Origin of the sequence: Streptomyces sp. NPDC102270 (assembly GCF_044766405.1) — a bacterium.
Taxonomy (GTDB): domain Bacteria; phylum Actinomycetota; class Actinomycetes; order Streptomycetales; family Streptomycetaceae; genus Streptomyces.
The window spans coordinates 1-101,380 of sequence record NZ_JBIWLX010000015.1 but is presented as its reverse complement, the minus strand read 5'-3'; the positions used below and the strand labels follow the sequence as shown (position 1 = coordinate 101,380).

95 protein-coding genes and 1 pseudogene are annotated in these 101,380 nt (G+C 71.3%); 42 read left to right on the top strand and 54 right to left on the bottom strand.

From position 1 onward, the window contains the following. Nucleotides 1-698 precede the first annotated feature (698 nt). Nucleotides 699-1,406, bottom strand: coding sequence for a dienelactone hydrolase family protein (locus tag ACIRP7_RS30380; RefSeq protein WP_403665690.1), 708 nt, complete (start codon nt 1,404-1,406; stop codon nt 699-701). A 176-nt stretch (nt 1,407-1,582) separates the two neighbouring features. On the opposite strand from ACIRP7_RS30380, the gene ACIRP7_RS30375 reads away from it, so the two are divergent. Both ACIRP7_RS30375 and ACIRP7_RS30370 read left to right on the top strand, forming a co-directional pair. Beyond that, a complete protein-coding gene (locus ACIRP7_RS30375) occupies nt 1,583-1,975 on the top strand; it encodes a VOC family protein (RefSeq protein ID WP_403665688.1) in 393 nt (130 codons plus the stop codon). Between the two features lie 34 nt (nt 1,976-2,009). Further along, nucleotides 2,010-3,083: an adenosine deaminase gene (locus ACIRP7_RS30370; protein ID WP_403665686.1), complete on the top strand. Its 1,074-nt coding sequence runs from the start codon at nt 2,010-2,012 to the stop codon at nt 3,081-3,083. Here the strand turns inward: ACIRP7_RS30370 and ACIRP7_RS30365 are convergent. From ACIRP7_RS30365 to ACIRP7_RS30355, 3 genes are all read right to left on the bottom strand, one after another. Further along, the gene (locus ACIRP7_RS30365) at nt 3,071-3,580 is read right to left on the bottom strand and encodes a DinB family protein (RefSeq protein WP_403665684.1); all 510 of its coding nucleotides are present in this window, start codon (nt 3,578-3,580) and stop codon (nt 3,071-3,073) included. The genes ACIRP7_RS30370 and ACIRP7_RS30365 overlap by 13 nt on opposite strands. A 54-nt stretch (nt 3,581-3,634) precedes the next feature. Continuing rightward, nucleotides 3,635-5,149, bottom strand: coding sequence for a carotenoid oxygenase family protein (locus ACIRP7_RS30360; protein WP_403665682.1), 1,515 nt, complete (start codon nt 5,147-5,149; stop codon nt 3,635-3,637). Nucleotides 5,150-5,215: 66 nt separating this feature from the next. After that, the gene (locus tag ACIRP7_RS30355) at nt 5,216-6,163 is read right to left on the bottom strand and encodes a LysR family transcriptional regulator (protein ID WP_403665680.1); all 948 of its coding nucleotides are present in this window, start codon (nt 6,161-6,163) and stop codon (nt 5,216-5,218) included. Between the two features lie 123 nt (nt 6,164-6,286). Here ACIRP7_RS30355 and mgrA point away from each other — a divergent pair, with 123 nt between their 5' ends. Further along, nucleotides 6,287-7,282, top strand: coding sequence for an L-glyceraldehyde 3-phosphate reductase (mgrA, locus tag ACIRP7_RS30350; RefSeq protein ID WP_403665678.1), 996 nt, complete (start codon nt 6,287-6,289; stop codon nt 7,280-7,282). Nucleotides 7,283-7,348: 66 nt separating this feature from the next. Here the strand turns inward: mgrA and ACIRP7_RS30345 are convergent, their stop codons facing one another. Continuing rightward, entirely contained in the window at nt 7,349-7,732 is a 384-nt protein-coding gene (locus tag ACIRP7_RS30345; protein ID WP_403665676.1) for a nuclear transport factor 2 family protein, read from the bottom strand. Nucleotides 7,733-8,065: 333 nt separating this feature from the next. On the opposite strand from ACIRP7_RS30345, the gene ACIRP7_RS30340 reads away from it, so the two are divergent. From ACIRP7_RS30340 to ACIRP7_RS30325, 4 genes are read left to right on the top strand one after another with little or no spacing between them, the layout of a single operon-like run. Then, nucleotides 8,066-8,476: a hypothetical protein gene (locus ACIRP7_RS30340; protein WP_403665674.1), complete on the top strand. Its 411-nt coding sequence runs from the start codon at nt 8,066-8,068 to the stop codon at nt 8,474-8,476. 55 nt (nt 8,477-8,531) lie between these two features. Next, nucleotides 8,532-10,865 (top strand): FHA domain-containing protein, encoded by a 2,334-nt coding sequence (locus ACIRP7_RS30335; protein WP_403665672.1) that lies wholly within the window; start codon nt 8,532-8,534, stop codon nt 10,863-10,865. 7 nt (nt 10,866-10,872) lie between these two features. Then, nucleotides 10,873-11,406: a hypothetical protein gene (locus tag ACIRP7_RS30330; protein WP_403665670.1), complete on the top strand. Its 534-nt coding sequence runs from the start codon at nt 10,873-10,875 to the stop codon at nt 11,404-11,406. Continuing rightward, entirely contained in the window at nt 11,396-12,373 is a 978-nt protein-coding gene (locus ACIRP7_RS30325) for a serine/threonine-protein kinase (RefSeq protein WP_403665668.1), read from the top strand. Before ACIRP7_RS30330 ends, ACIRP7_RS30325 begins: the two co-directional genes overlap by 11 nt. On the opposite strand, the gene ACIRP7_RS30320 is transcribed toward ACIRP7_RS30325, so the two are convergent. Further along, nucleotides 12,374-13,627, bottom strand: a complete 1,254-nt coding sequence (locus ACIRP7_RS30320) for a streptophobe family protein (protein WP_403665666.1) — start codon at nt 13,625-13,627, stop codon at nt 12,374-12,376. It lies immediately after the preceding gene. 169 nt (nt 13,628-13,796) lie between these two features. On the opposite strand from ACIRP7_RS30320, the gene ACIRP7_RS30315 reads away from it, so the two are divergent. Both ACIRP7_RS30315 and ACIRP7_RS30310 read left to right on the top strand, forming a co-directional pair. Next, nucleotides 13,797-15,035 carry a DUF6777 domain-containing protein gene (locus ACIRP7_RS30315; RefSeq protein ID WP_403665664.1) on the top strand — a complete coding sequence of 413 codons (1,239 nt, stop codon included), beginning with the start codon at nt 13,797-13,799 and terminating at the stop codon, nt 15,033-15,035. Nucleotides 15,036-15,122: 87 nt separating this feature from the next. Beyond that, nucleotides 15,123-15,581 carry an ATP-binding protein gene (locus ACIRP7_RS30310; protein WP_403665662.1) on the top strand — a complete coding sequence of 153 codons (459 nt, stop codon included), beginning with the start codon at nt 15,123-15,125 and terminating at the stop codon, nt 15,579-15,581. 72 nt (nt 15,582-15,653) lie between these two features. Here ACIRP7_RS30310 and ACIRP7_RS30305 read toward each other — a convergent pair whose 3' ends face one another. Then, nucleotides 15,654-16,550 (bottom strand): RNA polymerase sigma factor SigF, encoded by an 897-nt coding sequence (locus ACIRP7_RS30305; protein WP_403665660.1) that lies wholly within the window; start codon nt 16,548-16,550, stop codon nt 15,654-15,656. A gap of 218 nt (nt 16,551-16,768) precedes the next feature. Further along, entirely contained in the window at nt 16,769-17,548 is a 780-nt protein-coding gene (locus ACIRP7_RS30300; protein WP_403665962.1) for a class I SAM-dependent methyltransferase, read from the bottom strand. Nucleotides 17,549-17,636: 88 nt separating this feature from the next. Here ACIRP7_RS30300 and ACIRP7_RS30295 point away from each other — a divergent pair, with 88 nt between their 5' ends. Continuing rightward, on the top strand, nt 17,637-18,074 hold the full coding sequence (locus ACIRP7_RS30295) for a helix-turn-helix domain-containing protein (RefSeq protein WP_403665658.1): 438 nt from the start codon (nt 17,637-17,639) through the stop codon (nt 18,072-18,074). A gap of 18 nt (nt 18,075-18,092) precedes the next feature. Here the strand turns inward: ACIRP7_RS30295 and ACIRP7_RS30290 are convergent, their stop codons facing one another. From ACIRP7_RS30290 to ACIRP7_RS30280, 3 genes are all read right to left on the bottom strand, one after another. Next, complete coding sequence (locus ACIRP7_RS30290; protein WP_352385968.1) at nt 18,093-18,695, bottom strand: ATP-dependent Clp protease proteolytic subunit; 603 nt, start codon at nt 18,693-18,695, stop codon at nt 18,093-18,095. Nucleotide 18,696: 1 nt separating this feature from the next. Further along, nucleotides 18,697-19,320 (bottom strand): ATP-dependent Clp protease proteolytic subunit, encoded by a 624-nt coding sequence (locus ACIRP7_RS30285; RefSeq protein ID WP_352385966.1) that lies wholly within the window; start codon nt 19,318-19,320, stop codon nt 18,697-18,699. Between the two features lie 122 nt (nt 19,321-19,442). Continuing rightward, nucleotides 19,443-20,654, bottom strand: coding sequence for an epoxide hydrolase family protein (locus ACIRP7_RS30280; protein WP_403665655.1), 1,212 nt, complete (start codon nt 20,652-20,654; stop codon nt 19,443-19,445). A 124-nt stretch (nt 20,655-20,778) separates the two neighbouring features. Here ACIRP7_RS30280 and ACIRP7_RS30275 point away from each other — a divergent pair, with 124 nt between their 5' ends. Continuing rightward, on the top strand, nt 20,779-21,261 hold the full coding sequence (locus ACIRP7_RS30275; RefSeq protein WP_403665653.1) for a VOC family protein: 483 nt from the start codon (nt 20,779-20,781) through the stop codon (nt 21,259-21,261). Between the two features lie 28 nt (nt 21,262-21,289). Here the strand turns inward: ACIRP7_RS30275 and ACIRP7_RS30270 are convergent, their stop codons facing one another. From ACIRP7_RS30270 to ACIRP7_RS30255, 4 genes are all read right to left on the bottom strand, one after another. Next, nucleotides 21,290-22,189, bottom strand: coding sequence for an SGNH/GDSL hydrolase family protein (locus ACIRP7_RS30270; RefSeq protein WP_403665651.1), 900 nt, complete (start codon nt 22,187-22,189; stop codon nt 21,290-21,292). Between the two features lie 124 nt (nt 22,190-22,313). After that, entirely contained in the window at nt 22,314-23,189 is an 876-nt protein-coding gene (locus ACIRP7_RS30265; protein ID WP_403665649.1) for a geranyl diphosphate 2-C-methyltransferase, read from the bottom strand. Nucleotides 23,190-23,239: 50 nt separating this feature from the next. Continuing rightward, the gene (locus ACIRP7_RS30260) at nt 23,240-24,289 is read right to left on the bottom strand and encodes a family 2 encapsulin nanocompartment cargo protein terpene cyclase (RefSeq protein WP_403665647.1); all 1,050 of its coding nucleotides are present in this window, start codon (nt 24,287-24,289) and stop codon (nt 23,240-23,242) included. Further along, nucleotides 24,286-25,722, bottom strand: coding sequence for a family 2B encapsulin nanocompartment shell protein (locus tag ACIRP7_RS30255; protein WP_403665646.1), 1,437 nt, complete (start codon nt 25,720-25,722; stop codon nt 24,286-24,288). Before ACIRP7_RS30255 ends, ACIRP7_RS30260 begins: the two co-directional genes overlap by 4 nt. A 650-nt stretch (nt 25,723-26,372) precedes the next feature. Here ACIRP7_RS30255 and ACIRP7_RS30250 point away from each other — a divergent pair. From ACIRP7_RS30250 to ACIRP7_RS30240, 3 genes are all read left to right on the top strand, one after another. Further along, complete coding sequence (locus tag ACIRP7_RS30250) at nt 26,373-27,173, top strand: VOC family protein (RefSeq protein ID WP_403665644.1); 801 nt, start codon at nt 26,373-26,375, stop codon at nt 27,171-27,173. Between the two features lie 379 nt (nt 27,174-27,552). Further along, nucleotides 27,553-27,675 (top strand): hypothetical protein, encoded by a 123-nt coding sequence (locus ACIRP7_RS30245; RefSeq protein ID WP_403665642.1) that lies wholly within the window; start codon nt 27,553-27,555, stop codon nt 27,673-27,675. A gap of 23 nt (nt 27,676-27,698) precedes the next feature. Continuing rightward, nucleotides 27,699-28,397, top strand: coding sequence for a ribonuclease H (locus ACIRP7_RS30240; protein ID WP_403665640.1), 699 nt, complete (start codon nt 27,699-27,701; stop codon nt 28,395-28,397). 21 nt (nt 28,398-28,418) lie between these two features. On the opposite strand, the gene ACIRP7_RS30235 is transcribed toward ACIRP7_RS30240, so the two are convergent. The 3 genes from ACIRP7_RS30235 to ACIRP7_RS30225 all read right to left on the bottom strand — a co-directional run bounded on the left by ACIRP7_RS30235 (nt 28,419) and on the right by ACIRP7_RS30225 (nt 30,167). Next, entirely contained in the window at nt 28,419-28,871 is a 453-nt protein-coding gene (locus tag ACIRP7_RS30235; protein ID WP_007379788.1) for an SRPBCC family protein, read from the bottom strand. An 82-nt stretch (nt 28,872-28,953) separates the two neighbouring features. Further along, nucleotides 28,954-29,778, bottom strand: a complete 825-nt coding sequence (locus tag ACIRP7_RS30230) for a tyrosinase family protein (protein ID WP_403665638.1) — start codon at nt 29,776-29,778, stop codon at nt 28,954-28,956. Between the two features lie 44 nt (nt 29,779-29,822). Then, nucleotides 29,823-30,167: a tyrosinase cofactor gene (locus ACIRP7_RS30225; RefSeq protein WP_403665636.1), complete on the bottom strand. Its 345-nt coding sequence runs from the start codon at nt 30,165-30,167 to the stop codon at nt 29,823-29,825. Between the two features lie 334 nt (nt 30,168-30,501). On the opposite strand from ACIRP7_RS30225, the gene ACIRP7_RS30220 reads away from it, so the two are divergent. The 3 genes from ACIRP7_RS30220 to ACIRP7_RS30210 all read left to right on the top strand — a co-directional run bounded on the left by ACIRP7_RS30220 (nt 30,502) and on the right by ACIRP7_RS30210 (nt 33,893). Then, entirely contained in the window at nt 30,502-31,719 is a 1,218-nt protein-coding gene (locus ACIRP7_RS30220; protein ID WP_403665634.1) for an FAD-dependent monooxygenase, read from the top strand. A 93-nt stretch (nt 31,720-31,812) separates the two neighbouring features. After that, nucleotides 31,813-33,303, top strand: coding sequence for an MFS transporter (locus ACIRP7_RS30215; protein ID WP_403665632.1), 1,491 nt, complete (start codon nt 31,813-31,815; stop codon nt 33,301-33,303). Beyond that, a complete protein-coding gene (locus ACIRP7_RS30210) occupies nt 33,300-33,893 on the top strand; it encodes a TetR family transcriptional regulator (protein WP_352385940.1) in 594 nt (197 codons plus the stop codon). Before ACIRP7_RS30215 ends, ACIRP7_RS30210 begins: the two co-directional genes overlap by 4 nt. Here the strand turns inward: ACIRP7_RS30210 and ACIRP7_RS30205 are convergent. Continuing rightward, a complete protein-coding gene (locus ACIRP7_RS30205) occupies nt 33,890-35,611 on the bottom strand; it encodes a cholesterol oxidase substrate-binding domain-containing protein (RefSeq protein ID WP_403665630.1) in 1,722 nt (573 codons plus the stop codon). The two genes, ACIRP7_RS30210 and ACIRP7_RS30205, sit on opposite strands and share 4 nt — an antisense overlap. A 136-nt stretch (nt 35,612-35,747) precedes the next feature. On the opposite strand from ACIRP7_RS30205, the gene ACIRP7_RS30200 reads away from it, so the two are divergent. Together ACIRP7_RS30200 and ACIRP7_RS30195 are read left to right on the top strand one after the other, a co-directional pair. Next, complete coding sequence (locus ACIRP7_RS30200; RefSeq protein ID WP_403665628.1) at nt 35,748-36,731, top strand: aldo/keto reductase; 984 nt, start codon at nt 35,748-35,750, stop codon at nt 36,729-36,731. A gap of 83 nt (nt 36,732-36,814) precedes the next feature. Continuing rightward, nucleotides 36,815-37,300: a DUF6328 family protein gene (locus tag ACIRP7_RS30195; RefSeq protein WP_403665626.1), complete on the top strand. Its 486-nt coding sequence runs from the start codon at nt 36,815-36,817 to the stop codon at nt 37,298-37,300. 62 nt (nt 37,301-37,362) lie between these two features. Here ACIRP7_RS30195 and ACIRP7_RS30190 read toward each other — a convergent pair whose 3' ends face one another. The 3 genes from ACIRP7_RS30190 to ACIRP7_RS30180 form a co-directional block, all read right to left on the bottom strand. Further along, nucleotides 37,363-37,800 (bottom strand): SsgA family sporulation/cell division regulator, encoded by a 438-nt coding sequence (locus ACIRP7_RS30190; protein WP_403665624.1) that lies wholly within the window; start codon nt 37,798-37,800, stop codon nt 37,363-37,365. Between the two features lie 61 nt (nt 37,801-37,861). Continuing rightward, complete coding sequence (locus ACIRP7_RS30185) at nt 37,862-38,917, bottom strand: hypothetical protein (protein WP_403665623.1); 1,056 nt, start codon at nt 38,915-38,917, stop codon at nt 37,862-37,864. Nucleotides 38,918-39,011: 94 nt separating this feature from the next. Continuing rightward, entirely contained in the window at nt 39,012-39,983 is a 972-nt protein-coding gene (locus tag ACIRP7_RS30180; RefSeq protein WP_403665621.1) for an LLM class F420-dependent oxidoreductase, read from the bottom strand. Between the two features lie 87 nt (nt 39,984-40,070). On the opposite strand from ACIRP7_RS30180, the gene ACIRP7_RS30175 reads away from it, so the two are divergent. Next, nucleotides 40,071-41,489 carry a serine hydrolase domain-containing protein gene (locus ACIRP7_RS30175; RefSeq protein WP_403665619.1) on the top strand — a complete coding sequence of 473 codons (1,419 nt, stop codon included), beginning with the start codon at nt 40,071-40,073 and terminating at the stop codon, nt 41,487-41,489. Here ACIRP7_RS30175 and ACIRP7_RS30170 read toward each other — a convergent pair. The 7 genes from ACIRP7_RS30170 to ACIRP7_RS30140 all read right to left on the bottom strand — a co-directional run bounded on the left by ACIRP7_RS30170 (nt 41,481) and on the right by ACIRP7_RS30140 (nt 49,950). Beyond that, nucleotides 41,481-43,109 (bottom strand): serine/threonine protein kinase, encoded by a 1,629-nt coding sequence (locus ACIRP7_RS30170; protein WP_403665617.1) that lies wholly within the window; start codon nt 43,107-43,109, stop codon nt 41,481-41,483. The genes ACIRP7_RS30175 and ACIRP7_RS30170 overlap by 9 nt on opposite strands. A 171-nt stretch (nt 43,110-43,280) precedes the next feature. Then, a complete protein-coding gene (locus ACIRP7_RS30165) occupies nt 43,281-44,240 on the bottom strand; it encodes a threonine/serine dehydratase (RefSeq protein ID WP_403665615.1) in 960 nt (319 codons plus the stop codon). Nucleotides 44,241-44,310: 70 nt separating this feature from the next. Next, nucleotides 44,311-45,285 carry a polyprenyl synthetase family protein gene (locus ACIRP7_RS30160; protein ID WP_403665613.1) on the bottom strand — a complete coding sequence of 325 codons (975 nt, stop codon included), beginning with the start codon at nt 45,283-45,285 and terminating at the stop codon, nt 44,311-44,313. Beyond that, the gene (locus ACIRP7_RS30155) at nt 45,282-46,322 is read right to left on the bottom strand and encodes a tetratricopeptide repeat protein (RefSeq protein WP_403665611.1); all 1,041 of its coding nucleotides are present in this window, start codon (nt 46,320-46,322) and stop codon (nt 45,282-45,284) included. The genes ACIRP7_RS30160 and ACIRP7_RS30155 overlap by 4 nt, the downstream gene beginning before the upstream one ends. 171 nt (nt 46,323-46,493) lie before the next feature. Next, on the bottom strand, nt 46,494-47,171 hold the full coding sequence (locus tag ACIRP7_RS30150) for an AIM24 family protein (protein WP_403665609.1): 678 nt from the start codon (nt 47,169-47,171) through the stop codon (nt 46,494-46,496). A 56-nt stretch (nt 47,172-47,227) separates the two neighbouring features. Next, nucleotides 47,228-48,676 (bottom strand): CAP domain-containing protein, encoded by a 1,449-nt coding sequence (locus ACIRP7_RS30145; protein ID WP_403665607.1) that lies wholly within the window; start codon nt 48,674-48,676, stop codon nt 47,228-47,230. A 68-nt stretch (nt 48,677-48,744) separates the two neighbouring features. After that, nucleotides 48,745-49,950 (bottom strand): serine hydrolase domain-containing protein, encoded by a 1,206-nt coding sequence (locus tag ACIRP7_RS30140; protein WP_403665605.1) that lies wholly within the window; start codon nt 49,948-49,950, stop codon nt 48,745-48,747. A gap of 92 nt (nt 49,951-50,042) precedes the next feature. Between ACIRP7_RS30140 and ACIRP7_RS30135 the strand changes: the two genes are divergently transcribed. The 4 genes from ACIRP7_RS30135 to ACIRP7_RS30120 are packed head-to-tail and all read left to right on the top strand — an operon-like array spanning nt 50,043 to nt 56,634. After that, nucleotides 50,043-51,221, top strand: a complete 1,179-nt coding sequence (locus ACIRP7_RS30135; protein ID WP_403665603.1) for an ROK family protein — start codon at nt 50,043-50,045, stop codon at nt 51,219-51,221. A 40-nt stretch (nt 51,222-51,261) separates the two neighbouring features. Beyond that, nucleotides 51,262-53,040 carry an alpha-galactosidase D gene (locus ACIRP7_RS30130; protein ID WP_403665601.1) on the top strand — a complete coding sequence of 593 codons (1,779 nt, stop codon included), beginning with the start codon at nt 51,262-51,264 and terminating at the stop codon, nt 53,038-53,040. Nucleotides 53,041-53,089: 49 nt separating this feature from the next. Beyond that, nucleotides 53,090-55,432: a glycosyl hydrolase family 95 catalytic domain-containing protein gene (locus tag ACIRP7_RS30125; RefSeq protein ID WP_403665599.1), complete on the top strand. Its 2,343-nt coding sequence runs from the start codon at nt 53,090-53,092 to the stop codon at nt 55,430-55,432. Further along, complete coding sequence (locus ACIRP7_RS30120) at nt 55,429-56,634, top strand: SGNH/GDSL hydrolase family protein (protein WP_403665597.1); 1,206 nt, start codon at nt 55,429-55,431, stop codon at nt 56,632-56,634. The genes ACIRP7_RS30125 and ACIRP7_RS30120 overlap by 4 nt, the downstream gene beginning before the upstream one ends. 7 nt (nt 56,635-56,641) lie before the next feature. Here the strand turns inward: ACIRP7_RS30120 and ACIRP7_RS30115 are convergent, their stop codons facing one another. From ACIRP7_RS30115 to ACIRP7_RS30095, 5 genes are all read right to left on the bottom strand, one after another. Next, nucleotides 56,642-59,587, bottom strand: coding sequence for a helix-turn-helix transcriptional regulator (locus tag ACIRP7_RS30115; RefSeq protein WP_403665595.1), 2,946 nt, complete (start codon nt 59,585-59,587; stop codon nt 56,642-56,644). Between the two features lie 130 nt (nt 59,588-59,717). Then, nucleotides 59,718-60,071 (bottom strand): UBP-type zinc finger domain-containing protein, encoded by a 354-nt coding sequence (locus tag ACIRP7_RS30110; RefSeq protein ID WP_062048337.1) that lies wholly within the window; start codon nt 60,069-60,071, stop codon nt 59,718-59,720. Next, nucleotides 60,068-61,525, bottom strand: coding sequence for an ATP-binding protein (locus ACIRP7_RS30105; RefSeq protein WP_403665593.1), 1,458 nt, complete (start codon nt 61,523-61,525; stop codon nt 60,068-60,070). The genes ACIRP7_RS30110 and ACIRP7_RS30105 overlap by 4 nt, the downstream gene beginning before the upstream one ends. Continuing rightward, on the bottom strand, nt 61,522-63,198 hold the full coding sequence (locus ACIRP7_RS30100) for an FAD-dependent oxidoreductase (protein ID WP_403665591.1): 1,677 nt from the start codon (nt 63,196-63,198) through the stop codon (nt 61,522-61,524). Before ACIRP7_RS30100 ends, ACIRP7_RS30105 begins: the two co-directional genes overlap by 4 nt. A gap of 119 nt (nt 63,199-63,317) precedes the next feature. Next, nucleotides 63,318-63,671, bottom strand: coding sequence for a VOC family protein (locus ACIRP7_RS30095; RefSeq protein WP_403665589.1), 354 nt, complete (start codon nt 63,669-63,671; stop codon nt 63,318-63,320). Between the two features lie 59 nt (nt 63,672-63,730). On the opposite strand from ACIRP7_RS30095, the gene ACIRP7_RS30090 reads away from it, so the two are divergent. After that, the gene (locus tag ACIRP7_RS30090; protein ID WP_403665587.1) at nt 63,731-64,603 is read left to right on the top strand and encodes a universal stress protein; all 873 of its coding nucleotides are present in this window, start codon (nt 63,731-63,733) and stop codon (nt 64,601-64,603) included. A gap of 2 nt (nt 64,604-64,605) precedes the next feature. On the opposite strand, the gene ACIRP7_RS30085 is transcribed toward ACIRP7_RS30090, so the two are convergent. The 3 genes from ACIRP7_RS30085 to ACIRP7_RS30075 all read right to left on the bottom strand — a co-directional run bounded on the left by ACIRP7_RS30085 (nt 64,606) and on the right by ACIRP7_RS30075 (nt 67,642). Then, nucleotides 64,606-65,847 (bottom strand): DUF4032 domain-containing protein, encoded by a 1,242-nt coding sequence (locus tag ACIRP7_RS30085; RefSeq protein WP_403665586.1) that lies wholly within the window; start codon nt 65,845-65,847, stop codon nt 64,606-64,608. A 40-nt stretch (nt 65,848-65,887) separates the two neighbouring features. Continuing rightward, nucleotides 65,888-66,634 carry an MBL fold metallo-hydrolase gene (locus ACIRP7_RS30080; RefSeq protein WP_403665585.1) on the bottom strand — a complete coding sequence of 249 codons (747 nt, stop codon included), beginning with the start codon at nt 66,632-66,634 and terminating at the stop codon, nt 65,888-65,890. A gap of 378 nt (nt 66,635-67,012) precedes the next feature. Next, complete coding sequence (locus ACIRP7_RS30075) at nt 67,013-67,642, bottom strand: alpha-ketoglutarate-dependent dioxygenase AlkB family protein (RefSeq protein WP_403665583.1); 630 nt, start codon at nt 67,640-67,642, stop codon at nt 67,013-67,015. A 120-nt stretch (nt 67,643-67,762) separates the two neighbouring features. Here ACIRP7_RS30075 and ACIRP7_RS30070 point away from each other — a divergent pair, with 120 nt between their 5' ends. Both ACIRP7_RS30070 and ACIRP7_RS30065 read left to right on the top strand, forming a co-directional pair. Then, nucleotides 67,763-68,389, top strand: coding sequence for a TetR/AcrR family transcriptional regulator (locus ACIRP7_RS30070; protein ID WP_403665581.1), 627 nt, complete (start codon nt 67,763-67,765; stop codon nt 68,387-68,389). 17 nt (nt 68,390-68,406) lie between these two features. After that, a complete protein-coding gene (locus ACIRP7_RS30065) occupies nt 68,407-70,080 on the top strand; it encodes an FAD-binding dehydrogenase (protein WP_403665579.1) in 1,674 nt (557 codons plus the stop codon). Here ACIRP7_RS30065 and ACIRP7_RS30060 read toward each other — a convergent pair. Continuing rightward, on the bottom strand, nt 70,077-70,427 hold the full coding sequence (locus tag ACIRP7_RS30060; protein WP_403665577.1) for a DUF488 domain-containing protein: 351 nt from the start codon (nt 70,425-70,427) through the stop codon (nt 70,077-70,079). The two genes, ACIRP7_RS30065 and ACIRP7_RS30060, sit on opposite strands and share 4 nt — an antisense overlap. A 141-nt stretch (nt 70,428-70,568) precedes the next feature. On the opposite strand from ACIRP7_RS30060, the gene ACIRP7_RS30055 reads away from it, so the two are divergent. Genes ACIRP7_RS30055 through ACIRP7_RS30035 form a run of 5 tightly spaced genes read left to right on the top strand, consistent with a single transcriptional unit; the run spans nt 70,569 to nt 75,808 of the window. After that, nucleotides 70,569-71,948: a M1 family metallopeptidase gene (locus tag ACIRP7_RS30055; RefSeq protein ID WP_403665575.1), complete on the top strand. Its 1,380-nt coding sequence runs from the start codon at nt 70,569-70,571 to the stop codon at nt 71,946-71,948. Between the two features lie 41 nt (nt 71,949-71,989). Further along, nucleotides 71,990-72,733, top strand: coding sequence for a L,D-transpeptidase family protein (locus ACIRP7_RS30050; RefSeq protein ID WP_403665573.1), 744 nt, complete (start codon nt 71,990-71,992; stop codon nt 72,731-72,733). 18 nt (nt 72,734-72,751) lie between these two features. Next, nucleotides 72,752-73,453, top strand: coding sequence for a response regulator (locus ACIRP7_RS30045; protein ID WP_403665571.1), 702 nt, complete (start codon nt 72,752-72,754; stop codon nt 73,451-73,453). Beyond that, on the top strand, nt 73,450-75,300 hold the full coding sequence (locus tag ACIRP7_RS30040) for a sensor histidine kinase (RefSeq protein WP_403665569.1): 1,851 nt from the start codon (nt 73,450-73,452) through the stop codon (nt 75,298-75,300). The genes ACIRP7_RS30045 and ACIRP7_RS30040 overlap by 4 nt, the downstream gene beginning before the upstream one ends. A gap of 58 nt (nt 75,301-75,358) precedes the next feature. Further along, nucleotides 75,359-75,808: a DUF6098 family protein gene (locus tag ACIRP7_RS30035; RefSeq protein WP_403665567.1), complete on the top strand. Its 450-nt coding sequence runs from the start codon at nt 75,359-75,361 to the stop codon at nt 75,806-75,808. A gap of 636 nt (nt 75,809-76,444) precedes the next feature. On the opposite strand, the gene ACIRP7_RS30030 is transcribed toward ACIRP7_RS30035, so the two are convergent. Then, the gene (locus ACIRP7_RS30030; RefSeq protein WP_403665565.1) at nt 76,445-76,696 is read right to left on the bottom strand and encodes a WhiB family transcriptional regulator; all 252 of its coding nucleotides are present in this window, start codon (nt 76,694-76,696) and stop codon (nt 76,445-76,447) included. 111 nt (nt 76,697-76,807) lie between these two features. Further along, nucleotides 76,808-78,028 (bottom strand): saccharopine dehydrogenase family protein, encoded by a 1,221-nt coding sequence (locus ACIRP7_RS30025; RefSeq protein ID WP_403665563.1) that lies wholly within the window; start codon nt 78,026-78,028, stop codon nt 76,808-76,810. A 120-nt stretch (nt 78,029-78,148) separates the two neighbouring features. Here ACIRP7_RS30025 and ACIRP7_RS30020 point away from each other — a divergent pair, with 120 nt between their 5' ends. Continuing rightward, nucleotides 78,149-78,883, top strand: a complete 735-nt coding sequence (locus ACIRP7_RS30020) for a TetR/AcrR family transcriptional regulator (RefSeq protein ID WP_403665561.1) — start codon at nt 78,149-78,151, stop codon at nt 78,881-78,883. Here the strand turns inward: ACIRP7_RS30020 and ACIRP7_RS30015 are convergent. Beyond that, the gene (locus ACIRP7_RS30015; protein WP_403665559.1) at nt 78,866-79,753 is read right to left on the bottom strand and encodes a LysR family transcriptional regulator ArgP; all 888 of its coding nucleotides are present in this window, start codon (nt 79,751-79,753) and stop codon (nt 78,866-78,868) included. The genes ACIRP7_RS30020 and ACIRP7_RS30015 overlap by 18 nt on opposite strands. Nucleotides 79,754-79,825: 72 nt before the next feature. Between ACIRP7_RS30015 and ACIRP7_RS30010 the strand changes: the two genes are divergently transcribed. Both ACIRP7_RS30010 and ACIRP7_RS30005 read left to right on the top strand, forming a co-directional pair. After that, nucleotides 79,826-80,443: a LysE/ArgO family amino acid transporter gene (locus ACIRP7_RS30010; RefSeq protein WP_403665557.1), complete on the top strand. Its 618-nt coding sequence runs from the start codon at nt 79,826-79,828 to the stop codon at nt 80,441-80,443. A 110-nt stretch (nt 80,444-80,553) separates the two neighbouring features. Next, nucleotides 80,554-81,852, top strand: coding sequence for an MFS transporter (locus tag ACIRP7_RS30005; RefSeq protein ID WP_403665555.1), 1,299 nt, complete (start codon nt 80,554-80,556; stop codon nt 81,850-81,852). A 15-nt stretch (nt 81,853-81,867) separates the two neighbouring features. Here the strand turns inward: ACIRP7_RS30005 and ACIRP7_RS30000 are convergent, their stop codons facing one another. The 3 genes and pseudogenes from ACIRP7_RS30000 to ACIRP7_RS29990 all read right to left on the bottom strand — a co-directional run bounded on the left by ACIRP7_RS30000 (nt 81,868) and on the right by ACIRP7_RS29990 (nt 83,365). After that, complete coding sequence (locus ACIRP7_RS30000) at nt 81,868-82,323, bottom strand: cyclic nucleotide-binding domain-containing protein (protein ID WP_403665553.1); 456 nt, start codon at nt 82,321-82,323, stop codon at nt 81,868-81,870. Nucleotides 82,324-82,582: 259 nt separating this feature from the next. Then, nucleotides 82,583-82,935 (bottom strand): annotated as a pseudogene (locus ACIRP7_RS29995) (ornithine decarboxylase); the annotation flags it as partial. Between the two features lie 220 nt (nt 82,936-83,155). Further along, a complete protein-coding gene (locus ACIRP7_RS29990) occupies nt 83,156-83,365 on the bottom strand; it encodes a hypothetical protein (protein ID WP_352385857.1) in 210 nt (69 codons plus the stop codon). Between the two features lie 216 nt (nt 83,366-83,581). Between ACIRP7_RS29990 and ACIRP7_RS29985 the strand changes: the two genes are divergently transcribed. The 5 genes from ACIRP7_RS29985 (at nt 83,582) to ACIRP7_RS29965 (ending at nt 86,679) form a co-directional block, all read left to right on the top strand. Further along, on the top strand, nt 83,582-84,025 hold the full coding sequence (locus tag ACIRP7_RS29985) for an ATP-binding protein (protein ID WP_403665551.1): 444 nt from the start codon (nt 83,582-83,584) through the stop codon (nt 84,023-84,025). Nucleotides 84,026-84,229: 204 nt separating this feature from the next. Next, the gene (locus ACIRP7_RS29980) at nt 84,230-85,087 is read left to right on the top strand and encodes a SigB/SigF/SigG family RNA polymerase sigma factor (RefSeq protein WP_403665549.1); all 858 of its coding nucleotides are present in this window, start codon (nt 84,230-84,232) and stop codon (nt 85,085-85,087) included. A 21-nt stretch (nt 85,088-85,108) separates the two neighbouring features. After that, nucleotides 85,109-85,327 carry a DUF5133 domain-containing protein gene (locus ACIRP7_RS29975; protein WP_403665547.1) on the top strand — a complete coding sequence of 73 codons (219 nt, stop codon included), beginning with the start codon at nt 85,109-85,111 and terminating at the stop codon, nt 85,325-85,327. A gap of 55 nt (nt 85,328-85,382) precedes the next feature. Further along, entirely contained in the window at nt 85,383-86,216 is an 834-nt protein-coding gene (locus ACIRP7_RS29970; RefSeq protein WP_403665545.1) for a DUF1206 domain-containing protein, read from the top strand. Nucleotides 86,217-86,244: 28 nt separating this feature from the next. Further along, nucleotides 86,245-86,679 (top strand): hypothetical protein, encoded by a 435-nt coding sequence (locus ACIRP7_RS29965; RefSeq protein WP_403665543.1) that lies wholly within the window; start codon nt 86,245-86,247, stop codon nt 86,677-86,679. A gap of 8 nt (nt 86,680-86,687) precedes the next feature. On the opposite strand, the gene ACIRP7_RS29960 is transcribed toward ACIRP7_RS29965, so the two are convergent. The 3 genes from ACIRP7_RS29960 to ACIRP7_RS29950 form a co-directional block, all read right to left on the bottom strand. Further along, the gene (locus ACIRP7_RS29960; RefSeq protein ID WP_403665541.1) at nt 86,688-88,919 is read right to left on the bottom strand and encodes an FUSC family protein; all 2,232 of its coding nucleotides are present in this window, start codon (nt 88,917-88,919) and stop codon (nt 86,688-86,690) included. Nucleotides 88,920-88,980: 61 nt separating this feature from the next. Beyond that, complete coding sequence (locus ACIRP7_RS29955) at nt 88,981-89,193, bottom strand: DUF4287 domain-containing protein (protein ID WP_403665539.1); 213 nt, start codon at nt 89,191-89,193, stop codon at nt 88,981-88,983. A gap of 94 nt (nt 89,194-89,287) precedes the next feature. Continuing rightward, nucleotides 89,288-90,655, bottom strand: coding sequence for an NAD(P)/FAD-dependent oxidoreductase (locus ACIRP7_RS29950; RefSeq protein WP_403665537.1), 1,368 nt, complete (start codon nt 90,653-90,655; stop codon nt 89,288-89,290). A 278-nt stretch (nt 90,656-90,933) separates the two neighbouring features. Between ACIRP7_RS29950 and ACIRP7_RS29945 the strand changes: the two genes are divergently transcribed. Further along, nucleotides 90,934-91,293: a PRC-barrel domain containing protein gene (locus tag ACIRP7_RS29945; protein WP_403665535.1), complete on the top strand. Its 360-nt coding sequence runs from the start codon at nt 90,934-90,936 to the stop codon at nt 91,291-91,293. Between the two features lie 15 nt (nt 91,294-91,308). Here ACIRP7_RS29945 and ACIRP7_RS29940 read toward each other — a convergent pair whose 3' ends face one another. Further along, a complete protein-coding gene (locus ACIRP7_RS29940) occupies nt 91,309-91,713 on the bottom strand; it encodes an ATP-binding protein (RefSeq protein WP_403665960.1) in 405 nt (134 codons plus the stop codon). A gap of 152 nt (nt 91,714-91,865) precedes the next feature. Beyond that, nucleotides 91,866-93,770, bottom strand: coding sequence for an AMP-dependent synthetase/ligase (locus ACIRP7_RS29935; protein ID WP_403665533.1), 1,905 nt, complete (start codon nt 93,768-93,770; stop codon nt 91,866-91,868). Nucleotides 93,771-93,922: 152 nt separating this feature from the next. Between ACIRP7_RS29935 and ACIRP7_RS29930 the strand changes: the two genes are divergently transcribed. Then, nucleotides 93,923-94,156, top strand: coding sequence for a DUF6480 family protein (locus ACIRP7_RS29930; protein WP_403665531.1), 234 nt, complete (start codon nt 93,923-93,925; stop codon nt 94,154-94,156). 3 nt (nt 94,157-94,159) lie between these two features. On the opposite strand, the gene ACIRP7_RS29925 is transcribed toward ACIRP7_RS29930, so the two are convergent. From ACIRP7_RS29925 to ACIRP7_RS29905, 5 genes are all read right to left on the bottom strand, one after another. Further along, the gene (locus ACIRP7_RS29925) at nt 94,160-95,248 is read right to left on the bottom strand and encodes a glutamate--cysteine ligase (protein WP_403665529.1); all 1,089 of its coding nucleotides are present in this window, start codon (nt 95,246-95,248) and stop codon (nt 94,160-94,162) included. A gap of 107 nt (nt 95,249-95,355) precedes the next feature. After that, on the bottom strand, nt 95,356-97,563 hold the full coding sequence (gene glgB / locus ACIRP7_RS29920; RefSeq protein ID WP_403665527.1) for a 1,4-alpha-glucan branching enzyme: 2,208 nt from the start codon (nt 97,561-97,563) through the stop codon (nt 95,356-95,358). Nucleotides 97,564-97,566: 3 nt separating this feature from the next. Beyond that, the gene (locus tag ACIRP7_RS29915; RefSeq protein ID WP_403665525.1) at nt 97,567-98,928 is read right to left on the bottom strand and encodes a maltokinase; all 1,362 of its coding nucleotides are present in this window, start codon (nt 98,926-98,928) and stop codon (nt 97,567-97,569) included. A gap of 26 nt (nt 98,929-98,954) precedes the next feature. Beyond that, nucleotides 98,955-100,673 carry a maltose alpha-D-glucosyltransferase gene (gene treS, locus ACIRP7_RS29910; RefSeq protein WP_403665523.1) on the bottom strand — a complete coding sequence of 573 codons (1,719 nt, stop codon included), beginning with the start codon at nt 100,671-100,673 and terminating at the stop codon, nt 98,955-98,957. Then, nucleotides 100,670-101,380: alpha-glucosidase C-terminal domain-containing protein (locus ACIRP7_RS29905; protein ID WP_403665521.1), on the bottom strand; the 711-nt coding region annotated here is incomplete at its 5' end. The genes ACIRP7_RS29905 and treS, both read right to left, overlap by 4 nt.

The window sequence follows — 101,380 nt, the reverse complement described above, 5'->3', positions numbered from 1 at the left end:
CCGTAGTCCCACCGGCCGTCGTTGCCTGCCGCGCGGGGGCGACGGCAGGGCCCCGCTCGGGCGGCCCGGCGCCGTACGGCCGCCTGCCCGGCGCCCGGGATATCGCGTCTCCATGGGGCCGTAGTCCCACCGGCCGTCGTTGCCTGCCGCGCGGGGGCGACGGCAGGGCCCCGCTCGGGTGGCCCGACCTCGACGATCGCCATGCCCGATGCCGGTTAGGGCGCGTGCTCCAAGGGGGGCGCAGCTTCATCCGTCGGCGTCGTCCAACGTGCAGCGGCCGACGGCACGGCCGGCAGCGCCCGGCCGGATCTGCCGGACCCCGCTCACCGCCTGCTCGATCGGGGGCAGCCTCAACTCAGCTGCGCGGCACGGCCCCGCCACCGCTCGGCGGGATGTGCCGGGCCCCGCTAGCGGTCGGCCTGAGCCAAGAGACAGGCCCCCACTCAGCCGCGCGGCACGTTCCCGCCTCCGCTCGGCAGGATGTACCCGACCCACACTCACCGTCAGCGTGATCCGAGGCGCAGCCAGACCTCGCCGCGTGGCACGGCCCCGCCACCGCTCGGCCGGGCGTGCCGGACCTGGCGCACCGTCAGCGTGATACGAGGCGCAGCCAGACCCCGCCGCGCCGCACGGCCCCGCCACCGCTCGGCCCGACGGGCCTGACCCCGCTCACCTCAGTGGGAACCGAGCCGCAGGCCCTAACCCAGCCGCTCGTGCAGGAAGGGCACCGTGCTCTCCCAGGCGCGGGTGGCGGACTCGGCGTCGTACGTTTGGCCGCCGTCGTTGAAGAAGGCGTGGTTCGCCGGGTAGAGGCGCAGGTCCGGGGTGATCCCGGACTGCTCGTGGACGGCCTCGCGCAGGGCCTCCAGGCTTTCTGCCGGGATGGTCTGGTCGAGTTCCCCGTAGTGGCCCAGGATCTGCGCCTTCAGGCCCGAGAAGTCGGGCAGCTCGCCCTGGATCACCCCGTAGAACGGCACCGCGGCGCTCACCCGGGGGTCGGCCGCCGCCAGGTACAGGACGAATCCGCCGCCCATGCAGAAGCCGACCGCGCCGACGGTGTCCGAGGTGACCTCATCCAACGACAGCAGGTGGCCGACCGCGCCGGACAGCAGCTCCACGCCCCGCGAGACCGGCAGCGCCTGCATCATCCGCAGGGCCTCCTCGCTGTCGTGGGCGACATTGCCGCCGTACAGGTCGGGAGCGAGCGCGACGAAGCCCTCCGCGGCCAGCCGGTCGGCGACGTCGGCGACGTGGTCGGTCAGACCCCACCACTCCTGGATGACGATGACGCCCGGCCCGCTCCCGGACGGCGGCAGCGCCAGACAGCCGTGCGCGGTGGTGCCGCCGCTCGGGAACGTGACGTTCTGGTGGGCGGGTGCTCCGGTCGACTTGGGCAGTTCGGCCATGGTGCTCGACTCCTGTGCAGCTGTCCGGTGGGGACGCCGGAGCCGTGGCCCCGGCGGTGATCACCAGCCTGTCACGCACCGCACGGCCGCCCACGGCAGCCCTGGCGAACGGGACTGGCGCCCCTCAGGTTTTACGTATAACGTCTCCCGTCAGCCACCCCTCCCGAGAGGTTCCGATGAGACGCGTCGCCCTGGTCACCCTCGTCGTCGACGACTACGACGAGGCGGTCCGCTTCTACACCGAAGCCCTCGGCTTCCGGCTCGTCGAGGACACCCCCCGCCCCGACGGCTCCCGCTGGGTCGTCGTACGCCCGGACGAACGCGAAGGCGGTACCGACCTGCTGCTCGCCCGCGCCAAGGACGAGGCACAGCAGGGCCGGGTGGGGGACCAGACCGGCGGGCGCGTCGGATTCTTCCTGCACACCGACGACTTCACCCGCGACCACGCCCGCATGCTGGCCGCGGGTGTGACCTTCCTGGAGGAGCCCCGGCACGAGCCCTACGGCTCGGTCGCCGTCTTCCAGGACCTGTACGGAAACCGCTGGGACCTGCTCCAGCCCGCCGACTGAACCTCCGCCACCCTGTTCGAGGAAAGACCCCGCCATGACCGCTACGCGCGTAGACGCCGACCTGATCCGCCGCCTCCCCAAGGCCGTCCTGCACGACCACCTCGACGGCGGCCTGCGCCCCGCCACCGTGGTGGAGCTCGCGGCGGAGGTCGGCCACACCCTACCCACCACCGACCCGGACGAACTCGCCGCCTGGTACTTCGAGGCCGCCAACTCCGGTGACCTGGTGCGCTACATAGCCACCTTCGAGCACACCCTCGCCGTCATGCAGACCCGCGAGGGCCTGCTGCGCACGGCCGAGGAGTACGTCCTCGACCTCGCCGCCGACGGGGTCGTGTACGGCGAGGTGCGCTACGCCCCCGAGCTGAACACCCGCGGCGGGCTGGCCATGGCCGAGGTCGTGGAGACCGTCCAGGAGGGCCTGGCCGCCGGTATGGCGAAGGCCGCCGCCGCGGGCACCCCGGTGCGGGTCGGCACCCTGCTGTGCGGCATGCGGATGTTCGACCGGGTGCGCGAGGCCGCCGACCTGGCCGTGGCCTTCCGGGACGCCGGTGTCGTCGGCTTCGACATCGCGGGCGCCGAGGACGGCTTCCCGGCCGCCGACCACCTCGCGGCCTTCGAGCACCTGCGCCGCGAGAACGTGCCGTTCACCATCCACGCCGGTGAGGCCCACGGCCTGCCCAGCATCCACCAGGCCGTGCAGGTGTGCGGCGCCCAGCGTCTCGGCCACGGCGTGCGGATCACCGAGGACATCCCCGACCTCGCGGCCGGCAAGCTCGGCCGGCTCGCGGGCTGGGTCCGGGACCGCCGGATCGCCCTGGAGATGTGCCCGACCTCCAACCTCCAGACCGGCGCGGCCACCTCGATCGCCGAGCACCCGATCACGGCTCTGAAGGACCTGGGCTTCCGGGTCACCCTGAACACCGACAACCGGCTGGTGTCGGGGACGACGATGACCCGCGAGATGTCCCTGCTGGTCGAGCACGCGGGCTGGACGGTCGAGGACCTGCGCACGGTCACGGTGAACGCCCTCAAGAGCGCCTTCATCCCGTTCGACGAGCGCAGGGCCCTCATCGAGGACGTCGTCCTGCCGGGCTACGCGCTCTGAAGCAGCCCCCGCAGATAGGCGGCCTGTCCGACGTGCTGGAGATCGTCGGACAGGACGCTGATCAGCCGCACCCCCAGGGTGACCGGCGGATCCCAGTTCTCGTCGACGACCCGGTCCAGATCCTCGTCCGTCAGCCCGCGCAGGGCTTCGAGACTCTGGGCGTGCACGGCGTCGTAGTAACCGGTCAGCAGGTCCGCGGAGTCGACCCGCACCTTGGCGACCTGCGCGGAGGTGTGGCCGTAGCCGATGTCACGCGGCTTCAGGTCGAGGCCGAAGCGCTTCTCCCAGTCCTGTGCCAGCCACACCTGGTCGAGGTCGAGGGCGCCGGCCACGTGGTCGTCCTGGACGCGGGTGAGGTGCCAGACCAGCCAGGCGACGGAATTGGCGTCGGGACCGGGACGGTGGTTGAGGTCGTCGGGGCCCAGGCCCTCGACGACGGCGTGGACTTCTTCCTGGATGCGGCTGTAGCCGTCGATGAGGATGTCCTTTGCATGCATGACATCCACCATCGCGCATCATGCCGCGTCACGCGGCGGAATTCCGCTCCGGTGTCACGCGTCGGGAATCCAGCTCCCGTGGAAGCCCAGCGGCACCCGCCCCGGCAGATGGATCCGGGCCACCGGCTCACCCGTGAAGTCCTGCGCCGCGAGAATCACCAGGTCCGAGGCCCCGCGATCGGGATTGTGCACATATGCGACGGCGTAGCCGTCGTCCTCGGCGGCCCTCCCGTCACAGGGGTCGGACGGTACGAACACGGCCTCGCTCGCCGCCGCTCCCCGGGGCAGCCGGTGCACCTGGGAGGTGCCCCTCAGCAGGTCGTGCTTGATGAGCGCGTTGCTGAACGCGCGGTCCGGAGGCGGGTTGCCGCCGACCGCCTGATAGGCCACCGCCATCTCCGCGGAGGCGGCCGAGTAGCCGTAGCGGTGCCGGCGGGACACCAACGCCTCGTTGACGCGCGGGAATTCCTGAGGACGGTCGTCGAGGGTCCGGGTCCGTACCCGCCCCTGACGCAGGTCGACCGTCCACCGGTCCAGCCGGGGGGTGCCCGCCCCGTACGGCCCTCCCGAGCCGTTGCCCGCCACGAGGAAGGGCGCGTCGAAGTTGGTCATGTCGATGACCAGGTTCGGGCCCTCCTCGTACGCGTTGAGGGTGTGCGAGTAGTACACCGGGTCGACCTCGAACCAGCGGACCGCACCTCCCTTGCGGGGCAGCACGCCGACCCGTGCCGGATGCCGGTCGTTCCAGACGTACGGCACGATGTCGCCGCGCTCGGCGCCCGCCGGGTCGAAGGTGACCGGCATGTCGAGGATCACCACGTGGTTCTCGGTGAGCGCGAAGTCATGGATCATCGGCGCGTCCGCCACCGGGATCCTCGTACTGCGCGAGACGCGGCCACCCGGATCGACGACCAGGTGCCGCACGTGGTCCCAGGTCGGGTAGTAGGCGATCGCGTGCAGCTCACCGGCGTGCGCGTCGAACTTGGTGTGTGCGGTGAACGCGCCCTCCAGGGTGCCCCGGAAGTCGTACGTGCCGACGGTGTTCAGCTCCTCGTCGAGCTCGTACGGCAACGGTCCGCTCTCCTGGAGCGCGAGGATCCGTCCGCGGTAGGGGATCACATGGGTGTTGGCCGGGAAGTCGTCCGGCGGCACCGGGCCCGGGTAGGGCTCGCCGAGCTTCTTCGCCACCTGGGAGGAGCGCACCCAGCGGTTGCGGTACCACTCGGCGCGGCCCTCGCGCAGCCGGACACCGTGCACCATGCCCTCGCCGAGCATCCAGTGGTGGGCGCGCGGGTCCTCGATTCCCAGCGCGTTGGGGCCGTTGCGCAGATAGCGACCGTTCAGCTCGCGCGGGATGCGACCGGTGACCGGCAGGTCGAAGGCCGTCAGTTCCTCGGTGACGGGTGCGAACGCGCCCTCCAGGAAGGGGAAGCGGCGCGCTGTCCGGGCTGCCGCGGCGGCGGGCGACGCGCCCGCTCCGGTGCCGACGAGCGCTCCGGCCGCCGTGATCGCCGCCGCGCCGCGCAGTACGTTCCGTCGCGTGGGGTCCGTCGTCTTAGGGTCCGTCATCTTCCCTGCTCCTGACCGTGGTTGTCTCGGGAACGGTCACGAGTCTGGTGCGCGGGACGGATCAGGTCACGAGGGTTGGGCCCCGTCCGGGGGTGTACCCAAGCCCCCTTTTTCCGTGCCCCCTCTTTCCAGGCCCCCTGTTTCCAGCAGGGCCATCAGGGCCCGGGCCGCCGGGCTGGTGGCCTGGGCGGGCGGCAGCAGCGCGACCGTCTCGTACTCGGTCTCGCCGGTGCCCTTGACCGGGAGCGCGGTCAGCGACTCCCGTTTGTGCCGGAAGTGCCGCGGTACGACGGCCACGCCGAGGTTCTCGTCCACCAGGTCCAGGAGGCTGTGCACATCGTTGACCTCCAGGGCGACGTTGCGGCGCACTCCCGCGTCGGTGAAGGCGGCGTCGGTGGTGCGGCGCGGCCCCCAGTCCGGATGGAAGTCGACGAAGACCTCGCCGTCCAGATCCTCCGGTGTCACGGCCGCGCCGACGGCCGCGAGCCGGTGGCTGGGATGGCACAGCACGGTCATGGGCTCGCTCGACAGTGGTACGACACGCAACTGGTCGGTGTCCTGCTGCGCCGCCCGCACGGCGAATGCCAGGTCGAGGCGCCCGGCCGCCACCTCCTCCGCGAGCGCGGCCGACCCCGCCTGGCGCAGACAGATCTCGACATCCGGATGCTGCCGCCGGAACGCGGCGAGCAGCCCCGCCACGTGCAGCCCGGCGATGCACTGCTCGGACCCGATCGCGAGCATCCCGCGCAGCACCCCCTGCACCGCGGCCACCGCCTCGTGGGCGGAGCGCACCTGTGCGAGGATCCGCTCGGCCTCGCCGAGCAGGGCCCGCCCGGCCGGGGTGAGCGTGACCCGGCGGGTGGTCCGCACGAACAGCGGGGTCTGCAGTTCCCGCTCCAGCGCCCGGATGGACGCGGACAGCCCCGACTGGGACACCAGGAGGCGTTCGGCGGCCCGGGTGAAGTGCTGGTCCTCGGCGACCGCCACGAAATGCTGGAGATGGCGCAGTTCCATGATTGAGAAGCCTATCCGCTGAATTCCATCGGATTCTTCTGTTGGACCAATGCCCCCAGGTCGCGAAAGAGTGGACACAAGGTTCAAGACCCTGGTCCACCGTGCCAACCCCCTGGAGTCGCGTTGTACACCGCACACCCCGACCGCTACGCGGAGATGCCCTACCGGCGCACCGGACGCAGCGGTCTGAAGCTTCCCGCGATCTCGCTCGGCCTGTGGCACAACTTCGGCCCGGCGGACCGCACCGTGGAGACGCAGCGGGCCATCCTGCGCCGCGCCTTCGACCTCGGCGTCACCCACTTCGACCTCGCCAACAATTACGGTCCGCCGCCCGGCGCCGCCGAGTCCGCGTTCGGCGAGGCCCTCAAGGCCGACCTCGCGTCCTACCGCGACGAGCTGATCGTCTCGACCAAGGCCGGCTATCTGATGTGGCCCGGCCCGTACGGCGAGTGGGGCTCCCGCAAGTACCTGCTGTCGTCGCTGGACCAGAGCCTGACCCGGATGGGCCTGGACTACGTCGACATCTTCTACTCGCACCGCCCCGACCCGGAGACTCCCCTGGAGGAGACGATGGGCGCCCTGCACACCGCGGTCCAGCAGGGCAAGGCGCTCTACGTCGGCATCTCGAACTACTCGGCCGAGCAGACCCGCGAGGCCGCGCGCATCCTCGGCGAGCTGGGCACCCCGCTCCTCATCCACCAGCCGCGCTACTCGATGCTGGACCGCCGCCCCGAGGACGGCGGCCTGCTGGACGCGCTGGACGAGCTCCAGGTCGGCTCGATCGTCTTCTCCCCGCTGGAGCAGGGACTGCTCACCGGCCGCTACCTCGACGGCATCCCCGAGGACTCCCGGGCCGCGAGCGACAGCCCCTTCCTGAACTCCGACGCGCTCACCGAGGACCTGGTCCAGCAGCTGCGCGAACTCAACGACATCGCCAAGGGCCGCGGCCAGACCCTCGCCCAGCTGGCCCTGGCCTGGGTCCTGCGCGGCAGCCGCGTCACCTCCGCCCTCGTCGGCGCTAGCAGCCCGAAGCAGATCGAGGACAGCGTGGGCACGATCGCCAACCTGGACTTCGACACGGACGAACTGGCGAGGATCGACGCGATCATCAAGGCGTGACCGACACGCCCGCCATGACCGCGGGCAGGTGAGAGGGGCCGGGCCCCGGCGTTACGCCGGGGCCTTTTACGCTCCCGCCGGCACCCGGTCCAGGAATCCGTACACGGTCCTGATCCGGCCGTCCCCGGTCAGCGTGATGACGTCGGAGCCGGCGACGGGTGCCGAGCCGTCGGCAGTGCTCACCAGCTCCCAGGAGAACCGGACGGTGTCGTGGTGCCCCTCGACGGGGCCGGTGATGTGGAAGGTGAACCCCGGGAACTGCTCGTGCGCCGCCGCGATCACGGCGCTGATCCGGTCGTGCCCGACCACGTCGGCGAGGGGGTCGGTGTAACCGCCGCCCACCGTCCAGGCGGCCGCGACGGCCTTCGCGCGCGTCTCCGGCTCACGTGCGTTCCAGGCTTCGAAGTAGCGGGCGACGGCATTCTCGTAGCGTTCCATGGTCGTGGGCATGGGAAATCAGCCTCCATCGAGGTCGTCTGTGCTGGTGGGACCTGTTGGGACAACCCTGCCCGCGGTGCGCGGCACCGTCGATTACTTCCCGGGTCATGACGTTTGAAGGTGTACCCGTCAGATTTCGGCCAGGAGGAGGGGGGAATATGCCAGGAGACTGGCCAAAAAGACGTGGTGACAGTGTTTCAGTAGTGAACATACTCGACTGACAGGGCCTTCACATCGAGCGAAGCGCCCGTCACGCACCGCAGCAAGAGCCGCGTACCGCACATGAGCCGCACGGAAAGCGAGGCCCTGCCGACAGGCGAACGGAGCAAGCGGGGGAGTGGGATCGTGCACGACGAATTCCTGTGCCACGTCACGGGGTACGGCATCTGCGACGGGCGGCGCATCGGCGTCCCCCTCGGAACCTACCGCGCGCCCACCCTCGCCCTCGCCCTGTGGTGGTTGCGCGACCGGGCCTCGTGGATCGCCGACCGATTAGACCCCCAGCCCGAGGCCGAGTACCTGCCGGCGGGCGCCCTCGTCCCCGTCGCCGACACCGTGCTCGACGTGCCCGCCGTGATGCGGGCCTGGTGCGCAGACCTGTACCAACAGGAGTTGGTCGCCGACGAGTTGGCGGCCGGCCGGCTGGTCCGGATCGCCGCGAGCGACGACACCACGGAGTACGAACTGCTCGCCGAATCCGTGGACGCCGCGAGAATGCACCGGATGGCCTCCATGCTCTTCACTCCCGTCGCCTGAGCCGCTCGGGCCGCGCCACCAGGCGCCCAAAGGGGTGAATCGGTAGAATTCTGGCATGGCGGAGCGGCCGGTCGCACCGACGGCGCCCGAACTCGTCCTGGAGACCGACACCGGCTCCACGGTGATGAGCCCGGGCCATGACTACCGCGTGGGTCGCGACCCCATGAGTGACATCGTCATCGACGATGCCCGGGTCTCGTGGCACCACGCGGTCCTGCGACCCGAGGCCGACCACTGGACCCTCGAGGACGAGCACAGCACCAACGGCACCTATGCCGACGGCCGCCGCGTCCGTGAGTGGGACGTCGGCCCCGGCAGCGTGATCCGCTTCGGCAGCCCCTCCGACGGCCCCTGCGCGGTCCTGCTGGGCCTGCCCACCCCCGAGCGCCCCTCGGCCGTCTCCATGCCCGGCCTCACCGGCACCTTCCGGCATCCCACCGCCGTACGCCCGCTGCCCACCCGCACGGTCCGTATCGGCCGCGCCGACGACAACGACCTCGTCGTCGACGACCTGGTCGTCTCCCGCCACCACGCCGAGCTGCGCGCCCTGCCCGACGCCACGTACGAGATCGTCGACCGCGGCAGTCACAACGGCACCTATCTCAACGGCCGCCCCGTCACGAGCGCCCCCCTCGGGCCCGGGGACATCGTCGGCATCGGCCACTCGGCGTTCTGCCTGGTCGGCGACACACTCCAGGAGTACGTCGACACCGGCGACGTCTCCCTCGACGTCCAGGACCTCACGGTCGCCGTCGACCACGGCCGCAAGACCCTGCTCGACCATGTGTCCTTCCCGGTGGGCGAGAAGTGCCTGCTCGCCGTCGTCGGCCCGAGCGGCGCCGGGAAGTCCACGCTCCTGAACGCCCTCACCGGCCAGCGCCCCGCCGACCACGGCACCGTCCTGTACGACGGCCGCGACCTCTACCGCGACTACGCCGAACTGCGCCAGCGCATCGGCCTGGTCCCGCAGGACGACATACTGCACGCCCAGCTCACCGTCCGCAGCGCCCTGACCTACGCCGCCGAGCTGCGCTTCCCGCAGGACACCGCGAAGGCCGAACGCCGCGAACGCGTCGACGAGGTCATCCGCGAGCTCGGCCTGGAACAGCGCGCCCGGCAGCCCGTGCACAGCCTCTCCGGCGGACAGCGCAAGCGGGTCAGCGTGGCCCTGGAGCTGCTGACCAAGCCGTCACTGCTCTTCCTCGACGAGCCCACCTCGGGCCTGGACCCCGGCATGGACCGCTCGGTGATGCACATGCTGCGCGGCCTCGCCGACGACGGCCGCACCGTCATCGTCGTCACCCACAGCGTCCTGAGTCTCGACGTCTGCGACCGTCTCCTCGTCCTCGCGCCCGGCGGCAGGATCGCCTACTACGGTCCGCCCGAGGACGCCCTCGCCTACTTCGGCTTCACCCAGTGGCCCGAGGCCTTCGAAGCCTTCGAACGCGACGAGGACCGCGACTGGGCGGGCGACTTCCGCTCCTCGGCCTTCCAGCACCAGTACGTCGCCGAGGCCACCGCACAGCCCCGGATGCCCCGCTCCGAGCCGGTCATCATCGCGCCCCCGCCGCGGCCCCGCAGCCGTGGCGCCCAGCTCGGCACCCTGATCCGCCGTTACACCGCCGCCCTCGGCGCCGACCGCACCTTCCTCGCCATCATGATCGCGCTGCCCTTCGTCATGGGCGCCATGGCCCGGGCCCTCGCGGGCAGCCGGCTCACCCGCGACACCGCGATGAACGCCCTGCTCATCCTGTGCGTCGGCGGCGTGCTCACCGGCGCCGCGAACGCCGTGCGCGAACTGGTGAAGGAGCGGGTCATCTACCAGCGCGAACGAGCCGTCGGCCTGTCCAGATCGGCGTACCTGATGTCCAAGGTCGTCGTACTGGGCGCGATCACCGTCGTCCAGGCGGTGGTCCTGACCCTGGTCGCCCTCCTCGGCGTCGACCTCAGCGCGCCCGGCGGCGAAGGCGTGGTGATGCCGCCCCTTGCCGAGATCACCATCGCGGTCGCCCTGCTGGCGTTCACGGCGATGATGCTCGGTCTGCTCGTGTCCGCGCTGGTGCGCAAGGAGGAGGTGACCATGCCACTGCTCGTGCTGCTCGCCATCGTCCAGGTCGTCTTCTGCGGGGCCCTGCTGCAGCTCGACGGCGTGCCAGGCCTGGAACAGCTGTCCTGGCTGGTGCCCTCGCGCTGGGCGCTCGGCGCGATGGCCGGCACCATCGGCCTCGCCCGGATCGTGCCGGGCGACCTCACCGGCGACCCCCTCTTCAAGCACTCGGCGGGCGTATGGCTCCTCAACATCGCCATGCTCCTCGTCCTGTCCGCGCTCTTCGGATACGTCGTCTCCCGGCTGCTGCGCCGGCACGAACCCGTGGTCATGCGGAAGTAGGCCGCCGATGACGACCCCCGGCTTCCGGCCCACCCATGTCGTCCCCGGGTACGGCATGCCCGCCTGGGAGGCCCCCGACCCAGCCCGCCCCACCGTGCCCCTCGACCCGCTCCTGCCCGTCCAGCTCGTGGAGCGGCGCGGCGACTGGGCATACGTCCTGTGCGCCAACGACTGGTCGGCCTGGGTCGACGGCCGCCACCTGGTCGCCGTTCCCCAGGACCCGCCCGCCCCCGAAAGCCCCCTCACCCGCGCCGCCGACCCTCGCCCCCTGCTGGCCCGCGCCGACGAGACCCTCGCCCGCTACCGGGCCGCCGTCGAGGAGCTGGCCCGCGGCGGCCTCGACGGGGAGGCCTTCCGCGGCCGCACCAGGGGACTGCGGATCGGGGTCGTCGTCGACGGCGAACACATGTGGCTCTACGACGCCCAGCACGGACGCTGGGTCTACGCGGACGGGACCCGGCTGAACACCTACGCCACCGATGACGGGCCACAGGCCGGCGGACACGCCCCGACCCAGGTCGTGACGCGCGATGGCCCATGAGACCAGCCTCTTCTCCGGCAGCCCCTCCGAACTGGTCGGACGGCAGGTCGCGAGCTACCGCATCGAGCAGGAGATCGGCCGGGGCGGCATGGCCGTCGTCTACCGGGCCCGGGACCTGCGCCTGGACCGCACGGTGGCGCTGAAACTGCTGGCCCCGGAACTCGCCCGCAACGACACCTTCCGCAAGCGCTTCAGCCACGAGTCCCGGGTGGCCGCCGCGATCGACCACCCGCACATCGTCCCCGTCTTCGAGGCGGGCGAGACGGACGGCGTGCTTTACATCGCCATGCGGTACGTCGCCGGCAGCGATCTGCGCCATCTCCTGGACCGACAAGGGCCGTTGCCGCTCCCGACCGCGCTGCGGATCGCCGCCCAGGTGGCCTCCGCGCTCGACGCGGCCCACGAGCACGGACTGGTCCACCGGGACGTGAAACCCGGCAACATCCTGGTCTCCCGGGGCACCGACAGCGACCATCCCGAGCACGTCTATCTCACCGACTTCGGCCTCACGAAGAAGTCCCTGTCGCTGACCGGGTTCACGACGGTCGGCCAGTTCGTCGGCACCCTCGACTACGTGGCCCCCGAGCAGATCTCCGGCCGCCCGGTCGACGGCCGCTGCGACGTCTACGGTTTCGCGTGCGTGGTCTACGAGACCCTCACCGGCCACCCGCCCTTCCGCCGTGACGACGACATGGCCCTGCTGTGGGCCCACCAGTACGACGCCCCGCCCCCGCTCTCCGAGTCCCGCCCCGGCCTGCCCGCACCGCTCGACGCGGTGTTCGCCAAGGCCCTCGCCAAGACCCCCGACGACCGCCACGACTCCTGCCTCGACTTCGTCGCGGCCCTCCGCTCCACCGCGACGGGGAGTCACCCGCCGACGGAGGTGGCCCTGAGGGCCGTAGAACCGGAGGACACCCGCCCGAAGCCGCCGCCGCACTGGGCGGAGCCGGTGGTCCGAGGGCGGTAGTCAGGCCCGTCGCACCCACCGGGCCGGCAGCGCGCCGAGGAAACCGGTGACCAGGCCCCACAGTGCGCCGAGGCCCACCGCCGGCCACAGCTCGGGGGTGAGGAACAGCTGACCGCTCAGACCGCCGCCGAGGTCGCCGATACCGAGGACCGACAGGCCGTAGTGGGCGGAGATCCGGCCCATGAGGCAGATGATGAGGACCGTCAGGGCGAGGGCGACCGCCAGGTGCACCGCGTGCTGCCAGGCGCGGACGCGGGCGGGGGAGCGGGCCGCCATCAGGAACGCGACCGAGAGCAGCAGGACCGCTTCGACGACCACCAGCCACCACACGCGGCTGTCGTGCTCGGCGAGGGTGCGCAGATTGAGCGTGGCGGTGTCCTTGGAGCGCAGAACCTCGTCCAGGACGTGCGGCATGGGCAGGCCGAAGGGGCCCTCGACCCGGCCGTTCCAGGTGGCACCGAGACCGATGGTCAGGGCGAGCCAGACCAGGTTCGGCATGCCCAGCAGGACCACCGCCAGCGTCTCGGGCGCATGGCCGCGCGTCACGGCGACGACCAGCGCGACGAGGATCCCGAGGACGACGTGGGCGAGGAGGAGCACGACCATGGCGTGCGCCGCGGGTCGCACCGACTCCTGGAGGCGCAGCAGTCGCCCCGGCAGGGGAGCCCGGCGCGAGACCAGCAGGGCCAGCACCAGGACGCCGGCCATCCACAGCAGACCGAACACCAGGGTCTGCGGTACGTCCGTCGTGAAGCCGACCTCGGGGGAGACGCCGAAGACATCGCCCAGGTCACCCAGCGTGTCGTCGCCGAGGGAGAGCGTGAACGTCTGGCGGGCCGCATAGGCCAGGGCGAGGAGCGCGAACAGCCACAGGACGGCGATCCGGCCCGCCCAACCGGCGAGTTCCCGGCCGCCGGCGACGGCCCGGTGCCGCAGCGGCCGCAGGAAACCCGCGCCGAGCGCCAGCGCACCGGCCAGGGTGACGGAGAGAGGGATCACGGTGAGCCCGGCCTTGCTGTCGGCGAGCCCTCCCGCGCTTCCCGACAGCTCGACCGTGCCGCCGACGGCCGTGACGACACTCGCCGCGACGACCCGGGGGAACGCGCCGTCCGGAAGGTCAAAAGCTCCCGCCGCCCACAGACCCAGCGCGGCCACCACCCCCATGGAGATCAGCGCGACCAGAACCGTGGCCAAGGCCTGCACCCAGCCGTGGCGAGCGACGACCGCCTGGTCGGAGGGGGTTCGCGGGTTCATCCTGCCACGCTAAGCAGCACGGAGACGGCTCGCCTGCCGGGAGGTCCGTCCGCGTCCGCTTGCGGGCGGCACGGGGCCCGAGCAAACAATGGATATGTCGCGGAAAAGTGCGGCTGAATCGGGGCAATCGGATCGCGCCGCAGGAGTCCCGCGTCGGGAAGAAGAACTCGTGAGCGTCGAACCGCCTACGTCGGGCCGCCCCACCGGCCCGCCCTCGGGCCCGCTGTCGGGCCCCTCGCAGCCGCCTTCGGGCCCGCCCTCGCAGCCCCCGGGCAGCAGCGGCGGAGCACCCTCGCCCGAACCCCGCCGCCCCTGGTGGCGGTCGGCACCCCGGGTCGCGATCATCGCCACCGCGGTCGTCGTCGCCGTGGTCCTCGCGCTCGTCTTCACCCGCTCCGGCGGCGGCTCCACCGCGGCCGGCGGCAACGGCGAGGTCTTCCTCCAGGCCGCCGCCAAGACGGGCCCCGACCCCTTCACCGAGTCGACCGCGAAGGACAGCACGGTGCCCCCGGTCTCCGCCACCCCGACCGGCTCCTCCTCCGAGCCGGCGAACGCCGTGCGCGGCGTGGACGGCGCCGCTCCCGGCCTCTACGGCGGCACCCGCAACGTCTCCAGCTGCGACATCGAGAAGCAGGTCAAGGCCCTTGGGGCAGACCCCGCGAAGAACAGCGTGTTCGCCTCGGTCGCCGGCGTCCAGCCGTCCGGGGTCCCCGCCTTCCTGCGCTCGCTCACACCCGTCCAGCTGCGCATGGACACCCGCGTCACCAACCACGGCTACCGTGACGGCGCCGCCACCAGCTACCAGGCCGTCCTCCAGGCCGGCACCGCCGTGCTCGTCGACGACCGCGGAGTGCCCCGCACGCGCTGTGCCTGCGGCAACCCGCTGACCCCGCCGGTCGCCCAGCAGAGCACGCCGAAGCCCACCGGCGACTCCTGGGCGTCGTACCACCCCTCGAACGTGGTCGTGGTGGCGCCCTCGCCGACGGTCATCAACATCTTCGTGATCTACGACCCCGACCACCACGACTGGGTCGCCCGGCACCGCGGCGACACCGGGAGCAAGGACCACAAGACCCACCCGCCGGCCAGGCCCTCCCCGCCCGTGACCGTGTCCCCGCCGACGGCACCCGGCACATCGACGTCCCCGGCCTCCCCGTCGCCCTGCGTCTCCACGTCCAGCGGGGCACCGACGCCCTCCGGCTCGCACCGCCCGTGCCCGCCGGCCCTGGTCGCCCCGTCCTCCCCGGCCACGAGCCCGCCCACGTCACAGCCGCCCAGCAGTGAAACCTCGCGTGAGCCCCTCGTACCCGAGTCCTCGGCACCACCGGCGCCCCTCACCTCCTCCACCACGCCGGAGACGACACAGTCCGCGCCCCTGTCCAGTGCCACGCTGTCCCCGGCAGTGTGACGTATCACCTGGACTGCGGCGGGCGACTCGGGGTACGAGGACTGGTGCAGCAGCGTCCGGCCAGTCCGGCTTCCGAGAGAGAAACGCATGATCGATCATCTGGACGGGGCAGTGATACCGACTGGTTTCGACGTGCCCGTGGAACCCCTGCGGCGGGCAGCGCACTACACGGGGGAACCGGGAAGTATCGCCGATGCGCGGTCGTTCGCCGCGGACTTCCTGGACAGACTGAGAACCGAGTGGTGTGCCGACATCGGCAACCGTGCCGAGGACGAGGTGCTCCTCGTGGTGAGCGAACTCGTCACCAACGCCGACCGGCACAGCAACGGGCCGTACATCCTCGAGCTGGAGGGCACCGACGCCACGGTCACCGTCACGGTCTACGACAGCAGCGAAGCCCTGCCCCGCAGGTTCCCGCGGGATCCCCAGCGTGTCGGCCGGCACGGTCTGGAGATCGTGCACGTCCTGGCACGGGAGGTCGCGGCGGAACGCGTACCGGTGGGCAAGCGGGTGAGGGCCGTCCTGGGCTTCGGTGCCAAGGGGTGAGCGGCCCGCCTCACGTACGTACAGCGGGTGCCGTCCAAAGACGGCACCCGCTTTTTTCGCTGTCCGTGTGGGTCAGGCGCAGCCCAGCTCCCCGAGCATGCCCACGCGCAGCCGCGTGATGATCCGCTTGATCAGCCGGGACACGTGCATCTGCGAGCAGCCGAGGCGCTCACCGATCTCCGACTGCGTGGCCTCCTCCACGAACCGCATGTGGATGATCTGCCGGTCGCGGTCGCTGAGCTCGGCCATCAGCGGGGCGAGTGACTGGAAGTCCTCGACGAGCCGCAGCCCGTCCTCCTCCACGCCGATGAAGTCGGCGAGCACGGCTTCGCCGCCCTCGGGGCCGTCGCCGGTCAGGGCGGCGTCCAGGGACGAGGAGTTGTAGCCGTTCGAGGCGATCTGCGCCTCGATCACCTCGTTCTCGGAGATGTTCATCAGGGTGGCGAGTTCGGCCACCGTCGGATCGCGGTCCAGCCGGCTGCCGAGTTCCTCACGCGCCTTGGCCAGCTCGACGCGCAGCTCCTGAAGGCGCCGCGGGACGTGCACCGCCCAGGTGGTGTCACGGAAGAAGCGCTTGATCTCGCCGACGATGTAAGGGAGCGCGAACGACGTGAACTCGACCTCGCGGGAGATCTCGAACCGGTCGATCGCCTTGATCAGACCGATCATGCCGGTCTGGACGACGTCCTCCATGTCGTCGCCACGGCCCCGGAACCTTCCGGCCGCGAAGCGCACGAGCGACATGTTCATCTCAATGAGGGTGTTGCGCGCGTACTGGTACTCGTGCGTGCCCTCCTCGAGCTCGGTCAGGCGCTGGAAGAACTGGCGGGACAGCTCGCGCGCGTCCCGAGGGGCGACGGAGCGCGGTTCCTCGACTCCCGGCAGGGGTGTCCCACCCGTCCTGGTCCCGCTGGCGTGCTCGGTGACGTGTGCCTCCGAACGATTCACGGCGGTGACGGCGGTATGCATTACCTCTCCCACGAAAGTCACGGCTCGACGTCTGCCTCTTCGGCCTGGGTTGTCTCGAGTGCTGCAGGTGTGGCCTGCCGTGTACCCGGAACGCAAGAATGTATGCGTGCCCGGACCACCGGCCGACCGATCAGCCCGCAGCTCTCTCGCCTTGCGCCTACCCGGGGAGTGACGACGCATGCCCCCCAAGTCGACCGGTGGCGTGAAATCGCCGTTCCTCAGGGAGCGACCCGGATCGCGACGATCAGTTCGTGGAGGTAGCGCTTGGTGACCCGGCCGCCGTGCCGCGTGTCGATCAGTTCCCGGATGCAGGCCAGCAGGCCCTCGCGGCGGGCGGTGTCGAGGGCACGGTGGCCCGAATAGGTGAGGAGGACGTCGATGTACTCGTCGGCGGTGTGGGTGATGTCCTGTTCGAAGCGGGTGACCGTGACGTCACCAAAGCGCGGACAGGCCTCGAAGTCCTCCGTCGCCGAGAGGATCTCGGACGACGGCCGGAGCCGCAGCCCGGGCGGTGTGGCCGGATCCCAGCGTTCGTAGCACTCCTGGGCCCGGCCGAAGAACTCGGTCGTGCCGCCCGCCACATGGTGGGTGACCACGACAGCGAGATGTCCCCCGGCGCGCAGCGCGTCCGCCGCCTTCTCCACCCGGACGGCCGGGTCGATCCAGTGGAAGGCGGTGGCGCAGGCGACCAGGTCGAAGGGCTCCTCCGGAAGCGGCCACCGCTCGAACTCTGCGGTTCGCACATCGACCCGCGGGAATCCCGCCAGCCGCCGCCTGGCCACCGCGGCCAGCGCGTCGCCCAGCTCCACGGCCGTGATGTGACACCCGAACCCGGCCAGGGCACGGGTCAGCTGACCCGTACCTGGGCCGATCTCCAGTACACGGCTCCGTCGGCCGAGGCTCGTCGACCGTGCCAACTCCCCGACCAGAGCGGGCGGATAGCTCGGACGCGCCTTGTCGTACAGCTCCGCCGCGTCGTTGAACGTCTCGCGCAGCACCGGGACCCGCGCCCTTCCCGTCGTCGATTCCACCCAGGGCAGAATGCCGGACCCTTCCCCTGGCGGCCAGGGAATTTAGGCTGAGCCGGTGAGCAACGAAGCGCCGAACCAAGCCCGCGTGATCCCGCTGCGCCCGCAGTCCGCGCGCCCGGGGTCCGTCCGCCCAGTGTCCGAACGCCCCGCCACCACACCGCCGCGGGATCCCGCCGCCAGGGAGACCAGGGAATCCAGGGAACCCCTGTGGCGTGACCTCGTCGGAGACGTCCTGCGCCGCGAGCGCCTCGCCCAGGAGCGCACGCTCAAGGACGTGGCCGACGCGGCCCGGATCTCGATGCCCTACCTCTCCGAAGTCGAGCGCGGCCGCAAGGAGGCCTCCTCGGAGGTCCTCGCGGCCGCCGCCCAAGCCCTCGGACTCGGCCTCGGTGATCTGCTCTCCCTGGCCCAGGGGGAGCTCACCCGGCACTCGGCGCGCAGCCGCCGCGCGGTGCCGGGATCGCCGTACAACGGGATGTGCCTGGCGGCCTGAGGCGGCGGAGCCGGTGTCTCAGACCGTCACGAGGCGCCGGCTCACCACCTCGTCGGCCAGCCCGTACTCCACGGCCTCCTGTGCGGTGAACACCTTGTCGCGGTCCATGTCCGCGCGCAGGGTCGCGATGTCGTGGTGGGTGTGCCGGGCCAGCACCTCCTCGACCTGGGAGCGGATGCGGACCATCTCCTTGGCCTGCAGGGCGAGATCGGAGATGGCGCCGCGGCTGCCGCCGGAGGCGGGCTGGCCGAGCAGTACGCGCGCGTGCTCCAGCACGAGCCGCCGCCCGGGGTCCCCGCCGGCCAGCAGGACGGCCGCGGTGGACGCCGCCTGTCCCACGCAGAGCGTCGAGATCGGGGCCTGCACGTAGGTCATCGTGTCGTAGATCGCCATCAGCGAGGTGAACGATCCGCCGGGGGAGTTGATGTAGATCGAGATCTCGTTCTCCGGCGCCGCCGACTCCAGATGCAGCAGCTGTGCGATCACGACGTTGGCCACCCCGTCGTCGATCTCGGTGCCGAGGAAGATGATCCGCTCGGAGAGCAGGCGGCTGAACACGTCGGAGGACCGCTCGCCCTGCGCGGTCCGCTCGACGACGTACGGAATCGTGTAGTTCGCCATGTCACAGCCCCATCCGTCGCTTCGAGGCGGCCGGGCGGACGTCCGCGAGGGACTCCAGGACCCGGTCCACCATGCCGTACTCCTTGGCCTCCTCGGCCGTGAACCAGCGGTCGCGGTCGCCGTCGCGTGCGATCGTCTCCGGTGTCTGGCCCGTGTTCTCGGCGAGGAGCCGCTCCATGGTCTGTTTGCTGTGATCCAGGTTCTCCGCCTGGATCAGGATGTCGGCGGTGGTCCCGCCGATGCCCGCGGACCCCTGGTGCATCATGATCCGCGCGTTGGGCAGGGCGTACCGCTTGCCGGGCGTGCCGCCGCAGAGCAGGAACTGGCCCATGCTCGCCGCGAAACCCATGGCGAGCGTCGACACGTCGTTGGGAATCAGCCGCATCGTGTCGTAGATGGCGAGGCCCGCGTACACGGAGCCGCCCGGACTGTTGATGTACAGGCTGATGTCGGTGCGCGGGTCCTCCGCGGACAGGACCAGCAGCTGGGAGCAGATCCGGTTGGCGGAGACCTCGTCGACCTGGGTGCCCAGCAGGACGATGCGCTGGGCGAGGAGCTGGGCGGCCAGTTGGTCGTCGAAGCGGGTGGGAGGGGTGTCGCCGTCCTCGGCCCGGGGGGAAGTCATGGGCTGTCCTCGTGGTCGTAGGGATGCCGTCGGCTCCACTGTCGACCTCGCAGGACGGCCCGCGGCGTTTTCTCTGCCGGTGGCAGATTCGCCACCGGCAGAGCGCGGGCCCGGGGGTGTGCTCAGCCCGTCTCGCGCAGGTGCCGGAAGAACGCCCGCACGTCGTCCACCAGCAGGTCCGGCTCCTCCATCGCCGCGAAGTGACCGCCCCGGTCGAACTCGGTCCAGCGCACGACGTTCTCGATGAGCTCCCCCTTGCGCCGCAGCGGGATCTGGATCTCGGCCGGGAAGACTGCGACGGCCGTCGGGACGGTCGTCGGCTCGCGGAGCCGCGACGCCCGGTCGCCCGTGGCGTGCGTGCGCTCGTAGTAGATGCGTGCGGCCGAACCGGCGGTCCCGGTCAGCCAGTACAGCATCACGTTGGTCAGCAGCCGGTCCCGGTCCACGGCCTCCTCGGGCAGCTCGACCGAGTCCGTCCACGCCTGGAACTTCTCCACGATCCAGGCGAGCTGGCCGACCGGCGAGTCGGCGAGCGCGTAGGCCAGGGTCTGCGGCCGGGAGGCCTGGATGATCGCGTAACCGGTGCCCTCCCGCGACCAGGTCTTCGAGCGGCGCCACGACTCCAGCGTGCGCTCCCGTTCCTCGGGGGCGAGCCCGGCCAGCTCCTCGGCCGTCGGTTCCTGGCCGGCCTCGGCACCAGGCAGGTAGTTCAGGTGGACGCCGATGACCCGCTCCGGGTGGGCGCGGCCCAGCTCGCGGGAGATCGCCGCGCCCCAGTCCCCGCCCTGGGCGCCGAACCGGTCGTAGCCCAGGCGCCGCATGAGCTCGACCCAGGCGCCCGCGATCCGGACGGGTTCCCAACCGGTGTCCGCGGGCGGCCCGGACAGCCCGAACCCGGGGATGCTCGGTACGACGACGTGGAAGGCGTCCGCCCGGTCGCCGCCGTGGGCCGCCGGATCGGTCAACGGGCCCACCACGTCCAGGAACTCGACGATCGAGCCCGGCCAGCCGTGCGTGATGATCAGCGGGGTGGCGTCCGGCTCGGGGGAGCGGATGTGGGCGAAGTGCACGGTCGTGCCGTCGATGACGGTCGTGAACTGGGGCCACTCGTTCAGCTGTGCCTCGGCCGCCCGCCAGTCGTAGGAGTGCCGCCAGTGGTGGGCGAGTTCGCGCAGATAGGCCGCCGGGACGCCGTACGCCCATCCCGTGGCCGAGAGGTCGTCGGGCCAGCGGGTGCGGTCGAGCCGGTCGTGGAGGTCGTCGAGGTCGCTCTGCGGAATGTCGAGGCGGAAGGGCCGGACCGGGTCCGAGTGCTCTGTGGGTGCAGACGTCATGCCCGGATGCTAGTTCGCACCGGTGTATCGGCCACCTGGATTAATCCGCCGTTCGACCGATGAGTTCCGCGGCGAGGATCGGTCGACACAGATGACGGACGTTCCCACGACCCAGGAGGTACCCATGACCACCGACGGTTTCACCACTTGTCTCTGGTTCGACGGCCAGGCCGAGGAGGCCGCCCACTTCTACGTCTCGGTCTTCAAGAACTCCACCATCGGCGAGATCGCCCGCTATCCCGAGGGCGCGCCCCAGCCCGCCGGCAGCGTGCTGACCGTCGAGTTCACGGCGAACGGCCACCGGTTCCTCGCGCTGAACGGCGGCCCCGAGTTCAAGTTCACCGAGGCGGTCTCCTTCATGGTCTTCTGCGAGAACCAGGAGGAGATCGACTACTACTGGAGCAAGCTCACCGAGGGCGGCGGCGAGCCCGGCCCATGCGGCTGGCTCAAGGACCGGTACGGCCTGTCCTGGCAGGTGGTGCCGGACCGGCTGCAGGCCATGGTCACCGACCCGGACCCGGCGAAGTCGGCCCGCGTCATGAAGGCGTTCATGGCCATGGGCAAGTTCGACCTCGCCGCCCTGGACAGGGCCTACGCGGGCGAGTGAGCGCGCCCCGAACGCGCGCGGGCGCTCCTCAGGACGAACCGATCACCCGGGTGATCTCCCGGGCGATCCGCAGGATGCCGGGGGAGCGGACCGGGCACGGCCTGGGCGTGGGCGTCGTGGGCGCCAGACAGAAGTGCAGATAGTCCTTGTCGAGGTGCAGGGCGGTGCGGTCGCGGTCCGGCTGGGTGCAGTAGTCGGGATGCTCGTGCTCGTAGGCGGTGCACGGCAGGTACTGCACCCAGGAGTAGCGGGATCCGGCGGGCGCCACCGTCGCGCCCGCGTCGGCGACGACATCCCCCGAGGCGGCCGCCTGCTCCTCGTACAGTTCGTTCACGCGCCGGACCCGGTCGGGGGTGATCGGGTCCGGGCCCTGGGCCACCCACACGATCCGCGGCCGCCGTTCACCCCCCGCCGCGGCGATCTGATCGGTCAGCCTCTTCAGGTCCGCCCGGTACCTGCTGAAGTACTTCTGCGGCGAGGCGGCATGGCTGATCCCGTCCATGCACCACGTGTAGCCCCACGCGTTGCCCCAGAACTGCAGCACCACGAAGTCCGGGTGCAGCGCCCGGACCAGCGCGGCCGCCTTGTCCCGGTCGGGCACCAGGGACTTCTTCCCGGTGCCCTCCAGGTAGTCGCACAGCGTGGTCCCCGAGTACGGGGCGCTGGTGTACGTCGCCCGCAGGTCCCGGCGCAGCTCCTGCCCGAGGACCCGCTGGGCCTCCATGGCGAGCGAGTCGCCGAGATACAGCACCCGCGGGGCGACGACGGCCGCGGAGGCGCTCGGGGAGGTCTGGGCGCGCTGATGCGTGGTTGCCGCGCGGGGGACGTCCGGGGTCGGTGGCGCCGTCTCCGGCCCGTCCGAGGGGTCGCTGCAGGCGCCGAGCAGCAGGACTGCGGTCAGCATTCCCACGATCCACGATGTCCGCATGCGCGACTCCCGCCCCGGTCGCCGAAAAACGGTTCCCCAGGCAAGCACAGCCGGGCCCGAGGGGGAAGACACGCGGCGTGGCAAGGGTGGACCGGGGCTCCCGAAACAGCCCCGGTCCTCGCGTTCACACCCGGTCGGCGGCGATCAGCAGGTACTGGAAACTGCCGTTGCGGTAGGCGGTCAGAAAGGTCTCCTCGATCCCGGTCACCAGATGGTCGGCCTCCTTGCGCAGCTCCCAGTAGGGCAGGGCCGCCTCCGTCAGGTCCTCGACGTGCACCGGCACCAACCGGTTGCGGGCCAGCGCCCGGAAGTACGCCGAGCGGGGATGGATGTCGCAGATGTAGTGGGCGTTGATGAGTGACACCTCGCGGGAGGCCTGTCCGTAGGTGTCGTTGTAGCAGCCGGTGATGACCACATAGCGCCCGCCGCGGCGCAGCAGCCGGGCATGTTCGGCGAACAGCAGGTCCAGCTCGACGTACATACTCGACTCGTTGTTCCAGGAGGCCGCGTACGCCCCGGAGGGCAGCCCGGTGTCCAGCATGTTGCGGTGGTGGTAGCGCACCCGGTCGTCGATGCCCCGCTTGCGGGCCTGGGCGTTGGCGAACTCCGCCTGTTTCTCGGAGATGGTGACGCCGTCGGCGTGGCAGCCGTAGCGCAGATGCGCCACGACACTGCCGCCGCCGCGCCCGCAGCCGGCGTCGAAAACCCGGTCCTCGGGGGTGAGCGGGCCCAGATGGGCGGTGAGGACTTCGGCCTGCGCGTGTTCGAGTCGGTGCAGTTCGGCGGTGATCCGCTCACGCCGCCGTACCGGTTCGGGCTCGTCGAGCACGGCGCGGTCGGCCTCTCCGATGCCGTAGTGGTGGTGGTAGAGGTCGTCGAGCTTTCCGAGTTCGAGGTTGACCGGGTTCTCCTCGGCGTTCCAGTAGGCCGCGACACGGCTCTGGTACGTCGACTGGGTCGGCACCTGGGCCGCGGTGCCGGCGTGGGGGGCGATGGTCAACGGTGACTCCTTGTGCTGGGGCGTGTGACGCACTGTCATCCGGGTGTGCTCTACCAGTAGTTGGGCAGGTGGTAGCGGTGGCTGTTGGTGGCGTGCCACTCGTGGTTGCCGGCCACCCAGTCGGACAGGCTCCGGGTGTAGCGCTCCACGAGCGGTGAGGTGGCGGACAGCAGCGCCGACTCCTCGTCGAAGGCCGCCATGATCCGGTTGTGGATCTCGACAGACTTCAGATAGGCGGCCTTGAGCCCGCACCGGTCGTTGGCGGCGACGACCTGCGGCAGGTTGAGGTGGGTGGGGTCGCTCGCCAGTTCCTTGGTGAAGGAGTAGAGGTCGTTGACGATCGTGGTTGCGTTGCAGGCGAGTGCCGTGACCCGCTGGATCTCGGGCCGGGCGTAGAACGCCTCGGGCAGTTCGTAACCGTCGACGGCGTCCACGATCGACAGACAGGGCCGGAAGTTGTTGAACTGCCGCATCACCAGGTACTCCCAGACCCGCGGCACATACCGGGTCTCCGCCCAGGCGGCCTCGGCGAGGTAGCCGAGGTGCAGCCGGGCGATGTCGTGGACGAACCGGTCGGTCTGGCTCGGGGTGGCGAGGGCGGCGTAGTCCGTCAGCGCGAAGTGGTAGGCGCGCAGCGGGCCGTCGGCCCTGACGCCCTCCCGCCACTCCTCCTCCAGCTCGGGGATGCCGTGGTACGGGTCGATCGCGGACTGGGCCACGATCAGCCGGCCGCCGAGGCCCCGGCGTGCTCCGCCACGGCCCTCGTCCTCCTCGCAGTAGCAGGAGTCGACGACGTTCTCGGCGAGCAGCAACTCACCGGCGACCGTGAGCCGTTCGAGGTCGGCGGCCTCCGGATGCTGGAGGACCACGGCCCGGCCGAACTGGAACCCCGAGAAGTCCCCCTTCCACGCCTCCGGGAACAGGTCGAGGCGCCGGGCCCAGGCCTCCAGCCTGCGGTCGACCTCCGCGGCCTTCACCGGATCCGCGGGCGCGACCTGCCGGTGTCTGAGGCCGGGGATCGCCCCGCCGCGCCGGGGCGTGCGCAGGCTGCTCGCGATGTCGGGCGGGCCCGGCAGGGACGGGGTGCTCGTCACGGTCACTCGGCCGTCCGGCCGATCTGGGCGTTCTCCAGGATCCCGACCGCGTCCGGGACCAGGATGGCCATCGAGTAGTAGGCGGTGACGAGGTAGCGGATGATCGAGTTGGCGTCGATCCCCATGAACCGCACGTTGAGGCCCGGCTGGTACTCCTCGGGGATGCCGGTCTGGTAGAGCCCGATGGCGCCCTGGTCGCCCTCCCCGGTGCGCAGCGCGATGATGCTGCTGGTGTGCTGCGCGCTGACCGGGATCTTGTTGCAGGGGAAGATCGGCACCCCGCGCCAGGCGGGGATCTCATGCCCCTCGACGCTCGCCGTACCCGGCACCAGACCGCGCCGGTTGCACTGCCGGAAGAACGCCGCGATCGCCTTCGGATGGGCGAGGAACAGCTTGGTCTTGCGGCGCATGGCGAGCAGGTCGTCCATGTCGTCCGGGGTCGGCGGACCGGCGAAGGTGCTGATGCGCTGGCCGTGGTCGGCGTTGTGCAGCAGGCCGAACTCCCGGTTGTTGACCAGTTCCCACTCCTGGCGTTCGCGGATCTCCTCGATGGTCAGGCGGAGTTGCTGCTCGGTCTGGTCCATCGGGTTGTTGTAGAGGTCGGCGACCCGGGTGTGCACCCGCAGCACGGTCTGGGTCAGGGACAACTCGTACTCGCGCGGGGCGAGTTCGTAGTCGACGTAGCCGCCGCTGATCGTCGGCTCCCCGACATGACCCGCCTGGACGGGGACGTCGGCCTCGCCCTTGCGGTTCATCGGCAGGCTCTGCCGCCGCGCGTAGGCCTCCAGATGGGCCGCGAGCGAGGGCGCCCGCTCGGTGAACTCCGTGACCACCGACCAGGGCAGGACCAGCACGACGCCGGCGGTCTCCGCCCGTACCGAGCTCAGCCACAAGGGGTCGGGCCGGCCGATCGCCTCGTCACCCATCTGGTCGCCGTCGGTGACGACGCCGACGATCTCCTCCTCGCCGTACTTGCCCTCGGCGAAGCGGGTGAAGCGGCCGTGCACGACGAGGTAGGCCTCGGTGACCGGCTGCCCGGCCTCGACGAGGATCTGGCCGGCGCGGATCTCCCGGACCCGGAAGCGGGTCGCGAGCTCTTTGAGGACCTCGGTGTCGGAGTAGCCGCGCAGAGTGGGGAGTTCGGTGAGGGTCTGGGGGATGACCCGGATGTCGTCGGCGCCGTTCTGCTCGAACTGCACCCGGCCCCGGCCCACCCGGAGCTGGAGGCGCCGGTTGACGCGGTAGGTGCCGCCCTTCACGTCCACCCACGGCAGCATGCGCAGCAGCCAGCGGGAGCTGATGGCCTGCATCTGGGGTTCGGACTTGGTGGTGGTGGCGAGCTGTCGGGCCGCGGTGGTGCTGAGGCTGGTGAGCTGGGTTTCGGACGGGGGATCGGGTTCGTCGACGGCGGGGCCGGCGGCGCTGTCCGGTGTGGACACATTCCCTCCTGGCAGGTGAGCGGGATGGCCGAGCGCGTGCACCAGCCAAACAGGCGGGGCGGCCGTCTGAGCAGGGCGTGAAGGGGGCGTCTTCGCGGCAGGGAAGGTGTAAACATCGCTGGTGAGGCAGCCGGTGCCCGATGAGTGCCTCCGCGCTCCTGGTGTGGGAGTTGACGTTGTGCACTTCCTTGTCGTGGCGCGGGGGAGGTGCGTCGCCGAGGTGGTTCCGTCCCGGCGATCGTCGGTGGCGGTCCCGGCCCGGAACACAGGGCGCCATGTCGCCCACCGCCGCGAAGAGGAACACGCTGTCCGTCGTTGAGGCCGCCGGGCGGCCGACGAGTGCACGCGGCCGGTACGCTCGTGTACTCCCCGTAGCCCCGTAGCCCCGTCGGCGTCTCAGTCCGTGTACCGGGAGGCGGGACACAGATCCTCGGACCCGCGCACGGAGCAGGCGCACCTCCCGCCGGTCCGCCGCCGCCAGGCCACACCCGCCCCGCTCACCGGCCCCGAAGCCACACACCCCGCACGTCCCTGGAGCGCGTCCCTTCTGTCCGTTCTGGCGCCGAATCGTCCGTTCGGCGCGCGGTCGGGCGTTTCCGTGGCTAGCGTGTGAAGACGGACCGACCACCGATTCGGGAAGGGCCGCGATCATGGCCGTACAACCTGAGGGAACCCCCTGTTGGGCCGATGCGATGTTCAGCGACGTCGAGGGAGCCAAGAGCTTCTACGGCGACGTCCTCGGCTGGACCTTCGGCGAGTCGTCGTCGGAGTACGGCAACTACACGCAGGCCTACTCGGACGGCAAGGCCGTCGCCGCCGTCGTGCCGCCGATGCCGGGGCAGGAAGGGCACTCGCAGTGGTGCCTGTACCTCGCGTCGCCGGACGCCGCCGCCACCGCCGGCAAGATCCGTGACAACGGCGGCGAGGTGCTCATGGAACCGATGCAGGTCGGCGACTTCGGCACGATGTGCCTGGCGCGCGACCCGAGCGGAGTCGTCTTCGGCGTGTGGCAGGCGGGCACCCACGAGGGCTTCGAGGCGCCGCCCGAGCAGCCCGGCGCGTTCTGCTGGGCCGAGATCTACACTCGCGAAACCGAGAAGTCCGACGCGTTCTTCCCGGCCGTCTTCGGCTACCGCGCCCAGCGGATGGAGGACGACGCCATCGACTTCCGCATGTTCAACCTCGACGACAAGACGGTCCTCGGCCGTATGAAGATGACCGACGACTTCCCGCCCGAGGTACCGGCGTACATCAACGTCTACTTCTCGGTGACCGACTGCGACGACGCCGTGGCCCGCGCCACCAAGCTCGGCGGTGTCCTGCGGTTCGGGCCGATGGACTCGCCCTTCGGCCGGTTCGCGGCCCTCAGTGACCCGCAGGGCGCGAGCTTCTCGGTCATCGACGTGACGACGACCCAGGGCGACATCCCCCAGATCTCCGACGTGCCCTAGCCGGTGCCGATGCAGTGCATCGAGCAGCTCCCGCACACCCGGCGGGGTGAACGGGGCAGGTCCCGGCCGACGCGGGCGTGGATCTGCTCGCCCTCACGTTGATCTGGGGCGCGCACCTGCGCTGCGCGACGAGGACAGGGCGGCGCCCGAGGGCGAGGAGGCCCGCGGGGTCGTGGCCGCGGTCGTCCCGGCGGGGTGAACGGGGGCAGGTTCCGGCCGACGCGGGCGTGGATCTGCTCGCCCCCACGCTGATCGGGGCGGCGCATCTGCTCTTCGCCGACGCGGAGGGAGCGGTACCCAGGGGCGAGGAGGCCCGCGGGGTCGTGGCCGCGGTCGTCCCGGGCGGGGTGAACGGGGGCAGGTTCCGGCCGACGCGGGCGTGGATCTGCCCGCCCCCACGCTGATCGGGGCGGCGCATCTGCTCTTCGCCGACGCGGAGGGAGCGGTACCCAAGGGCGAGGAGGCCCGCAGGGTCGTGGCCGCGGTCGTCCCGGCGGGGTGAAGGGGGGCCCGTCCGCTCATGGCATGATCGAGCGCATGCGTGAACGACTGGTGGCCGCGTGCGACGGGGCTTCGAAGGGAAATCCGGGGCCCGCGGCCTGGGCCTGGGTCATCGCCGACGAGTCGGAGACACCGTCCCGCTGGGAGGCAGGGCCGCTCGGCAAGGCCACCAACAACGTCGCCGAACTCACCGCGCTGGAGCGGCTGCTCGCCGCGACCGACCCGGACGTGCCGCTGGAGATCCGGATGGACTCCCAGTACGCCATGAAGGCCGTCACCACCTGGCTGCCGGGCTGGAAGCGCAACGGCTGGAAAACCTCCGCGGGCAAGCCGGTCGCCAACCAGGAGCTGGTGGTCCGGATCGACGAACTGCTCGACGGGCGTTCGGTCGAGTTCCGTTACGTCCCCGCCCACCAGGTCGACGGCGACCCGCTCAACGACTTCGCCGACCGCGCGGCCAGCCAGGCGGCCATCGTCCAGGAGCCCGCGAGCAGCGAACTCGGCTCTCCGCAGCCGCCGCCGTCGCCGGACACCCCGAAAAAAGCCGACCGCCCCGCCCGGGCCAAGTCGCCCAAGCGGAGCGGCGGTTCGTCTTCTCGTACGATCAAGGCCAAGTTCCCCGGCCGGTGTCTGTGCGGACGTTCCTACGCGGCGGGCGAGTCCATCGCGAAGAACGCCCAGGGCTGGGGGCACCCGGAGTGCCGTACGGAAGCGGCCGGTTAGCGGCCGGCCGGAGCGCGAGGGTCAGATGACCGCGCCGCGCCACTCGCCGGTCTCCTGACCGCGCTCCTCGATGAACGTCTTGAAGCGCTCCAGGTCGCCCTTGGTCTGCCGCTTCACGAAGCCGAGCTTGTCGCCCACCTTCTCGGTGATGCTGTCCGGATGGAAGTCCATCTGGAGCATCACCTTGGTGTGGCCCTCGTCGAGCCGGTGGAAGGTCACCGCACCCGCCTGCTTGGCCTCGCCGGCGATGGTGGTCCACGCGACCCGCTCGTCCGGGATCTGCTCGGTGATCTCCGCGTCGAACTCCCTGTGCACTCCGTTGACGTTGGTCACCCAGTGCGTGAGCGTGTCGGTGCGCTGTTCGATGCGCTCGACCCCGCTCATGAACTCGGGGAACGTCTCGAACTGTGTCCACTGGTTGTAGGCGGTGTGCACCGGCACGCCGACCTCGATGGACTCCTCGACCTGCGACACGGGTGAATCCCTCCTTCGTCTTCTCGGTGTGTGTGGCGCGGGTACCGCGTGATCCGGAGGGCAAACCGCCGCAAGACGAATGTCATGCCGTGTCGAAGGTGTAGTGGCGGGTGTGGTCCAGCAGGTCCGCGGGGCGCACGTCGTTCCACGGCCTCATGGACTCGTCGAGGTCGACGACCTCGGGCGTTCCGGCGGCCGGGACGTAGCGGGAGTCCGGATGCCGCCGCTGCCACTGGGCCCACAGCTTGTCCACGTAGGCGTGGTGGAGCCAGAACACCGGATCGTTGGGGGAGACCCCGGTCGCCATCTGCCCGCCCACCCAGACATGGACCCGGTTGTGCAGATTGACCCCGCGCCAGCCCTCCAGATGGTTGCGGAAACCGTCCGACGCGCTGTTCCAGGGAGCCATGTCGTACGTCGCCATGGACAGCACCGACTCCACCTCGCCCCGGGTCGGCAACTCTCGTACGCCGACGCCGAGGGCGCGTCTGAGATACGTACGGCCGTCGACCCGTACGTTGATCGGCCAGTCGCCGGTGTCCGCGGCGAACGGGCCGTCCATCACCCGCCCGTCCCGGCTGCGCCCGGTGCCGCCGAGGAAGTCGGGACCCCACAGCGAGGCGCGCGGGGAGCGGTCGGTGCTCCAGTCCCAGTAGGGGAGTGCCACCGAGGCGTCCACCGACTGCAGCGCGCTCTCGAAGTCGAGCAGGAATCTGCGGTGCCAGGGCAGGAAGGAGGGCGAACGGTGGCCGGTGCGCTCGCCGTTGTCGGTGTCCGCCATGATGAAGCCGTTGTGCGTGGTGACGAAGTCGTCGTAGCGGCCGCTGCGCTTCAGCTCCAGAACGGCGGCGACGAACCGCCGCTTCTCGTCGGCGGACAGGGTGGCCTGGTTCTTGCGGACGGTCATGTGCGGGTGCTCCAAAGGGGCATGCGGGGGCGGGGCGGTGGTGATCAGTTGGCGGGGAGCGGCAGCAGCCGCGCGCCCTGGAGCTCGTCGACGGCGGCCCGCGCGGCGGCGTGCGGTGTGGGCACCGGGTCGTAGTGGCTGACGACACTGATCCAGGTGCCGTCGGCGTTGCGCATCATGTGCAGCTCCACGCCGTCGACCGTCACGCGGTAGCCGCCGTGGTGGCTACCGGTGGACCGGCCCTGTATCCGGCGGCCCTCGTAGACCTCGTCGAATACCTCCGGTGACCCGTGATGGTGCTCTTCGGCGGACGCGCGCGGCGCGGCGACCGCTCCTGCGGCGAGGGCGGCCGTCGCGGTGAGCGCGGTACGGCGGGTGAGTTCCGGCATGCGGTGTGCCTCCTGGGTTGACGGACTCCGCATGCCTATCGGCCCGGTCGAGAGCGGGAGAAATCGCTCGAGACGGGTTGGCCCTGATCCAGACAATTACCTACATGTCGTACAGCGTTGAACGAAGATGATCTTGCTGCAGAGAGGGCTTTCGGGAACCCGGACGGAGGAATTCCTTCTCTCGCGGGCCGTGAATCCGATGATCCTTTGCGGGCGAACCCGCTGGCAGTGGCCCTCCTCACGCGCTGAAAGTGGCGTGAACCGGAGCGAGAGTCGCGCACCCTCTGGCTGCTACTCTGCGTTGCCAATTGACCGCTTTGGGTAATTTCTAGGGGTGCGTGTGAAGGTCGCCTGCGTCGGCGGCGGGCCCGCCGGCCTGTATCTCTCGATCCTGCTGAAACGGCAGGACCCGTCCCACGACATCACTGTCCACGAGCGCGACCCGGAGGGCTCGACCTACGGCTGGGGCGTCACCTACTGGCGCGGACTGCTCGACAAGCTCCATGTCCACGACCCCGAGTCCGCCCGCGCGATCGAGGAGGCGTCGGTCACCTGGCACCAAGGCGAGGCCCGAGTGCGCGACCTGGTCACCCGGCGCCCGAGCGACGAGGGCTTCGGCATCGGCCGCCACCGTCTGCTGGAGATCCTCGCCGCCCGCGCCCGCTCCCTGGGCGTACGGCTGGAGTTCGAACACGAGATCACCCACGACAACCTCCCCGCGGCCGACCTCGTCGTGGCCGGCGACGGCGTGCGCAGCGCCCTGCGCACCGGGCACGCCGACCACTTCGGCGCCGAGACCAGGGAGGGCCGCAACCACTACATCTGGCTCGGCACCAGCAAGGTCTTCGACTCCTTCACCTTCGCCTTCGTCGAGACCGACCACGGCTGGATCTGGTGCTACGGCTACGCCTTCAGTCCCGAGCGCAGCACCGTCGTCGTCGAGTGCGCACCGCGGACCTGGACCGGCCTCGGACTGGACAGCGTCGGCGACGCCGACGGGCTCGCCCTGCTGGAGAAGCTGTTCGCCGACGTCCTCGACGGCAATCCGCTGATCGGTCGTTCCGCCGGCTCGGGCAGCGCCCAGTGGCTGAACTTCCGCACCCTCACCAACCGGACCTGGCACCACGACAACCTCGTCCTGCTCGGCGACGCCGCCCACACCACCCACTACTCGATCGGTGCCGGCACCACCCTCGCCCTGGAGGACGCCATCGCCCTCGCCGACGCCCTGCACGCGCACACCGAGCTTCCGCGGGCACTCGCGCGCTACGAGCGGCAGCGCAAGTCGGAGCTGCTCTCCATCCAGAGCGCCGCCCGCTACAGCGCCCAGTGGTACGAGAACCTGTCCCGCTACATCGACCTGCCGCCGGAGCAGATGTTCGCCCTGCTCGGCCAGCGTCACTCGCCGCTGCTGCCCCATGTCCCGCCCCAGCTGTACTACCGGATCGACAGGGCCGCCGGGCAGCTGGAGGCGCTGCGCAGGTTCAAGCGCTGGCTCGGACCGAAGGTCGCACGCGGCGTGCACGCGCGGGAGCTGGCCTCGCGCAAGTAGCCGCGGCCCGGGAAACGGTTGGGTGAATGACGATTCACCGCTAGAGTGAATTGTCATTCACCCACTGTTTTCCCTGTCGATTCCGGAGCGCCGATGGACCAGCAGGGCCCGATATCCCCGCCGCGCGGAGCAGCCGGCGGAACCGGCCTGCGGGCCCGGCTCACCGTCCCAGTGCTGGCGATGTGCGGCACGCTCATGGCCGTCATGCAGACCGTGGTCGTCCCGCTGCTGCCGGACCTGCCCCGGCTGACGCACTCCTCGCCCGGCGCCGTCTCCTGGATGGTCACGGCGACCCTGCTGGCCGGTGCCGTCCTCACCCCCGTGCTCGGCCGCGCCGGCGACATGTACGGCAAGCGCCGGGTGCTGACCGGCGCCCTCGGTCTGATGACGCTCGGCTCGGTGATGTGCGCCCTGTCCTCCGACATCACCGTGCTCATCGCGGCCCGCGCCCTCCAGGGCGCCGCCGCCTCCGTGGTGCCGCTGTCGATCAGCATCCTGCGCGACGAACTGCCGCCCGAGCGCCGGGGTTCCGCGGTCGCGATGATGAGTTCCACGGTCGGCATCGGCGCCGCGCTCGGCCTGCCGCTGGCCGCCATGGTCGTCCAGTACGCCGACTGGCACACCATGTTCTGGATGACCAGCGCCCTAGGCGCCCTCGGGGTGACGGCCGTGTCGTGGGCCGTCCGCGAGTCGCCGGTACGACAGCCGGGCCGCTTCGACGTGCCGGGCGCCCTGGGACTGGCCGTCGGCCTGGTCAGCCTGCTGCTCGGGGTGTCCCAGGGCGGGCAGTGGGGCTGGGCCAGCCCCCGCGTCCTCAGCCTGTTCCTGGTCTCCGTCGCCGTCCTCGCCCTGTGGTGGTGGCGCCAACTGCGCACCGAGCAGCCCCTGGTCGACCTGCGGCTCGTCACCCGGCCGCGGGTGGGCCTGTCCCACGTGGCCGCCCTGCTCACCGGCTTCGCGTTCTACGCCAACTCCCTGGTGACGGCCCAGCTGGTCCAGGCACCGAAGGCCACCGGCTACGGACTCGGTCTGTCCATCGTGGCCACCGGCCTGTGCCTGCTGCCGGGCGGAGTGACCATGCTGCTGTTCTCACCGCTGTCGGCCCGGATCTCCGCCACCCGCGGCCCGCGCATCACGCTCGCCCTCGGCGCCGCGGTCATCGCCTGCGGCTACGCCGTACGCATCGCGGACAGCCGCGACCTGTGGATGATCATCCTCGGCGCGACCGTGGTGGCCACCGGCACCACCCTCGCCTACTCGGCCCTGCCCACCCTGATCCTGCGTGCCGTCCCGGCCGAGCAGACCGCCTCCGCCAACGGCGTCAACGTCCTGATGCGCACCATCGGCCAGGCCACCTCCAGCGCGGCGGTCGCGGCGGTACTGGTCCACCACACCAGCCCGGTCGGCGGCGCCCTCGTGCCCACCCTGCACGGCTACGTGATGGCCTTCGCCATGGCGGGCGCGATAGCCCTCGCGGCCTGCGCGGCGGCGCTGACCATCCCCGGCGACTCCGCGCCCGAGGGGACGCGCCGGACGAGGGGCCGCACCCGGGGCGCGCGGGACGGGGCGATGGAGGGAGCATGAGTGCCGTGAGCACACCGCCCCCCACCACCACGACCGCCCGCCGCGACGCCGAGTCGACCAAGGCCGCCATCCTCAGGGCGGCCCGCTATCTCCTGGCCCGCACCCCTTACGCCGACATCACCCTCAAGGCGGTCGCCGAACGCGCCGGTGTCAGCCCGCCGTTGATCGTGAAGTACTTCGGCAACAAGGACGCCCTCCTCGCCCGCGTCATGTCCTTCGAGTCCGACGCGACGGCCCTGCTCGACGCCCCCGTCGACGACCTGGGCCGCCACATGGTGCGCCATGTCCTCACCGGCCAGATCGAACGCGGCGCCGACCCCCTGCTCCGCATCGCCTTCGCCCCCGTCCAGGGCGAACACGGCGACATCCTGCGCGTCAACTTCCGCGCCCAGGTGGTCGAACGCCTCGCGGAGCGTCTGCGGGGCCCCGACGCCGGCCTGCGTGCCGAACTGGCGGTCGGCACCCTCCTGGGCCTGGGCGTGATGTACGGCATCGCCCGGGGCACCGAGCTGAGGGCGAGCGCCGTGGAAGACGTCGTGGACCGCTACGCCCCCACCGTGCAGGCGCACTTGACGCCAGAAGGGCCCTAGCGGAACAGCCGGTCCAGGAACGCGTTGCCGAACACGCCGTGCGGATCGAGCCGGTCCAGCACCCCCGCCGCCTGCCCCCACACCGCCTCGCCGAACGACCCGGGAATCGTCGTCCCCAGCACCTCCTCGTCCGCCCACACGGCGTCGTCCGTGTAGGCCCAGCCCTTGGACCACTCGACGCGCGTCCCCTCGTAGCCGTCGAACAGGAACTGCTCGATCTCCCGCAGAAAGGCCTCCGCGTACGGCGTCCCCGGCAGCGTCAGGATGTCCAGCCACACCGCCGTGTCCCACTCGGGATGCGCCTGGTCCGCCCGCAGCGCCGACAGCAGCGGAGCCCGCGTCCCCTCCAGCTCGGCCTCGGCCGGATCGTCGAGCCCGGTCACCCTGATCTCCACCGTCCCGTTGACCGGGAACCGCCCCTGCGCCGTGTACGCGGCGAGCCGCTCCCGGTAGAAGTCCGTGAACTCGGAGACGACCCGCTGCACCTTCTCCCGGCTCGTCAGGACCGCGTACCCGTTCGCGGTCACCCTGAGCGTCGTCGGCTTGATGTACAACAGCGTGTTCTTGGACGGCCCCCAGATGTCCGCCGACAGCGTCCCGGTGAGCCCCACGGTCGCCACGTCGAGCTGCGCGTTGCCGAGTACCGGCGCCAGATACCAGGCCGCGTCCGACATCATCCGCCCGGCCAGATCCGCCACCAGGGTCGGAACGTTGTCGGAGAAGGGGTAGTTGTACGGCGAGGTCACCCGCCGCGAGGTCAGCGGCTTGCGCGGCGCCACGCTCCACACCTTCAGCCACGGGAACTCCGTGTAGGCGAACCAGATCGCCTCGACCCGCCCGGCCTCCTCCAGGAAGCTCGCGAAGGTCCGCCCGTCACCGCCGGGCGCCGCGAAGAGCTCGGCCGCCGGAATGTCGACCCGGCTGACACACCGCAGATTGCTGTCGGCGCCCACCCGCAGCACGACCTCGGTGACGAACGTCCGCCCGAGATGAGTGAGCAGGGCCGCGCTGTCGGCCTCGGCGCGGCTGAAGGTGCGCAGCCCGTACGCCCCGCTGTCCTCGTCCCACACCACCGCCGTCAGCGACAGGATGCGATTGCTGAGCGAGCCGTACGTCTGCCCCGGCAGCCGTTCCTCCCCGTCGGCCGGGACGGCGGTGCCGTGCGCGTCGATCGCCAGCGCGCCGCCCAGGGTGAGGTCACCGGGCGCGGGCGCGGCGGTGACCCCGAGCCCGTGCCCCTCCAGATAGGTGAGCAGCGCCTCCAGCGTGACGCCGGTCCCGGCCCGCACCGCGGAGGTCGAGTCCAGGGACAGGCCGGTGAGGTGGGAGGCGGTGTCGACGAGGAGGACGGGAGCGTCCGACCCGGTGCCCTCGGTGATGGTCAGGGGCGACCAGCCGTGCGAGGAGCCCCGCGCGCGGACCCGCCAGCCGTGCCGCCAGGCCCAGTTGACGACCTCGACCACCTGGTCCGGGCCGGTGGGCGCACAGGCCCACAGCCCGTCGGCGGTGATCTCACCGACCCAGTTCCGGTACGCCGAGCGGTGCAGGGCCACGCCTGCCGGGAAGCCGGGCAGTTGCTCCGCCGCGGCCGCCGGGTCGGCCGGCAGCAGAATCGGTACGGCGGCGAGGGCGGCGGCGCTCACGAGGAAGCCGCGACGGGTCCAGGACGGGCTCTCCTGCGGGTGGTTGCGGTGGTTGCTCAAAGAACGATCAGTCACGGGGTCACGCTAGGCGGATGTTGACACGTGCATGCCCTGCGGCGAAACGTGTCACCCATGCGAGTGAAGAATTCACGGGTCTCGACCCGGAGCGACTCGTTCCGCGCAGGTCGGCGACGGATGACAGACTGACACCATGGACGAGCGCACATTCGGCAGGTCGCAGCAGCACGCATCCGTGATCGGACTCGGCACCTGGCAGTTGGGGGCCGACTGGGGAGACGTCGACGACAAGGAAGCCCTCTCGGTGCTGGAGGCGGCAGCCGAGTCGGGGGTCACCTTCCTCGACACCGCGGACGTGTACGGCGACGGACGCAGCGAGCAGACCATCGCCGCGTTCCTGAGCGGCAGGCCCGACCTGCATGTGCTGGTCGCGACCAAGATGGGCCGCCGCGTCGACCAGATCCCCGAGAACTACGTCCTCGACAACTTCCGCGCCTGGAACGACCGTTCCCGCCGCAACCTCGGCGTCGACCGCATCGACCTGGTCCAGTTGCACTGCCCGCCGACGCCCGTGTACTCCACGGACGAGGTGTTCGACGCTCTCGACACCCTGGTCGAGGAGGAGCGCATCGCCCACTACGGCGTCAGTGTGGAGACCTGCCAGGAGGCGCTGACCGCGATCGCCCGGCCCGGTGTGGCGAGCGTGCAGATCATCCTCAACGCCTTCCGCATGAAGCCGCTGCGCGAGGTGCTGCCCGCCGCGCGGGAGGCGGGCGTCGGCATCATCGCCCGGGTCCCGCTGGCCTCGGGCCTGCTGTCCGGCAAGTACACCAAGGACACGGTCTTCCCGGAGAACGACCACCGTGCCTACAACCGGCACGGCGAGGCCTTCGACGTCGGCGAGACCTTCTCCGGCGTCGACTACGCGACCGGTGTCGAGGCCGCCGCCGAGTTCTCCGCACTGGCGCCCGAGGGCTACACCCCGGCCCAGCTCGCCCTGCGGTGGATCATCGAGCAGCCCGGCGTCACCACCGTCATCCCCGGCGCCCGCAGCCCCGAGCAGGCCCGTGCCAACGCGGCCGCCGCCAAGCTGCCGCCGCTGTCCGAGGACACCCTCGCGGCCGTCCGCGACCTCTACGACCGCCGTATCAAGGACCAGGTCGAGCACCGCTGGTGAACCCGCCCGGCTCCGGGATCCGGCCGCTCGCCGCTCCCGGAGCCGCGCTGTTTGAAAGATCAGTAACCGGATACCCGTTCCGCATGGTGGAGACGGTGAGACGGACGGGCCGCGACGAAACCGAGGAAGAGCGCGCGGACCGCATGTGGGGCGAACTCATCCAGGAGATCCGCGTAGCGCAGACAGGCGTGCAGATCCTGTTCGGCTTCCTGCTGACCGTGGTGTTCACTCCGAAATACGACCACCTGGCCCACACCGACCAGGTCATCTACATCGTGACCGTCGTCCTCGGCTCGTGCGCCACCGGAGCCCTCATAGGGCCGGTCTCCCTGCACCGCCTCGTCTCGGGGCGGCGCATCAAACCCCAGGCCGTGCGGATCGCCTCCCGGCTGACCTTCGTGGGGCTGGTCCTCCTGCTGACGACCATGACGTGCGCCCTGCTGCTGATCCTGCGGGTGGCGACTCACGACGCCTGGGTGCCCTGGCTCGTCACGGCAGTAGTGGCCTGGTACTTGGTGTGCTGGTTCGGCGTGCCCCTGTGGACCCGGCGCCGCTACACGACGAAGTGACGCGCGGCCCGTCAGGCTCGGGCTGAACCGGAGGGGGGCCGCGACGGCGGCCCCCCTCCGGTTCAGCCGCCCGCGATGACCGAGGCCAGGAAGTCGTCCACTCTGACCTCTTCCCGTCCCGGCGGCACGATCTCGCGGGTCTCGCGCAGGAAGGACGCCACGGCCGGGGCCCACGCGAAGACCACGGCGTGCTGGCGGCCCCCGTCGGGGCGGGCGTCGCCGAAGAACTCCATGCGCAGTTCCTCCCAGACACCGGTCGAAACGGGGCTGAGCCGCACGTCCCCGACCCCGACCGGACCGCACAGGCCCTCGGCGAGCATCTCCCGGTCCAGCCGCCACCGCGCCAGCACCCGGCCGTCATGGCTGAACACCGCGGTGACGGCGAACGGGTCCGCCGCGTCGTACCCCAGGTGGGCGAGCACGGGGCATCGGCCCGTGCCGCCCGCCTGCAGTTGCACGACCAGAGTCTTGTGCGCGGTTCTGTGGACGAAGGAGTTCACCTGGAGGCCTCCGGGAAGAACGACGTAGAGCCCTCTAGTACCCCTCCTGCGCCCAAGATGCTCAGCCGTCCGGGTGATTTGCCTTCGCACCGCGCAAGGCCGTGATGCACGAGGCGATGGCCTGCTGGAGTTCCTCCAGCTGCTGGACCATGTCGTCCTCGTAGAAGTCCTGGGCGTCGTCGAAGGTCAGCTCCTCGAACACCTTGGTGGCCTTCTGGAGGCTGTTGTAGAACTTCGTCCGCCGCTCCTGGACCCGGAGTTCGGGATCGGCCTCCACGGCCTCGGCGACGAGGGACTTCATGGTGTCGAAGGCCTCGGCCGCCCACTCGCCGGTGTCCTCGTCCTCCTCCAGCTCCTCGAGGAGCGACAGGTGCCGCTCGGCCTCCTGGCGCAGGTCCACGGGCGCGTCGATGGTCTGCCCGGCCGGCGTCTTGACCTGCCCGGACTCGGCGATCTGGCGGACGTATCCGATCCGGTCGGCCGCCCTGCTCTCGGTGGCGACGGCCTTCTTCAGGTCGTCCGTGCGCACCACGTCGCGGGCCAGCGAGGCCTGGAGCTCGGGGTCCTCCTTGATCCGGTCGAGGAGCGCGCTGCGCGCGGCCCGGGCGGTGGAGGGGTCCGCGAGGATCGCGGCGCGCAGCGCGGTCGGGTTCTCGGCGACTTCCAGGGCCTTCGTCGGCCGGATGCCCTCGGCCTGAGCGGCCTCGGCGATGGCGGTGCCGCGCTCGGAGGTCGCGCTGTTGCGGGAGACGTAGTAGTCGAGCCACACGTCCGCGTCCGGCAGCTCCACCTCCTGGCCCGGGGCCAGCGCCTCGAAGTGCGGGACCATGCCGTCGTCGGCGGCCCGGTCCCAGGCCTTGTAGTAGCGCATGACGCGTTCGGGCGAGCAGCCGGCGAGCTCGGCGAACTCCTTCGCGGACACCTTCGGCGTCTCGTCCGCGCTCTGGCCGCCGGGCCGCACGCTGCGCGCCACCATCAGGGCGAAGGCCCATCCGCCGGTCCGCGCGTAGACCCCGAACTCGCGGGCGTCGCGCGCGACGAGGTCGGACAGGGGCGCGCCGGACGTCTGGGCCGGGGTTTCGGAGGACGTCTCGGACGGGTCGATCGCTAGGGTCACGGGTGTTTCTCCTGGGCAGGCTCGTTCGGACCGCACGATGTGCGGGTCGGAAGCCTATTGCACTCCCCGGGTACCACCCCGGCGGCCGACCCGCTCAGGCGAACGCGTCGCGCAGCGCGGGCAGCAGCGTCTTCTCCGACCAGTCGAGGAACTCCGGCTGCGAGTCGCCGCCGATCTGCACCAGCGCGACCTCGGTGAAACCCGCCTCCGCGTACGGCCGTACGGCCTCGACGAAGGCGTCGGGGTCGTCACCGCACGGGATCGACGCCGCGACGTCGTCGGGCGTGACGAACTGGGTGGCCGACTCGAACGCGTCCGGGTGCGGCAGCTCCGAGTTGACCTTCCAGCCGTTGCCGAACCAGCGGAACTGGGAGTGTGCCCGCTTGATCGCCGTGTCCCGGTCGGGGTCGTAGCAGACGGGCAGCTGTCCCACCCGCGGCTTGCCCTCGCCGCCGTTGCGGTCGAACGCGTCGAGCAGGCCCGCCTTGGGCTCCGTGGCGATGACGAGGTCGGCGAGACGGCCGGCCAGGGCGCACGACTGCTCGCCCGAGACGGCAAGCCCGATCTGCGGCGGCTCGTCCGGCAGGTCCCACAGCCGGGCCGACTCCACGTCGAAGTGCTTTCCCCGGTGGTTGACATGACCGCCCTCGAACAGCGCGCGGATGATCTCCACCGCCTCTTCCAGCATCTCGTGCCGCACGTCGGCCGACGGCCAGCCGCCGCCGACCACATGCTCGTTGAGGTTCTCGCCCGAGCCCAGTCCCAGCCGGAACCGGCCCTCCGACAGCAGCTGCATGGTCGCCGCCTTCTGCGCCACCACCGCCGGGTGATAGCGGAAGGAGGGACAGGTCACGTACGTCATCAGCGGAATGCGCGAGGTCGCCTGGGCGGCCGCCCCGAGCACGCTCCACGCGTACGGCGAGTGTCCCTGCGTCCGCAGCCACGGGAAGTAGTGGTCCGAGGTCACCGAGAAGTCGTAACCCACCTCCTCGGCCCGCACCACATGGCCCACCAGTTCACGGGGGCCGGCCTGTTCGGTCATCATCGTGTATCCGATTTGCACCATGGGATCCGAGTCCCCGGTGACCGGAGGGGAAAACGGGCTTCCTAGGCCCTCTCGATCAAGACCGGTGAACGGGGAGAGGATGTGCCCATGAGTTCCTTGCCCACGAGCACCCCCGCCGCCCAGGGCGTCGACGCGGCCGGCATCCAGGCCTTCCTCGACGCCCTCGAAGCCGAACCGCACCTCGAGCCGCACAGCCTGATGCTGCTGCGCCACGGTCAGGTCGTCGCCTCCGGCTGGTGGGCGCCGTACGCCCCGGACCGGCCCCAGCTCCTCTACTCGCTCAGCAAGAGCTTCACGGCCACGGCCGCCGGGTTCGCCGTCGCCGAGGGGCTGATCCGGCTGGACGACCCGGTGATCTCGTACTTCCCGGAGTTCGAGGCCGACATCACCGACCCGCGCAGCCGCACGATGCTCGTCCGCCATGTGGCGTCGATGGCCAGCGGTCATGTGGAGGAGACGCTGGACCGGGCGCGCGCAGAGGACCGCGACGAGCTCGTCCGGGGCTTCCTGCTGGTCCCGCCGGACAAGGACCCGGGCACCGTGTTCGCCTACAACCAGCCCGCCACCTACACCCTCGCCGCGATCGTCCAGCGGGTCACGGGCCAGAAGCTCACCGACTACCTGCGCCCCCGGCTGTTCGAGCCGCTCGGCATCGGCGAGGTGGCCTGGATCGCCGACCGCAGCGGCCGCGAGCTCGGCTTCAGCGGACTGCACGCCACGACCGACGCCATCGCCCGGCTCGGCCTGCTGTATCTGCGGGGCGGGGTGTGGGAGGGCAAGCGGCTGCTGCCTGAGTCGTGGGTGGCCGAGGCGACCCGGGTCCAGATCGCGCACGAGGCACCGCCGGTGGGGGACTGGGCGGACTGGCAGCAGGGCTACGGCTTCCAGTTCTGGATGGCCCGCCACGGTTACCGCGGGGACGGGGTGTACGGGCAGTTCTGTGTGGTGCTGCCCGAGCAGGACGCGGTGCTCGCGATCACCTCCGAGACCCTGGACATGCAGAAGGTCCTGGACCTGGTGTGGGAGCACCTGCTCCCCGCCTTCGGTAGCGGCGCGCTGCCGGGCGGTGGGGCGGCGGACGCGGCCCTGGCCGACCGGCTGGCCCGACTCGCCCTGCCCCCGGCGGAGGGCAAGACCGCCCCCGTGGGGAGCACCGGCGTGTTCACGCCCTCCGGTGGTACGTGCGCCGACCAGCCGACTCTGACCGCGATCGAGGTGGACTCGGGCGGCCGGGTCACCCTTGTCGACGACGGCGAGCGGCTGGAACTGGGGCTCGGAGCCGGGGAGAGCGGCTGGACGGTCGTCGACGAGCCCGTGCCCGTCGCGGTGAGCGGTGGCTGGACCGACGCGGGGACCCTCGCCCTCGACCTGGCGTTCCTGGAGACCCCGCACCACCTGCTCGTGACGTGCGCGCTCGGCGACCGGACGTTCACCGCGCGCTGGCGCACCCAGCCCCTGCACGGCGGTCCGCTGCTGCGGCGGTTGCGGGCGCCGCGCTCAGTCTGAGGGCACGTGGAGGGTGCTCAGGAAGGTGTCCAGCGCCTCCTGGTTCGCGTCGTCGTTCCAGTCGGCCGCCGGCGTCGTCCAGCGCAGTGAGTAGCCGCGGCCCCCGCCGATGAGGAAACCGCGGCCGAAGGTGCGCACCCGGGTGCCGTCGGCGTCCTCGACCCACTGCATGTCGGCGGCCTCGCGGTCCTGGTACGTGGTCGCGCGGATGTCACCGAGACGCTCGTAGCCGGGGTGGTCCTTCAGCCCCGGCTCCACGTCGTCGCGCCACACCGCCACGGCATCCGTCCCGACGGCCTTGCTGTAGGTGACGGCGAGCGTGCGCGGGTCACCGGAGGCGCCGAAGGTGACGCGGTACGCCAGGTCCTCCTGGCGCGAGGTCTCCAACGGCTTCCAGCCCTTGGGCAGGGCGAGGGAGAAGCCCTCGGGGGAGCGGTACTCGCTGTACCCGGGCGGCAGCCCCGTGCCCGCGGTGGCGGTGGCCGTCCTGCTCGGGCTCGGCGTGGGCGTCGGCGAGGCGGGCGGGCCGGAGTTCTCGTCGGTGCGGTTTCCGGGGGCCGTGAACGACGGGGAGGGAATCGCGGGCGCCGGGGCGGGCGCGGAGGCGGAGGCCGACGCGGCGGGCGCCTCGCCGGTCGTCCCGCTGTCGCCGTCGGGCAGTGCCTTGGTGACCGTGAGGACGGCGGCGGCCACCGTGACGACGGCCAGGGCGGTCCCCGCGATGAGGAGCCGACTGCCGCGCCCCGGGGCCACGCCGGGCAGGACGCGCAGCCGGGCCCTGGGCTCCTCCACAGGGGCCGCTTCGGGATCCTCGTCGAGGACCCTCAGAAGGGCGCCCCGTACGGCCGTGCGGCTCAGCCGTTCCTGCGAGTTCTTGCGCAGCAGCCCCTGCACGGTCGGGGTGAGCGGCCCGGCTCGCACCGGGGCCCTGAGCGGCAGGCGGTCGACCCCCTTCAGGGTGGCCGCGGGACGGTCGCGGTCACGGAACGGCGGACGTCCCTCGACCAGCGTGTAGAGGATCGCGCCGAGCGCCCACAGGTCGGCGGCCGGCCCGATGCGCTCGTCACGGGCCTGTTCCGGGGAGGCGTACGACGGTGCCGAGAGCCGCGGGGCGAGGGTGGCGCCGGCCAGACCGAAGCCGGTGACGACGACCGAACCCTGATGGTGCACGAACACCTGGCCCGGACTGAGCTCACCGTGGGTGATGCCCTCGCTGTGCGCCGCCTCCAGCACCTCCAGCAGCTCCAGGCCGATGCGGGCCGCCCGCACATGGTCGAACGTCCCCTGCCGCCCGAGGAGTTCCCCCAGCGGGATGCCGTCGACCGGCTCGGTGACGGTCCACAGGCTGCCCTCCTGAGTGAAGGCGTCCACGACCGAGGCGATCCGGCCGGGGGAGAGGATCCGCATGGTCTTGGACATCCGGACGACTCCCGCGGCGGTGCGCAGCGAGGTCTCCTCGTCCGTGCCGGCCGGCAGCCCGATCTCGGTGAGCAGGCAGGGGCGTTCGGTCGAGACGTCCTCGCCGTACCAGCAGGTCCGATTGGTCTCGCGGTGCAGGACGTCCAGGGGCCGGTACCGTCCTGCGACCAACTCGTGTGTGGAGACGTGCGCCTTGACCATGTCATCCCTCGCTGAACCCCTGGCTCTCACCTTTCACAGAGGTACGGCGGGTGCGGCGGGGTGTGTTCAATCAAATCGACAACCGAGGGAATCCGCTTTCCGTATGCTCGATTTCTGACTCACAAGTCAGTAGAGCGAACGCAGTCGAGCACGTCTCTCACCGCACCTCTCTCACCGCAGCCCGAACCGCCCGGCCCAGGCCATCACGTCGGCGGTCGTCGCGTTGCCGCCGCACACGACGAGACCCAGTCGGCAGTCCTCCCCGACCCGCTCCAGCACCTTGCGGGCGGCAGGCAGGAGACACCCCGCCGCGGGTTCGCCCCACACCTTGGCGTGGTCGGCGAGGTCGAGGCAGCCCCGCACGGCCTCCCGGTCCGGGACCACGAGGACCTCGGCGACCAGAGCCGCCACATGGTCGTACGTCAGCTGCGAGACGGACGGTGCGCTCAGCGTGGACACGACGGAGGACAGCGCCACCGGCACCGGCCCGCCCGCGGCGAGGGCCCGGGACATGGCCTCGGCGCCCTCGGTCTCCACCCCCCAAACTCGGACATCCGGACGACGCGCCCGCAGCGCCGCCGCGACCCCGGCGATCAGACCACCGCCCCCGACGCTGACGAGGACGTCGGTGAGCTCGCCCGCGTCCTCGGCGAACTCCAGTCCCACCGTCCCCTGCCCCGCGATCACCAGCGGGTCGTCGAAGGGGTGGACCAGCGTCAGCCCCTCGTCCCGCAGCCGGTTCACGAGCGAGAAAGCGCCGTCCATGTCGTCGGTCAGCCGCAGCGAGGCCCCGGTCGCCTCGACGATCTCCACGGACCGGGCTGGCGCCGAACGCGGCATGACCACCGTCGCCTTGACGTCGAGGGCCGCCGCCATGTGGGCCAGGGCGATCCCGTGGTTGCCGCCGCTGACCGCCACGACCCCGGCCGCCCGCTCCGCCTCGCTCAGCGACAGCAGCTTGGCCGTCGCGCCGCGCGCCTTGAACGAGCCGGTGCGCTGGAGCAGTTCGAGCTTGACGGTGACCGGAGCGCCGAGCAGCGCGGACAGACCGGGGCTGGGCAGGGTGGGAGTACGTACGACGTGTCCGGCGATCAGCCCGGCCTGCTGCTCGATGTCCGTGATCCCGATCAAGACTGTTCCTTCCGGCGGGGAGTGCTCTTCTCGAACCCTGTCCCCGCGGGCGGCGCAGGTCAACCGGCCCTCAGAGATCGCGCCGCAGCAGGTAGTCCAGCAAAGGACGCAGCTGGTACGCCGACTCCGCGGCCGCGAGGTGACGGCGGGACTCGGCGAGCGCGGCCGATCTGCCGCCGCACTGCTCGATCAGGGCCGCGATCTCGGGCAGGGGCCCGTCCGACTCCAGGAGCCGCCCCAGCCGCGCCGCCGCGGGAGTCGGCGAGTCGAGCGCGGCCAGCACCGGGAACGTCTTCTTCCGTTCCCGCAGATCACCGTGCACGGGCTTGCCCGTGACCAGGGGATCGCCCCAGATGCCCAGGACGTCGTCGACGATCTGGAAGGCGACCCCCAGATGCCGTCCCGCCCGGTCCAGCGCGGCCACCTCGGCCGGGGGCGCCCCGCCGAGCAGGGCGCCCAGCGCCGCGGCGCAGCCCAGCAGCGCCCCGGTCTTGTGCTCGGCCATGGCCCGGTACTCCGCCGATCGCACCCGCTCCGGTCCCGTCCAGGGGCGCGTGGCGAACAGGAGGTCGTCCGCCTGACCCCGCACCAGGTCGGACAGGGCAGCGGACAGCATGCGTACGGCGTCGGAGCCGGCGTCGGCGAGGATCTCGACGGCGAGCGCGAACAGGGCGTCTCCCGCGAGGACGGCGGGTCCGGTGCCGTAGGCCTTCCACACCGTGGGGCGGCCGCGCCGGGCCGGGTCGCCGTCCATGATGTCGTCGTGGAGCAGCGAGAAGACGTGCACCAGCTCCACCGCGACCGCCGCGGGCACCCCGGCCCGCCCGGGCGCGCCGGCCGCCTCGGCACCCAGCACGGCGAGCGCCTGCCGTACGCCCTTGCCCCCGGAGGCCTCGGCCGGGGCGCCGCCGACCTCGCACCAGCCGAAGGAGTAGGCGGCCATCTCGCTCACCCAGGGGTGCAGCCGGCCGACCGCCTCCTGGAGCGCCGGCTGCACCAACTCGCGGCAACGGGCGAGGACTTCGGGAACAGCGACGGTCGTCACAGAACCGCCTCCGTCCGCACGCCGAACTCCTCCTGGGCCCGCGTCACCATCTCCCGCGCGTGCCGCAGCCCGGTCCGCTCCAGCACGCGGGCCAGGTCGTCCAGTTCGGCCGCGGTCTCGGCTCGGTCGCGGCCCAGGCGGGCCAGTGCCTTGGCGAGTCCCAGCCGGGCCAAAGCCTCCCCGCGAGGTTCGCTCATGGCACGGAACTCGGCGAGCGCCTGCTCGTACAGGTCGCGGGCCTCCGGGTAACGCCCGGCCCGATAAAGGACGTTGCCGCGCATCTTGTGGTTGTAGGCCAGCGCGCTGGACAGGTTCATCTCCCGGCACGTCGTCTCCGCCTCGGACAGCAGCGCGAGGGCCCGTTCGGTGTCGCCGTCGCGCACCGAGGCGAGGTCGGCGAGCCCGCGCAGCGCCCAGGCGTGACCGCGCCGGTCGTCGGCGCCCGCGGCGATCTGCGCCGCTTCCTCGAACATGGCGAACGCGGTGTCGTAGGAGCCGGTGTTGCGGTGCATCTGCGCGATGCCGGACAGCGCCCACACCGTGTGCCGTGCCTCGCCGCGCCGCCTGGCCTCGGCCAGCAACTGCTCGTGCAGCCGGCCGACGGCCTCGTAGTCGCCCTGGATGCGGCCGGTCTCGGCAAGACCCGCCAGCGAGTAACCGCGCACCACGACATCCCCGCCCCGCTCACCGAGCTCGGCCGCGAGCCCCAGCAGTCGCCGGGCCAGGGCGAAGCCGCCCCGCTGCCGGGCCAGCGTGCCGCCGCTCCACAGCGCCCAGGCCATGCCCGCGGTGTCCCCGGCCCGGCGGGCGGCCCGGTAACTCGCCTTCCAGGCCCGGTCGGCGTCGGCGACCCGGCCGAGCCTGCGCTGCGCCTCGGCGACCGCGAGTCCGGAGCGGGCCGCCTCCCCGTGCCGTCCGGCCCGCTCGGCTGCTCTCAACTGCTCGGTGCCGGCGGCCAGGACGTCGTCCAGCGAGGAGTTCACGGAGAGAGCGGTGAGCGCGCCCTGGTACTCCGGGGCGAATGCCTTGCCGTACATGTATGCCTTTCCGTCCGTATACACACCATCTCTACATGCGGTGTATACATGGTGTGTATAGCGCCTTGAAAATGAGCCCCGACCCGGAGGCCGGGGCGTCGTCCGTTGCCGGTCAAGACGTGGACGGAGCCGGACGGGTTGCCTGTGAGGCGCAGATCACTGCCCGGGGCCTCAGTGCTGCTGCGCCTTCTGCGGGGTCACCTCGCTCGGCCGTACGACGACATAGCCCGAACCCTGCAGCATCAGCTGCACCGCCTCGCCGGAACCGCCGCGCAGCATCGAGCCGATGGACTGCGAGCGGTGCAGCGAGGTGCCCAGGCCCGCCGTCCAGCCGACGACCGCGTCCGTGTCGACGTACACGGGGAACTCCGGCGAGACCGGGATCACCAGCGGGTTGCCCTCGCAGACGAGACCGAGCCTGCCGTGGCCCGTGAAGACGCTGTTGAACAGACCGCCGCCGGCGATGCCGGCGCCCTTGACGGTCGAGATCCGGTAGGCCAGCGAGGCGTCGAAGCACAGGACGTTGCGGCCGTTGACCGTGAACTCGTCGCCCTGTTCCACATCGACGACGAAACAGTTCTGTGCCTCGTGAGCGAACCAGGCTTCGCCCTGTCCGCGCACCGCCATCAGCGGCAGTCCCTCGCCGGTGACGGCCCGCTTGAGCATGCCGCCCACGCCCTGGCCCTTGCGTTCGAACTGGAGATTGCCGCGGTAGGCGACCATTGCCCCCTGACGGGCGAGCATCTCGCCGTGCACCGCGTACCTGATGCACTTGGAGTTCTCGACCGTCATGCCCGGCGCGGTGGCCGGCTGCACCATGTGCTCACTGGAAAAGAGGTCACCCTTCATGGGGGCATCCTGGCCCGGAGGGATCCCCTCCGCCAAGATCCCGTCCGGTACGGGAATCAGGCGCCGAACAGCTGGGTCCAGTACGTGCCCGCCGGGCCGCCGCCCGCGAACCCGATCCCGATGTGGGTGAAGCCGGGCTTGAGGATGTTGGCGCGGTGGCCGGGACTGTTCATCCAGCCTTCGACGACCTCGGCGGCGGAGCGCTGGCCGCACGCGATGTTCTCCCCGATCGAGCGGCGGCCGGAGCCCGCGGCGGCGGCCCGGTCCCAGGGCTGGGTGCCCTCCGGCGAGGTGTGGGAGTAGAAGGCGCGGACCGCCATGTCGGTGCTGTACGCCTGTGCGGCACGGGCCAGCAGGGGATCGACGGCGAGCGGCGGCAGACCGGCGCGGGCGCGCTCGCGGTTGGTGAGGCCGACGACCTCCTCGCAGGTCCGCGTCAGGTCGGCGGGGGTGAGCGGCCTGGCCCACAGGGCTGTCCAGTACGTGTCGCCCGAGCGGCCCTTGGTGGCGTGGGCCAGTCCGACGTGGCGGAAGGCCGGGTCGTGCAGGGTCCGCCGGGGCTGCTCGGTGCGCAGACAGTACTCGACGAGCTCGGACTGGTTGCGGGGGCCGGAGACGAGGTGCTCGCCGAGGGTGATGAACGCGTATCCGGTGGCGGTGAGCCGCTGGAAGACGGAGACACCGTCGGGACCGTCGACACCGAGCCGGCCCGCGGAGGCCATGGCCGAGGCGTGGCGGCGGGCGGCTTCGGTGAGCCGGGGGTCGAGCGTGACCGGGGGTGAACCGGCCGTGGCGCGGGCGGAGTTGACGAGTGAGAGGAAGGTCGCCAGATCGGGGGCGGGCGCGGCGGCAGGCGGTGCTCCCGGTGCCGTGGGCGTCGCCCGCGCCGGGGTAGGAGCGACAGAGCCAGTCCTCGATGGCGAAGGTGACCCCGCAGGGTGTGCTCCCGCGGCGGGCGGGGTTGCGGTGGCCCGCCCTGTCCCCGGTGCCGTCAGTGACGCGGAAGGCGTCGCGGGCATCGGTGTGTCGTCGACGACGTCCACCCCGAAGTCCCGCACCAGCCCCGCCAGTCCGTCCGCGTACCCCTGTCCGAGCGCCCGCAGCTTCCAGCCGTCGCCCCGCCGGTAGATCTCCGCGAGCAGCAGTACGGTCTCCTGCCTGGGCCGCGGTGGCGCGAACCGGGCCAGCGGGCGACCGCCGGCGCCCGTGACCTGGAGGACCGGGGCGGGCAGCCGGCCCAGGGGAGTGCCGGGGTCGGCCGGGCTGACGACCACCGTGACCCTGGTGGCGCCGGCGCGCAGTCGCCGGGGATCGACGGTCAGCGCGTCGCCGGAGAGCCGGGCGCCGGGCACGACGGGCTGGTTGTAGAACACGAAGTCCGCGTCGCCCCGAACCTTGCCGCCCTCGTCCGTGACGAGGGCGGAGACATCGAAGGGGCCGGACACCCGCACGGTGACTGCCCCATCGGGGAGGGGCAGATTGCCCCCGGGGACCAACTCGCCCATCGTGCCGCCCTGATGTCGTCGTTCGCTGGGAGAACGCACACCGGGGCACAGGGGTTCCCGGAGTGCGCTCAGTCCAGCGTGAGCGCCGGCGCCATGTCCTCGTGCCGCTCCACCGGAGCCTTGCCGCGCGGAGCCTTGACCGACTTGACCGCCTTGCCGCAGAACGCGGAGTCCAGGGTGCGCAGCATCGTGTTGAGGACCGTGCCGTTGTTGGACGTGTTGGCGACCGCCGCGAGCGTGCGCTTGCCGTCCTTCGAGGCGAACGCGTACGTGTAGAAGCCCTGCACGGCACCGGTGTGCCCGTACACCGAGACCCCGCACGACAGATCGCGACGGCGCAGCCCGAGACCGTACGCCTGGCTGCTTCCCGACGGCATCCACCGTTCCATCTGGGCCAGTTGCGCGGCCGAGGTGAGCCGGCCGCCGAGCAGCGCGGACAGGAAGGTGTTCAGGTCCCGGGTGCTGGAGATGAGCGCGCCCGCGCTCTGCGCCCACGACACGGTCTGTTCGGTCGCGTCGACGAGCGGGGCGCCCGCCTGGTCCGGGGTCAGATAGCCGCGCGCGTGCGGGCCGGGGATCTTCATGCCGGGGTGGACGTAGAACGTGTCGCGCAGCTTCAGCGGCTCGATGATCCGGTGTTCGTACTCCGTCCGCACCGGGTTCCCGGTCAGCCTCTCGATGAGCATCCCGGCGACGACGAAGTTGGTGTTCGAGTACGCGTACACCGCACCCGGCGCGTTGGTGCGCGGGTGCTGCAGGGAGAGGTTCACCAGTTCCCCGGGGGTGAAGACCTTCTTGCGGACCGCCTCGAAGCCCGGGACCGTCTTGGCGAACATGTCGTTCGTGTAGTCGTACAGGCCGCTGCGGTGGCCCAGGAGGTGCCGCACCGTGATCCGGTCGTCCGGCAGCAGCCCGGGCAGGTACCGGTTGACCGGCGCGTCGAGCTTCAGCTTGCCCTCCTCGACCAGTTGGAGCAGGACGACGGCGGTGAAGGTCTTGGTGACGCTGCCGATGCGGAACCGGTCGGCGTCGCTCATCGCCCGCGCGCTCGAGCGGTCCGCGACGCCGACCGTGGCTCGGAACACCGTGCCCCCGTCGTCGATCCGGGCCATGGACCCCGGCGCGCCCTGCGCCTGAGCCGCACTCAACACACTCCGCACACCCGCGAGGTCCACCGCGGGGGCGCCGGGTGACTCGGCGTGGGCGGGGACCGCGAGAAGGGGCAGCAGGACCGCTCCGGCCGCCGTCCCGACCACCACTCGTGCTGATGTCATACGGCTCTTCTCCTTCACTGGTCACAGCAACGGCACAGCCAATCCTGCTTCTTTTATTGACGTCGGAAAAGAATCCCCCTAGGTTCCCGGTCATGCGCCCCGCCACCCGCGCCGAGACGTTCCCCGCCAACACCCCTGCCGCCTCACAGGTGTTCACGACCGTCCTGTCCCACGGTCCCCTCACCCGTCTGGAGGTGGCCCGGCGTGTCGGACTGTCACCGGCCGCCGTCACCAAGGCGGTCCGTCCCCTCATCGAGGCCGGGTACCTGGTGGAGGGCGCGGACGAGGAGGCCCGGCCCGCTCTCGGCCGGCCCGCGAACCTCGTCCGGGTCGACGGCGGACGGGCCCTGTTCATCGGCGTCAAGGTCACCGGCGACGAGATCATCGGGGTTGTCACCGACCTGTGCTGCCGTGTCCGAGTCGCCCGGCACCTGCCCCTGCCCGACCGCGACCCGAGGACGGTGCTCGCGAGTATCGCCGAGCTCACCCAGAAGCTCCTGGCCGAGACGGACGGCGCGACCACCCCCGTCCTGGGCCTCGGCATAGCCGTCTCCGGCGATGTCGACCGGGCCGAGGGCACCGTCCGCTACTCGCCCTTCCTGGAGTGGCGCGAGGTCCCGCTCGCCGAACTCGCCGCCATGACCACGGGGTTGCCGGTCACCGTCGACAACGACGTACGCGCCCTGACGGTCGCCGAGCAGTGGTTCGGCGCCGGGGCGGGCCTGTCCGACTTCGCCGTGGTCACCGTGGGCGCCGGCATCGGCTGCGGCCTGGTGGTGCACGGCCGGGTGGTCGCCGGGGCGCACGGGGTGGCCGGGGAGATCGGCCATGTGACCGTCGATCCGTCCGGTCCGCTCTGCCACTGCGGCAACCGCGGCTGCGTCGAGGCGATCGCGGGCGAGGCCGCGATCGTCCGGCAGGTCCGCGAGGCCACCGGCGCCGAACTCCCCGACGCCCGAGCGGCCCTCGCCCTGGCCCGCGAGGGTGTCGCCGGGGCCCGGGACGTGTACGCGCGCGCGGGGGAGGCGATCGGCCGGGGCATCGCCACCGTCGCCAACCTCCTCGGCCCCGAACGCGTGATCATCTCCGGCGAGGGACTCGCCGCCTACGACCTGTTCGCCGAGCAGATCCGCGACGCCTTCGTCGCGGCCGCCTTCGGCTCCGCCGCCCGCTGCGACGTCCGCACCCGCCCACTGCCCTTCGAGGAGTGGGCGCGCGGCGCCGCCGCCACCGCCATCCAGTCCTTCATCAGCCCGGACCCGAGCAGCTAAGAACCCGCACTCCACCCGCACCCCATTGGAGGTACGACCCATGCGGTCATCCTCGTACTTCGCCATGCCCGCCAGAGCCCTGCTGGTGCTCGCGCTCACCGCGGTCGCCGTCCCCACGGCCCACGCCGCCGACACCACCGCGCCCGCCCTGGCCGCCAAGCCCTACATGGGCTGGTCCAGCTGGAGCATGCAGTCCTCCAAGTACCCCGGCCTGAACCCCGACGGTGACTACAGCTATCTCACCGAGGCCAATGTCCTGAAGCAGACCGACGCCCTGGCCGCCAAGCTGAAGAGGTACGGCTACGAATACGTCAACATCGACGCCGGCTGGTGGATGGACAAGACCTGGAAGTCCGGGTTCGACCAGTACGGCCGCCAGAAGCCCGACCCGGTCCGCTTCCCGCACGGCATGAAGGCCGTCGCCGACCGCATCCACGCCAAGGGCCTCAAGGCCGGCATCTATCTCCCGGCCGGCCTGGAGAAGGGGGCCTACGGCGACGGGAAGACACCGATCTGGAACGCCGAGGGCTGCACCACCGCCGACATCGTCTACGACGACCTGCGCACCACCAACGGCTGGGACAGCGCCTACAAACTCGACTTCGCCAAGCCGTGCACGAGCAAGTACATCGACTCCCAGGCCCAGTCGATCGCCGGCTGGGGCTACGACTTCCTCAAGCTCGACGGCGTCGGCCCCGGCTCCGGGAAGAGCGGTGACCAGTACGACAACGTTGCCGACGTGGCCGCCTGGCACCGGGCGACAGCCGCGACCGGCCGCCCGATCCACCTCGAACTCTCCTGGTCCCTCGACATCGGACACTCCGCCGACTGGAAGAAGTACTCGCAGGGCTGGCGCATCGACACCGACGTGGAGTGCTACTGCAACACCCTGGTCAGCTGGGAGAACTCGGTCGACGACCGCTGGGACGACACCCCCGCCTGGACCCGGCACGCCGGACCCGGCGGCTGGAACGACCTCGACTCCCTCGATGTCGGCAACGGGCAGATGGACGGCCTGACCAAGGCCGAACGGCAGAGCTACGCCACCCTGTGGGCCATCGCCAAGTCCCCCCTCTACACCGGCGACGACCTCACCCGCCTCGACTCCTACGGCCTGTCCCTGCTGACCAACCGTGAGGTCATCGCGATCGACCAGGGCCCCAACCCGCCCGCACAGCCGGTCACCCCGTCCGACCCGCAGCAGGTCTGGGCCGCGAAGAACACCGACGGCACCTACACCGTCGCCCTGTTCAACCTCGCCGACGCCCCCGCCGCCGTCACCGCCGACTGGAGCACCCTCGGCTTCACCGGCAAGGCGTCCGTCCGTGACCTGTGGAACCACGAGAACCTCGGCACCTACGCGAACAAGGTCACCCAGGCCCTGCCCGCCCACGGCTCGCGCCTGTTCACGGTCACCCCGCGCGGCACCGCGGTCGCTCTCACGGGACTTGAGGCCGAGTCCGCCGCGAACACCCTCAAGGGCAACGCCTCCGTGGCCGACTGCTCCGCCTGCTCGAACGGGAAGAAGGTCGGCAACTTGTACCTCGGAGGCGCCCTGACCTTCAACGATGTCGTCGTCGCCAAGGCCGGCACCTACCAGATCAAGGTCTCCTACATCAGCGGTGACGCCCGCTCGGTGGACATCTCGGCGAACGGCGGCGGCGCCACCCGCCACAAGCTCCCCGCCACCGGCGACTGGGGCACCGTGTCGAGCGTGTACGTCCCCGTGACGCTCAAGGCCGGGGCCAACACGATCACCTTCGACAGCGGCACCGGTTACGCGCCGGACATCGACCGGATCGACGTACCCAAGTCCTGATCAAGCGGACCGACGTACCGAAGTCCTGACCGAGCCTCCAGGAGCCGCCATGCCCCCCGCCCCCTCCAGACGCGGTGTCCTCGCGCTGACCGCCGCGCTCGCCGCCCTGCCCACGTTCACGGCGACCGCGGCACCGCAGCGACCCGCCGACTCACCCGCCCTCGACACCGAACCGCGCCACCGGCTCTGGTGGCAGGCCCCCGCCGACGAGCACTCGATGATCGAACAGGGCCTGCCCGTCGGCAACGGCCGCCTCGGTGCCCTCGTGAGCAACGACCCCGGCCGTGAACTCCTCCTCGTCACCGACGCCACGATGTGGACCGGCGGCCCGAACGACACCCTCGACGCCGACGGCCAGTTCCCCTACGGCCGCCAGGACTTCGGCTCCTTCACCCTGCTGGCCCGGCTCACCGTGGACATCCCCGACCACGACCTGTCCGCCGTCTCCGGCTACCGCCGCACCCTCGACCTCGCACGAGGTGTGAACGAGACCTCGTACGTCCGCTCCGGCGTCACCTACCGGCGTCGGATCTTCGCCAGCCACCCCGACGACGTCATCGTGCTGCACTTCACCCAGAGCGGAGGAGGCCGCTACACCGGCACGATCACGCTGGAGGGAACGCATGGCGAGGAGCCCGCGGTCTCCTTCGGGGCCGCCCTCCCCAATGGCCTGAGATACGGGGCCGCGATCGCGGCGTACGGCTCCGGCGGCCGCGTCACCGTCGAGGGCCCGCACATCGGCTTCACCGGATGCGGGGAACTCACCGTCGTCCTGAGCGGGGGCACCAACTACACGCCCGACGCCGCCGCCCACTACCGCGACCCCTCCCTCGACCCGCACAAGCTCGCCCGCGCCAAGGTCCGCACGGCCGCCCGCCACCCGGCGAACACCCTGCTCCGCACCCACACCGCCGACCACCACGCCCTGTTCGGGCAGTTGGACGTCTCGCTCGGCACCTCCTCCGCCGAGCAGCGCTCCCTCGACACCTGGGAGCGCCTGCGCGCCCGCGCCCGGGACGGGGCTCCCGACCCCGAACTGGAGGCCCAGTACCTCCAGTTCGGCCGCTACCTGATGATCGCGGCCTCCCGCGGCAGCCTGCCGCTGGGTCTGCAGGGGCTGTGGCTCGACGGCAACGACCCCGACTGGATGGGCGACTACCACACCGACATCAACATCCAGATGAACTACTGGGCGGCCGACCGAGCAGGTCTGCCCCAGTGCTTCGACGCGTTCACGGACTACTGCGTCGCCCAACTGCCGTCCTGGACCGACCTCACGCGCAGACTGTTCAACGACCCCCGCAACCGCTACCGCAACTCCACCGGGAAGAACGCCGGCTGGACGGTGGCCATCTCCACCAACCCCTTCGGCGGGGGCGGCTGGTGGTGGCATCCGGCGGGCAACGCCTGGCTGTGCAACTCCCTGTGGGAACACCACGAGTTCACCGCCTCCCGGGCCCATCTGGAGAAGATCTACCCCCTCCTGAAGGGCGCCTGCGAGTTCTGGGAGGCACGGCTGCTGACCATGACCCTCCCGGGGACCTCACGGGAGGTTCTGGTCGCCGACAGCGACTGGTCGCCCGAGCACGGCCCCCTCGACGCCAAGGGGATCACCTACGCCCAGGAACTCGTGTGGGCCCTGTTCGGCAACTACTGCACGGCAGCGGCCCGGTTGAAGAAGGACCCGGAGTTCGCCGCCACGATCGCCGGCCTGCGCAAACGCCTCCACCTCCCGCAGGTCAGCCCCACCACGGGCTGGCTGGAGGAGTGGATGTCCCCCGACAACCTCGGCGAGACGACCCACCGCCACCTGTCCCCGCTCGTCGGGCTCTTCCCCGGCGACCGCGTCCGCCCCGACGGCTCCACCCCGGCCGAAGTCGTCGAGGGCGCCACCGCCCTGCTCACCGCACGCGGCATGGAGAGCTTCGGCTGGGCCAACGCCTGGCGCGCCCTGTGCTGGGCCCGCCTGAAGAACGCCGACAACGCCTACCAGCTCGTCGTCAACAACCTCCGGCCCTCCGACGGGGGCAGCAACGGCACCGCCTTCAACCTCTTTGACATCTATCAGGTGGAAAAGGGCCGCGGAATCTTTCAGATCGACGCGAATCTGGGTACCCCTGCGGCAATGATCGAAATGCTGCTCTACTCCCGCCCAGGCCACCTGGAACTCCTGCCCGCCCTGCCCGACGCCTGGGCCGCCTCCGGCTCCCTCAGCGGAGCGAACGCCCGCGGCGGCTTCGTCGTCGACCTACGCTGGCGGGATGGGAAACCGACCGAAACTCGGATCCGCAGCACCGGCGGCCGCACGACGACGGTCGCCCACGCGGGAAGCGTCCGGACGGTGACACTCAAGCCGGGAGCCACGGTCACCCTGAAGGGCTTCGACCGATGAGGCGCCGGACGGCCCGCAGCGCCCGGTTCGTCGCCGTCACGGTCGCGGCCGCGGCCCTCCAGTCCACGCCCGCACCGGCCGCCGTCGGCCCGCCCGACGGGGTGATCACCTGGGGTGCGAGCGCCTACGCCATCGGCGACTCGGCCGCCGACCGCGGCTACCGCATGGTCATCCACACCAGCGTCGGCGGCCGGGACCCCCGTATCCGGCTCTCCAACGCGTTCGGCCACCAGCCGGTCACCTTCGACAGCGTCTACGCCGGCCTCCAGCTGAAGGACGCCGCGCTGGTGCGCGGCACCAACCGGCGGCTCACCTTCGAGGGTTCGTCCTCCGTCACCGTGGAGCCCGGCGCAACGGTGTACAGCGACCCGCTGCCCGGCACACTGGCCGCCGGATCGAACCTGGTCGTCAGCGTCCACACCCCGGACGCCGCGGGCCCGGTCACCGGCCACTCGATGGCCCTGCAGACGTCGTACGCCACCCGGGGCGACCACACCGCCGAGGAGAGCGGCGCCCACTGGACCGAGCGCATCGGGTCGTGGTTCTACCTCGACGCGGTCTCCGTGCGCACGCCCGCGGCCACCGGTGCCGTGGTCGCGCTCGGCGACTCCATCACCGACGGCTGGCAGTCCACGTCCGACCTGAACCGCCGCTGGCCCGACTACCTCGCCCGCCGCCTGCAGAAGGCGCACACCACGGTCAAGGGTGTGGCCGGCGAGGGGATCTCAGGCAACAAGGTGCTGGCCGACGGGGCCGGACCGAGCGCCTTGAACCGGCTGGACCGGGACGTGCTCTCCCAGCCGGGCGTGCGGACCGTGTTCCTCTTCGAAGGTGTCAACGACCTCAAGGCTCACAGCGGCGTCACCGCGCCGGATCTGATCGCCGGGTACCGCGAGATCGTCGACCGGGCCCACGACGCCGGCACATGCGTGGTCGTCTCCACCATCGCCCCCTTCAAGGGCTGGCCGGAATGGGACCCGGCCGCCGAGACCGTGCGACAGGAGGTCAACGACTTCGTCAGGAGCCACCGCGACGAGTTCGACGCGGTCACCGACTTCGACCGCGCCCTGCGCAGCCCCTACGACCACGAGCGGATGCTCCCCGTCTTCGACGGCGGGGACCACATCCACCCCAACGACAAGGGGATGCAGGCCATGGCGGACTCCGTCGACCTGAACAGCCTGGACTGCGCACGCCACTGAGCGGCCGTCAGTCGTGGACCGTCGTCTCCGGGACGATCAACCCCTCGCGGTAGGCGACGGCCACGGCCTCGGTGCGGCTCGCCGCACCCAGCTTGGCCAGGATGTTGGAGACGTGCACACTCGCCGTCTTGCCGGTGATGAACAGCTCCTCGCCGATCTGGCGGTTGCTGCGCCCCCGGGCGAGCAGCCGCAGCACGTCCTGCTCGCGGGCCGTGAGCGGCGACGCGGTGGGCGGGGCCTCGGTCAGCCTGCCGCGCCGCATCAACTCGTCCACGTGCTCCAGCAGGACCGTGGCACCGAGCCGGGCGAACACCTCACGCGCCGCACGGGCCTCGGCCGCGGCCTCCTCACGCCGGTCGGCGGCGAGCAGCGCCTCGGCGTACCGCAACCGGCAGCGCGCCGGTTCGTACACGTCACCGAAGTCGAACGCGGCGACCGCCTTCGCCCAGGCCCCGGCATCCGGCCCCGACGCGGCGCGGGTCCACTCCGCCTCGGCCCGCGCCAGCCAGGCCTGTCCTTCCGGGCCCTGCGGTATCCCGCGCTCGCCGTGCGCGGCGGTGGTCCTGGCCAGTTCGACCAGCTCGGTCGCGGTCTCCGCCCAGCGACGGGCCCCCGCCTGGTCCCCTTTGCGGCGCAGATCGTCGGCCCGGTCGGCGACCGCGGACAGGGCGAGGGCAGCCAGCCGGACGGTGACGTGAGGGAGCGCACCCGTGTCGTCCGTCAGCGCCGCGACGGTGGACCGCATCCGCTGCACGGCGTCCTCCGCATCGCCCCGCAGCGCCGCCGCGTCGGTCAGCGCGATGCCCGCGACGAGCGTGGCCATCCAGTCGAAGGGCCCCTCCAGCAGGGCCCGCGCCCGGTCGGTGGCCCTGAGGTCGCCGCGTGCGAGCCCGACGTACAGCGCGGGCGCCATCGTGTACCCGCCGGCAGCGGGCAGCACATCGGCATCGGCGTGGGCCGCCCGGACACAGTCGTCCCACAGGCCCAGCGTGTACAGCACCAGCAGGTGCAGGTAGCGCATCTCCATCGGATACGGCGACGACAGCAGCCCGGCGCGACGGGCACGGTGCAGGCCCTCGGTGAGCCAGGGCAGGCACTCGTCGAGGTGCCCGGACTCGAAGCAGCCGACGGCGAGGTTGAACAGCGCGCGCATCTCCACGGGCGTGCTGCCCGCCCGCCGGGCCAGCTCGCGGGCCTGCCGCAACCGCTCCCGCCCTGCCTCCGTGCGGCGGCCGCCGCCTTCCAGGACGGCCAGGGAGATCAGCAGATCCGCCTGGGCGTCCGGTACGCCCAACTGCTCGGCGGTGCCGAGGGCCTGCCGGGCGACCCGCAGCGCGACCTCGTTCTCCCCGACGTGCCGGGCCGCCATCACATGGGTGGCCGCGGCCCACACCCAGGTACGGGACGGGGGATCGGCGGGGATCATGGCGAGCGCCTCGCTGCTGTAGGCGAAGGCCGCGGTGAGGTTGTCGACGCTCATCAGGTTCCCGGCGAGGGTGTAGCGCACCCGGGCGGCGAGTTCGGAGTCCGCCTCCTGGCCGACACCGGCGAGTGCGGCGCGGGTGAGGGAGACCGCCCGGTGCAGTTCGCCGGTGTGCGCGGCCGCCGCCGAGGCCCGCAGCATCAGCCGTACCCGGTCGACGCCCTCACCGGAGGGCCGCGCGGACGGCTCCACCGCGGACCACAGGTCGAGGGCCGCTTCCAGATGCCGTAGCTCCTCGGCGGGCGCCCCCACCCGCTGGGCGTGGTTCGCGGCCTCCAGCGAGGCGGCGAGCGCGGGGGCGAGGTCATGGCTCTCGCGGTAGTGATGGGCCCGCTCCGCCGCGCTCTCGGCCCGGCGCCCGCGCCCGTCGAGCAGCCGGGCGAACGCCCCGTGCAGCCGCGCCCGCTCGCCCGGCAGCAGATCGCCGTACACCGCCTCACGGGCGAGGGCGTGCCGGAACGCGTACGTGTCCTGCTCGCCGGGCACCAGCAGCTGCCGCCCGATGGCCTCGCGCAGGGCCCCTTCCAGCTCCTCGTCGGGCAGTCGTACGGCATCGCGCAGCAGGTCGTGCTCGACGCGCCGCCCGGCCACGGCGGCGGTGCGCAGCACCTGCTGAGCGGTGTCGGACAGCTGCTCGAACCGGATCAGCAGCACATCGGCGAGCCCACTGGGCACCCCGCCCTGCCCGCTCCCCGTGGCGGCGAGCAGCTCCTCGGCGTAGAAGGCGTTGCCCTCGGCCCGCTCGACGATCCGCCGCACGGTGGTGTCCGGCAGCGGCCCCTCGCGCAGGGCCCGCACCAGCCGGGCCACCTCGCCGTCGGCCATCGGCCGCAGCTCCAGCCGCTCGACGGCGGGCAGCCGCACGAGCTCGGCGAGCAGCGGCCGCAGCGGATGACGCCGGTGCAGGTCGTCCGCCCGGTACGAAGCGAAAACGGCCAGCCTATGCGTGGGCGCCCCACCGGCCGACCGCTGGAGGATGCCCCGGCTGAGCAGGAACCGCAGCAGATCACGGGACGACTGATCGGCCCAGTGCAGATCCTCCAGCACCAGCAGCAGGGGAGCGACGTCCGAGAGATCGGCGAGCAGCCCGGCGATCCCCTCGAACAGCCGAAGCCGCCCACCGGAGTCCCCGGTGGAGCCGCCGCCCAACAGCCGCTCCACCACGGGGTAACCGGCGAGAACACCGGCGAACCGCTCGTCCTGCGCGAGCGCCCCCAGGACCTCGGTGAACGGCAGATACGGCAGGCCGACATCACCGAGATCGACACAGTGCCCGGTGAGCACGGTCGTCCCGGCAGCCGCGGCCCGCCCCGTGACCTCGTCCAGCAACCGTGTCTTGCCGACCCCGGCGTCCCCGGCGACGAGCACCGCCCGGGCCTCCCCGCCGCGGGCACGCTCCAGCACGGCGGAAAGCCGGGTCAGCTCGTCTTCCCGGCCGATGAGAGGCGTACTGATGGAGATCTGCGACACGCGTACATCCTGGCACGCGACACTGACAGCGCATTTGATCTGAGGGCGCGGTGACCGACCAAGGGGCGCGGGGAACTGCGCGACCAGCCACAATCAACCCGCAGCCGCCATCCGACAGGTAGCCCCGAGCTCACCTGCGCAATGTCCGAGCCCAATCCGCCGGCACCCGCCCCTCAGGGCCCGGCGCCGGCTGCCCCTCCGGATGACTCACCGGCCCCGCCAATTCCGGCCCCGCCTCGAACATCTCGTTCGTCTCGAAGTTCCAGAACCACTCCTCACCCGGCTCGAAACTCTGCACCAGAGGATGCCCCGAGTCCCGGAAATGCCCGGTCGCGTGCTGCCCGGGCGAGGAGTCACAGCACCCCACGTGCCCGCACTGCGCACACCGCCGCAGATGGAACCACCATCCGCCCGCCGCGTCGCACTCCACACATCCGTCCCCGCTGGGCGGCACGCTCGGGTCGAGCCCCTTGATGTCGGTCATTCCGGCTCCTCGGTCGTGTCATTGTCCGCGGTGGTCAGGGGAAGCAGCACCTGGAAGCGGGTGTCGCCCGGTGACGACTCCACCTGAAGCGTCCCGTGGTGCTTGTTGACCACGATCCGCCAGGAGATGTCGAGCCCGAGCCCGGTCCCCTCACCCACCGGCTTGGTGGTGAAGAAGGGATCGAAGATCCGCCCGCGGATGTCCGGCGGCACCCCGGGCCCGCTGTCCCGGAACTCCACCAGCAGCCGGTCGTGTTCGAGGGCGGTCCGGACGGTCAACGTCCCTTCCCCGCCGACGCTGTTGATGGCCTGCACCGCGTTGTCGATCAGGTTGGTCCACACTTGGTTGAGCTCGGCCGGGTAGGCCGGGATCCGCGGCAGTGTCCGGTCGTAGTCCTTGACGACCTTGATCTGCTGCCCGATCTTCCCGGACAGCATCAGCAGCGTGCTGTCGAGGAGTTCGTGCACGTCGGCCACCTGGAAGGGCGCCCGGTCCAGCTGGGAGTACTGCTTGGCCGCGTCGACGAGATGGGAGATCCGGTTCGTGGAGTCGTTGATCTCGTCCATCAACAGCTCGGTCTCGACGGTGTAGTTGAGCCAGCCGATCGCGTTCGGCAGGATCTCCTCGTCCACGGCCGCCGCGACCTGGTCCAGCCAGTCGGCGTCGAGGCCGGCCTGGACGAAGGTGGGCGCGATCCGCCAGCCCTCCTGGATGCCGTGGTCGTCGAGCCAGTCGCTGAGCGCGTCCTCCCGGTCGGAGGCCTCCAGTGGGCTCAACGTCGGCGCCTTGGCGACCCGTTCGGCCGTGCGCTCCTGGATGTCGATGAGGTTCGCCATCACCTCGGGGCTGTAGGACCCCTGGGCGATGATCGCGAGCTTGTGCCGCATCTTGCCGACCCGCTCGCGCAGCGTCGCCGTGGCCCGTACGGCGGCCGCGGCCGGGTTGTTGAGCTCGTGCGTGAGACCGGCGGACAACGAGCCGAGTGCCAGCAGCCGTTCCCGCTGTCCGATGGCCCGCTGGGTGTTCTTCGAACCGAAGAAGAGCCCCTCCAGCAGATGGACCGCCATCGGGAACCACTCCTGCATGAAGGCCGAGAACTTCTCCGCGGGCAGCACGAAGAACCGCGAGGGCTCGGTGACCCGCATGGAGTTGTTGTAGGTCTGCTGCACCCGGTCGCCGAGGTAGGCCTGCATGGACCCCGAGTACACCCCGCGCTGCGAGGTGCGGTTGACCTCCACGTCGTCGCCGGCGACCCGGCGCGAGAGCACGACCGTGCCCTCGATCATCACGTAGAAGCAGGTGGCGGGCTCACCCTCGGTGTAGACGGGCCCCGGTTCGAACTTCTCCACCCGGCCCGCGCTGCACAACTGCCCCAGCTGCTCGGGGGAGAGCTTCTCGAACAGGAACAGCGAGCCGATCTCGCCGGGGCTGCACGGCATCAGCTGCCCGCTCATGACTGCTCCAGGTACCGGTGGACGAGCATCACGGCCATGGCTCCCTCTCCGACGGCGGACGCGACGCGCTTCGCGGACTCGGCGCGCGCGTCGCCCGCGACGAACACGCCCGGAATGTTGGTCTCCAGGTGGTACGGCGGCCGGTCCAGCTCCCAGTCCGCCGGCGGCCGTCCGTCCGGGGTGAGGTCGGGCCCTGCCAGGATGAAACCGTGCTCGTCCCGCAGCACTGTGCCGTCCAGCCAGCCGGTCAGCGGGGCCGCGCCGATGAACACGAACATCCACTGAGCGTCGACGAGTTCGGTCTCACCGGTCTCGGTGTCGCGCAGGGTCAGCTGCTCCAGATGGTCGGAGCCGTGCGCGGCCTCGACGACGGTGCGCGCGCGGACCGAGATGTTGGGAGCCTCCTCGATCTGCTGGATCAGATAGTGCGACATCGACGCGGAGAGGTCGGGGCCGCGCACCAGCAGGGTCACCGACTTGGCACCCCGGGACAGATACATCGCCGCCTGCCCAGCGGAGTTGGCGCCGCCGACGATGTAGATGTCCTGCCCCTGGCAGGAGGCCGCCTCGGTCAGCGCCGAGCCGTAGAACACCCCGCACCCGGTCAGGTCCGTGCAGCCCGGCGCCTCCAGCTGCCGGTACGACACACCGGTCGCCAGGATCACGCTGTGCGCGGCCACCGCCGACCCGTCGGAGAAGCGCACGGTGCGGGCCGCGCCGTTGACCTCCAGGCCCGCCACCTCGCGGGCGGTGAGGATCTCCGCGCCGAACTTCGTCGCCTGCCGGCGGGCCCGGTCGGTGAGCTGGGCGCCCGACACACCGTCCGGGAAGCCCAGGTAGTTCTCGATCCGTGAGCTCTGGCCGGCCTGCCCGCCGGTCGCCGAGCGCTCCACGAGCACGGTCCGCAGCCCCTCCGAGGCCCCGTACACCGCCGCGCCGAGCCCGGCCGGGCCGCCGCCGATGACGACGAGGTCGTAGAAGTCGGCGGTCGGGGTCGTGGCGAGACCCACGTGGGCGGCCAGGTCGGGTGCCTCGGGCTCGACCAGGGGAGTGCCGTCCGGGGTGATCACCACCGGCAGCCGCTGTCCGTCCTGGCCCGCGGCGGCCAGCAGGCGCTGCCCCTCGGGCTCGTCCCTGGAGTACCAGCGGTACGGCACCTGGTTGCGGGCCAGGAACTCCCGCACGTCCGAGGAGCGCGCCGACCAGCGGTGTCCGATCACCTTGGTGGCGGGCACGGGCCGGTAGTCGCTGCAGCGCCACGCCTCCAGGAGGTCGTCGAGGACCGGGTAGAGCTTCTCCTCGGGTGGGTCCCAGGGCTTGAGGAGGTAGTGGTCGAGGTCGACGACGTTGATCGCGTCGATCGCCGCGCTGGTGTCCGCGTACGCCGTCAGCAGCACACGGCGGGCGCCCGGATACACGTCCAGGGCCTGTTCGAGGAACTCGATGCCGTTCATCTGCGGCATGCGGTAGTCGGCCAGGATCACCGCCACGAGGTCGCCGCGCAGCTTCAGCTCCCGCAGCGCCTCCAGCGCGGACTCACCGGACTCCGCGCGCACGATCCGGTACGACTCGCCGTAGCGCCGCCGCAGATCACGGGCGACGGCACGGGAGACCCCCGGGTCGTCGTCCACGGTCAGGATGACGGTCCGCGCCGATTCGGCGGCCTGTGCCATACGTCTCCCACCCCGAGCGGTCGGTCAGGGCACGGCGCCCCCCGTGGTCACCGGCCCGGTCCCGCCCATCGTATGTTCGATCGCCCCGCTACGCGCAGGCGTGCCTGACCCTGCCGGTGTCAGGCTCGGCGCTGCCCCAGCACGCAGAACTCGTTGCCCTCGGGGTCCACGAGAGTCACCCAGGACTGCTCGCCCTGCCCGATGTCCGTGTGCCGTGCGCCCAGGGCGAGGAGGCGGGTGACCTCGGCGTCCCGGTCGGTCGGCCGGAAGTCGAGATGCAGCCGGTTCTTGACGGTCTTCGGCTCCGGCACCGGCACGAAGAGCAGCCCCGGCAACCGGTCCTTCTCGGGGCGGATCTCGAACTCGTCGGGGGAGTCCTCGACCACCACCCAGCCCAGCGCCTCGGCCCACCAGCGCCCGAGGGCGGCGGGGTCGGCGGCGTCCACGATGACTTGTTCCCATTCCAAGGTCATTTCGGCAGCGTAGTGAAGACTGGGCTCCGACGTCACCGCAATGTGAGGGAGGCCCCCGCATGACCCGCCCGATCACCGCAGGGATCGACGGAACCGAGGAGAGCCTGGCCGCGCTGGGCTGGGCCGCGCGAGAGGCCGTCCGGCGCGGCGTGGCCCTTCGGGTGGTGCACGCGTGGCGGTTCCAGCCGTACGAGGGGATCGATGCGGGGGACCGGGACACCCAGGCGGGCTGGGCGCGGGAGGCCATGGCCGAGGCCGTCCGGACCGTCACCGGGCGGCACATCGGGCTCGATGTGGACACCGACCTGGTGGAGGGCGGCAGCGTCGACGTGCTGATCGCGGCGGCCGCCGACTCCGAGTCGCTGGTCCTGGGCTCCCGCGGGCACGGTCCGGTGGTGGGCTTCCTGCTGGGCTCGGTGGGCCAGCAGGTGATCGCCGAGGCGACGCGCCCCGTGATCCTGGTGCGGGCCGGGGACCAGGCCACCGCTGAGGTCTCCGGGCGCGAGATCGTGGTGGGCCAGGAGGGGGACCCGGAGGACAGCGCCGAGGTTCTGAGGTTCGCTTTCGAGACGGCGGCGGCACGGGGAGCGGCCGTGCTTGCCGTACGGGCATGGACGCTGCCGCCGGTGTTCGCGTACAGCCCGGGTTCGCTGAAGCTCCTCGACGAGGCCGGCGGGCTGGAGCCGTACGAGAAGAAGGCCCTGGCCGCGGCGCTCCAGCCGTGGCGGGAGCGCTTCCCGGACGTGCCGGTCGTCGAGCACGTGGAGATGGGCAGCGCGGGGCAGGTGCTGCTGTCGATGACCGCCCGGGCTCAGCTGATGGTGGTTGGCCGCCGGGCCCGTCGTACCGCCGTGGGTGCCCGGATCGGTTCGGTCGCGCACGGCGTGCTGCACCACGCGGACTGCCCGGTGGCCGTGGTGCCGCACGCCTGAGGTCAGTCGGCGGTGGCGGGGATGGGCTGGAGCGTCTCCCGGGCCTTGGGGAGGATGTTCGTGATGTAGTCGTCCACCGCCGTGTCCAGGCCGATGTCGTGCTGGGCCCGCTCGGACAGGTACCAGCGGTGTTCGAGGAGCTCGTGGTAGATCTCGGCCGGGTCCATCGACCCGCGCATCTCCGGCGGCACGGCCCGCACCGTGGGCCGGAAGACGTCGCGCACCCAGCGGTGGGCGAGCACCTCCGGGCGGGCGCCGAGCGGATCGCCCGGAGCGTAGTCCTCCTGGGTGGCCATCCAGCTCTCCAGGTCGTTCAGCAGCCGCCGGGCCTGGTTCTCCTCGGCGTCCAGGCCCGTCAGGCGCAGGAGCTGGCGCTGGTGGTGACCGGCGTCCACGACCTTCGGCACGAACGTGACCTCGTCGCCGTTCGGCGCGTGCTCGATCTGCATCTCGGCCACGTCGAAACCGAGGTCGTTGAGCCGGCGTATCCGGCGCTCGATGTAGTGGTACTTGCCCGCCGGGTAGACGGACCTGCGGGTCAGTTCCTCCCACAGGCTGCCGTAGCGCGAGCAGATCTCCATGCCGAACTCGATCGCGTCCACCGAGGGGTGCAGCGCCCCGGAGGCCTCCAGGTCGAGCAGTTCGCCGCTGATGTTCACGCGGGCGAGGTCGAGGTCGTAGTCCCGCTGCCCGGGGCTGAGCTGCGGATGCAGGTCGCCGGTCTCGGCGTCGACGAGGTAGGCGGCGTAGGCGCCCGCGTCGCGGCGGAACAGGGTGTTGGACAGGGAGCAGTCGCCCCAGGCGAACCCGGCCAGGTGCAGCCGGACCAGGAGGACGGCCAGGGCGTCCATCAGGCGGTGCATGGTGGCGGGCCGCATGGTGGTCTCGAACATCGAGCGGTACGGCATCGAGCCGCCCAGATGCCGGGTGACCAGCACCGGCTCCAGCGGGGCCTCCTCGGCGTCGGTGCGCCCGGTGACCACGGCGAGCGGGTCGACGGCGGGGATGCCGAGCCGGTCCAGGTCGCGCAGCAGCTCGTACTCGCGCAGCGCCGGGCGCTCGGCGAGCTCCTTCACGGCGATGACCTCGTCACCGGCGCGGGCGTAGCGCACCACGTGGCGGGATATGCCGCGCGGCAGCGGGACCAGGACCTCCTCCGGCCACTGCTCCAGCGGCAGGTGCCACGGCAGTTCGAGCAGGAGCGCGGGGTGCTCCGGGTTCGTCGCGCTGATCTGCAGTGCCATCGTGCTCTGTCCTCGCCTGGTCGGTGATCGTCACCTCACCTTAGAGCGCGCGGTCCCTGGCCTGAAGTGCCGCTTCACGGACCGGACCACGGTGCACCGGCCCGTGCCCCGGGAGCAGCACCTCGCCCTCCAGTTCCGCGAACACGTCCAGCGACGCGACGGCACGGGCGCGCTCGTGGTGGAACATGTCCGGCAGCAACTGGGGCCCCTTCACCCGTGAGGTGGGGTGACCGCTCACCAGGCCGTCGCCCGAGATCACCACCCCGCGCTCGGGGAGGTGGAAGGCGCAGTGCCCGTCGGTGTGGCCCGGCGTGAACACGGGCACCGGACGGCCCGGCAGATCGAGGGCGCCCTCGGCCGGGAACGGCTGCGGGGAGGCGACCGGCACATGGGCCGTGCCGCCCACCCGGATCGCGTGCACCGCCCACGGCAGCACACCGGGCCGCCAGCCGTTCTTCAGGACCGTGCCGACGGAGACCTGGTGCAGGAACTCCCGCCGCGCGTGCGGCACTTCGGCCTCGTGCAGGTAGACCGGCGTGCCGTAGGCGGAGCGCAGGTACTCGGCGGACCCGAGGTGGTCGTTGTGGGCGTGCGTGACGAGCACGGCGGTGACCGCCTCCGGTGCGCTCCCCACCTCGGCGAGGGAGGCGAGCACCTGCTCCCGGTCCCCGGGGTAGCCGGTGTCCACGAGCGTCGCCGAGCTCCCCTCGGTCAGGATCACCCAGTTGGTGTTGCTGCCGTGCACCAGATAGGTGCCGTCCGCGACTTGCTGCACGCCTGCGCTCATGATCGCCCCACCCGGTGAGTCCCTGCCCGACGGCACACAGCAAAGCAGACGCTCAGGCGATCCGGAGCGGCGGGTACCGGTTCTCCAGCGGTCAACTTCCGGCGGTCAATTCCAGCGGTGGACTTGCCTGTTCAGCCGTACGAACACCACGGGGCCGACGCGCACCCCGGGCCGGGCACGCTCATCCGGGCACGCTCATAGAGACCTCCGCCCCCCGGGGTCCCGGCCCGCCCGCGCCACGGTTTCGTCATCCCGGTCCGCCGCCGCAGCGGCTCGTCGCCGGTCCTCCCCGTCCGGCCCCCGGAGGGACGAGGCTGCCTCCGGCACCGTCCGCCGGAGGCAGCCCCCGCGCGCAGCCGCGGCAGCCGCCTCTCTGCCTCAGTGCACGCCGTGCGGGCGGAACTGGATGCTGATGCGCGGTCCCGTCGCGCGCGTGGACTTCGGTACGGCGTGCTCCCAGGTGCGCTGACAGGAGCCGCCCATCACGATCAGGTCGCCGTGGCCCAGCGGCCGCCGGACCGTCTCCGCGTGGCCGTGCGCCGGCCGCAGCACGAGGTCGCGCGGTGCGCCCACGGAGAGGATCGCGACCATGGTGTCGTGGCTGCCCCCTCGCCCGCCCCGGTCGCCGTGCCAGGCGACGCTGTCCCGGCCGTCGCGGTAATAGCAGAGCCCGGCCGTGGTGAACGGTTCGCCGAGCTCGTCGGCGTAGTGCGCGGTGAGCGCCTCGCGGGCCTCGGTGAGTACGGGATGCGGCAGCGCGTCGTCCACGCCGTAGAAGGCGAGCAGACGCGGGACGTCGACGACGTGGTCGTACATCTTGCGGCGCTCGGCACGCCAGGGAACCTCGGTGGCCAGCTGTTCGAACAGGGCGTCCGAGCCGCCGAGCCATCCGGGCAGTACGTCGATCCAGGCGCCGAAGGCCAGCTCGGTACGGCGGATCCCGTCGAGCGGACCGAGCCGGAGCTGGTCGGTCTGGTCGAAGAGGGAGCCCTGGAGGTGCGCGGTCATGGATCCAGCGTACTCCCTAATCGAAAATATGTTCCATTGGGAAGGGGGATCTGTCGAAAGGCTCGACCTTTCGATACATCGCTGTATCGGATACATTCCTGTATCGAACGGAGGGCCGACATGGCGGTGGAGGAGACGACCAGGCGCGTGACCAGGCGCCGGGTCCGCACACGTGCCAACCTCCTGGACGCGGCCTTCGCGGTGTTCGCCGCCAAGGGCTTCGGACGGGTGTCGATCGAGGAGGTCTGCGAGGCCGCCGGATACAGCCGCGGCGCCTTCTACTCGAACTTCGACAGCCTCGACGAGCTCTTCTTCGCGCTCTACCGGCAGCGCGCCGACCTGATCGCGGACCAGGTCGCCGGGGCCCTCGCCCTCGACGGACCTGGCCTCGACGTGCCGGCCGCCGTCGACCGCGTCACCGAGGTGCTGCTCCTGGACCGGGACTGGCTCCTCGTCAAGACCGACTTCCTGGTGTACGCCGCCCGCACGCCCGAGGTCGCACGGACCCTGCTCGAACACCGGGCCCGGCTCAGGCGCGCCGTCGCCGACCGGCTGGCACGCGCGCGTGGACACGCCGAACTGCCCGCCGTGCTCGTCGACGTCGAGGGCGCCGCCCACGCCGTGGTCGCGGCCTACGACGGGGTCACCGTCCAACTGTTGCTGGACGCGGACGTCGAGCGCGCCCGTGTCTGGCTCAAGCAACTGCTCACCGCGCTGCTCACCGACGGCAGCGACACCACCGTATGAGGGAAGGGACGGTCGCCATGGACGCCGACGTCATCGTCGTCGGAGCCGGGCTCGCGGGCCTGGTCGCCGCGCATGAACTCACCAGCCGCGGCAGGAGGGTCGCGCTGGTCGACCAGGAGAACGCCGCCAACCTCGGCGGCCAGGCCTTCTGGTCCTTCGGCGGACTCTTCCTGGTCGACTCCCCGGAGCAGCGCCGCCTCGGCATCAAGGACTCCTTCGACCTCGCCTGGAGCGACTGGCAGGGCAGCGCGAAGTTCGACCGCGTCGAGGACGAGGACTCCTGGGCGGTGCGCTGGGCGCGCGCCTACGTCGAGTTCGCGGCGGGCGAGAAGCGGTCCTGGCTGGAGGGGCACGGCATCAAGTTCCTGCCCACCGTGGGCTGGGCCGAGCGCGGCGACCTCACCGCCCACGGACACGGCAACTCCGTGCCCCGCTTCCATGTCGCCTGGGGCACCGGCACCGGGGTGGTCGAGCCCTTCGTCGGATACGCCAAGCAGGCCGCACGGGACGGACTGCTGACCTTCTACCACCGCCACCAGGTCGACGAGCTGGTCGTCGAGGAGGGGGCTGCCCACGGGGTGCGCGGCACGGTCCTGGCCGAGGACAACTCCGCGCGCGGTGTCGCCTCCAACCGGGACCGGATCGGCGACTTCGAGCTCACCGCCCACGCCGTCGTCGTCACCACCGGCGGCATCGGCGCCAACCACGACATCGTCCGCCGCTACTGGCCCGAGCGGCTCGGCACCCCGCCCGCCGAGATGGTCACCGGCGTGCCCGCCTACGTGGACGGCCGGATGCTCGACATCAGCGCGGGCGCGGGGGTCCGCCTGGTCAACCGCGACCGGATGTGGCACTACACCGAGGGCATCCAGAACTGGGACCCGATCTGGCCCGGCCACGGCATCCGCATCCTGCCCGGCCCGTCCTCCCTGTGGTTCGACGCCCTCGGCCGCCGGCTGCCCGAGCCGTACCTGCCCGGCTACGACACCCTCGGCACCCTCCGGCACCTGCGCACCACCGAGGACATCGCGGAGCACGACCACTCCTGGTTCATCCTCACCCAGAAGATCATCGAGAAGGAGTTCGCGCTCTCGGGCTCCGAGCAGAACCCCGACATCACCGCCAAGGACCGCGCGGGCTTCCTCAAGGAGCGCATCCTCGGCAAGGGCGCGCCCGGACCGGTGGACGCGTTCCTGCGCAAGGGCGCCGACTTCGTGACCGCCCCCAACCTGGAACAGCTCGTCGAGAAGATGAACGCGCTGACCGACAAGGCCCTCCTCGACGCCGCCTCGATCCGCCGCCAGATCGAGGCCCGTGACCTCCAGATCGCCAACTCCTACAGCAAGGACGCCCAGGTGCAGGGCATCCGCAACGCCCGCCGCTACATCGGCGACCGGCTGGGCCGGGTCGCCACCCCGCACCGCATCCTCGACCCGGCCGCAGGACCCCTCATCGGCGTCAAGCTGCACATCCTGACCCGCAAGACCCTCGGCGGCATCCAGACCGACCTCGACTCCCGCGCCCTGGGCACCGACGGGAAACCCCTTGAGGGGCTGTACGCGGCGGGCGAGGTCGCCGGCTTCGGCGGCGGCGGCGTCCACGGCTACAACGCGCTGGAGGGCACCTTCCTCGGCGGCTGCCTCTTCTCGGGGCGCGCGGCGGGGCGGGCGGCGGCCGAACAGGTCGGCTAGGACTCCAGCAGGCGCACCAGCACGGTGGCGTGGCTCTGCTCCGGCGTCTTCGACGCGGTCAGCAGGGTCACGTCGCCCTGGCCCGCCAACTCCCGGACCCGGTCGAGAAGCCCGGTCGCCCCGGGATCGGCCAGCTCCGCCTCGTACCGCTCGGCGAACTCCTCGTACGAGCCCTCGCCCGCGTGGTACCAGCGGCGCAGTTCGGTCGACGGGGTGAGCGCCTTCGGCCACTCGTCGACGCGGGCCGCCTCCTTGGACAGACCGCGCGGCCACAGCCGGTCGACCAGGACGCGGACGCCGTCCTCGGGCTCGGGGGGTTCGTAGACACGGCGGATGCGCACGCTCACGGGCGGCCTCTCGACGAAGGGGTGACGGCGTCGGGAGAGTACTGCGCAGTCCGGCGCGACTTGACCCGATCAGGGGAGAGTTGCGGGGGAGGGGGCCTTTAGGGTGAAGCTTTGTCCACCCCCCGATCTGTAGGAGAGCACGTGCCGAAGGCCGTCAGACGCACCTTCGTCCTCGCCACCACCCCCCTCGCCCTCACCGCTCTGCTGGGGGCCGCCGCTCCGTCGCCGACGGGCTCGTCCGGGGCGGGAGACCCTTACTTCCCGCTCGCCGGAAACGGCGGATACCACGTCGGCCACTACGACCTGACGCTCCGTTACGCCAGCGGTCATCTCGACGGCAAGGCGGTCCTCTCCGCCCGCGCCACCCAGCGTCTGACCCGCCTCGACCTCGACTTCAAGGGGCTGACCGTCACCGGCCTGACCGTCGGTCACGCCAAGGCCGGATTCCGCCGCGCCGGACAGGAACTCGTCGTCACCCCGCAGCGCGCCCTGCGCAAGGGGGAACGATTCACCATCACCGTGACGTACAAGGGGAAGCCCGGCCCCGTCACCGACCCGGACGGCTCGCTCGACGGCTGGATCCCCACCGACGACGGAGCCTTCGTCGCCGGGGAACCGCAGGGCGCGATGACCTGGTTCCCGGCGAACAACCACCCCACCGACAAGTCGTCGTACGACTTCACGATCACCGTCCCCCAGGGGCGCGCCGCGGTCGCCAACGGCGTGCTTGTCTCCCGGCGGACCACGCACGGGAAGACCACGTTCCGCTGGCGTCAGAGCGAGCCCATGGCCGCCTACCTGGCCACCGCCACGGTCGGGAAGTTCAAGGTGGAGCAGTTCACCACCAGGAACGGCATCCGCGTCTACAACGCCGTCGACCCGCGCGAGGCCGCCGCCGCGGCACCCGTGCTCAAGAAGCTGCCCTCCGTCCTGGAGTGGGAGAGCAAGCTGTTCGGGCCCTACCCGTTCCGGGCCGCCGGGTCGATCGTCGACCACGCCCCGAACGTGGGCTACGCGCTGGAGACCCAGTCCCGTCCCGTCTACGACCGCGCGCCCGACCTGAGCACCCTCGTCCATGAGAGCGCCCACCAGTGGTTCGGCGACTCCGTCTCGCTCACCTCCTGGAAGGACATCTGGCTCAACGAGGGCTTCGCGACCTACGCGGAGTGGCTGTACGCCGAGCAGCACGGCGGCGACAGCGCGCAGAAGACCTTCGACGATCTCTACGCCAGGCCCGCGAGCGACGACCTGTGGGAGTTCCCGCCCGGCAACCCCGGCAGCGGCGGCAACATCTTCGGCACCCCCGTCTACGCCCGCGGCGCCATGACCCTGCAGGCCCTGCGCACGGCCGTGGGCGACCGGGCGTTCTTCCTGATCCTGCGCGCCTGGGCAACCGGACACCGCGCCGGCCATGGCACCACCGCGCAGTTCGAGCGCCTCGCGGAGCGGGTGTCGGGCAAGAACCTGGACGCACTGTTCCAGACCTGGCTCTACGCGGCGGGCAAGCCGAACCAGCCCTAGAACCTGACCAGTTCCTTACAAGTGTCGGCCAGAGTCGTTCCATGATCACACGCAGAACCCATGTCGCACTGCTGGCCGCATCCGTGCTTCTCACCGGATGCGGCGGCGGTGCCGTGGCCAGTACGGACGGCACGCCCACGCCGTCCGGGGAGCCTTCGAGGACCACTCCCGCGCCGGAGATCTCCGTCGAGGTCGCTCCCCAGCAGATACCCGGGCTCGGCCCGAAGACGTGGGCGAAGGTACCGGCCGCCGCCCGGCAGGCCGTCGTGGTCACCGGGCGGGGCCGCGACTCCTCGGCCTCCACCGTGGTCCTCTACGAGCGCACCGCGGCCGGCTGGCGGGCCGGCGCCGACTGGCCCGCGCACAACGCCCTCAAGGGCTGGACCGACCACCACCTGGCCGGCGACCTGCGCTCACCGATCGGCGTGTACACCCTCACGGACGCCGGTGGGCTGCTGAAGGACCCCGGCGCCAAGCTGACGTACGACCGCGGGGTCGGCTTCACCTCGCCCGGCACGGGCTTCGAGGGCGAGCCGCTGGCCGGGTCCTTCGACTACGTGATCGCCATCAACTACAACCGGCAGCCCGGCACTTCACCTCTGGACTGGACACGGCCGCTGGGCGCCGGCCGCGGCGGCGGGATATGGCTGCACGTGGACCACGGCGGGCCCACGCACGGCTGCGTCAGCATCGCCGAGGAGCACATGAAGGAGCTGCTCCTCGCCCTGGACCCGGATCGCCACCCTGTCGTCGTCATGGGCGACGCCACGTCCCTGAACCGCTGAGCGCTTAGGATCCGCCAGGTGTGCGCACATGTGCTGGTCGCCGAGGACGACGAGATGCAGGCCGAACTCATACGGCGGTCCCTGCTCGCGGAGGGCCACACCGCCACCGTGGTCCACGACGGGCGGGCCGCCCTGGACGCTGCCCGGCGGGTCGCCCCCGACCTCGTCGTCCTGGACCTCATGCTGCCGGTGATCGACGGCTTCGGGGTGTGCCGGGTGCTGCGCCGCGACGCCGACATCCCCGTCGTGATGCTCACCGCACGGTCCGACGAGGACGACGTCCTGCTGGGCCTGGAACTGGGCGCCGACGACTACATCACCAAGCCGTACAGCCCGCGCGAGCTGATGGCCCGCATCCGGACCGTCCTCAGACGCAGCGGACGGGGTGCCGTGTCCGACCGGCGCGAGGATCCCGCCGTCCGCGCCGCGGGCCTCGCCGTCGATCCCGTACGGCACGAAGTGCGATGCGACGGGGCGCCGGTGGAGTGCACTCCGGCCGAGTTCGAGATCCTGCTGGCCATGGCCGCCGAACCCGAACGGGTCTTCTCACGGCGCCAGTTGCTGGAGGTCACCCGGGGCACCGACCGCGCCTCCACCGAACGGGCCGTGGACGTGCACATCATGAACCTGCGCCGCAAGATCGAGGCCGATCCGCGCCGCCCGGTGCGATTGCTGACGGTGTTCGGCGTGGGCTACAAGCTCAGCGGCGACCGCGGATGAGTGCACGGACGCCAGTGCAGCAGACACCTCTGCGCCCTCGCATACCGCTGCACAAGCGGCTGCTGGTCCGCCTGCTGATCACGTCCGGGCTCATCGCCGTGTGCTCGGTGGCCGCGACGGCCTGGCTGGCCGTGGCCACCACCACCCAGGCCCTGCGCGAGGAACAGGGGCAGGCGCTTGCCGACGACATGGACGTCCTCGCCGAGCTCAGCGGATACGCGGCGACCCACCCCGACTGGACGAAAGCGGCCGCCACCGTGCGGGAGCTGTCGGCGAGGACCGGCCGCCGTATCGCCCTTACCGCCTCGGACCGCCGGGTCATCGCCGACTCCGCGCCGCCCGGCACCTCCCTGCCCCCGAGCGCGGCCGCCGCCATCGACCCGCTGCACACCGACACCTACAGCGAGCGCGGCGCCCAGATCCCCGGCATCGACCCGCGAGCGGTGGGCCCGTACCGGCTCACCGACGCCGAACGCGTCAAGGTCGCCGCCCTCGCCCGCAAGCGGCAGCTCTGCTTCTCCCGGTTCGGTGTGCAGACCCGCCTGAGCCGTACGCCGAGCGGGCGGACGGTTCTCACCGACGCGGAGACCGGCTCCGCACCCGACTACGTGCCCGACGCCTGCGCCGACGGACTGCTCAACACGCCCACTCCGACGGAGGACAAGGCGCTGAAGGCGGTGAAGGCCCTCGCCCGCGCCTGCCTGACCAAGGCCGGGCTGGACCCGGCGATGGCCGTGCTGCTGGGGAGCGAACCGGTCGGGCTGGACTCGCGCGACCTCCTGGGCGGCAAGCTCGGCACGAAGGAGGCGCGTGCGGTCCAGCCCTGCCTCGACGAGGCCCGCCGTACCCAGCTCGACCCCTATGTGGCACCGGCGGCGGAACTCTTCCTCGGCACCGGGGACACCCCCGCCGTGCTGTTCGACATGTCCCCGGCCAACAAGGCCAAGGTCGTCGGCACGGCGGGTCTCGTGCTCGCCGTCACCGTCGCCGCGACCGCCCTGGTCGCCACCCGGCTGGTGCGGCCGCTGCGCGCGCTCACCGCGGCGGCCCAGCAGCCGCCCGAACTCCATGTGCGCGTCCCCGTCACCACCCGGGACGAGACCGGCATCCTCGCCGTCGCCTTCAACGACCTGACCGAGCGCCGCGAGCGCCTGGAGGCCCAGCGCAAGGCGATGGTCAGCGACATCGCCCACGAACTGCGCAGCCCGCTCACCAACATCCGCGGCTGGCTCGAGGTCACCCGGGACGGTGTCGTGGCTCCCGACCCCGTCCTGCTCGCCTCCCTGCACGACGAGGCCCTCGTCCTCCAACGCGTCATCGACGACCTCCAGGACCTCGCGGACGCCGACGCCGGCACCCTGCGCCTGCACCGGGAGCCGGTGCGCTGCGACGAACTCCTCCAGCAGGTCGCCGCGGCCCACCGCGTCGCCGCCGACGCGGCCCGGGTCGCACTGTGCACCGACGTCGAGGGTGAGCCCTGGCTGGACGCCGATCCGGTCCGGATGCGGCAGGCGCTCGGCAACCTGGTCTCCAACGCGCTGCGCCACACCCCGGCCGGCGGGACGGTCACCCTGACCGGGCGCCGGGACGGCGACGACATCGTCCTGGAGGTCGCCGACACCGGTACCGGCATCGCGCCCGAGGACCTGCCGCACGTCTTCGACCGGTTCTGGCGCGCGGAGAAGTCCCGCAGCCGTCGTACCGGCGGCTCGGGCCTGGGCCTGCCCATCGTCCGCCACCTGGTCGCGGCCCACGGCGGAACGGTCGGGGCGGCGAGCGAGCCCGACACCGGCAGCGTCTTCACCCTGCGGATGCCCGGCGGCCCGGCGCCCTCGCCGGACGGCTGATTCCCCACGTGGCGTGCGGGTACCCCGTATGCCCGCGGAGAGAAAGGGAGGTCGGGTCATGACCGTGGCGGACGGGATGCCGGTGGTGCGGACACTCGCTGAACTCGCGGCGCTGACCGGACGGCACGAGCGGTTGTACGTCCGCTGGTCGCGCGGTCCCGAGGTGGATCTGGCCCGCGCGTCCAGCACCGACGAACTCACGGGTCTGTCCCTGCCGGGACTGTCGGCGAACCCGCTCGACGTCGAGGACTGGTGGCAGGGGCGGCCCGTGCAGCTGTGGGTGGCCCGGCGCCTGTACGACTACTCCCATCTGCCGCACGAAAGGGGCCCCGGCGTACGCCCCTGGGTCCTCCAGGGGCGTGAGCGGGGCCGGGGGCCGGACAACGAACCGCTCGTCGCGGACGTGCGCCCGATGTGCTGGATCGACGACCAGGTGATCGACGAGGCACGGACCGCAGTGGACGGGCAGGAGACCCCCTGGGGCCCACTGCGCCGCACGGGCCGCTGACCGGGCCAGGTGGTCGGCCTTTCGCGTAGACCGGGCCTGCCTGGTCGCCTACCCCTGTGCCGGCCGAGTCCGGTGGTCGGTGGTCGCGTTGACCTGACCCGGTCGCCGCCCTGTGCCGGCCGAGTCCGGTGGTCGGCCCCGGCGTTGACCTGGCCCGGTCGTTGGTCCTTGCGTCGGCCGGACGCGGTGGTGTGCTTGTGCGTTGGCTGGGTCCGGTAGTGGGCCCTGGCGTGGAACGGGCCCGGTCGTCGGCCTCTGTCCGGCCGAGTCCGATGGTCGGCCATGACTCGGTCTCCAGCCCTTGTGCCGGCAAGACGCGGTGGTGGCTTGTGTGCCGGTGGGGCCTGGTGGGCCTGTGGGTTGACCAGGCCCCGGTGGCCGACCTGTGGCGTTGACCGGGCCACGTCGCCTACCTCGGTGTCGGTCGAGTCCGGTGGTCGGCGTGGTGTTGACCTGGCCCGGTCTCCAGCCCCTGCGCCAGCCGGACACGGTCGTGGCTTGTGTGTTGGCCGGGTTCGGTGGTGGGCCTGTGGGTTGATCGGGCCCGGTGGTCGGCCTGTGGCGTCCACCGGGCCCGGTGCGTCCGTTCTTGTGCCGACCCAGGGTGGTCGGCGGACCCGTGCTGAACGGACCCGGTCAGCCGGCCCTTCTCCGCGCGGCCGCGCGCCGGGCGAGCGACCGGCGTTCCGTCTCACTGGTGCCGCCCCAGACGCCGATGCTCTGCCCCGTGTCCAGTGCCCACTGCAGACACTGCTCCTGGACGGGGCAGCGCCGGCAGACCGACTTGGCCTGTTCCGTCTGGACCAGCGCGGGGCCCGTGGTGCCGATCGGGAAGAAGAGGTCCGGGTCCTCGCGGCGGCACGCGGCATGGGTTCGCCAGTTGTCCATCGATAGTCACCTGCGATCGAAGTCGTACGTGCCCTCGTGCATGCATTTACTCGCTTTCGGGTGACCTGTCGATGCGCGGTGAAACAACCGGGTCTCGTGGGACGCGTCCGGTCACTGCTCCCGGACGCCCCACGGAGAGCCGTAGGCGGTCAGCAGATCCAGGAAGGGACGGGCCGCGAACGCCTCGGGACCGAGGACACCCGCGCCCGTCCAGGCGCCGGTGGCGAGGAGTTCGAGGGCGACGACCGGGTTCACGGCGGTCTGCCACACCACGGCCTGACAGCCGTACTCCGCCATGGACCACTGGTTGTCGACCACGTGGTAGACGTACACCTCCCGCGGCGCCCCGTCCTTGACACCCTTCACCCAGGTACCCGCACAGGTCTTGCCGTGCATGCGGTCGCCCAGCGTCGCCGGGTCGGGCAGACACGCGGCCACGACGTCCCGTGGCGAGACCGCGACCGGCCCCGCCGGACCGGGCACGGTCACCGCATCGGTGCGGTCCAGGCCCAGCAGGTGCAGTGTCCTCAGCGTCTCGATGAACTCGCGGCCCAGGCCGTACTTGAAGGTCACGCGGCGGGCGTCGACCCAGCGGGGGACGAGCAGCACCTCCTCGTGCTCCACGTTCACGCACTCCACCGGGCCGATGCCCTCGGGGAAGTCGAAGACCTCCGGCTCGCTGAAGGGTTCCGTCGTGAACCAGCCGCGCTCGGCCTCGTAGACGACGGGAGGGTTGAGGCACTCCTCGATGGTGGTCCAGATGCTGAAGGAGGGGGCGAAGTCGTAGCCGTCGACGGTGAGGTTCGCACCGTCGCGGACACCGATCTCCTCGATCTCGTCGAAGAGCTCATCGGCCGCGTACCGGGCGAAGACGTCCGACAGGCCGGGCTCCACGCCCATGCCGACCAGGGCCAGCGCGCCCGCCTTCTCCCACTCCTCGGCCTGCGCGAACTGCTCGTCGCCGAGCTTGACCCCGCACTCCGCGTACGGCCGCTCGGGATGCGGACGGGACAGGGACATCGCCATGTCGACATAGGTCGCTCCGGCGGAGCGCGCCGCCCGGAACAGAGGCATCACGAACCGCGGGTCGGTGGCGTTGAGGAGGACGTCGCAGGCGTGCTGTTCCAGCAGGGCGGTCACGGCCGACTCGTCGCTCGCGTCCACGCGCTCGGCACGGAACCGGCCGGACCGGTCGCCGAGCGCGGCCACCGCGGCCTCGGCACGGGCCGGGTCGTAGTCGGCGACGACCATGGCGTCGAAGAAGGGCCGCCGGGCGGCGATCCGGGTGATGGCGGTGCCGACGCCCCCGGCGCCCACGAGCAGTACACGCATGACAAACACTCCCTGACGGGTCGAGGTCGCAGATGCAGGGGCCCTGGCGGAGATACAACGCCGTGCGCCAACATAAGGTCAATGGCGTTGGCATAAGGACTGGAGTGTCTGGAGGCAGCCGTGCCGAAACCCGTGGTCCCCGAGGACAGACGCCGTCGGCGCAGGCCCACCAGGAGCGGGACCGTGCTGTCCGAGCGGCTGATCGTCGAGACGGCCCTGCGCATGCTCCGCGAACACGGCAGCGCCGGCCTCACCGCCCGCCGCCTGGGCCTGGCCCTGGACGCCGACCCGAGCACGCTCTACCGCTACTTCCGCGGCATGGACGACCTGACGCTGGCCATCGGTGACGCCCTGATCGGCCACGCGCTGGAGGGCTGGGCGCCGACGGGGGAGTGGCGGCACGACCTGCGCGAGGTGGGCCTGCGCATCCACGGGGCGTACGTCGCCCATCCCCAGGCCGCCGTGCTGACGACCAGCAGGGTCACCGGCCGGCCCAACGAACTGGCCGCGGACGAGGCGGTCCTGGACATCCTGCGCGGAGCAGGCCTCCCTCTCGCGGACTCCGTGCGGATCTACCACGCCTTCATCGACCAGACGCTCGCCTTCGCGGCCCTGGACGCGGCGTCCCTGGCGCTCCCGAGCGCGGCGCTGGACGCCGACGAGGACAAGTGGCGCTCGACGTACGCCCACCTGCCCGGCGACCGTTACCCCCGCATCGCGGAGGCGGCACCTCTCCTGGCCACCCGCATGGTCACCAGCGCGTACCCGACGGCGCTGGACATGCTCCTGGACAGTGTGGAGAGGCAGGCGGGCAGTACCCGTCAAGGGGCGGCACTGTCAGCGAAGGGTTTCTGAGGCGGCCGCCGTCACGGCCTCGGCCACCGCGGCCAGGGCCGGCGAGTCCAGCTTCCACTGCTGCCAGTACAGCGGAACGTCGACCGGCCGGTCCGGCGCCAGCGAGACCAACCGCCCGGTCCGCAGCAGCGGACCCGCCTGTACCTCGGGCACCATCCCCCACCCCAGTCCCAGCGTGACGGCCTCCACGAACCCCTCCGAGGTGGGCACCGCGTGCCGCGCCCGGCTCGCCCCGCCCCGGCCGAGCTCCCGCAGGAACCCGTCCTGGATGTCGTCACTGCGGTCGAACGTCACCACCGGCGCCTCCGTGAGCCCCTCCAACAAGGACCCCTCGAGATGTCGCGACACGAATCCAGGACTCGCCGCCGCCAGATACCGCATCCGCCCCAGTGCCTGTACGGAACATCCCGCCACGGCCTCGGGAGAAGACGTCACCGCCGCCATCACCAGTCCCTCCCGCAGCAGCTCCGCCGTACGGGTCTCGTCCTCACGCCGGAGCTCGAAACACAGCCGCTCCGCTTCCGGGACCCGCCCGAGCGCTCCCAGGAACCAGGTCGCCAGGGAGTCAGCGTTCACCGCGACCGAGACCCGGGTCACCTCGCCCTCGCCGGGCATGCCCAGCTCGGCGAGCGCGTCCCGCTCGAGGCGGGCCAACTGGCGGGCGAACCGCACCACGACCTCACCCGACTCGGTCGGCCGCACCGGTTTGGTGCGCACCAGCAGCACCCGCCCCGTGCGCTGCTCCAGTGCCTTCACCCGCTGGCTCACCGCCGAAGGCGTCACATGCAGAGCGGCCGCCGCCGCGTCGAACGTGCCCTCGTCGACCACCGCGAGCAGAGTCCGCACCTGATCCAGGGGAAGCTCGGTCATTATCACAACAGCTAATGATACGTAAGAATCTTTAGCTGTACGTGAGGTGATCGTCTCCGTACCGTCGAAGCCATGCCCGCTTCCCTGTCCGCCGCTGCCGCCGGTTTCGGCACCGGCCTCTCGCTCATCGTCGCCATCGGCGCCCAGAACGCCTTCGTGCTGCGCCAGGGGATCCGCCGCGACGCGGTCCTCGCCGTCGTCGGCATCTGCGCCCTGTCCGACGCCCTCCTCATCGCTCTCGGCGTCGGCGGTGTCGGCGCCGTCGTGGTCGCCTGGCCGGGCGCGCTGACCCTGGTCGGCTGGATCGGCGGCGGATTCCTGCTCTGCTACGGCGCCCTCGCCGCCCGCCGGGTCCTCAGGCCGGGGGAGTCGGGCCTGCGGGCGGAGGGCGAGGCGACGGGCTCCCGGAAGCGCGCGGTACTGACCTGTCTGGCGATGACCTGGCTCAACCCGCACGTCTACCTCGACACCGTGTTCCTGCTCGGTTCCGTGGCCGCCGACCGCGGCCCGCTGCGCTGGACCTTCGGGCTCGGGGCCGTACTCGCCAGCCTGTGCTGGTTCGCCGCCCTCGGGTTCGGGGCCCGGCTGCTCAGCCGCTTCCTCGCCAGGCCCACCGCCTGGCGGTTGCTCGACGGACTGGTCGCCGTGACCATGATCGCCCTCGGCGCCACGCTGGTGGCCGGAGCGTGACGTCGTCAACGGCCAGGTCCACAAGCTGAGATACCGCGTCCCGGACTCCTGGACGATGCTGCGATAGTGAACCCTGGACCCGTTAGATGTAACGAGCAACCAGGAAGCGCGTGGACACCGGCGAGAGCAGCACCGAACCCAGGACACCGGCCCCGGACGAGGCGCCGTCACCCCGGCGGGGCTGGCGTCGCTGGGCGATGGACACCCGTCCGCTGCGCATCCCGGCCTATCGCCGGCTGTGGAGTTCGACCATCGTCACGGCCGTCGGCAGCCAGCTCACCGCCGTCGCGGTGCCGAAGCAGATCTACGACATCACCGGCTCCTCGGCCTGGGTCGGCGCCGCGAGCATGGCCGGACTGCTGCCGCTGATCGTGTTCGCGCTGTGGGGCGGAGCGGTCGCCGACACCATGGACCGCCGCAAGCTCCTCCTGATCACCAACAGCGGCATCGCCGTCACCTCGGTCCTGTTCTGGCTCCAGGCCGTCAGCGGGCTCGACTCGGTGGCGGCCCTGATGGTCCTGCTCGCGGTTCAGCAGGCGTTCTGGGGCCTCAACTCCCCTGCCCGCAACGCCTCCATCGCCCGTCTGGTGCCCAAGGACCACCTCCCCGCGGCCAACGCCCTCGGCTCGACCGTCATGCAGACCGGCCAGGTGATGGGCCCGCTGCTCGCGGGTGTCCTGATCCCGGTGATCGGCCTGCCGGAGCTGTATCTCCTCGACGCCTTGGCGCTGTGCGTCACGGTGTGGGCGGTGTACCGGCTGCCCGCCCTGCCACCGCTCGCCGGCTCGCCGGTACGCCGGGCCGGGGTACGCGAGATCGCTGAGGGCTTCCGGTACATCTCCGCGCACAAGGTGCTGCTGCTGTCCTTCCTCGCCGACATCATCGCCATGGTCTTCGGCATGCCCCGGGCCCTGTTCCCGCAGCTCGCCTCCGAGACCTACGCCCCGTACGGCGAAGGGCTCGCGCTGGGTCTGCTGTTCGCCGCGATCCCGATCGGCGCGGTGGTCGGCGGGCTGTTCTCCGGCACGTTCTCGCGCGTGCGCCGACACGGCTGGATGGTCATCGGCGCGGTCGTCGCCTGGGGCGTGGCCATCACCGGGTTCGGGCTGAGCGGGAGTCTGTGGCTCGCCGTGGTGTTCCTGGCCGTGGCCGGAATCGCCGACATGGTCTCGATGGTCTTCCGCGGGGCGATCCTGCTCTCCGCCGCCACCGACGAGATGCGCGGCCGGATGCAGGGCGTCTTCACCGTCGTCGTCGCGGGCGGCCCCCGCCTCGCCGACGTCCTGCACGGCAGTGCCGGCTCGGTCTTCGGCGCCCGCGCCGCGGTCGCCGGCGGCGGTGTCCTGGTCGTCGCCGTCATGCTGCTGCTGGCCTTCGCCGTGCCGGCACTGCGCCGCTACCGCGTCTGAGAGCGCTACCGCGTTCTACAGACCGCTCCTGCGGTGGGAGCCGTACTGGTCCATCAGCCTGCCCCGGGTCGTCTCCAGGCGGTGGGCGAGGATCTCGGCGACGCTGCGGACCAGGATCATGCCGAGCTGCCGGTCCTCCTCGCACAGCCGGAGCACCGCCGCCGCGTCGAACTCGTGAGCCCGCACGGGACTGAACGCCTCCGCGCCGAAGTCCCACCGGTACGGCGGGAACAGCCAGGACCAGCCGAGCAGGTCGCCCGAGCCGAGTGTGGCGACGGCTACCCGGTGGTGGCTGGTCACCTGCTGGGTCAGCGAGACCGCTCCGGAGCGGATGACCCAGAAGCGGTCGGCCGTACCGCCCGCCTCGAAGATGTGGACGTCCTCGGGGAAGGAGACCTCCTTGGCGAGCGTCATCAGGCTCTGGCGCTGCGGCTGCGGTAGGGCGGTCAGCAGTTTTATCGCTTTGGTCATGACGCGGGGCTCCTCGCCGGCGGTGGATTCCGGTGTTGTGCCTACGCCCCATTTCAGCGGCTGCGGCCGTCCGGGGCACCTCGGCGGAGGCGAGGATCCGCGCCGGGCAGAGAAAAGCCCTGGCTGGACGGGGGAGGCCAGCCAGGGCAGTAAGAGGTGGTGGCGGAGGACGGTGGGTCGACCCCGTCACCACGTATGAATGAACCGTAAACCATCCGGGGAGATTTCGCGCAATGGGATCCGGGGTGCGTGACCCGTTTCACTCGGCGGACGCGTTGACGACCTTGATCGTCTTCAGCTCGGCGTCGGCGGCGTCGGGCAGGTTCAGACCCGCGGCCAGTCCGGTCCGCAGATACGCCAGTACGGGCTCGGTCAGCAGCTCACCGGGCAGTACGGCCGGGATCCCCGGCGGGTACGCGTGATCATCTCGGCGCGATCCGCCCGGCGGCCGAGGTGATCGGCACATTCTCTGTCGGGCCGAAGAACGCGTCCCGGCAGCTCGGCGGGCGGTGGTACCTCCACCCGCGGGGCCGGGTCCAACTCCGATGCGTCCCGCCCGATCAACAGCTCCACGGCCCGGTCCAGCAGCCGCCCCCGGGTCAGCCGGTCGTCCAGACCGCCCGACGCCGGCACGTCCCCGAGGAAGACCGCGTCACCCAGCACGTCCCGCACCTCCGGGTCGGCCCCGCGGGCCTGCTCGTGTCCCGGCGGGGTGAACGGCAGCTGTCTCCGGCGGTGGTCGTCGGTCAGGGTTTCCAGAAACGGCGCTCGGGTGTGATCGACAGTCATGGGCGGCGGGTGCCCGGCCCGGACGGCCCGGACGGCCCGGCGGTCAGCGGCTGCCCGGCCTGAGCACCTCGTCCAGCACCCGGGTCACCGCCTCGTAGGCCAGGGTGCGTACGGCGGCGTCCCGGGCGCCCTCCGGATCGGAGGGTGCCAGCTCGTCGCTGCGCGCCCGCCAGGACTGCTCCTCCTCCGCCGCGCAGGCCCGGGCGCGCTGGATTCGGCGCATCAGTTCATCTGAGTCCACGACATCCGTCATGCAGGTCGCGTACCCCCGGAACGCGATCGAATGGCCCCCTGTGCCGCCCGAAAGGCGGAGGTTTGGCCCGGCGTGCAGAGGTCAGCCGATTACTGGAGGCCTACGGACGGCGCGCACCGCACATCACGGTCACCGTGTCCGTGGGTCCGGCCGGGCCCGGCTTCTGTTTCACCCACCTGAGACCCCCCACTCGATCCACTGATCAGGAGCCACGTCATGTGCGACGAGCACAGGACCGAAGCCGCCCCCGAACTCCCTGTCGCCCGTCCCCGCGTTCGGCCCAGGCCGCGCCGGCCTGCGGAGGCGCGCCGGGCAGTCGAGCGGGCCGTGTCCGAACGCTGCCGTGCCACCCACACCTCCTGCGACGCCCAGGCTCTCTCGGACGCGCTGCTCGTCGCCTCGGAACTCACCACCAACGCCATCCTGCACGGTGGCGGCGTCACCGACTTCCGTGTCACCGTCGAGGGCCGGGGCGTGTCCGTCTCGGTCAGCGACCGCAGCGCCGCCCTGCCCGTCGCCAAGGCGCCCATGGACCCGCAGGGCAGGTGGCACCCCGGCGGCCACGGCTGGCCGATCGTGTGCCGGCTGGCCCGCGACGTCCGCGTGACCGACCTGCCTTCGGGCGGCAAGTGCATCACCGCTGTGGTGCCCCTGAGCTGATCCGGCACCCCTGGGGAAGCCGCCGGAAAACGGAGTTCCACTGACGCAGTTTGGGACCCATACAGCAGGGCAGACGCAGTTTCGTGCTTCGGACCGGAGGCGCGCCAGCGGGAGCTGTACGGCTGCTGTGGGCCCCTTTCGGCGGTCCCGGCGTCGTTCCTCCCGCGGTCAGACCCTGAACCCGTTCTTCAGGAGCGAATCCGCATGCTCACCGACACGTCGACCAGCCGTCCCACCACCCAGGACCGCCCCACCGCCGCCGGCAGGCGGCGGCACGACGACGCCCCCGACACCATGGCCCTCTTCGCCCGGCTGGCCGGGCTGGAAGAAGGCCCCGAGCGTGATGCCCTGCGCGACGAACTCGTCACCGCCTGGCTGCCCATGGCTCACCGCATCGCGGGCCGGTTCCGCGACCGCGGCGAGTCGATCGAGGACCTGCGCCAGGTCGCCGCCCTCGGGCTCGTGAAGGCCATCGACCGGTTCGAACCGGAACGCGGGGCCTTCGAGAGCTACGCCGTGCCCACCATCACCGGTGAGGTCAAGCGCCACTTCCGCGACCGCATGTGGGCCCTGCGGGTGCCCCGCCGCGTGCAGGAACTGCGCAACAAGGTGCGCGTGGCCCGACGCGAACTCACCCAGAACCCCGGTTCCCCCGAACCGACGCCCGCCGACCTCGCGGCCCACACCGGCCTGACCGAGGAAGAGGTCACCACCGGACTCGAAGCCCTCGAAAGCTTCAGCACCCTGTCCCTGGACGCCGAACTCTCGGCCGGCGACGACGGCTACAGCCTCGCCGACACCCTGGGCGGCCCGGACACGTCGTACGACATCGTGGTGGACCGCGAGTCCGCCAAGGAAGGTCTGCGCCGGCTGCCCGAGCGCGAGCGCGCCATTCTCTACATGCGCTTCTTCGAGGACATGACACAGAGCCGCATCGCCGACCAGCTCGGCATCTCGCAGATGCACGTCTCCCGGCTCATCAGCCGCAGCTGCGCCCGCGTGCGCGACGAGGCACTGGCCGACCGTTCGCGGCGCCAGGCCGACGGACCGACCGAGGCTTGAGAGCGCGGGGGAGAGAACCAGATGCTGATACCCAATCCGACGTTTTTGCGGCAACTCGTACAGGAGTACGAGACGCTGCGCGCCGCGGAGTCCGCGAACGCGGCAGAACCGAGCCCCCGCGCCCGGGACCTCGCCTACACGCTGTGTGTATCCACCGGCACGCGAGACGTGCGGCTGGCCCTGGAGACGGCTCACCGTCTGCTCGCGGCCATGTCCGAACCCGCGCGCCTGGCCGACTGACCGCATCCCGTGTGACCGTCCGCCAGGACGGCATCCGGACTTCCAGGAGACCGATATGACCACCAGCTCCACGGCAACGACCGGCCGGATCCAGGCCAGACGCGCGGCGCGCGGCTCCGTCACGGAGGGCGCCGCCCGCGCGGGATTCACCGCCCGCGGAGTGATCTACCTGCTGGTCGGCGTCCTGGCGCTGCAGATCGCCTTCGGCGACGGCAAGCGCCAGGCCGACCGCGGCGGTGCCCTCGCCGCCCTCGCCGACAAGCCGTTCGGCTCCGTCGTCCTGTGGGCGCTGGGCATCGGGCTCGTCGGCATGGCCCTGTGGCGACTGTCCGAGGTGGTGTTCGGCGCGGTCGGACCCGACGGGCGCAAAGCCACGAAGCGGCTGCTGTCGGCGGCCCGCTGCGTCTTCTACGCGTTCGTCGCCTACTCCGTGCTGGCCTTCACCGTCGGTTCCGGCAGTGGCGGATCGAGCGACAAGCAGTCCAGGGACGTCACCGCGCGGGTCCTGGAGTGGCCCGGCGGGCAGTGGCTGGTGGGCATCGCGGGCGTCGGCGTGGCGATAGCCGGTGTGTGGATCGCCGCACAGGCGCTGCGCAGGTCCTTCCACGACAAGCTCAAGCTCGCCGAGATGAGCCCGCGGATCAGGAAGCTGGTCGATGTGACGGGTGTCGGCGGCGGAGTGGCGCGTGGCGTGGTGTTCACCGCGGCGGGCGCGTTCGCCGTCCGTGCCGCGGTCGACTACCAGCCCGACAAGGCGAAGGGCCTCGACGACACGCTCCGCTCGTTCGCCGGCACCCCGATGGGGCCGTGGCTGCTCGTGCTGGTCGCCGTCGGGCTGGTGCTGTTCGGGGTGTTCTCGTTCGCGATGGCCCGTTGGCGCAGGGTCTGAGCCGCGGCATACGGGGAACCCGGGGTGCATGAACGAACCCGAGCTTCCGTCCGACGGCAGGCCCGTGGACGTCTACCTGAATCTGTTGCGCATCCGTATGGCCTCGGAGGACTACGAGCTGCTGCTCGACGTGGTCCGTCCGGTGCTGCGGGCGATCGACGAGCATCAGTTGCCCGCGCTGGACTTCGCGCTCGAGGACAGCCGGCAGGACGGGCTGCCCCAGGAGATCCGCGACGAGGCCGCTCTGGTCATCGCCACGGCGGTGACCGGCCGTATGGACAACCAGGTGATCGAACTCCATGTCGACGACAGCGCCGGCCCGATCCGGGTGGTCACCGACGCGGACACGGCCTCCGACCCGGTCCGCCTCGGTGAGATCGCCGAATACATCCGCGAACGCCGACGGCTCGACGACGAGCTGCGCGGCATCGCCGAGGTGAGCGGTCTGCCCACCGACCTCTGAGCGCCGCCCTATCGTCGGGGCGCCGCGACCGGCACGTCCAGCGGCCGGGCCAGGCCCACCAGGGTCTCGTCCAGCCGCTGGACGTGCCGTAGCACGCGGTCGGTGATCCGGCCGAACCGCGGGGTGCCGGGGACCTCGGTCTCCAGCAGCGACGCGATGCTCGGCCCGGTCTCGACCCGGGCGGTGGAGCGCTCGTCGGCGACATGCGCGGCGATGGCCGCGATGTTGTCCCCGATGCGCCGGCCGGCCCGGCGCAACCGGGGATCCGCCGCGATCGAGGGATGAGTGGGCAGCAGTTCGGCCGTGGCCGCCAGCGAGCGCGCGTGGTACGCGCAGGTCTCCAGGAGCGCCACGACATAGCGGGCGGTGTCCCGCCGGGCCCGCAGTGGCGTGATCGGGTGGGTGAGGGGCCGGGTGGCCGCCCGCAGGTCGGCCAGCGCCTGGTCCAGGTCGCGTGCCCGGTCGAGCAGGTCGGCGGGGGAGCCGCCGCTGAGCTGGTCCACGGCGGCCTCGGTGACCTCGTCGAGCCGCTCCAGGACGGTCACGAGCAGTTCGTTGGTACGGCGGTCCGTGCGCACCGGCAGGACGAACGCCGCCGCGATCACCCCGCAGGCCGCGCCGAGCGCGGTCTCCTCCACGCGCAGTACCAGCACCGAGAAGCTGTAGGTGTGCAGCAGGGTGTAGAGCAGCCCCAGCGCCGCGGTGACGAAGAACGACATCAGGGTGTAGGAGAGCGGCGCGGTGTAGAACATCGCGAACACCAGGACCAGTACCAGGGCGAACGCCGTCCAGGTGTGCTGCCCGACCGCCCCCGCCAGCACGATCCCGGCGACCACGCCGAGGACGGTACCCAGCAGTCGGCGGTAGCCCTTGACCAGGATCTCGCCCGTGGACGCGGTGTTGATGAAGACGATCCAGCAGGTCAGCACGGCCCAGTACCAGCGCTGACTGGAGAGGAACTCGCCCCCGACGATGGCGAGCGAGGACCCCACGGCGACCTGCACCGCGGCCCGGGTCGTGGGCCGCCTGAGCCCGGTGAGCTCGTCCTGCGTCCCGCCGTCCTCCTCGCGGGCGTCGATGACGGCGTCCTCGGCGTCCAGCTCCTCGCGCGAACGAGTCGTCGCGGGGGAGTCGTCCGACTCGTCCTGCGGGCCGTCCAGGGCGATCCGCAGGCCCAGGACCGCGCGGGCGGCCTCGCCGACGCCCCGGAACACGTCCTGGACGGCGGGCGGCGCGGGCGGCAGGTTCTCCTCCTCGCGGTAGCCGAGCAGCCGGTTGCGGACCTGGGACAGGGCCGTGCTGGATCCGGCGGCGACCGGGCGCAGCACCAGCAGCCGCAGCGCCTCCAGGTCCCGGCGCACCGTGGCCATCGCCTCGTCCCGGCCGGGCATCCGGTCCGTCCGCGGGGCCGGCGCACCCGGCAGATGCAGGGTGAGGGTGTCCGCGCGCTCGGAACTGCGGGCGCTCAGCAGCAACAGCCCGAGCCGCTCGGCGGTGATCTCGGCGTCCGCGATCCGCCGCTGCACGAGTCGCGCCGCGCCCGCGTCGGAGGTCCCCTCCTCCAGTCGCCCCTGGATCATCAGCGCGGTCTCGTGCAGCCGCGCGGTGCCCTCGCGTACGTCCTTCAGCGCCTCGTCGATCTCCTCGGGCCCGGCGTCCAGCAGCCGGAGCTGCGCGGAGACCAGCTGGGCCAGCCGGACCCGGAACGCCTCCCGCAGGCGTTCGAGGAGGCCCGCGGGGGTCTCCGGCACCAGCAGGAAGCGTGCCGCCGCGCTGCACAGAAAGGCGACGCCGAGGACGCCGTACAGCTCGGGCAGCCCGGAGACGGTGGCGCCGACGAACAGGGACACGAAGTAGACCTGGAAGCCGATCAGGCCGAGCGTGGTGCCGCGCTCACCGAAGCGGCGGCCGTAGACGGCGCAGAAGATCAGCGCGACGAAGAAGAGGTCGCCGGCCAGCACCCGGGAACTCAGCAGTGCGCCCAGTGACATCGAGGCCACGGCCACCGGGAGGCCCAGGGCGAGGGTCACTGCCTGCTGGGTACGCTGCTTCTCCCGGATGGCGAAGGTCGCGACCATCGCCGCGATGGCGCCGGCCACCAGGTGCGGGACGCTCATCCCCAGCAGACCGAGCACGGCCAGCGTGAGCGCGATCGCCGCCACCGTGCGCAGACCCGCGGCCAGCCGGAGCAGCCCCGGGTCCGACGCCGAAACCCGATCGCGCAGCCTCGCTGTGTTCACTCCGCCGTACTCACTCCCGTGTCACGTCATGATCCGTTCCAGCATGGCACGGCGGGGAAAATCACCTGCCCTCGGTCTCGCCGAGGGTGTGGGCCACCAGGGCGTTGGCGTGACCGTGTCCCAGCCCGTGCTCGGTCTTCAGCCAGGCGACCAGCTCCATGTGCCGGGTCAGCGGCGAGGAGCGGACGAGGTCCTGCCACTCGGCGATCGGGCGGCCGTACTTCTTCTCGATGGAGGGGAAGTAGCTCGCGGGGCCCTTCACGGTCTCGGCCATGACGATGTCCTTTCGGAGGGACGCTGTGCTGTCCCTCCTAAGACCGTCGGCCGGCGGGAAACCGACCGGCGGTCCGGAGTGATCCGCGTCACGCCTACGGGTCCAGCCGTGGTGTCCCCTCGACCTGCGCCCTGACCTGTTCCGGGGTCAGGTACGCGTCGGTGTACTCGAAGTCCTTCAGTTTGGCGGGCTTGCGGGCCTGGAAGCCGGTGCGGACGAAATCGTCGCCGGCGAGGGCGTTGAGCGTCCAGTTCGTCGCCACGCGGACCTTGGCCACGTTGGTGCGCAGCGCCATCCAGTGGTAGCCGCGGGCGGCGAACTGGGCGGGCAGGCCCCGCAGTTCGATGCCGAGCGGCTTAGAGACGGCGTCCTTGCCGCCGAGGTCGACGACGAGTCCCAGGTCCTTGTGGACGTACGGCTTCAGCGCCTGGCCCCGCAGCGTCGCGATGACGTTGTCGGCGACCACCTTGCCCTGGCGCATGGCGTGCTGCGCCGTGGGCGGGCAGATCGCGCTGTCGTCGTCCTTGGCCTTGTCCGGCACGGCGGCCGAGTCACCGAGCGCGAAGACGCCGTCCTGGCCCGGCAGGGTCATCTCGGCGGTGACGGCGAGTCGGCCGCGAATCGTTTCGGCGCCGAGCGTCGCGATGAGCGGACTGGCGACGACCCCGGCCGTCCAGATCAGGGTCCGGGTAGGGATCACCCGGCCGTCGGTGAAGGTGACCTCCTCGGGGCCCGCCTTCTCGATCGAGACACCGAGCGAGACGTCGATGCCGCGCCGGCGCAGGATCTCCTGCGCACTGCGCCCCAGCTTGTCGCCCAGCTCCGGCATCAGCTTCGGGGCGATGTCGATCAGATGCCACTTGATCAGCGACGGGTCGATGCGCGGGTAGCGCTTGACCGCCGCGTGAGTGAGCTTCTGCAGACAGGCGGCGGTCTCGGTGCCGGCGTATCCGCCGCCGACGACCACGAACTGCAGCCGGGCCGCCCGCTCGTCCGGGTCATGGCTGGCGTCCGCGAGGTCGAGCTGGGAGATGACGTGGTCGCGGATGTAGGCGGCCTCGGCGAGGGTCTTCATGCCGAAGGCGTGCTCGGTGAGACCGGGGATGTCGAAGGTGCGGGTGATGCTGCCGGGAGCCAGCACGATGTAGTCGTAGGGCTCGTTGACGATCTCGTCGGTGATGGTGCGGACCACGCAGACCTTGGACTTGAGGTCCACGCCGATCGCGCCGCCCGGGATGATCCGGGTGCGGTACTTCTTGCTGCGGCGCAGCGAGACGGCGATCGACTGGGGCGTCAGCACGCCGGAGGCGACCTGGGGCAGCAGTGGGAGATAGAGCTGGTAGGCGAACGGCGTCACCAGGGTGACGTCGGCTTCGTCCGGGGAGAGTTTCCGTTCCAGGCGGCGAACGCATTCGACTCCGGCGAAGCCGGCGCCAACCACCAGGATCCTGGGTCGTGTCACGGTGTTTCATCCCTTTCTGCGGCTCCAGGCGGTTCTGCCTCGAACGCCCTTCGTGTGCCCGTGCGGGCGCGACGAATGCGTCGAGGACCACCATGCCCGCCCGCGCCCGAAAGTGCACCGGGAGAAAGGTGAAGGAGGTGCGCGGACCGGACGCGGGGAAACCGCTTGTGAGGGTGCCCGTAGCCGAATGCGTGTGCGGCAGAAGGGTATTGGGGTGCTGTGGGCCCGCTCGCAGTGGAGAGCGGGGTCCGTGCAGCGCTCGGGAGGGAAGGAGCAGCGTGACCACCGACAGAATCTGGTCGTACGTGCCGGACAGCGGTTACGTCGAGGGACAGGACCTGACGGGCTTCAGCGTCGTCGCGAGCGACGGCGCGATCGGACACGTGGACCGGCAGGCCGCCCCCGACGGAATGGAGCACCTCGTCGTCGACACCGGTGTCTGGATCTTCGGCCGCAGCGTCCTGGTCCCGGTCGGTGTCGTCACCCGCGTCGACACCCATGACCGGCGGGTCACCCTGGCCTGCACCGGGTCGGAGGTGAAGGCGGCCCCCCGCTTCCGCACCGACAGCGAGACCAGGGACCGTGAGTACCTCGCGGCGGTCGGTGCCTACTATCTGGGTCTCACGGCCACCGCCTGACCGAAGCGGGCCAGGTCACCACGGCAGGAAGACGTGGACGTCCTTGCCGCGCTCGTCCGTCACCACGCTGACCTGGTCGCACAGCGCGTGGACCAGGTGCCAGCCGATGCCGCCGCCGCCCGTGCGCGGATCGAAGGAACGGGGGGCGGGCGGCGTCGGGTTGGTGTCGCGCAGCGTCACGTGCACACCGTCGAAGGTGCGGCGCATCCGCAGGACGAAGGGGCCGGGGGCGTACTGGACGGCGTTGGCGGCGAGTTCGGTGACCACCAGCAGGATGTCGTCCCAGTGCTCGGGAGTCGTGGGCGGCACGCTCTGGCCGAGGTCGCCCAGGAATTCCTCAGCGGCGAGCCGCGCACCCGTCACGCAATGCGGCTCGCCCGCGAAACGGGTGGTGCGGCTCGGAATCGCCTCGGAAGTCAGTGTCTCGTCCCAATGCGGCTCGGTGCCGTGCCGCTCTCACGACCCGGCGTCAGCGGATTCTTCGTACTCTCTCATGTCGCCACTGAGCCGTGTTCCCGAGGGCGGGCCGCCCAATCGTCCTCACCTCGGGGAACGCGGCGGACGGCGAGGTTTCACCGGAACACGTCGTCCGAGTCGTCCCAGCCCAGCACGTCCTCCGTCGGACCGCGCCGGGCGTTCGCCGAGCGGGCCTGGTACATCGCGTCGATCTCCATCGCGTACCGGCGCACGATCTCGTCGCGGCGCAGCTTCATCGACGGCGTCAGCAGGCCGTTGGCGAGGTCGAACGGCTCCGACAGCACCCGGAACACCCGGATCGACTCCGAGCGCGAGACCGTGCTGTTGGCGGCGGCCACGGCCCGCGCGATCTCCTCCCGCAGCGCGTTCTCCTCCCGGGCCCCGCGCGCCGAGGGGTCCTGCTGGGCGACCAGGACTCCGCGCCAGTGGTCCAGGAACACCGGGTCCAGGGTGAGCAGGGCGCCCACGCAGGGCCGGTTGTCACCGACCACCACCGCCTGGTGGATCAGCGGATGCATCCTCAGCCGGTGTTCGAGGGCGGCCGGGGCCACGCTCTTGCCGCTGGTGGTCACGATGATGTCCTTCTTGCGGCCGGTGATCGTCAGATAGCCGTCGGCGTCCAGCTGCCCGAGGTCCCCGGTGGCCAGCCAACCGCCGTACAGCGCCGCCCGTGTCGCGGCCTCGTCATGGACATAGCCCTGGAAGACCGACGGCCCGCGCACCAGGATCTCCCCGTCGTCCGCCACCCGGAGATCCACGCCCGGCAGCGGCTGGCCCACGGTCCCGGACTTCTCCCGGCCCAGCGGCTGCATGGTGATCCCGCCGCAGGTCTCCGTGAGGCCGTATCCGTCATGGACGTAGACGCCGATGCCCTCGTAGAACAGGGAGAGCTCACGGCCCAGGGTGGAGCCGCCCGAGGTGGCCCGGCGGGCCCGGCCGCCCATCGCGGCCCGCAGTCTGCGGTACACCGTCCGCTCGTACAGGGCGTGTTGGAGCCGCAGGTCGAACCCGGGGCCGGGGCCCTCACCCAGCCGCTGCCGCTCGCAGGCCAGGGCGAAGTCCCGTGCCGTGTCGGCGGCCCGCTCGAACAGGGCGCCGCGGCCCGACTGCTGGGCGGCGCGCAGGAAGTTCTTGTAGATCTTCTCGAAGACGGAGGGGACGGCGTAGAAGTAGGTGGGGCGGAAGGACTGCAGAGCGGCCGCCAGCGCCTCCTCGCTCGGATCGGGTTCGTGGGCCATGAGCAGACCGCCGCGGATGCACACGCCCTGGATCATGAGGCCGTACACATGGGAGAAGGGCAGGAAGGCGAGGACGGACGGCTGCTCTCCGGGAGGTGCCGTGATCTGGCGCCAGCCTTCGAGGAGGGTGTCGACGGGGCTCGCGAGGCCGCGGTGGCTGAGTGCGCAGCCCAGCGGACGACCCGTGGCGCCGGAGGTGTAGGCGATGACCGCCGTGGAGTCCGGCAGCACGATACGGCGCAGCGACTCGACCGTGGCGAGAGGGATCATCCGGCCCCGCTCCGCCAGGTTCTCGAGCGCGTCCGCGTCCAGCTGCCAGACGTGGCGGAGCCGGGGCAGCGAGGCGCACACCGAGCCGACCGTCATGACCGCCTGCTCGTCCTCCACCACCACGGCCACACAGTCGGTGTCGCGCAGGATCCACTCGACCTGTTCGCGCGAGGACGTCGGATAGATCGGTACGACCTCGGCGCCGACCGTCCACAGCGCGTAGCTGAGAACCGTCCACTCGTAGCGGGTGCGCGCCATGATGGCCACCCGGTGCCCCGGCGCGATCCCCGAGGCGACCAGTCCCTTGGCGAGGTCCACCACCTCGTCCCGCAGTTCCACGGCCGTGACCTCCTGCCAGCGTCCGGAGGAGCCCTCGGGACGGCGGGCGAGCACCGGCAGGGTGGGGTCCAGCTCCGCCCGCTCGAACACGCTGTCGGCCAGACCGCCGCTGGAGCGCGAGATGGTCCGGGGAGCGAGGGCGAAGTCGCGCATGCGCTGCTCCTGACGTGTACGGGCTGTGACTGCGCGGACGAGTTCGGTCATCCGCGGTGCTCGAATCTAGCCCAGGCGCGAGCGAGTGGTACCTGGAATACGGAAGTAAGCGGTCAGCCGTGATCTCGTCGAGATCGGGGCACTCGGACCGCATGAGTCACGTGAACCCCGATCCCGAACCCGAGCGCACCACCGGACTGGAACCGGGTGGCGGCGTACCGCCGGGCGAGACCCCGCCCGCCGAGAGCAGCCTGCCCGAGGCCGGCCCGCGGGAGACGCACAACCCGACCAGGGGCTGGGCCAAGGGGCCGCTGGCCCTGATCCTGCTCCTGGTCGTCCTCGTCGCCGCGTTCTTCCTGGTGTACGCGGTCGTCCTGGCCCTGTGAGCACTACGACTGAGTCAGCCGCACGCACTCGGTGACCACGCTGCGCAGGCTCCCGGTGCGCTCCAGCAGCTCACGCTGCACCCGGGCGCCGTTGCCGCGCCGCAGCAGTTCGGCGCACGATTCGCGCGCCCGGTCCAGATCGCCGCTGTCGGCGAGCGCGTCCTCGACATGCTCCAACAGGGCCCGCACCACCGTCTCGGCGGGCATGCGATGCATCGTCGCCGGGTGGAGCAGCTCCTCGGTGAGGCCGGAGCGCGCGGCCCGCCAGGCCGCCAGCCGCAGCAGACTCACACTGTGCGTCACCGGCTCCTTGCCCGCCCGCCACTCGCGCGCGGCCGTCTCCACCAGCCCGCGGGCGAGGGTCGCGAGGAGCGCGGCGGTGTCCGCGTGCAGACAGACGTCCGAGACCCGGATCTCCACCGTCGGGTAGGTCCGGGACAGCCGGGCGTCGAAGTAAATCATTCCCTCGTCCAGGATGACGCCGGTCGCCACCATGTCCGCGACCCGCCGGTGATAGCGCTCCGCCGAGCGGAACGGCTCGGTCGGACCGGCCGAGGGCCAGCGCTGCCACACCCGGCTGCGGTAGCTGCTGTAACCGGAGTCCTTGCCCTGCCAGAAGGGCGAGTTGGCGCTCAGCGCGGCCAGCACGGTCAGCCAGGGCTGGATCCGGTCGACGACGGCGACGGCCTCCTCGTCCGACTCCACGGACACATGGACATGACAGCCCATGACGAGCTGCTCCTGGGTGGCGATGCCGTACTGCTCCGCCATCCACCGGTAGCGGCGGCCGACGCCCACGGAGGGGCTGACGGGCAGCGGCGAGGTCGCGAGGGAGACCACGGCACAGCCGCTGTCGCCGGCGAGCCGGGCGGCCTCCTTGCGGCAGCGCACGATCTCCGCGCGGAGTTCGTCCATGCCCGACTGCGGGTGGGTGGCGAACTCCAGCATCTGGTTGTGCAGTTCCTTCTCGAAGACGTCCTGGCCCGGCTCGTCCTGCGCGGCCCGCGCGAGTACGGCCGCGGACAGCGCCTGCGGCTCGCCGGTCTCGGGGTCGACCAGGAGGAGTTCCTCCTCCACTCCGACGGTGCGCACGTGACATAGCCCTTTCTGTGGCCCTCGGCGACAACGAGGATGCGGGTTCTCGTACGACCCCGACTGCCCCTTCGGGCCGGTCGGACACCTCCGCGTCGCCTGTGGGCTCAGCCGGGCACCGGGACCAGCCACACCGTCGCCAGCGGCGGCAGGGTGAGCCGCAGCGCCCCGTCCTCCGCCTTGACCGGGTCTCGCCGCACGATGTCGCCGCCGCCGTACCGCGCGGCGTCGGTGTTGAGGGACTCCTGCCACAGGGGGAGACCGTCGGGGACGGTGAGGCGGTAGTCCTCGCGCACGACGGGGGAGAGGTTGGAGACCGCGAGCAGCGGACCGCCCGCCGCGTCGAACCTCAGGAAGGCGAAGACGTTGTCCTCGGCCGCGTCCCCGACCACCCACCGGAAACCGCCGGGGTCGGTGTCGCGCTCCCACAGGGCGGGGGTCACGCGGTAGACCGTGTTCAGGTCGCGCACGAGGTCGCGCACGCCCCGGTGGTCGGCCTCGGCCCCGTACGCCGGATCGAGCAGCCACCAGTCGGGTCCGTGGGACTCGGACCACTCGGCGCCCTGGGCGAACTCCTGCCCCATGAAGAGGAGTTGCTTGCCGGGGTGGGCCCACATGAAGCCGAGATACGCGCGGTGGTTGGCGCGCTGCTGCCACCAGTCGCCCGGCATCTTGGACACCAGCGCCTGCTTGCCGTGGACGACCTCGTCGTGGGAGATCGGCAGCACGTAGTTCTCGCTGTACGCGTACACCATCGAGAACGTCATCTCGTTGTGGTGGTACTTGCGGTGCACCGGCTCATGGCTGATGTAGCCGAGGGAGTCGTGCATCCAGCCCATGTTCCACTTCAGGCCGAAACCCAGGCCCCCGCTGTCCGTGGGACGGGTCACGCCGTCCCAGGCCGTGGACTCCTCGGCGATCGTGACGACACCCGGCGCCCTGCGGTACACCGTCGCGTTCATCTCCTGGAGGAAGGCGACCGCGTCGAGATCCTCCCGCCCCCCGAACACGTTGGGGCTCCACTGGCCGGAGTCGCGCGAGTAGTCCAGGTAGAGCATCGAGGCGACCGCGTCCACGCGCAGCCCGTCGATGTGGAACTCCTCGCACCAGTAGACGGCGTTCGCGACCAGGAAGTTGCGCACCTCGACGCGCCCGAAGTCGAACTCGTACGTCCCCCAGTCCGGGTGCTCGGCCCGCCGGGAGTCTCCCGGCTCGTACAGCGGGTCCCCGTCGAAGCGGGCCAGCGCCCAGTCGTCCTTCGGGAAGTGGGCGGGCACCCAGTCCATGATCACACCGATGCCGGCCCGGTGGAGGGCGTCCACGAGGTACCTGAAGTCGTCGGGCGTACCGAGCCGGGAGGTCGGGGCGTAGAAGCCGGTGACCTGGTAGCCCCAGGAGCCGCCGAAGGGGTGCTCGGCGACCGGCATCAGCTCGACGTGGGTGAAGCCCATGTCCTTGACGTAGGCGGGCAGCTGCTCGGCGAGCTGACGGTACGTCAAACCCTTGCGCCAGGTCGGCAGATGGACCTCGTAGACCGAGAACGGCGCCCGGTGCACGGGGATCTCGCCACGCCTGGCCATCCACTCCCGGTCGCCCCACTCGAAGTGCGAGGAGGTCACCACGGACGCGGTCGCGGGCGGCACCTCGGTGCTGCGTGCCATCGGGTCGGACTTGAGGAACCGGTGGCCGTGGCGCGAGGTGATCTCGAACTTGTAGCGGGCGCCCTCACCGATCCCGGGCAGGAACAGCTCCCACACTCCGGACGCGCCGAGCGAGCGCATCGGGAACTGCTGTCCGTCCCAGAAGGTGAACTCCCCGGCCACCCGGACGCCCTGGGCGTTGGGCGCCCAGACCGTGAAGCGGGTGCCGGTCACTCCCTCGTGGGTCATGGGCTCGGCGCCGAGCGCCTTCCACAGCTGCTCGTGGCGGCCCTCGCGGATGAGATGGAGGTCGGTCTCGCCGAGCGCGGGCAGGAAGCGGTAGGGGTCGTGCACCTCCTGTTCGCCGTCCGCGTACGCCACCAGCAGCGTGTAGTCGGGGATCGCGTCGAGGGACAGCACACCGGAGAAGAGACCGTCGCCCTCCGACGCCAGCCGTCTGCGCTCGCCGTCGATCACGACGCTCACCGCGCGGGCGAAGGGGCGCAGCGCCCGGAAAACGACCCCGCCCTCGACCGGGTGGGCGCCGAGCAGGGCGTGCGGGTCGTGGTGGGCGCCGGCCAGCAGGCGGCTCCGGTCCGCGGGGTCGAGCGCGGGGGCCGGGGCACAGGGCGCAGGTCCGGACGGCTCGGGCAGTGAGGTGTCGCGCAAAGCCACGGCTCAGTCTCCTCTCACGGCGAGGCGTTCGATCGCCGCCATGGGCACGGGCAGCCAGTCCGGCCGGTGTCGTGCTTCGTACAGGACCTCGTAGACGGCCCGGTCGGTCTCGTAGGCGCGCAGCAGCCCGTGTTTCTTGCGCGGATCCCATCCGGCGAGAGCGGCATAGCCCCCACAGAAGGCCTCCCGGCAGCGGCGCGCCCACTCCGGGCGCCAGGGCCGGCGCTGCCGGGCCGCGTAGTCGAAGGAGCGCAGCATGCCCGCGATGTCCCGGACCGGGGACTGGGCGGTGCACCGGTCGGCGAGCGGGCGCGACGGCTCGCCCTCGAAGTCGATGACGAACCACTCGCGGCCCGCGCGCAGCACCTGACCCAGGTGCAGGTCCCCGTGGACGCGCTGCGCGGGCGGCCCGGAGTCGCAGGTGGCGAGCGCGGCGAAGGCGGTGCGCAGGCCGGGGACGAACGGTCGCAGTGCCGGCACGCTGTGCGCGGCGGAGTCCAGGCGTTCGGTCATCGCGGCCGCCGTGGAGGCGTTGTCGTCGTGGCCGCTGCCGGGGAAGGCGGCGGCCAGCGCGAGGTGCACCTCCGCCATGGCCCGCCCCAGTTCGTGCGCCTGCACGGTGAAGTCGTCACCCGAGGCGAGCGCCTGGAGCGCCAGCGCCCAGCCGTCTGACGCGTCGCGCAGATACGGCTGGAGCACGCCGAGCGTGGCCTCCTGCGGATGCGTGGTCCGGAACCAGGCGACCGGCGCCGGCACCCGGCGGCAGCCCTGTCCGGCCAGCGCGGCCGGCACCTCCAGGTCCGGATTGACGCCGGGCTGGATGCGGCGGAAGAGCTTCAGGATGAACTCGTCGCCGTACACCAGCGAGGTGTTCGACTGCTCGGCCTCCAGCAGCCGTGGCGGGAGACCGGCGGGCACCGGCACCGAGGGGGCGCGCTCGAAGCGCAGCGGACCGGCCGTGCCGGGATGCCGGAGCCGCTCGAGCAGCAGTTGTGCCGAGCGCGGGTCGTGCAGGGCGTCGTACACCGTGAGACCGGCCAAGGGGCCCTGCTCCGCACGGCCGATGAGGGCGCGCCCGAGACGCGGCAAGAGGTGTTTGCGCACAACGAGCAGCAACTGGTAGCAGTCGCCCGCCGGGGCGCCGCCGCCCGGCGCGGGCACCCCGCCGTGACCGGTGTGGACCAGCAGATGCAGACAGCCCGGGAACAGCTCGGTCATCGACAGCAGACCGAGCTCGCTCACAGGCCGGTCCTTGCCCGCGAACCAGCGTTGCCGCGGCAGCCATTGGCGCAGCAGGTCGCCGAGCGAGGCCATGAGATCGGCCGCGGGCGCGGGTCTCGGGCTGAGGGGTGCGGTCTTCGGCATGGTGACGCGTCCTTTCGTCGGCACGCTCAAAGGCGTCGGCCGATGCGGGATGCGACTCGGGAGAGCCGGAACCAGTAGAAGCCGTGCCCGCCGAGGGTCAGCAGATACGGCAGTTCACCGATGGCCGGGAAGCGCACCCCGCCGAACAGCTCGACCGGGTGCCGGCCGTCGAACGCGCGCAGATCCAGTTCTGTGGGCTGCGCGAATCGGGAGAAGTTGTTCACGCACAGGACCAGGTCGTCCTCGTACTCCCGCAGGAAGGCCAGCACCGCCGGGTTGGAGGAGTGCAGCTCGGTGAAGGTGCCGAGACCGAATGCCGGGTTCTGCTTGCGGATCTCGATCATCCGGCGGGTCCAGTGCAGCAGGGAGGACAGCGAGGCCATCGACGCCTCGACGTTGGTGACCTGGTGCCCGTAGACCGGGTCCATGATGATCGGCAGGTTGAGCCGGCCCGGGTCGGCCGTGGAGAAGCCCGCGTTGCGGTCGGGGGTCCACTGCATCGGGGTGCGGACCGCGTCCCGGTCGCCGAGCCAGATGTTGTCGCCCATGCCGATCTCGTCCCCGTAGTAGAGGATCGGCGAGCCGGGCAGGGACAGCAGCAGGGCGGTGAACAGCTCGATCGTGTCCCGGTCGTTGTCGAGCAGGGGGGCGAGCCGCCGCCGGATGCCGATGTTGGCGCGCATCCGCGGGTCCTTGGCGTACTCGGCCCACATGTAGTCGCGTTCCTCGTCGGTGACCATTTCCAGGGTCAGCTCGTCGTGGTTGCGCAGGAAGATGCCCCACTGGCAGTTCTGTGGGATGGCCGGGGTCTTGGCGAGGATCTCCGAGACCGGGTAGCGGGACTCCCGGCGGACCGCCATGAAGATGCGCGGCATGACCGGGAAGTGGAACGCCATGTGGCATTCGTCGCCGCCGGCCTGGTAGTCGCCGAAGTAGTCGACCACGTCCTCCGGCCACTGGTTCGCCTCCGCGAGGAGCACCGTGTCCGGGTACATCGCGTCGATTTCCTTGCGGACCCGCTTCAGGAACTGGTGAGTGGCGGGCAGGTTCTCGCAGTTGGTGCCCTCGGCCGCGTACAGATAGGGGACCGCGTCGAGGCGGAAGCCGTCGATGCCGAGGTCGAGCCAGAAGCGGAGGGCGGCCAGGATCTCCTCCTGGACGGCAGGGTTCTCGTAGTTGAGGTCCGGCTGGTGCGAGAAGAAGCGGTGGAAGTAGTACTGGCCGCGGACCGGGTCGTGGGTCCAGTTGGAGGCCTCGGTGTCGACGAAGATGATCCGGGCGTCCTGGTACTGCTTGTCGTCGTCGGCCCACATGTAGTAGTCGCCGTAGGGGCCGTCGGGGTCCCTGCGGGACTCCTGGAACCACGGGTGCTGGTCGCTGGTGTGGTTCATGACGAAGTCGATGATGACCCGCATGCCGCGCTGGTGGGCGGCGTCGACGAACTCCACGAAGTCGGCGAGGTCACCGAACTCCGGCAGCACGGCGGTGTAGTCGGCGACGTCGTAGCCGCCGTCCCGGAGCGGTGACTTGAAGAACGGCGGCAGCCACAGGCAGTCGACACCGAGCCACTGGAGATAGTCCAGCTTGGCGGTCAGGCCCTTGAGGTCGCCGACACCGTCGCCGTTGCTGTCCTGGAAGGAGCGGACCAGCACCTCGTAGAAGACCGCGCGCTTGAACCAGTCGGGGTCCCGGTCCTTGGCCGGGGTGTCCTCGAAGGTGTCGTGGACGGGCTCGTTGACAGTCACGCTGTGGATCCTCCGATCTGCGGTGCCGACCTCTGGACCTGGAACAGATGCGCGGGTGCCCGGCCGGGCTCCAGGCGCACGTAGTTGTTTCTGCTCCAGCGGTAGGTCTCACCCGTCAGTTCGTCGTGGACGGACAGGGACTCGTGCCATTCCAGGCCGAGTTGCGGCATGTCCAACGAGACCGTGGCCTCCTGGGTGTGGTGCGGATCGAGGTTCACGACCACCAGAACCGTGTCGTCACCGGTGCGCTTGCTGTAGGCGATGACCGCGTCGTTGTCGGTGTGGTGGAAGCGGATGTTCCGCAGGCGCTGGAGGGCGGGGTGGCGGCGCCTGCTGGTGTTGAGCTGGGTGATCAGGGGGGCGAGGCTGTCCTCGCGGTCCCAGTCGCGGGCCTTGAGCTGGTACTTCTCCGAGTCCAGGTACTCCTCGCTACCCTCGCGGACCGGGGTGTTCTCCGCGAGTTCGTAGCCGGAGTAGATGCCCCACGTGGGGGAGAGGGTGGCGGCCAGGACGGCGCGCAACGCGAACGCCGGACGGCCGCCGTGCTGCAGGAATTCATGCAGGATGTCGGGGGTGTTGGTGAAGAAGTTCGGCCGCATGTAGCAGGCCGCCTCACCCGAGAGCTCCGTCAGGTACTCGGTGAGCTCCTGCTTGGTGGTGCGCCAGGTGTAGTACGTGTACGACTGCTGGAAGCCGATCTGCGCCAG

Coding starts and splice junctions, on each gene's coding strand:
- ACIRP7_RS30285 (WP_352385966.1), bottom strand. CDS start 19,320: ATGACTTCCCCCCGGGCCGAGGACGGCGACACCCCTCCCACCCGCTTC.
- ACIRP7_RS30210 (WP_352385940.1), top strand. CDS start 33,300: ATGAGTGCCGTGAGCACACCGCCCCCCACCACCACGACCGCCCGCCGC.
- ACIRP7_RS30065 (WP_403665579.1), top strand. CDS start 68,407: ATGGACGCCGACGTCATCGTCGTCGGAGCCGGGCTCGCGGGCCTGGTC.
- ACIRP7_RS30135 (WP_403665603.1), top strand. CDS start 50,043: ATGCGCCCCGCCACCCGCGCCGAGACGTTCCCCGCCAACACCCCTGCC.
- ACIRP7_RS30275 (WP_403665653.1), top strand. CDS start 20,779: ATGACCACCGACGGTTTCACCACTTGTCTCTGGTTCGACGGCCAGGCC.
- ACIRP7_RS29955 (WP_403665539.1), bottom strand. CDS start 89,193: ATGGCCGAGACCGTGAAGGGCCCCGCGAGCTACTTCCCCTCCATCGAG.
- ACIRP7_RS29985 (WP_403665551.1), top strand. CDS start 83,582: ATGTGCGACGAGCACAGGACCGAAGCCGCCCCCGAACTCCCTGTCGCC.
- ACIRP7_RS30100 (WP_403665591.1), bottom strand. CDS start 63,198: ATGGCACAGGCCGCCGAATCGGCGCGGACCGTCATCCTGACCGTGGAC.
- ACIRP7_RS30075 (WP_403665583.1), bottom strand. CDS start 67,642: ATGACCGCGCACCTCCAGGGCTCCCTCTTCGACCAGACCGACCAGCTC.
- ACIRP7_RS30030 (WP_403665565.1), bottom strand. CDS start 76,696: ATGGACAACTGGCGAACCCATGCCGCGTGCCGCCGCGAGGACCCGGAC.
- ACIRP7_RS29980 (WP_403665549.1), top strand. CDS start 84,230: ATGCTCACCGACACGTCGACCAGCCGTCCCACCACCCAGGACCGCCCC.
- ACIRP7_RS30090 (WP_403665587.1), top strand. CDS start 63,731: ATGACCCGCCCGATCACCGCAGGGATCGACGGAACCGAGGAGAGCCTG.
- ACIRP7_RS29930 (WP_403665531.1), top strand. CDS start 93,923: ATGAGTCACGTGAACCCCGATCCCGAACCCGAGCGCACCACCGGACTG.
- ACIRP7_RS30325 (WP_403665668.1), top strand. CDS start 11,396: ATGGCCCATGAGACCAGCCTCTTCTCCGGCAGCCCCTCCGAACTGGTC.
- ACIRP7_RS30000 (WP_403665553.1), bottom strand. CDS start 82,323: ATGACCAAAGCGATAAAACTGCTGACCGCCCTACCGCAGCCGCAGCGC.
- ACIRP7_RS30155 (WP_403665611.1), bottom strand. CDS start 46,322: ATGTACGGCAAGGCATTCGCCCCGGAGTACCAGGGCGCGCTCACCGCT.
- ACIRP7_RS30360 (WP_403665682.1), bottom strand. CDS start 5,149: ATGACGGACCCTAAGACGACGGACCCCACGCGACGGAACGTACTGCGC.
- ACIRP7_RS30310 (WP_403665662.1), top strand. CDS start 15,123: ATGATCGATCATCTGGACGGGGCAGTGATACCGACTGGTTTCGACGTG.
- ACIRP7_RS30370 (WP_403665686.1), top strand. CDS start 2,010: ATGACCGCTACGCGCGTAGACGCCGACCTGATCCGCCGCCTCCCCAAG.
- ACIRP7_RS30180 (WP_403665621.1), bottom strand. CDS start 39,983: ATGGTGCAAATCGGATACACGATGATGACCGAACAGGCCGGCCCCCGT.
- ACIRP7_RS30125 (WP_403665599.1), top strand. CDS start 53,090: ATGCCCCCCGCCCCCTCCAGACGCGGTGTCCTCGCGCTGACCGCCGCG.
- ACIRP7_RS30200 (WP_403665628.1), top strand. CDS start 35,748: ATGGACGAGCGCACATTCGGCAGGTCGCAGCAGCACGCATCCGTGATC.
- ACIRP7_RS30250 (WP_403665644.1), top strand. CDS start 26,373: ATGGCCGTACAACCTGAGGGAACCCCCTGTTGGGCCGATGCGATGTTC.
- ACIRP7_RS30290 (WP_352385968.1), bottom strand. CDS start 18,695: ATGGCGAACTACACGATTCCGTACGTCGTCGAGCGGACCGCGCAGGGC.
- ACIRP7_RS30130 (WP_403665601.1), top strand. CDS start 51,262: ATGCGGTCATCCTCGTACTTCGCCATGCCCGCCAGAGCCCTGCTGGTG.
- ACIRP7_RS30120 (WP_403665597.1), top strand. CDS start 55,429: ATGAGGCGCCGGACGGCCCGCAGCGCCCGGTTCGTCGCCGTCACGGTC.
- ACIRP7_RS30085 (WP_403665586.1), bottom strand. CDS start 65,847: ATGGCACTGCAGATCAGCGCGACGAACCCGGAGCACCCCGCGCTCCTG.
- ACIRP7_RS30270 (WP_403665651.1), bottom strand. CDS start 22,189: ATGCGGACATCGTGGATCGTGGGAATGCTGACCGCAGTCCTGCTGCTC.
- ACIRP7_RS30225 (WP_403665636.1), bottom strand. CDS start 30,167: ATGCCGGAACTCACCCGCCGTACCGCGCTCACCGCGACGGCCGCCCTC.
- ACIRP7_RS30050 (WP_403665573.1), top strand. CDS start 71,990: ATGATCACACGCAGAACCCATGTCGCACTGCTGGCCGCATCCGTGCTT.
- ACIRP7_RS30240 (WP_403665640.1), top strand. CDS start 27,699: ATGATCGAGCGCATGCGTGAACGACTGGTGGCCGCGTGCGACGGGGCT.
- ACIRP7_RS30175 (WP_403665619.1), top strand. CDS start 40,071: ATGAGTTCCTTGCCCACGAGCACCCCCGCCGCCCAGGGCGTCGACGCG.
- ACIRP7_RS30145 (WP_403665607.1), bottom strand. CDS start 48,676: ATGGGCGAGTTGGTCCCCGGGGGCAATCTGCCCCTCCCCGATGGGGCA.
- ACIRP7_RS30015 (WP_403665559.1), bottom strand. CDS start 79,753: ATGACCGAGCTTCCCCTGGATCAGGTGCGGACTCTGCTCGCGGTGGTC.
- ACIRP7_RS30330 (WP_403665670.1), top strand. CDS start 10,873: ATGACGACCCCCGGCTTCCGGCCCACCCATGTCGTCCCCGGGTACGGC.
- ACIRP7_RS29990 (WP_352385857.1), bottom strand. CDS start 83,365: ATGACGGATGTCGTGGACTCAGATGAACTGATGCGCCGAATCCAGCGC.
- ACIRP7_RS29915 (WP_403665525.1), bottom strand. CDS start 98,928: ATGCCGAAGACCGCACCCCTCAGCCCGAGACCCGCGCCCGCGGCCGAT.
- ACIRP7_RS30070 (WP_403665581.1), top strand. CDS start 67,763: ATGGCGGTGGAGGAGACGACCAGGCGCGTGACCAGGCGCCGGGTCCGC.
- ACIRP7_RS30215 (WP_403665632.1), top strand. CDS start 31,813: ATGGACCAGCAGGGCCCGATATCCCCGCCGCGCGGAGCAGCCGGCGGA.
- ACIRP7_RS30080 (WP_403665585.1), bottom strand. CDS start 66,634: ATGAGCGCAGGCGTGCAGCAAGTCGCGGACGGCACCTATCTGGTGCAC.
- ACIRP7_RS30335 (WP_403665672.1), top strand. CDS start 8,532: ATGGCGGAGCGGCCGGTCGCACCGACGGCGCCCGAACTCGTCCTGGAG.
- ACIRP7_RS30355 (WP_403665680.1), bottom strand. CDS start 6,163: ATGGAACTGCGCCATCTCCAGCATTTCGTGGCGGTCGCCGAGGACCAG.
- ACIRP7_RS29970 (WP_403665545.1), top strand. CDS start 85,383: ATGACCACCAGCTCCACGGCAACGACCGGCCGGATCCAGGCCAGACGC.
- ACIRP7_RS30025 (WP_403665563.1), bottom strand. CDS start 78,028: ATGCGTGTACTGCTCGTGGGCGCCGGGGGCGTCGGCACCGCCATCACC.
- ACIRP7_RS29935 (WP_403665533.1), bottom strand. CDS start 93,770: ATGCGCGACTTCGCCCTCGCTCCCCGGACCATCTCGCGCTCCAGCGGC.
- ACIRP7_RS30040 (WP_403665569.1), top strand. CDS start 73,450: ATGAGTGCACGGACGCCAGTGCAGCAGACACCTCTGCGCCCTCGCATA.
- ACIRP7_RS30010 (WP_403665557.1), top strand. CDS start 79,826: ATGCCCGCTTCCCTGTCCGCCGCTGCCGCCGGTTTCGGCACCGGCCTC.
- ACIRP7_RS30280 (WP_403665655.1), bottom strand. CDS start 20,654: ATGACGTCTGCACCCACAGAGCACTCGGACCCGGTCCGGCCCTTCCGC.
- ACIRP7_RS30375 (WP_403665688.1), top strand. CDS start 1,583: ATGAGACGCGTCGCCCTGGTCACCCTCGTCGTCGACGACTACGACGAG.
- ACIRP7_RS30365 (WP_403665684.1), bottom strand. CDS start 3,580: ATGCATGCAAAGGACATCCTCATCGACGGCTACAGCCGCATCCAGGAA.
- ACIRP7_RS30195 (WP_403665626.1), top strand. CDS start 36,815: ATGGTGGAGACGGTGAGACGGACGGGCCGCGACGAAACCGAGGAAGAG.
- ACIRP7_RS29965 (WP_403665543.1), top strand. CDS start 86,245: ATGAACGAACCCGAGCTTCCGTCCGACGGCAGGCCCGTGGACGTCTAC.
- ACIRP7_RS30140 (WP_403665605.1), bottom strand. CDS start 49,950: ATGACATCAGCACGAGTGGTGGTCGGGACGGCGGCCGGAGCGGTCCTG.
- ACIRP7_RS30170 (WP_403665617.1), bottom strand. CDS start 43,109: ATGGTCAAGGCGCACGTCTCCACACACGAGTTGGTCGCAGGACGGTAC.
- ACIRP7_RS30230 (WP_403665638.1), bottom strand. CDS start 29,778: ATGACCGTCCGCAAGAACCAGGCCACCCTGTCCGCCGACGAGAAGCGG.
- ACIRP7_RS30105 (WP_403665593.1), bottom strand. CDS start 61,525: ATGAGCGGGCAGCTGATGCCGTGCAGCCCCGGCGAGATCGGCTCGCTG.
- ACIRP7_RS30150 (WP_403665609.1), bottom strand. CDS start 47,171: ATGAAGGGTGACCTCTTTTCCAGTGAGCACATGGTGCAGCCGGCCACC.
- ACIRP7_RS30035 (WP_403665567.1), top strand. CDS start 75,359: ATGACCGTGGCGGACGGGATGCCGGTGGTGCGGACACTCGCTGAACTC.
- ACIRP7_RS30305 (WP_403665660.1), bottom strand. CDS start 16,550: ATGCATACCGCCGTCACCGCCGTGAATCGTTCGGAGGCACACGTCACC.
- ACIRP7_RS30110 (WP_062048337.1), bottom strand. CDS start 60,071: ATGACCGACATCAAGGGGCTCGACCCGAGCGTGCCGCCCAGCGGGGAC.
- ACIRP7_RS30345 (WP_403665676.1), bottom strand. CDS start 7,732: ATGCCCACGACCATGGAACGCTACGAGAATGCCGTCGCCCGCTACTTC.
- ACIRP7_RS30095 (WP_403665589.1), bottom strand. CDS start 63,671: ATGACCTTGGAATGGGAACAAGTCATCGTGGACGCCGCCGACCCCGCC.
- ACIRP7_RS29975 (WP_403665547.1), top strand. CDS start 85,109: ATGCTGATACCCAATCCGACGTTTTTGCGGCAACTCGTACAGGAGTAC.
- ACIRP7_RS30320 (WP_403665666.1), bottom strand. CDS start 13,627: ATGAACCCGCGAACCCCCTCCGACCAGGCGGTCGTCGCTCGCCACGGC.
- ACIRP7_RS30380 (WP_403665690.1), bottom strand. CDS start 1,406: ATGGCCGAACTGCCCAAGTCGACCGGAGCACCCGCCCACCAGAACGTC.